Genomic DNA, 109,313 nt, shown 5'->3' with positions numbered 1-109,313 from the left:
GCCAGGGAGCCACTGCCGGTAACTAGCCTCGGCGCGAATTGACGTCGGAGTCACGCCGGGTCGGCGACGGCACCGTACTGCGCCACTGGCGACACAACGTCCCTGAGCAGGGCATATCTCGTCAAGAGGGCCCTGTCGGACAGCTCCGCCCACCACCCAGGTAATTGCAATGAGAAATATGTCTTACCACTGATGGACAACCGACCATCTCTCAGGCTGTTCTCAGGTAGCTTCCGCTCGTAAGGATGTCCACGGGCAAAGGAGCTCGCATGTCTGCCGCCGTCAATTCCGTGTTCAAGACCACCATCGCACTCGCCGGTGCCGCCGCCATCGCGATGAGCCCGATCGTGCCCACCCAGGACGTCCGGGTCCCCACGGTCCACCTGCCCGCCATCGAACTCACCAGCCTGCCGGTGCCCGCACTCGGGGCGATCCCCTACCAGATCGGCATCAACACCCTGAGCAACCTGCTGGCTCTCGCGCCGATCCTGATCGGCAGCACCGATCAGTGCACGGTGTGCCTCGGCCCGGCCGGAGCGCCGCCGGTGCCCTTCACCGGGTGGGGCCTGATCGGCATGGGTGCGGGCCTGATCGCCAGCCCGATCGCCTTCATCAAGACCCTTCAGGCTGACGGCAGCGTCGCCCAGGCGTTCGGTGCCGCTCTGTTGGCCCTCCAGACACCGATGACCAACACCTTCTCCCTTCTAGGGGCTCCCCGCGCCGTCGGCGGATACGCCCTGCAGGCCGTGCTCGACCGCGCCTTCGCCGCCACCAAGCACACCGTCGACTACGTCGTGAACATCTTGGCCCAGGCGCTGGTGACCGGACCGCTGACCGTACTCGGCGGCGCCGTCAAGGGCGCCCAGATCTTCGCTGGAACATTGGCCGTCTCAGGCGATTTCAGCACCGCGTTCAACGCAGGCCGGGTCCCGTTCGAGCAGGCCGTCACGACGTCGCTCAACGCGCTCACCGCCGAGGTCGACGAGGCCCGCGCCACGATCTACGCCGACCTGACCGCCGGCCCCGGCGTGGCCACCTCACCCATCCCGACGGTCACTCCCCCGCCGCTGGCGACGTCCGCGGTCGCAGGCCCGGTGAGCAAGAAGGTCGTGTCCTTCAAGGCAGTGCCCGGCACGACAGCGGGATCCGCCGCGGCGAGTACCGACAACGGCTCGGGCGCAAAGGATTCCGATGGGGGCTCGCCGGCCGCTTCGCCCAAGGCCGGCAAGTCCACCGGCGGCTCCAAGCGTCAGCACTCGGCGGACTGAGCGCTACTGGGCGGTCTTGACCCAGCGGCCCGCGTCGCCGACGATCCCGACCGGGACCGCCCCGGTCAGGCTGACATTCTGCACGCTCGGGCCCGCCGCCACGATCGTCGCGTCCTGCAGGATGGGCAGCACTGTCGACAAGTTCCACAGCCGCGGCTCGACCTGGGCGATCACCGTGTTGATGTCGGCCGAACCATCAAGGGCCGCAGTGATACTGGGCTGAATACTGCGGTCGCAGATACCGGTGATGTTCGACGGCGCCTGCACCAGCGCGCCGCTCTCGGGAGCCGGCAGCGGGGGCGGTGCGGTCGTGGTCGTGGTGGCGGCCCGGGTGGGCGGCGGAGAGGGAGCGGGACCCGCCGTCGGGGTCGGACTGGTCGAGACCGGGATGGCCTCCAGAGCCGGGCACCCGTAGCGCGAGGCGAGCAGTGTCGCGAGGTCGCCGCCGGCCGCGTGCCAGCCGACGATCGCGTCGACGCTGTTGTTGGCCAACGCATCCGAGTACAACACCGGCGGGTCGAGGGCCAGCACGGTCGCGGCGATGCCGACACTGCGTAACTGGTCGGCCGCGGTGTTGGCCACCGCCACCGAGGTCGGGTCGTTGGCGGCCACCCCGATCACCAGCGACAGCGTCTCACCGTCCTTGCTGATCCGCCCGCGGGTGATCTCCGGCGGGCCGGGCGGCTGCGTCGTGGTGCGCGATCCGGCCGACGGGGGCGGCTGCACCGGTGACTCGGTCGGGGTGCGATCAACCTGAAAACCGGCCTGCTCCAACAGCTCCAGCGATCGTTCCTTACCCAGTGCCGGCGGCGCGGTGGGCACATAGCCGGGGTCGCTGGGGGCCCGGATCTGCGCCTGGGCCAGGGTCACGGTGTTGTCACTGCCCGCCCCGACCGCGGCCAGCAGGTCGACATCCAGCAGGCCCAGGATCGCCTTACGCACGTGCGGGTCGGAGAGCTTGTCCTCCTGGGCGCGCAGCGTCAACTGCATGATCCGCGGCGTGTTGATCCGGTTGGTGCGCACGTCAGGTATCGCCGAGAGCTGTGCGAAAGCGGCTGCGCCGCCGTGCACCTGGGCTACCTGGGTGTCGCCGTTGCGGATCGAATCAGCCAGTGCGGCAGGCGCACCCGCGCGCCGGAACAGGATCTGGTCCGGCGAGGCCGGCGGGCCCCAGAACCGGTCGTTGCGGGCCAGCAGAATCTCGTCGCGCTGCGGGTCGATGTTGTCGACCCGGAACTGGCCGCCGGTCACCGGCAGCGTGCGGGCCAGACCCGCCGGGAAACCCCCGGGCACGTCCTTGACGATGTGGGCGGGCAGCAGGTCGTTGAACAGTTCACGCCAGGCCGGGTACGGCTGGGAGAAGGTCACGACCGCGGTCTTGCCACCGTCGATCGACTGCACACCGGTGATCAGGTCGTAGCCGGCGGGATCGACCACACCAGGCTGGCTGACCATCTGCCGCCACAGATACCAGAAGTCGTCGGCGGCGATCGGAGCGTTGTCGGTCCACGACGCCTCGGGCCGGATCTTGTAGGTGACGGTGAACGGGCTGTCGTTGGTCACCTCGGCCGAGACCAACAACGTCGGGTCCATCTCCCAGCGCGACCCCGTCGGCGTCGCCGGATCCGGAACGGGCCGAAACGAACTGGGTAGCACCAGGGACGCGATGGCCGCGTTCACCGGCGACTGGTCGGAGAGCAGATGCGGGTTGAAGCCGGCCCCGATCGAGTCGATGCCCATGATGATCTGGGTGGCCTTGGGCGGCGGCGGCGTCAGGGTCTGCGAGGTCTCGGTGCTCTGCGGCGCGGGCGGCGGACTCACCGTGCACGCCGCCGTGAGCAGTACGGACAGCAGCGCCGCGACGGTATAGAGGCGCTGTGGTCCGGTCGGCACGCCCTTCAGCGTATCCACCCCTGCCGTGGCTTCCCGGTCAGTTGCGAGCCTTGGCCCGCGACCGCGCCCTGGCGCGCAGCGTGGCGTCGAGTTCGACCTTGCGCACCCGAACGATCTCCGGGGTGACCTCCACGCATTCGTCCTCCGCGCAGAATTCCATCGCCTGCTCGAGCCCGAGTTCCAGCGGGCGGGCCAGCGTCTCCATGACGTCGGCGGTCGACGACCGCATGTTGGTGAGCTTCTTCTCCCGGGTGACGTTGATGTCGAGGTCCTCGGCGCGCGGGTTGATGCCCACCACCTGGCCCTCGTAAGTGTCGTCGCCGGGTTCGACGAAGAACTGGCCGCGATCGGCGAGCTGGATCATCGCGAACGGGGTGACCGTGCCGCTGCGATCGGACACCAGCGAGCCGGTGTGGCGGGCCCGGATCTCGCCTGCCCAGGGCCGGTACCCGTCGAACACGGCGTTGGCGATGCCGGTGCCGCGGGTCAGCGTCAGGAAGTCGGTGCGGAATCCGATCAGGCCACGGCTGGGCACGATGAAGTCCATCCGCACCCATCCAGCGGCGTGGTTGGCCATGTCCTCCATGCGGCCCTTGCGGGCGGCCATGAGCTGCGTGACGGCGCCGACGAATTCTTCGGGACAGTCGATGGTCATCGCCTCGAACGGCTCGTGGATCTTGCCGTCGACCGTCTGGGTGACCACCTGCGGCTTGCCCACCGTGAGCTCGAAGCCCTCGCGGCGCATCTGCTCGACGAGCACGGCCAGCGCGAGCTCACCACGGCCCTGCACCTCCCAGGCGTCGGGCCTGCCGATGTCGACGACCTTGATCGAGACGTTGCCGACGAGCTCCTGGTCCAGCCGGGACTTGACCATCCGGGCGGTCAGCTTGTGTCCGGAGACCTTGCCCGCCAGCGGCGAGGTGTTGGTGCCGACGGTCACCGAGATGGCCGGCTCGTCGACGGTGATGCGCGGCAGCGCATGCGCGTGCTCGGTGTCGGCCAGGGTATCGCCGATCATGATGTCCGGGATACCGGCCACGGCGACGATGTCACCGGCGATCGCCTCGTCGGTGGGGGTGCGCTCGACGCCCTCGGTGACCAGAAGCTCGGTGATCTTGGCGTTGGTGATGACGGGGTGCCCGTCGACCTCCCGCATCCAGGCGACCTGCTGGCCCTTGCGGATGCGGCCCTTGTAAATGCGGATCAGCGCGAGGCGGCCCAGGAAGGCTGAGGCGTCGAGGTTGGTCACCAGCGCCTGCAGCGGAGCCTCGGGATCGCCCTGCGGCGGCGGGATGTGCTCGAGCAGCACGTCGAAGAGCGCATCGAGGTTCTCACCGTCGGGGTTCTCCCCGTTGGCCGGCTCGGTGGTGCTGGCGATACCCGCGCGGCCCGAGGCGTACAGCGTCGGCAGCCCGAGTGCCTTCTCGGCGGCCTTCTGGGCTTCCTCGTCGAGGTCGGAGGCGACGTCGAGCAGCAGGTCGTGGCTCTCGGAGACGACCTCGGCGATGCGGGCGTCGGGGCGGTCGGTCTTGTTGACCACCAGGATCACCGGAAGGTGCGCCGAGAGCGCCTTGCGCAGCACGAAGCGGGTCTGCGGCAGCGGCCCTTCGGAGGCGTCGACGAGCAGCAGCACCCCGTCGACCATGGACAGGCCGCGTTCGACCTCACCACCGAAGTCGGCGTGCCCGGGCGTGTCGATGACGTTGATCACCGTCATCGAGCCGTCCGGGTGGTGCCGGTGCACGGCGGTGTTCTTGGCCAGGATGGTGATGCCCTTTTCCTTCTCCAGGTCACCGGAGTCCATCAGCCGTTCGATCGCGTCGTCACCGCGGTGCGTCAGCGCACCGGACTGCCGCAACATGGCGTCCACCAGAGTCGTCTTGCCGTGGTCGACGTGCGCCACGATGGCGACATTGCGGAAATCCTGCGTATTCACGCTGGTGATTGTCGCAGTGCGATGCCCCGATCGCGAAAACGAGCCGGTTCGTGCTGCACCGTCACGCTGGGCGGATACGGCCGGGCAGTGTGGGCAGGATCTCTTTTGGCCAAGGATCGGGACCGCAGCACGGCCACTGTCTCAGCTGGTGACCGGAGCGGTCGGGGTGAATTCGACCGGCATGGCTTCCAGCCCGCTGACGAAGTTGGCCGGGCGCAGCGGCAGCTGCGTGCCCTCGGCCAGGCGCAGGTCCGGCAGCCGCTGCAGTACCTTTTGGGTCATGGTGGTCAGCTCGAGGCGGGCCAGCTGGTTGCCGAGGCAGAAGTGGGTGCCGAAACCGAATGTCACGTGGTTGTTGGGATTGCGGTCGATGCGGAATGTGTCGGGATCGCCGAAGACGGTCTCGTCGAAGTTGGCCGACTCGAACAGCAGCATGATCTTCTCCCCGGCGTGCAACTGTGTGCCGTGAAAATCGTTGTCCGCGGTCAGGATTCGGCACATGTTCTTGATCGGGGAGGTCCAGCGCAGCATCTCTTCGACGGCGTCGGGCAGCAGCGCCGGGTTGGTGCGCACCGCCTCCCACTGGTCGGGGTGGCGGGAGAGTTCGGCGGTCCCGCCGGACAGGGTGTGGCGGGTGGTCTCGTCGCCGCCGATGAGGATCAGCAGGGTTTCGGAGATGATCTGTTCGTCGGTGAGCTGTTCACCGTCTACCTCGGCGCCGATGAGCACGCTGACCAGATCGTCGGTCGGCTGTTTGCGGCGTTGCTCGATGGTGGCCGCCATGAAGTCGTTGTAGGCCAGCAGTGCGTTGACCGAGGCGGCCAGGATCTCTTCGGAGGCCGTCGAACTCAGCGCGACGACGAGGTCGTCCGACCACGCCAGTAGTGTCTCGCGATCCTCGGGAGCCACCCCGAGCATGTCGCCGATGACGGCCATCGGCAGCGGCGCGGCCAGATCGCGGACGAAGTCGCACTCACCGCGTTCGCAGACCGCGTCGATCAGCGTGTCACACAGGGCCGCAATGGATTCCGACTTGTCCCTGACCTGCTTGCGGGTAAAGCCGGCGTTGACGAGCTTGCGCCGCAACAGGTGCGCCGGGTCGTCCATGTCGATCATGTGGGGCAGCGCCGGCGTGCTGGGCCGGATCCCGCCGGCATTGGAGAACAGTTCGGGGTTGCGTTCGGCGTCGATCACCGCGCGGTAGGTCGCGGCGGCGGCCAGGCCGTTGCGGTCGCGGAACACCGGCTCGTGGGCGCGCATCCAGCGGTAGGCGTCGCGGGCGTTGCCGCCGGCGTAGAACCGGCCGTCGGTCAGGTCGATGTCCGGCTTGTCTGGCACGCCCAGATCATAGGGCGCGAACGCTCACTGTCCGAGGCGTTTCGAGAGCTCCGGCAGCCAGGCCCGGTCGGCCGGTACCCACGGCAGATCCCCGAGTTCGGGCGCGGTGACCCAACGCAACTCACCGTGATCGTGGGGGTGCAGGGTGCCGCCGATGTGGGTGACGAGATAGGCGCGCAGGATCAGCCCGTCACCGACGGGGACATCGACGCCCAGCCGTTCGCCGACGGCCACCTCGACACCGAGCTCTTCGCGGAGCTCGCGGGTCAGTGCCTGCGCCTCGGTCTCCCCCGCCGCGACTTTGCCGCCGGGCAGTTCCCACAGGCCGGCCAGCTCCGGCGGTCGCCGGCGCTGGGCCACCAACAGCGCGGCATCGGCGATCAGCGCACCGGCGACGACGATCTGGGTGGGCATGGCGTCCGACGGTATACCGTCGAAGCATGGCTGTGTTGACCGATGAACAAGTGGACGCCGCTGCCGAGGATCTCGACGGCTGGCATCGCCTCGACGGTGCGTTGCGCCGTTCGGTGACGTTCGGCGCCTTCCTCGACGGTATCGAGGCGGTGCGCCGGGTGGCCGAGCACGCCGAACGCGCCGACCATCATCCAGATATCGATATCCGTTGGCGGACTGTCACTTTCGCGCTCGTCACACATTCCGAGGGCGGGATCACCGACAAGGACGTTGCGATGGCCCGGGAGATCAACGAGATTCTCGCCGACCGCTAGCGGCGATCCAGCCCAGCGTCGCCAGCGTCGCCACGATGTAGATCAGCCCGGCCCAGGCCAGATACCACGGCCGGCTGATCTGCCAGATCGTCGGCTGGGCGAAGCTCAGCAGCCACGGCACCCCGATGAGGGTGAGCACCAGCCAGCCCCAGCCCAGCAGCCGCGCGCCGGGGCGCAGCCGCCACGGGCCGTGGATGAGCCAGATCATCAAGGGCACCAACCACACCCAGTGATGGGTCCACGAGATCGGCGAGATCAGCAGGCCGAACAGTTGCACCACCAGCAGCGAGCCCAGCCGGTCGCGGTCGCCGTCGGCGCCCAGGGCCCGCCAGGCCAGTACCGCCAGCACGGCCGTCACCGCGATCGCGGCAAGCACCAGTGGGCCGTAGCCGGCGTCGTGGCCGAGGATGCGGGAGATACCGCCACGCCAGGACTGGTTGAACGACGTGCCGATCGGCCCGATCCGGCCGGCATCGCCGAGCAGGTCGGTGAAGTAGTAGCGGGCCTGCTGGCCGATCACCAGCATCGACAGTGCGACGGTGGCGACGAAGACCACCGCCGAGAAGATCGCCGCACCCCAGCGGCGCATCCCCAGGAAGTACAGCCCGGTGACCGCCGGGGTGAGCTTGATGCCCGCGGCCACCCCGACCAGCAGACCGGACAGCCACCAGCGGCTGCTGTAGGCGGCGTAGAGCACTCCCAGCACCAGGATGACGTTGACCTGGCCGTAGTCGAAGGTGCTGCGCAGCGGCTCGATCCAGATCGCCACGGCGGTCCACAGCATGGCGGTCGGGCGCCCGTCGGTGATGCCGAGCAGTCGCTGACTCACCCGCACCACGCCGTAGAGCGCGGCGATGATGCCGACCTGCCAGCAGAACGCGACGAGACCGAACGGCAGCAGGTGCAGCGGATAGAACAGCAGCGCGGCGAACGGCGGGTAGGTGAACGGCAGTGGGAAGTCGGGGGTCTGGTCGGCGTAGACGTAGGAGTAGAGCGTGCCGGGGTGATCGAGTGCGGCCGCCCCGCCGATGTAGACGTGGAGGTCGACGAAGTTCGCACCGTTGGGCACCAGGTAGGTCCAGGCCAGGCGGGCGGCCACGCTCAGCGCGAGCAGCAGAGCCGATGAGCGCGTTCTACCCACCTCGCGACAGTAACGCCACGGCGGTTTTCCGGCGGGATCACCGCCGTGGCGTTACTGCCGGCGCGGGGCTTGTCCGACGCGGCGCATCACCGTAGGCCATCACTGCCGTAACGGTTGCATAAACGCCACACGTGTCACTTGAGTAACTCTAGTAACGGACTACCTTCGGGTGCAGACCTGCCATCGAAGGATTGGGATCACCATGTCACGTTTCACAAAGCTGTTCGCTGCCAACGCGATTGCGGCCGCCGGACTGTGCTCGGCGGCGCTTGCACTGAGCCCCGCCGCGGCCGCCGACCCGGCCGTTTCGCCGGCCATTCCCGGCGTGCCGGCGCTCAACATGCTCCAGCAGTTCGCCACCAACCCGGCCAGCGCCGCGGCGTTGCTGCAGACGGCGGCCACCGCGCTGACCGGGGCATCGGCCATCACCGGCGCGCCCGCGCAGACGGTTCCGGTCTCGCCGATCGGCGGCGCACCGGCGGCCACCGCGCCGCTGCCGGGCATGCCCGCCCCGGCCCCGGCCCCCACGGCCGGCGGTATGGCCGGACCGATCATCCCGCTGCTGAACCAGCTCGGCGTGCCCGGCAACCTGGCCAACCTGACCCCCGAGTCGGTGCCCTTCCCGGTGGCCATCGGCAACACGCCGGGCATCGCGAACGCGCCGGTGAACGCACCGGGCGAGGTACCGCCGGCCAGCAACCCGCCGATCGCGCCGACCACCCCGGGCGGCGCCGGCCTGGGCCAGCTGTTGCCGCTGTCCGCTCTGCCCTGACCGTCAACGACCCGATAAGGGAGCACACCGTGCAGATTGCCAAGCTGTCCGCCGGCCTGACCGCCGCCGCGCTCGTCGCGGCCATGAGTCTGACGCCGGTCGCGACCGCCGACCCGACCATTCCGCTGGATCCCGGCCAGCTGCCCGGCCTCGACGCCGTGCAGAGCCTGAGCCCGGTGATCCAGCAGGCCGCTGGCAATCCCTCATCGGCGCAGCAGCTGCTGCTGGCCGCTGCCTCACAGCTGGCCGGCAATGCCACCACGCCGGCCGGTTCGGCGGCGCTGGCTCAGCAGGTCACCAAGTTCGTGCAGGAGGGCGGGGCCGCGGGCCCGTCGGCCGCGATGCCTGTGGGGGCACCCCCCGCCGCCCAGGCGTTGACCGGCGTCGCACACGGCACCACGCCGTTGATGACGCCCGGCACCGGCAACGGCCCCGTCCCCCTGCCTGAACACCTCCCGGCACCGGGCGCCGCCTACGGCGGTGAGGCTCACCTGCCCGAGGGCATCGACCCGACGCATGCCGTCGGGCCGGCTCCCGACGCGCTGCCGGAAATCCCGACCCCGGTCACCTCCGTCACCCCGGCCGCCCCGGCTGCCGTCCCGGCCGCCAACGCCATCGCGGCGCCGGCGCCGGCGCCCGCAGCTGCGCCCGCCGCGCCCAACTACGACCCGGCCAGCCCGCCGACCCAGGACTTCATGTACCCGTCGATCTCCAACGGCTGCCTCAAAGACGGCGGCAACGTCATCGCGACCGCGATCTCGGTCGCCGGGCCGGCCAAGATCCCCACCCCCGGACCGGTCGCCGGCCAGACCGCCTACGTGTTCACCGCGGTGGGCACACCCGCCCCGGCCGCCGAGCAGAAGCTGCCGCTCAACGTCACGTGGGTCAACCTGACCACCGGCAAGTCGGGCAGCGCCACGCTCAAGCCCAACCCGGACATCAACCCGCAGGGCCCGACCACGCTGACCGCCGTCGCCGACACCGGCTCGGGCAGCATCATGTCGACGATCTTCGGCCAGGTGACCACTGTCGACAAGCAGTGCACCTTCATGCCGACGATCGGTTCGACCGTCGTGCCCTGATCGGCGAAACACCGCGCTAGGGTTGGCAGTACGCCCAACCCCAGGATCGGCCCGCCAATGGAGACGCTCGACCCGATCGACGCCCTGATGCTCACCGGCGAGTTGCTGTCGAGCCCGATGCACGTCGCCGTGGTGATGATCCTGTCCCCACCTCCTGGCGTCGATACCCGCAGCTATGTCGAGACGCTCTACGCGGACAGCCTGAGCGCCACCGCACCGATCGACCCGCGGCTGCGCCGCAGGCCCTACCGCGGTATCGACACCGCCGGGGTGTGGGTGTGGCGCGACGCCGACGACATCGACCTGCGCCACCACATGCAGCGCCGCACGCTTCCGCAGGGGTCGGGCCCGGAAGCGTTGTGGGAGTTGGTCTCTCACCTTCACGCACTGCCGCTGGACCGCTCGGCGCCGATGTGGATGGCGTATCTGATCGACGGCCTGGCCGATGGGCGCTTCGCCTTCTACCTCAAGGTCCACCACATCGTCGTCGACGGGGTGGCCGGGCTGAAGATGATCGGCGACTCCCTGACGTCTGACCCCGAGCAGCGCGACATGCCGCCGTTCTACGCCTGCACCGCCGCACCCGAGAAGCGACCGCCGACCAGGCGCCTGCCCAACCCGCTGTCGGCGGTCAAGGCGGCAGCCGGTGTGGCGGCCTCCGGGCTGAGCCTGACCCGCCACGTGGTGGCCGGCGAGCTCGCCACCATCCTCGGCAGCCTCACCACCCCGGCGGTGGCACCGCCGTTCGGGGCACCGCACACCCGGTTCAACACCAAGCTCGGAGCGCACCGATCGGTGGCGGCAACCAGCTTGGACCGCAACAGGATTCGCGCCATCCAGCAGGCCGCGGGGGTGACCGGCAACGACGTCGTCACCGCGGTGATCTCAGGTGTGGTGCGGGACTGGCTGGCCGAGCAGGACGAGCTGCCGCGCCAGTCGCTGGTGGCGATCTGCCCGGTGACGGTGCGCGATCCCGGCGCGGCCGACGATGACGAGCACGGCAACCAGTTCGGGCTGGGGTTGTGCCCGCTGGGCACCAACATCTCCGATGCCGGGCAGCGGCTCACCCTGGTGCACTACGCGATGGGCAACGTCAAACACCAGGTGGCGGCGCAGGGGCCGGGGGCCATGCTGGTGGTGCTGATGCCGGCGATCGGCCCGACCGTGCTGGCGCCGCAGTTGCCGTTCGCGTCGTGGATCCGGCCGAGCTACAACCTGCCGATCTCCAATGTGCCCGGCCCGCAGGAGCAGCGGTACTTCAACGGCGCGCACGTCGACGAGATCTACCCCGTGTCGGTGGTCTACGACGGGATGGCGCTCAATGTGACGGTGTGCTCGTACGCCGATCGCATCGGGGTCGGCTATGTGGCCGACCGCGACGTGATCGCCGACATCGACGACCTGGTTCCGCTGACCGAGAAGGCGCTGGCCGACCTGGAGGCCGCCGTGGGCGTGGCCTAGTAGTCCCCCCCTGTCGCCCAGACTGACACCACGCAGAAGAACTGCGAGTGAGCGTCTGCCTGGCTTCAGTCTCGGTGTGGCCTAGTAGGCCATGAAGAGGATCTCGTCGCGGCCGTAGTCCATGCCCGGATGCGCCGAGGCCAGGTGCGCCTTGGTGAGCTCGACGAGCTCGTCCTCGTCCTTGCCGCGGATCGCCTCGCCACACGGACAGTTCAGATGGGTCTTCATGGTGCCTCCTGCGCTAGTGAGCTCAGGCCTTCGCCTTCGCTGCGGCCTTCATCTTCTTCTTGTACGCCCTGACTTGGTCCAGCGACCCCTTATCGACGACATCGGCGATCGACATGTGGGTGCCGGCCTTGCCGTAGTCACCGACGGCGGCCCGCCAGCCCTGCGGGGTGACGCCATACTGCTTGCCCAGCAGCGCCAGGAAGATTTTGGCCTTCTGCTCACCGAAGCCGGGCAGTGCCTTCAGGCGGCGCAGCACCTCGGCACCGTCGGGGTCGCCGTCGAGCCACAGCCGCGCGGTGTCGCCGTCGTAGCGGTCGACGATCTCGCGGGCCAGATCCTGCACACGCTTGGCCATCGAACCCGGGAAGCGATGCACCGCAGGGGTTTTCGCGAACTCCTCGGCGAACTTCTCCGGGTCGTACTCGGCGATCAGACGGGGGTCGATGCCACCGAGGCGCTCGAGCAGCTTGCGCGGGCCCGCAAAGGCGACTTCCATCGGGATCTGCTGATCAAGCATCATGCCCATGAGAAGAGCAAACGGATCCTCGGACAGGAGGCTGTCTGCCGCGGGATCCTGGGTCAGTTGCAACTGCGCCATGGCGACAGTGTAGGTCGAAGCAGGAGGCGAGATGTCGGGAGCGGTGGCGATCGCGCTGGCGGCTTCGCTGGCCGCGGTCGCGCTGATCATCGGCGTGCTGGCGGTGCTGACCCGCCGCCGGGTCAGCACACCCGCCGAGCGCGCCGTGCACGCCACCCTGCACACCGCCTCACTGGCCGCCCGCTCACTGCGAAAAGGCCTCGACGCCGACTCCGCGCAGGGAGCCGCGCCCCACCTGCGCACCCTGACCGGCGCCGACGGCGTCGCGCTCTACGACGGCGAGGGCACCCTGCTGGCCGCCGACCCGGGCGGAGACCTGTGGGCACCGCCGACCACGGCCGTGTGCCACCAGACCGCGCGCGAGGCGATCGCCGGCCAGCGCCGCGTGCTGGCCCGCGACCAGACCCCCGCGGTGGTCGCCCAGCCGCTGCTCGACGACGACGGGATCGTCATCGGCGTGCTCGTCGCGGTCAACGCCGCCGAGCCGGCCCCGGGCATGCTCGGCGCCATCGGTGAGGTCGCCCGCTACGCCGCCAGCCAGCTCGAGCTCGCCGAACTCGCGGCATCGCGGGCCCGCCTGGACCGCGCCGAGGTGCTCGCGCTGCGCGCCCAGATCAGCCCGCACTTCATCTACAACGCGCTGAACACCATCGCCTCGTTCGTGCGCACCGACCCCGACCGTGCCCGCGACCTGATCCTGGAGTTCGCCGACTTCACCCGCTACTCGTTCCGCTCGGCCGGCCCGTACACCGTGCTAGCCGACGAGCTGCGCAACATCGACCGCTATCTGACGCTGGAGCGTGCCCGGTTCGGCACCAACCTCTCAGTCACTCTGCAGGTCGCCCCCGAGGTGCTCACCGTGGTGGTGCCGTTCCTGGCGTTGCAGCCGCTGGTCGAGAACGCCGTGCGGCACGGCCTGGCGGGCCGCGCCGGCGGCTCGGTCGAGATCGTCGCGCGCAACGAAGGATCCGACTGCGTGATCACCGTCGAGGACGACGGCATCGGGATGGATCCGGAGATCCTGCGCTCCGGGCACGGCGACGTGCTGGCAGACGGCGAGCAGGCCGCCCACGTCGGCTTGACGAATGTCGATCATCGCCTGCGCGCGGCCTTCGGCAACGACTACGGTCTGGTGGTCGAGACAGCCCCGGGCGCGGGTACCAAAGTCATCATGCGGGTGCCCAAGTTCCGGGCGGGCGTGCGGGCCTAGAGCCCGAGGGAGGTGGGATGGCGCTTTCGGTGCTCGCGGTCGACGACGAAGCCCCTGCCCGCGACGAACTGGCGTATCTACTGGGTGAACACCCCGACGTCGCCGACGTGGTCGCGGTCGGCGACGCCACCTCCGCACTGCGCATCCTCAACGAGCGCACCGTCGACGCGATCTTCCTTGACATCAACATGCCCGGATTGTCCGGGCTCGAACTGGCCAGCGTGCTGGGCAACTTCGCGCACCCGCCGTCGGTCGTGTTCGTCACCGCGCACGACGACAAGGCGGTGGCCGCCTTCGAAGTCGGGGCCTTGGACTACCTGCTCAAGCCGATCCGCACGGAGCGCCTCGACGAGGCTGTCCGCCGGGTCGTCGCGGCCCGCAGCGCCGAACCCGCAGCGCAGCAGGACGAATCGATCGGCGACACCGTCCCCGTCGAACTCGCCGGGGTCACCCAGCTGGTGCGCGCCGACACCATCGGCTGGGTCGAGGCCGAGGGCGACTACGCCCGGCTGCATGCGGCTTCGGGATCGCATCTGGTCCGAATCCCGTTGACCACCTTGGAAGACCGCTGGCGCAGCCGGGGCTTTCAGCGCGTGCACCGCTCGTATCTGGTGGCGCTGAACATGGTCACCGGCCTGCGCACCTCCGGTGCCTCGACGCTGGTGCGGTTGCGGGCCAACGGATCATCACCACCGGTGGAGCTGCCGGTCAGCCGCAGGCAGGCCCGCGAGCTGCGCGACCGGCTGATCCGCGACCCGATGCGGACCTTCCGGCCCGGCAGCGGCGATGACTAGATCCGGGCGCCCGCAACGCGAGCGGGTGGTGCTGGCACACCGCCGGGGCACCAGGGTGGTGCACACCCGCGTCGAGGTGCAGGAGCAGACCGAGGTCGGCGACGCGCTGGTGCGCGGCCTGGTGCGCGCCCAGCTCGGGCTGGCGCTGCGGCTGGCCGCGCTGGTCGCCGGCGGGATGGCCGCGCTGCCGTTGCTCAACGCCGCCTTCCCGGAACTCGCCGCTGTCACGGTGTTCGGGATGCGGCTGAACTGGCTGATCCTGGCCGTGCTGGTGTACCCGGCGATGTATGGGGTGGGCCGGCTGTTCATCCGGCTGGCCGAGCAGGGTGAGCGCGACTTCATGGGTGTAGTCGACGAGGACGGGCCCGACCGGTGAGCACCGCGACCGCCCTGACGGCCGGTGGCTTGCTGGCGTCCGCGGTGGCGACGGTGGCCGTCGGGGCCTGGGGGGTGCGGCTGGCGCGGACCACGTCGGACTTCCTGGTGGCCTCGCGCACCGTCGGGCCGCGGTGGAACGCCGCGGCGATATCGGGTGAATACCTTTCGGCGGCATCCTTTCTCGGCGTCGCCGGGCTGATCGCCAAGTACGGGGCCGACGCCCTGTGGTACCCGGTCGGCTTCACCGCAGGCTATCTGGGCCTGCTGCTGTTCGTCTCCGCACCGCTGCGCCGCTCCGGCGCCTACACGGTTCCGGACTTCGCCGAGTTCCGGCTCGGGTCGACGCGCCTGCGCCGGGTGGCCATGCTGGTGGTCGTCACCGTGTGCATCCTCTATCTGGTTCCCCAGTACCAGGGCGCCGGGTTGACGCTGAAAACCCTTCTGGGCGTGCCGGTCTGGATCGGTCCGCTACTGGTGGGCGGCATCGTGGTCGTCAACGTGGTCGGCGGCGGCATGCGGTCGATCACGTTCGTGCAGGCGTTCCAGTACTGGCTCAAACTCACCGCCGTCGCAGTGCCGGCACTGGTGCTGGCCGTCCACTTCGGCACCGAGCACCCGCAACTGGGCGGGCCGCTGCCGCCCACCGTGGACCGCCAGACCACCGTCGCCGTCGACACTGCCGTCGTCGTCACCGTCACCGACCCGACCGGTGTCACCGTCACCGGACCAGCCCGCAGCGGCGCCCTGCCCGGCCCCGGCCAGTACACCCTGCCCGGGGGCAGCACCCTGACCCTGGCCGCCGGCGCCCAGACGCCGGTGGTCGCAGGGGCGCCGCCCACCGGTGAGCAGTGGATCGCCAACGGCGGCGGCTTGGGCGGCAAACACCCGCTTTACCAAGTGTTCTCGATCATGGTGGCCACCTTCCTCGGCGCCATGGGCCTGCCGCATGTGCTGGTGCGCTTCTATACCAATCCCGACGGCCGGGCCGCGCGACGTACCGCACTGGCAGTGATCGCGCTGCTGTCGCTGTTCTATCTGTTCCCCACCCTGCTCGGGGTGTTCGCCCGGCTCTATGTCCCGCAACTTCTGGTCACCGGCAAGTCGGATGCGGCGGTGCTGGTGCTGCCGTCGGCCACCATCGCCGGGCTGCCCGGCGAGCTGATCGGCGCGCTGGTCGCCGCCGGTGCCATCGCAGCGTTCCTGGCGACCTCCTCGGGCCTGCTGGTCAGCATCGCCGGCGCGCTGTCCACCGACGTAATGCGCGGCCGGGTCCGGGACTTCCGGCTGGTGGCTGTGATCGCCGGGGTGATCCCGATTCCGTTGTCGCTCATCGCGTCCTCGCTGGAGCTGTCCCGCGGCGTCGGGTTGGTGTTCGCCGTGGCCGCCTCGACGCTGTGCCCGCTGCTGGTGCTGGGTATCTGGTGGCGTGGGCTGACCGCCGCGGGCGCGGCGGCGGGCCTGATCGTCGGGGCGCTGTCGTCCGGTCTCGCCGCCCTGCTGGCGGTCACCGGCTGGGTCGACGACACCGGACTGCACGGCTGGCCGGCCACCCTGATCGGGTATCCCGCCGCAGTGACGGTGCCGTTGGCGTTCGCGACGATGGTGATCGTCAGCCGGGCGACCCGTGCCGACGTCCCACCGGACGTGGCACGGATCTTCGCCCGCATGCACGTGCCCGAACGCCTTGGCATGAGCGTGGAGCGTGTCCCCCGCGGCTGAGCCGGCGGGCAGGAGCGGAGCGACCCGGGGAGCTGACAACCGCTCGTCGCCGCCGGACAACCGTTGGGCGCACGCTCCGACAGTTCAGCTCGTGACCCTAGGAACTGTGACCCACCTCTCAATAGCCTGTGAACACCATCGAGTTCACAACCACAGGAGCGTGCGGTGCCCTCAACTGACATCCCGCCGCGGGAAACCCAACCCAGCGGCGCCCAATACCTGGCCGTGCAGGCCAGCCCGGAGTTCCAGGAGCTGCGCCGCACCCTGCGCCGCTTCGTGTTCCCCACGACGGCCTTCTTCCTCATCTGGTACGCCAGCTACGTCCTGCTGGGTGCCTTCGCCCATGACTTCATGGCGATCAAGGTGTGGGGCAACGTCAATGTCGGCCTGCTGCTCGGGCTGGGCCAGTTCCTGACGACGTTCCTCATCACCGGTCTCTACGTCCGCTTCGCCAACCGCGAGCTCGACCCGCGTGCCGAGAAGATCCGCAACGAAATGCATTGGAGCCAGCAGTGAATCACGTGACCTTGCTGGCCGAGAGCACCAAGATCGGCAATCCGGTCGTCAACATCAGCATCTTCGTGGCCTTTGTGATCATCACGTTGTTCATCGTGATTCGGGCCAGCCGCTCCAACACCAATGCCACCGAGTTCTTCACTGCGGGCCATGCGTTCTCCGGCCCGCAGAACGGCATCGCGATCGCCGGCGACTACCTGTCGGCGGCCAGCTTCCTGGGCATCGCGGGCGCGATCGCGGTCTACGGCTACGACGGCTTCCTGTACTCGATCGGCTTCCTGGTGGCCTGGCTGGTGGCACTGCTGCTGGTGGCCGAATTGCTACGTAACACAGGCAGATTCACGATGGCCGACGTGCTGAGCTTCCGGCTCAAGCAGCGGCCGGTCCGGCTGGCCGCGGCCACCTCGACGCTGACGGTGTCGCTGTTCTACCTGCTGGCCCAGATGGCCGGCGCCGGTGGTCTGGTGGCGCTGCTGCTCGACATCCACGGCCGCACCGCGCAGTCGTTCGTCATCGCGGTGGTCGGCGTGCTGATGATCGTCTACGTCCTGGTCGGCGGTATGAAGGGCACCACCTGGGTGCAGATCATCAAGGCGGTGCTGCTGATCGCCGGGGCCGCGCTCATGACGATCATGGTGCTGGCCAAGTTCGGGCTGAACTTCTCCGAAATCCTGGGCTCGGCGCAGAACATGGTGCACCAGGCCACCACCAAGGGAGTGGCCAGCCGCGACGTGCTGGCACCCGGCGCGCAGTACGGGGCGTCGACCACCTCGAAGCTCAACCTGCTTTCGCTCGGTCTGGCGCTGGTGCTGGGCACCGCGGGTCTGCCGCATGTGCTGATGCGCTTCTACACGGTGCCCACCGCCAAGGAAGCACGCCGTTCTGTGGTGTGGGCGATCGCGCTGATCGGCGCCTTCTACCTGTTCACCCTGGTGCTGGGCTACGGCGCCGCGGCGCTGGTCGGGCCCGACAAGATTCTGAAGGCTCCGGGCGGGCAGAACTCCGCGGCTCCGCTGCTGGCCTTCGAACTCGGCGGCGTGATTCTGCTCGGCGTCATCTCCGCGGTGGCCTTCGCGACGATCCTCGCGGTGGTGGCCGGCCTGACGATCACCGCGTCGGCGTCGTTCGCCCACGACGTCTACGCCAGTGTTCTCAAGAACCACAAGGTGACTGAGGACGAGCAGGTGCGGGTCTCCCGGATCACCGCGGTGGTGCTCGGTATCGCGGCGATCGGGTTGGGAATTCTGGCCAACGGGCAGAACGTCGCCTTCCTGGTGGCACTGGCGTTCGCGGTAGCGGCCTCGGCCAACCTGCCGACGATCGTCTACTCGCTGTACTGGAAGCGGTTCAACACCCGTGGCGCACTGTGGAGCATGTACGGCGGCCTGATCAGTTGCATCGTGCTCATCGTCTTCTCCCCCGCGGTTTCGGGGACCAAGACTTCGATGATCCCCGGTGCCCACTTCGACTGGTTCCCGCTGGCCAACCCCGGCATCGTGTCGATCCCGCTGGCCTTCATCCTCGGTGTCATCGGAACGCTGACGTCCTCGGACACCGGCGATCCGGAACTCAATGCCGAGATGGAGGTGCGCTCGCTGACCGGCGTCGGCGCCGAGAGGGCGACGCACCACTAAATGAGGTGAGAATCTCGCCGGGTGCGGGAATGGTGAAGGCGTGTCGACGACGTTGACCTTGGTTATGATCCCCGGTCGCTTCGCTCCAGCCCGCCGCGTCTTATGACCATGACCCCCACCCGGCGAGTGTTCTCGTTCGCGTTACTGGCCTACGCGTTCGCCGCTGTCATGGCCGGCACCACCCTGCCTACGCCGCTGTACGCGCTCTATGGGCAGCGCATGCACTTCGAGGTGCTGACCACCACCGTGATCTACGCCAGTTACGCCGGCGGTGTGCTGGCGGCGCTGCTGGTGTTCGGGCGGTGGTCGGACGCCGTTGGCCGCCGCCCGATGCTGCTGGCCGGGACGGCGTGCGCGGTGGCCAGCGCCGCGGTGTTCCTGGCCGCGGACTCGGTGCCGGTGCTGCTGGTGGCACGGGTGCTCTCCGGGCTGTCGGCGGGATTGTTCACCGGCACCGCCACCGCTGCCGTCATCGAGGCCGCCCCGCCGGCTTGGCGGGACCGGGCGCCTGCGGTGGCCACCGTCGCCAATATCGGCGGCCTGGGGGCCGGGCCGGTGCTGGCCGGCGTGCTCGCGCAGTACGCCCCCGCGCCACTGCAGTTGACCTTCGTCGTACACATTGTGCTCGCGGCGCTGGCCACGGTGTCGGTACTGCTGGTTCCTGAAACCTCACGCCGAACCGGACGCATTGGATTCCAACGTCTTTCGGTGCCACCGGAGGTGCGTTCGGTGTTCGTCACCGCGGCGCTGGCCGCGTTCGCCGGGTTCTCGGTCACCGGGCTGTTCACCTCGGTGGCACCGGCGTTCCTGGCCAAGGTCGTCGGCATCGACAACCACGCGCTGGCCGGTGTGATTGCGGGGACGATCTTCGGGGCCTCGGCCGTGGCGCAGATCGTGGCTGCCCGGGTCGCCCCGCAGCGGGCGGTGGCGGTCGGCTGCGCGATCCTTGCCGCGGGGATGGCGATTCTGGTTGCCGCCCTGGTGTTCTCGTCGCTGGCCGGGCTGATCACGGCGGCCGTGGTGTCCGGCGTGGGGCAGGGCATCAGCTTCAGCCGCGGGCTGGCCGCCGTCGCTGAACGCACTCCCGCGGACCGGCGCGCGGAAGTCAGCTCCACCTACTTCGTGGTGGCCTACATCGCGATCGCGGTGCCGGTGATCGGCGAAGGCTTCGCCGCCCAGGCATTCGGCTTACGTCCCAGCGGCATCGCGTTCGCCATCGCTGTCGGTGTGCTGGCGCTGGGCTGCCTGGCCGGCATCCTGCGCCAGGAGTCCCGTTCGGGAAATCCCTCGGCGGCAACGCTTTCCGCAGCGCGCAGCGACTAGCCGCTCTTGCGGCGGAACTCCCGGCGGTTCTCCACCGGTCCGTGCGCGCGGGGCTGCTTGCTGGCGCCGTCCTTGTGGCCGGCATTGCCCGCCGACTTCGCCTTCTTGCGCTCCAGCGCCTCGCGGAACTTGCGCTTGGTGTCGTCCTGCGGTTCGGACTCTGACTCGGCCATCCTCGCAGCGTAGCGGTTCAGCGCTTGCCCGGCGGCATCCCGTACAGGTGTGTGATCGGCAGCCGCAGCAGCACCCGCCGGTCGGTGACCATCGCCTGGCGGTACTCGTCCCAGTCCGGGTGCTCACCGGCGACATTGCGGTACAGCGCGATCAGCCCCTCGACGGTGTCGTCGTCCGGCGCGGCCGCCGGCGCGCTGAGCACGGCGTCACCTTCGGCGACCGCGTACGACCAGCCGTCGTCGGAGGCCACCAGCAGCGATGCCCGCGGATCTCGGCGCAGGTTGCGGGTCTTGGCCCGCGGCTCGGTGATCGACACCTCGATCGCCAGGTCTCGGGTGTCGAAGTGATAGGTCACGTTGGACAACTGGGGCCGGCCGTCGCGCTTGATGGTGGCCAGCACGCCCAGCGAGTTCCCCGCGATGAGCGCCAGCAGCTTGTCGTCGAACACGTCACGGCCCATAACGTCGACACTACGTCGGTAACCTCGGGTCATGACGCGCTACGCGGCTTTCCTGCGCGGGGTCAACGTCGGCGGCGTCACACTAAAGATGGCCGACGTGGCAACCGCATTGACCGACGCCGGATTCGGCGCCGTGCGCACCATCCTCGCCAGCGGCAACGTCGTGCTCGACGCGTCCGGTTCGGCGGCCACGGTGCGGATGAAGGCCGAAGCCGCGCTGCGTGAGGCGTTCGGCTACGAGGCGTGGGTTCTGGTCTACGACCTCGACACCGTGCGCGCCATCGCCGAGGCCTATCCGTTCGAGCCCGAGGTCGAGGGCCACCACTCCTATGTGACGTTCGTCAGCGACCCGGCGGTGCTCGACGAACTCGCCGGCTTGGCCGACGGCGCCGGCCCGCACGAGAAGATCGCCCGCGGCGACGGAGTGCTGTACTGGCAGGTGCCCAAGGCGGCGACCCTGGACTCCACCATCGGCAAGACGATGGGCAAGAAGCGCTACAAGTCCTCGACCACCACCCGCAACCTGCGCACGCTGGCCAAAGTCCTGCGCTGAGCCGCGCCGGTAGTGTTTTCAGTGATGAACCAGCCTGTCGAACTCACCGGCGTCTCCGAGACCGCACTGCTAACCCTCAACGGCCGCGCCCACCAGGCGAGCCTGCCCGGGGCGATCCTGCACGACCCGATGGCCATCGAACTGCGCGACGCGATCGCCTTCGACTACGACAAGTTCGGGCGCAAGGGCCAGGAGATGGCGCTGCGGTCGCTGGCGGTGGACCGCTGCGCCGTCGACTACCTGCGCACCCACCCCAAGGCCACGGTCGTGGCGCTGGCCGAAGGTTTCCAGACCAGCTTCTGGCGGCTGACCGAGGCCCTGCCCAACAGCGAGTTCAGCTGGGTGTCGGTGGATCTGCCGCCGGTCATCGAGATCCGCGAACGCCTGCTGCCGCCGGACCCCCGCATCACCAACCTGGCGCAGTCCGCACTGGACTACAGCTGGATGGACAAGGTGGACAGCAGCAACGGCGTGTTCATCACCGCCGAGGGCCTGCTGATGTACCTGCAGCCGCACGAGGCGATGGAGCTGATCACCCAGTGCGCCAAGCGTTTTCCCGGCGGGCAGATGTTCTTCGACCTACCGCCGGTGATGGTCAAGAAGCTCGCCCCGAAAGGGATGCGTTCCTCCAAGCACTACCGGGTGCCCCCGATGCCGTTCAGCCTGTCGGTGGACCAGCTCGCCGATCTGGTCCGCACGGTGCCCGGCGTCAAGGCCGTGCGCGACATCCCGATGCCCAGGGGCCGCGGCTTCTTCTTCGAGAAGGTGTTCCCGGCGATCTGGGGCTTTCGCCCGGCCAGGAACCTGCGCGGGGCCTACACGGTGCTGGAGTTCGGCTGAGGGCTCAGCCGAAGGCGGCGTCGAGGTAGCGCAGCGCCTCGGACTTACCCAGACCCAGCGCCCGCGCGGTCTCGGCATAGGCGTTGGCCGCGGCGGCCATCGCCGCATCGGCCGGGTCAGCGCGGGCCACGAACGTCCCGAACCGGCCCCTGGTTTCGACGATTCCCGCCGTCTCCAGCTCCCGATAGGCCCGGGCGACGGTGTTGACGGCCAGTCCCATGTGCCCGGCCAACTCGCGCACCGTCGGCAGCCGAGTGCCCGGTGGCAACCGACCGGTGCGCACACCGTCGATGATCTGAGTCCTCAACTGATCAAATAGCGGTTTCGGCGCGTGGGTATCCACGCGCAACCAATCCCCCAACTCCGACACCCGCTCAGTATCGCTGAGACCGGCTATTTTGGTGGATGTGCGTATCGCGGTGCTCAGCGGGGCGGGGATCTCAGCCGAAAGCGGAGTACCGACGTTCCGGGACGACAAGAACGGTTTATGGGCCAAGTACGACCCCTATGAACTCTCCAGCACCGACGGCTGGCAAAGGCATCCCGAACGGGTGTGGGCCTGGTACCTGTGGCGTCATCACCTGGTTGCCACCGTGGAACCCAACAACGGCCACCGCGCGGTCGCGGCATGGCAGGACTACGCCGACGTCACCGTCGTCACCCAGAATGTCGACGATCTGCACGAGCGGGCCGGCAGCACGCCGGTGCACCACCTGCACGGCAGCCTGGCCGAGTTCTGGTGCGACACCTGCGGTTCGCGCTATCACGGCCCGCTGCCGGACATGCCGGAGCCGCAACTGGAGAAGATGCCGCCGACGTGTGAGTGCGGCGGCCTGATCCGGCCCGGCATCGTGTGGTTCGGCGAGCAGCTACCCGACGAGCCGTGGCAGGCCGCCGTCGAGGCGGTCGCCACCGCAGACGTCCTGGTGGTGGTCGGCACCTCGGGCATCGTCTACCCGGCGGCCGGTCTGCCCGACGTGGCACGTGCCCGCGGTGCGATCGTCGTCGAGGTCAATCCCGAACCCACACCGCTGTCGGATAACGCGACGCTCGTGATCCGGGAGTCGTCGAGCACGGCGCTGCCCACCCTGCTGCAGAAGTTGCCCGAACTTCTAGGTAGCTAACGCCCGGCCCAGCGCGACTTCCTGCACCGGCAGCGGCACCCACGCCGGGAATGTCGCCTCGTGCCGGGCGGTCTGGATGGAAAAGCCCGCGCCGGCGATCGCCCGTTCGGTCTCCCGGTGAGTGTGGCAGTTTCCCGCCATCCGCGGCCAGATCGTCGCGTCGGCCACCCGCTGCAGCCCGCCGCGCCAGCCCGGCTGGGCGATGTGCTCGAAGTAGCGCAGTTCACCACCGGCCTTGAGCACCGACTTCAATTGGCGCAGAACAGCTTCCGGATTATCCACCGAGCACAGCACCAGTGAGCAGACCACCGCGTCGAACGGTTCAGTGGCATGCATGGTCTCGACCGTGGTTTCGATCACGGTGATCGGAACCCGCCCGGCGGCGGCAGCCGCCCTGGCTTGCGGGGCCAGCCGGGTTTCGGGCTCCAGGGCGACGACCTCGGCGACGGTGTCGGGGTAGAACTCGAAGTTGGTTCCGGTCCCGGCGCCGATCTCGAGCACCCGCCCGCTCAGGCCGGCCAGGTTCTGGGTGCGCATCTTCTTCATCGCACCCGACTCGTGGGCTGACATCACCGTCCAGAACCGGGCGAAGAACGGATTGTCGAAAGTCTGTGCCGTCATCGTCGAGGGTCCTTTCGCCGACTGTCCCTCAACGCTAACCGCCGCCGCGTGCCCCGACGGCGGCGGGCACCGGCTCCGGTGGCGCCTCGCTGAAACCGAACCGCTGGTGCAGCCGGACCAGCGGCTTGGGAGCCCACCAGTTCCACCGGCCCATCACGTGCATGAACGCCGGCAGCAGCGCCATCCGCACCAGGGTGGCGTCGACCAGAACGGCCAGCGTCAGCCCCACCCCGAACACCCGCATGAACGACACCTGGGCGGCAATCAGCGCGGCGAAGGCAATGGCCATGATGAGCGCGGCGGCAGTGACCACCCGGCCGGTGCGGGCCAGCCCGAGCGCCACGCTCTCGTCGTTGTCCTCGCGTGTCTTATTGGAAGCCAGCCAGTACTCCCGAATGCGGGCCACCAGGAACACCTCGTAGTCCATCGAGATGCCGAAGGCGATGCAGAACAGCAGCACCGGCATGTTGGCTTCCATGGTCCCGGTCGGGGTGGTGCCGAAGGCGCCGAGATGGCCTTCCTGGAAGATCCACACCAGTGCGCCGAAGGCCGCCGACAGCGATAACACGTTGAGCACCAAGGCTTTCAGCGGCAACACCACGCTGCCGGTGAGCAGGAACAGCAGCGCAAACGTGATGATCGCGATCAGCCCGAGCACCAACGGCACCCGCGAGACGATGGCGTTGACGTTGTCGCGGTTGACCTGTGCGCCGCCGGTGATCAGCACGTCGCGCCCGGCCGGGGCCGGCACGGCGTGCAGCCGGTCGAGTTGAATCTTGGACGCATCGGAGAACAGCGGGGTGGTGCTGCGCACGGTGAGATAGGCGCTGCCCTCGGCGATCCCCGACGGCGCCGAGGCCGGGCCGACCTTCTTGCCGTTGACGAACGTCGCGGTGGGCGCCGACACCAGCGCCACGTCCGGGATCCGGGACAGGTCGCCGGCGTAGCGTTCCATCTCCACCGGGGCGATGCCGTCGGCGTCGGGGATCACCATGGACACCGCGGTGGAGAAATCGCTGGCGAAGTCGTTGCGCAGCTGGTCGCCGACCTGGTGGGTGGACGCGCTCTTGGGCAGCACCCGGTCATCGGGGTTGCCGAACTGGATGTGCAGGAACGGAACACCGAGCAGCACCAGCAGCGCGACGATCGCGGTGCCGATCGGGATGGCCCGCCGCATCACGAATTTCGTTGAGCGATACCAGAAGTGGAGTTCCAGGGGCTTGTCGACGGGTTCGGGTCGCTTGAAGACCCGGCGCAGGAACCGGCGAATGTCCAGCGCGTCGAGCCGGTCGCCCAGCAGCACGATGGCAGCGGGCGTGACGATCACCGCCGCGGCGGCCGCGAAGGCGACGGTGGCCACGCCGGCGTAGGCGAACGACTTCAGGAAGTACATCGGGAACAGGATCAGCACCGACATCGACAGCGCGACCGTGATCGCGGAGAACAACACGGTGCGCCCGGCGGTGGCCATGGTGCGCCGCAGGGCACTGTCGCGGTCGGCGCCGCCGGCGAGCTCGTCGCGGTAGCGGCTCAGGATCAACAGCGTGTAGTCGATCGCCAGCGCCAGACCGAGTGCGGTGGCCAGGTTCAGCCCGAAGATCGACACGTCGGTGACGAAGGTGATGAGCCGCAGCACCGACATCGCGCCGAAGATGGCCATCATCCCCACGGCGATCGGCAGGGCCGCGGCCACCAGGCCGCCGAACACCCAGATCAGCACCAGGAAGCTCAGCGGAACCGCGATCGACTCCATCATCAAGAGGTCGCGTTCGGTCTGCTTGGTGATCTGGGAGTAGATCATCGCGGTGCCGCCGGCGCGCACCGTCACCCCGTCCTTACCGTCGCCGATCTGCTTGACCAGGGCGGTGGCGTGCTTCTGGGCGTTGTTCTCCCCGCCGTCCAGGACGGCGACGATCAGCCCGGTTTTACCGTCGCGGCTGATCAGCTCGCCGGCGGCCGCCGGCGGTGAGGTCCATGCCGAGCTGATGCGCAGCACGTAGGGCGAGGCTGAGAGCTGGTTGACGATGCCGGTGGCCACGGCGCGGGCCGACGGGCCGGCGGCGCCGTCGGGGGCGGTGACGGTCAGCAACAACTGCTGCTCGCTCTGGCCGAATTTCTCGCTGAGCAGCCGCGATGCCTGGCTGGACTCCGAGGTGGGGTCCTGAAACCCGCCCGCGGACAGGCTCATGGCGACCGGGACGCCGAATATCGCGGTGGCGACCATGACGGCGGCGGCCACGGCGATGACGCGCCGGGGCGCGCTGAGGGCGAGGTGCGCCAGTTTTTGCAGCACGTTCCCATCTTTACCGCTGGTCACCAGCCGAAATGCCGGTATTCGATGACGCAACGATGACTTATGCCGTCAACCGACCTGACTCCGGAGTAAGAATTGCCACCATTTTCCGAATCGTGACTCAATGATTCCTTAATGGTGACCCATACGCTCAGTGTCATGTGGATCGACGACACCAGTGCAGATGTCATCAAGGTCGACTTCGACGCGCTCTACCACGGTGATGTCCTCGTAGAGGGCGACACCTCCGAGCAGTTCGAGGATCGTCCTCCGCTGGCAACCGCCAGCTGACCTGAAACGCCGAAAGGCGCCAGCACCGCAGGTTCGCGGTGTGGCGCCAGTCGGGGTTTACGACGTTCCCGCGCGACCTGCGCGGCGTGCCCGCCTGATGATCAGGCGGGCACTTTTGCGTCCTGGCCCGAGGTGACCATGCCGGCCAGCCGGCCGGTGATGATGTCCTCGGCCTCAGAAACGATGCGGCTGACGAGCTCACCGACAGTCGGGATGTCATGGATCAGGCCCATCACGGTGCCCACCGTCCAGATCCCGGCATCGACGTCACCCTCGTCGAAGACCCGCCGCCCGCGCACACCGGCCACCAGGTCCTTGACGTCCTCGAACTGACCGCCGTCGGAGAGGATCTGCACCACCTCACGTGAGACCACGTTGGAGGCCACCCGCGCGGTGTTGTGCAGGCTGCGGAAGATCAGCTCGGTGCCACGCTCGTCACCGGCGACGATCGCTTCCTTGACGTTCTGATGGATGCAGGACTCCACCGTGCACATGAACCGGGTGCCCATGTTGATGCCATCGGCCCCCAGCGCCAGCGCCGCCACCAGGCCGCGGGCATCGCCGAAACCACCCGAGGCGATCATCGGGATCTCGATCTCTTTGGCCGCGGCCGGGATCAGCACCAGCCCGGGAACGTCGTCCTCACCCGGGTGGCCGGCGCACTCGAACCCGTCGATGCTGATGCCGTCCACACCCAGGCTCTGGGCCTTGACCGCATGGCGCACCGAGGTGCACTTGTGCAACACCTTGATGCCGTTGTCATGGAACATCGGCAGATGCGGCGCCGGATTGGAGCCCGCCGTCTCGACGATCTTCACACCCTCGGTGACGATCACCTGCCGGTACTCGTCATAGGGCGGCGGGTTGATCGCCGGCAGGATCGTCAGGTTCACCCCGAACGGCTTGTCGGTCAGCTCGCGGGTCTTCTGGATTTCCTTGGCGAGATCCGCCGGAGTCGGCTGAGTCAACGCGGTGATGAACCCGAGCCCACCCGCATTGGCAACGGCCGCAACGAGTTCCGCGCGACCGACCCACTGCATACCGCCCTGGGCAATCGGATGCTCCACACCGAAGACCTCGGTGAACTTCGTCTTGAGCGCCATGTCGATGTCCTCGCTCTACCGCGGAGCCATGCGGATCGCGCCGTCGAGGCGGATCACCTCGCCGTTGAGCATCGGGTTCTCGACGATGTGCACGGCCAGGGCGCCGTACTCGTCGGGATCACCCAGGCGCGCCGGGTGCGGCACCTGCTGACCCAGCGACTTCTGTGCCTCTTCGGGCAGCGAGCCCAGCAGCGGGGTCTTGAACAGGCCGGGGGCGATGGTGACCACCCGGATCAGGCTGCGCGACAGATCGCGCGCGATCGGCAGGGTCATGCCGACGACGCCGCCCTTGGAGGCCGAGTAGGCGGCCTGGCCGATCTGGCCGTCGAATGCGGCAACCGACGCGGTGTTGATGATGACGCCGCGCTCTTCGCCGTTGAGGGGCTCGGTCTTGGCGATCCGCTCAGCGGCCAGGCGCAGCACGTTGAACGTGCCGATCAGGTTGACCTCGACGACCTTGCGGAAACCGTCCAGCGGGAAGGGCCCGTCCTTGCCGAGGGTCTTGATCGCGTTGCCGATGCCGGCACAGTTGACGTTGATCCGCACCGGACCCAGCGACTCAGCGATGTCGAGCGCCTCGGTCACAGCCGCTTCGTCGGTGACGTTGGCCGCGACGAACTTCGCGCGGTCACCGAGTCCGGCGACCACCTCTTCGCCCTTGAGGTCGATCACGACCACCGACGCGCCGGCATCGAGCAGCCGCTTGGTGGTGGCGAGACCGAGCCCGGAGGCACCGCCGGTAACTACCGCTACCGAGTCCTTGATCAGCACAGATGTGTTCCTTTCAGTATGTCGACCTACTGGTTGGTTGGGACTATACCCAGTCGCGAAGAACGGCCTCGGTGTCGGCTCCCGGAATGCCAGGCTCGCGGGGCTTGTCGGGCGACGTCCGTGAGAACCGCGGCGCGGGAGCGGGGAACAGCGAGCCGTTCTCGCTGTAGAACGTGTCGCGCTCGGTGTTATGCGCCTCGGTCTCGACTTCGCCGAACGACAGCACCGGGGTGACGCAGGCGTCGCTGCCGGCGAAAACCTTGGCCCAGTGGTCGCGGTCGTGCTCGGCGAACTTCGCGGTCAGGATGGCGCGCAGCTCGGGCCAGCGCGCGATGTCGTTCTGGTCGGGCAGATCGGCCGATCCCAGCCCGAGCTTGTCGATCAACTCGGCGTAGAACTGCGGCTCGATCGAGCCGACCGCGACGTGGCGGCCGTCGGCGCACTCGTAGGTGTCGTAGTAGGGGGCGCCGGTGTCGAGCATGTTGGTGCCGCGGGTGTCGCCCCACATCCCCATGTGCCGGAAGGCCCACATCATGGTGGCGAGCACGCTCGAGCCGTCGACCATCGCGGCGTCGACCACCTGGCCCTTGCCGGAGCGCTCCCGCTCCCACAGCGCGGCCAGGATTCCGACGAGCAGGAACATCGAACCGCCGCCGAAGTCGCCGACGAGGTTCAGCGGCGGAACCGGGCGCTCGTTGACCCGGCCGACGGCGTGCAGCACACCGTTGAGCGAGATGTAGTTGATGTCGTGGCCGGCCTGCTGGCTGCGCGGGCCGGTCTGGCCCCAGCCGGTCATGCGGGCATAGATCAGGCGCTCGTTGACCTTGGCGCAGTCCTCCGGGCCCAACCCGAGGCGTTCGGTGACGCCTGGCCGGTAGCCCTCGATGAGGACGTCGGCCTTGGCGATCAGCCGCAGGACCAGGTCACGATCTTCGGGATCCTTGAGGTTGGCGGCCACCGATCGGCGGTTGCGCAACAGGTAGTCGTTGCTGGCCTTGGTCGGAATGCCCGGGCCCTTGCCGGGCCGTTCGATGCGGACCACGTCGGCACCAAGGTCGCCGAGGATCATCGCGGCGTGCGGACCCGGACCGATGCCCGCCAACTCGACGACTCGCAAACCCTGAAGTGGTCCCGCCATTGCCCTACCTTCCAGTTGGTTGATCGCCCGGATAGCTTAGGCTGCCGCCATGACCACGCTTGACTCGCCCGACACCTACACCGGCATCGCGGATCTGGCGGTGTCGCTCGACGACGGTGTGTTGTCGGTGACATTCAACCGGCCCGACAGCCTCAACTCGCTCAACGCGGCGATGCTCACGACGGCGGCCGACACGCTGGAGCGTGCGGCATCGGACCCCCGGGTCAAGGTGGTGCGCCTCGGCGGAGCAGGCCGCGGGTTCTGCTCCGGGGCGGGCATCAGCGCCGAAGACCAGTCCAACCGCAGGTTGGATACCCCCGACGAGGTACTACTCGAGGCCAACCGCACGGTGCGCGCCATCACGGCCCTGCCCAAACCGGTGGTGGCGGTGGTGCACGGGGCCGCGGCCGGTGTCGGGGTGTCCTTGGCCCTGGCGTGCGACATCGTATTGGCTTCGGAGAAGGCGTTTTTCCTGCTGGCGTTCACCAAGATCGGGCTGATGCCCGACGGCGGCGCGTCGGCGTTGGTGGCCGCCGCGATCGGCCGGATTCGTGCGATGCGGATGGCACTTCTGGCCGAACGCATCTCGGCTGCCGAGGCTTTCGACTTCGGCCTGGTGAGCGCGGTGCATCCGGCCGATGAACTCGACGCGGCGGTGGCAAAGGTGATCGAGACTCTGGTGTCGCGGCCCGCGGTGGCGCTGCGCAAGACCAAGCAGGCCGTCAACGACGCGACACTGACCGAACTGGAGGCTGCGATCGGACGCGAGGTCGACGGCCAGCGAATCCTGTTGGCGTCCCATGATTTCCGCGAGGGAACCAAGGCGTTCCAGGAAAACCGCACGCCCACCTTCACCGACGAGTAGCGCGGCCGCCCGCCTCCACGCTGAAAATCGGTGGACTCGACCCCGTTCGGTCGTGGACCATCGACTCCATGGGCACGCCGTGTGAGGTAGACCCGCCGGTGCGGACCACCGGCGGCTGGCGTGTGCTCGCCCCCTTCGGGTTCCGCGAGTTCCGCCTGCTGATCGCGGCGATGTCGCTGTTCCTGTTCGCCGAAGGTATGTGGACCGTGGTGATGGCCCTTCAGGTCATCGCGCTGGCCGACGACCCCGCCGCGCTGTCGCTCGTCGCGGCCTGCCTCGCCGGCGGAATGCTGGCCTTCATGCTCGTCGGCGGGATTGTCGCCGACCGTGCGCCACAACGGGCAATCATCATCGCCGTCGAGGCCGCCAATGCCACAGCCACCGGCGCTGTTGCCCTGCTCGGCTTGCTCGGCGAACTGCGACTCTGGCATATGGCCGTTGCCGCAACGGTTCTCGGCGTCGGTGCGGCGTTCTTCTTCCCCGCCTACAACGCTTATCTGCCCAGGATCCTGCCGGCCGAGCACCTGCTGGCCGCCAACGGGGTCGAAGGCGCAGTCCGCCCGACCCTGCAGCAAGCCATCGGCCCCGCGGTGGCCGGTGTCCTGGTCGGGCTCACCTTCCCCGCACTCGGCTCGGTGACGGTGACCGCGCTGATGGTGATCGGTCTGGTCCTTCTGGTGTCGATGCGCCGGGGCGACGGCGAGCACATCGTGCTGACCGTCGACCGCGAAAAGCCGCACGTATTCACCGATCTGCGTGACGGTCTGCGCTTCGTGCTGCACACGCCGTGGCTGCGCTGGACCCTGCTGTTCGCCAGCACCTGGGTATTCCTGGCATTGGGCCCGATCGAGGTGCTGTTGCCGTTCATCGCGCGCGAGCGGTTCGCGCACGGGTCGCAGGTGTACGGGCTGATGCTCGCCGCGTTCGGAGTTGGCAGCGCGATCGGCGCCGTCGTGGTGTCGTCACGACCACTGCCGCGGCGCTACCTCACGGTGATGATGACGATGTGGGGCGTCGGCTCGTTGCCGTTCGTGATCGTCGGCACGACCTCCTCGCTGCCGGTGATGCTGATCGCGCTGTTTCTCATCGGTCTCGCCGAGGGCGCCGGCGTCATCTGGGGCACCCTGCTGCAGCGCCGCGTGCCGCCGGCGATGCTGGGCCGCGTCTCGAGCCTGGACTTCTTCGTCTCGCTGGCCTTCATGCCGGTGTCGATGGCCGTGGCAGGCCCGCTCTCGAAGGTGGTGCCAGTCGAGTACATCTTCGGTGCGGCGGGCGTGCTGCCGGTGCTGCTGGCGGCGATCGCCTTGGTGGCGGCTCGGATGCCGCGCGACGAGATCGCCAACCCGCTGGGTTAGAGGCCGAACAGCGGGGGCAGGGCCAGCACCATGATCAGCCCCCACACCACGTGGGTGAGCACAGGTGCCAGCACTCCCCCGGTGGCCCGTCGCTCCCAGGCGCACACCGTGCCGAGGATGATCGCGGCGAACCCCAGCATGGGGTTGCCGCTCGCCGAGGTCGCCACCGTGTAGAGCAGCGTGGAGATCAGCACCGGGTGGAATGCACCGAGCGCGGTGTACAGCGCACCGCGGAAGAACAGTTCCTCGGCGAAGCCGTTGACCAGCGTGATGACGACGATCAGGGTGAGGTTGCCGTGGTTGGTGTACTCCAGCACGCGGGTCACGCGTTCGGCGATCAGCGGGATCTCGCGTACCACCAGACCACCGGCCAGGAACACCACGCCGAGGCCCAACCCGACGGCGACCCCGGTGATGACGGGTCGCTGGTTGCGCCCCTGCCACCGGATACAGCCCAGGTGAAGCGGCCCGGACAGCATCGCACCCGCCGTCCACACCGCGGCCAGCACCAGTGTCAGCCAGTAGAAGTTCTCGTCACCGGGGCGCCGGCTCAACGAATACCCGAGCAGTACCGCGCCGAGCACCAGCACGACGCACACCAGGATCCGTCGGCGGCGCACCACCGAGGGCCATTCCTGACGCGGCACAGCGATGTTCGCGGCCACGGCGCGGATCTGCGACAGCAGGGTCATCGTGTCGGCACCTTAGCCAATACGAAATCCAGCCCGGTGCGCAGCACCCCGGCCAGCGGGCCGGGCACCGCGGCGAACAATCCGAGCGCCGAGCGCGCTACCGAAGGCGTCACCGTGGCGGCGAGCCGCTGCAGTCGCAGGGTGTCCCCGCCGGCCCAGACCGGGTCGCTGTCGGCGAGGTGGTGCGGGTCGGCGAGTTGGTCCACCGGCCGCGGCGCCGGACTGGATACCGCGGCGGCGATGGCGTCGTCGATCTCGGTGAGACCGCCCGGCGGATCCGGCACGTAGTCACCCAGCACGGTGTCCGAGGCGGTCATCGGATGGTCCAGCGATTCGATGAGATCGGCGGCCAGTCCGCTGGGCACCGGTACCGCGGCACCCGCCACCCGGCCGACGAGTGCGTGTGGGATGACGTCATGAACCGGCAGTCCGGCCCGCACCGCTCCCGTCGCATCGACATAGCTTTCCAGCAGTCCGCGGTATGTGGTGGTCGTCGGCCCGACTATGTCGTAGGCGCCGGCCGGGACGCTGGCCGGGTCGGCCGCCAGCAGCAGGTAGTAGAGGACGTCGCGGATGGAGATCGGGTCGATGTCGTTGTCGGCCCACGGCGGCAGCGGGATCAGCCAGAACCGGTCGCCGACGTAGCGCACCATCTCGAACGACGTCGACCCGGCGCCGAGGATGACCGCCGCACCCAGCCACACCAGTTCCGGGCCGCCGTCGACGGACAATGCCGCGGCGACTTCGGCCCGCCCGGCCAGGTGCTCCGACAGGGCGCCGTCGTCGGGGACGAACCCGCCGAGATAGACGATGCGCCGCACTCCTGCAGCCGTGGCGGCGGCGGCGACGATCGCCGCGCCGGAGTTGTCGCGGTCCCGGTAGCCCTTGATCCCGATGCCGTGCACCAGGTAATAGACGACGTCGATCGGCCCGGCAACAGCAAAGGCCGCCTCGACGGTGTCCGGGTCATCGGCGTCGAATAGCACCCCGTCCACCCGGTCACACCAGCCGAAGCGGCCGAGTTTCTCGGGGTCGCGGGTGGCGGCCACCACCTGGTGGCCGTCCCGCAGGAGTTCGGCCACCAGCCGTGAGCCCACATATCCGGTGGCGCCGGTGACCAGGATGCGCATTGCTTCCACGGTACGAAATATTGGCGCTGCGGACGTGACGCAAACCTGACGTCGGTGTGAGATCGACCTCTACGTCGACGTCGCGCCGCGGTGCAGGGTCATCAGATCCTCGTAGACCGCGGCGTTGACCCGGTTGCCGGCCAGTTCGGCATCGCTGAGTTCGCGGCGGACCTTGCCGGGAACGCCGGCGATCAGCGAACGCGGGGGGACGACCACGCCCTGCGGCACGAGTGCCCCGGCGGCCACGATGGAGCCGGCGCCGATCACCGCGCCGTTGAGCACGATCGCGCCCATTCCGATCAGGCAGCCGTCCTCGACAGTGCAGCCATGGAGCACGGCGTTGTGGCCGACGGTCACGCCGCTGCCCAGGCTGAGCGGGTATTCGGGGTCGACGTGCAGGGTCGCGCCGTCCTGGATGTTGGTTCCGGCGCCGACCTCGATCGGTTCGGCCTCGGCCCGCAGTGTCGCGGAGTACCACACGCTGGACCGCGCGCCCAGCCGGATCCAGCCGATGAGGCTGGCGTTGGGGGCGACCCAGGCTTCCGGGTGTAGTTCGGGGGTGCGTCCGTGCAGCGAGACGATCAGGGGCTCGGCCATGGCCGACATCGTAGGCGGACCATCGCCCGGCACCCTGAACAGGCCCTTTTGGGAGGGCTACCCGGCGGCCAGTACGATGCGTCAGGCGTCGCGGCGACCGGGGAACCCGCGACTCGCCGACTCCGGATGACCAGCTAGGAGCCGTTGTGAGCACTCGTACCAAGACCCTCGGCGTGGCCGCGGCCGTCGCCGCCATCGCCGTCGCGATCCCGACGGCCGTACAGGCCTACGCCGATCCGACCACCCCGACCACCGACACCGCGGCGCCGACCACCTCGGCGATACCGGTGCCGAGCATGACCCAGCTGCCGGATCCGCAGGGCCCGGGCTGCGACGCGTACAAGAACAAGGTGCCCACGGGTGCCGGTTCGATCACCAGCATGGGTAACCAGGTCGCCTCGGTGGCGATCGCCAACAACCCCGATCTGAGCACCTTCAGCGCAGCTATCTCCGGCAAGCTGAACCCGGCGGTCAACGTCACCTCGGTGCTCGACGGCGGCCCCTACGTCGTGTTCGCACCGACCGACGAGGCGTTCGCGAAGCTTGACGAGTCCACCCTGGCGACGCTGAAGAGCAATCCGGCGGTACTGCTGCCGACGGTCTTCTACCACATGGTGCTCGGCTACCTGGGCCCCAACGACGTCGCAGGCAAGATGCCCACGCAGGACGGCCGGCTGATCAGCGTCACCGGCAAGGGTGGCGACATCAAGGTCAACGACACCGCGAAGGTCGTCTGCAGCTACACCGCCAAGGGCGCCTACATCTACATGATCGACACGGTGCTGACCCCGAGTGAGGCGGGCACGACGACGTCGACCACCTCCACGTCGACCACCTCCACGACGGCCACTACGTCGAGCGAGGCGCCGACGACGTCGGCGACGTCGGCGACGTCGGCGACGTCGGCGACGCCGTCGACCACCAAGGCACCGAACGCCTAGTTAGCGCGCCTTCCACACCGGCGGGCGCTTCTCGGCGAAGGCCAGCGGCCCCTCCTTGGCGTCCTCGGACTTCATCAGGGCGCCGATCTCGCGCATGGTGCGCGACCAGCCGACCTCGTCGGCGGTGACAGTCCCGTCATCGACACCGACCGCGATGCGCTTGCTGGCCTGCACGGCCAGCGGCGCGTTAACGGTGATGCGTTGCGCAAGAGCCAACGCCGCCTCGACCACAGTGCCGTCGGGCGCCACCTGGTTGATCAGGCCCCACTGCAGCGCCTGGTCGGCGGTGATGGGTTCGCCGGTGAACAGCAGACCCATGGCCACCTTGCGCGGAAGTTGCTCGACGATGCGGAACACCCCGCCCGCCGCGGCCACCAGTCCGCGCTTGACCTCCGGTAGACCGAACGTGGCGCTCTGCGCGGCGACCACGAGATCACTGGCCAGCGCCAGCTCGGTGCCACCGCCCAGCGCGGTGCCGTTCACCGCGGCGATGGTGGGCTTGTCGATGACGTGCCGGACGTAACCGGCGAAACCCCATTCGGGGTGTTGCGGGTGAAAGATGTTCTCCCGCCGCGAGATTGCCTTGAGGTCGGCGCCGGCGCAGAACGACTTGTCGCCCGCACCGGTGACCACCACCGCCCACACCTCGGCGTCGTCCTGCGCCTGCTGCAGCGCGTCACCGAGGGCCGTGCTGACCGCGGCGTTGACGGCGTTGCGGGCCTCGGGCCGGTTGATGGTGATCAGCGCGACGTTGCCCCGCCGCTCGTAGAGAGCGGCGGGGGCTTGCACGTCTGACACCTCTAGAGCAGCTCGAGGATGGTGGCGTTGGCCTGGCCGCCGCCCTCACACATGGTCTGCAGGCCGTAGCGAATGTTGTTGTCCCGCATGTGATACAGCAGCGTGGTCAGGATGCGTGCACCCGAACCGCCGAGCGGGTGGCCGAGCGCGATGGCACCGCCGTTGGGGTTGAGCTTGGACTCGTCGGCACCGATGTCCTTGAGCCAGGCCATCGGAACCGGCGCGAACGCCTCATTGACCTCGAACACGCCGATGTCGTCGACGCTCAGGCCCGACTTCTTCAACGCCTTCTGGGTGGCCGGGATCGGAGCGGTCAGCATGATCACCGGGTCGGCACCGGCCAGGGTGGCGGTGTGCACCTTCGCCAGCGGCTTGAGGCCCAGGTCCTTGGCCTTCTCAGCCGACATGATCAGCAGCGCGGCCGAACCGTCGGAGATCTGGCTGGAGTTGCCGGCGTGGATCACGCCGTCCTCGGAGAACGCGGGCTTGATCTTGGCCATCGACTCGACGGTGCCGCCACGGCGGATACCGCCGTCCTCGAGCACCACCGTGTCGTTGCCGTCGGCGTCCTGAGTCTTGATGCCGACGATCTGATCCTTGAACGCACCGGAATCCTGTGCCGCAGCGGCCTTTTCATGCGATCGCAGGGAGAACTCGTCGAGCTGGGTGCGGCTGAAGCCCCACTGCTCGGCGATCATCTCGGCGCCGATGCCCTGGTTGGGCGTCTTGGCGTAGCGCGCCTTGAACGACGCCCCGTAGGGGTTGCCGCCGTTGGCCAGCGACGAGCCCATCGGGGTGCGCGACATGGACTCGACACCACCGGCGACGACGACGTCGTAGTGGCCGGCGATCACGCCGGCGACGGCGAAGTTCAGCGACTGCTGGCTGGAGCCGCACTGACGGTCCACCGTGACTCCGGCGACGGACTCCGGCCACCCGGCGCTCAGCGCCGCGGTGCGGGCGATGTCGAGTGCCTGCTCACCGGCCTGCATGACGCAGCCCCAGATCACGTCGTCCACGAGAGCCGGGTCGACACCGGCCCGCTCGACCAGGCCGTTGAGCACCTGGGCCGACAGCTCGGCGGGGTGCACTCCGGACAGTGCGCCGTTGCGCTTACCGACTGGTGAGCGCACAGCCTCGACAATGACCGCTTCAGCCATCGACCTTCTCCTTCTGCTGGGGTAAGACGAATAGTTAGTCCTCGATTAATAACACGCCTCATCAGACCGCCCCCGGGCGGGGCCAACCAACCGTTCGGTTAGGCGCGCACGCAGCGCATCGATTCTGCGGTGAGGGCGCCATTTCCGGCGATTCCCGCGCCCTCACCGCAGAATCGATGTGTCTTACTTGCCGCTGGTCACATGCACCGGCAGGTCGTCGTCCCACGGCTGGCGGGTGGCCATGTCGGCGACGGCCACCCAGCCGCGCTCGAACTCGCCGGTCGCGGCGTCGACGAGGCGGTACTCCTGGCGCTGCTTGTGCAAGGGCTGGGCGTCGAGCAGAACCACCCGCACCTCGCCGGGCTCGAACCCGCAGCGCTGCTGCATCGCGTTGATCAGCTGCTCGTTGTGCATGTGGCCGTCGCCGAAGTTCCAGCCGATGGCCATGCTGCAGATGCGTTCGCCGTCGGTGATCGAGTAGTCGTCCTCGTTCTGCCCGGCCATGGCGCGGTGGGCCAAGGTGAACAACGCCTTGCCGTGAGTGTTGAACGCGCGGAACGCATATCCCATGTAGATCGGGATCTGGGCGGCTTCCTTGCTGCCGTAGAACTTCTCCAGCTGGGCGGCCGGCATGTTGGCGATCGCGACCAGGTTCTTGTCGATCTTGGCCTCGGCTGAGGGCTTGATGCACCACAGCGTGGTGTCCCAGTTGCCGGCGTAGTAGCGCATACCAGGCAGGAAGGAGACCTTGCGCGGGACGGTGTTGCCGAGGAACACGAAGAACGCCAGCACCGCGAACAGCACGACCGGCCACGGACTGGTCAGGTCGGTGATGCCGATCTGGGCGTGCGCGACGAACAGCGACAGCACCGAGAAGATCATGAAGACGTTCCACTCCAGCGGCACGCCCATCGGGATAGCCGAGAGGATGCCGAGGTGAAAGCAGACCATCACGAACGCAGCGATGGCCGTCGGCCAGCCGCCGTGGGAGAAGAACAGCACCAGCGGGATGCCCATCTCGATGGCCGTGCTGACATGGGCCAGCACATGGGACAGCCGCCCGGGCCGCAGGTCCTCGGGAAAGTTCGCGAAGAACATCCGCTTGAGGAAGCGGGGCCGCATCACCGGGCTGTTGGACATCATCGTGGAGATGACGAATGGGAAGTGGCGGGTGAGCTTGGAGGTCGCGGCGCCGATCCAGATCGCCATGCACACCAGCTTGAGGGCGATGATGACGTCGACCCCGGCGAACAGGAAGGCCACCGCGAAGCTGGCATAGACCTCGCCGCGGGCGGCCAGGAAGATCACCTTGTCGCGCAGGCCGGCCAGCGCCAGCAGACCCAGGACGGCCGCGATCTGCCAGGTCGGCAGCAGACCCACCTCGGTGCCCAGTGCGGGGACGGGTCCGGTGCCGTTGGAGAACAGGGCGACCAGCAGCATGACGATCAGCGCCCCGTAGAGCGCGATGTCGACCGGTCCGCGACGATCACCCGTCGTCAGCGGCACCCGGTTCGGCCACGGTGGCAGCCGAATGGTGTTCGGCCGCAACCAGTAGATGATCGATCCCATCGGGGGGAAGAAGCGGTTGTTCAACGGCCCGAAGCCGCAGCCGAGGCCGACGACCTCGAACAGCATCGTGTAGAGCACGGCTTTCTCGAACACGATCGGCTCCGACCACCACTGGCCGATATTGCCCCATCCGTCAATTCCCTTGGTGGCCAACGCGAACAGCGCGCCGACGAAGATATAGAGCAGGATCTTGACGACGTAGAACAGATGCAGGATGACCGGCGTGCCGAACCCGACCTCGGCCCAGTGCCGGGCCATCGGCTTGATCTTCTCGGCCCGCGTGCCCTTGCTCCACGTCTCGAAGTCGATGACGGGTACTTCTTGCTTCAGAAACCCCATGCGGGCAAGACTAGAACGTGTTCTAGTGCCACGGGTGCACTTTCCCGCGCGGCGGGACTCTCGGTCAGGCCTTGGCGGGCGGGCGGTAGAAGATCGCCAGCTGGCCGATGCCGCCGACCAGTCCCAGCCCCACCGCGATGGCCAGCCCCGGCCACCCGTGCAACAGGTCGTACAGGCTGGTCCCCTTGAACAGTGCGTAGTCCAGGCTGAGCTTGCCTGCCCCGGTGGCGGCCAGCGCGACCGCTGCCGCCGCCAGCACCAGGTTGTACTCCCAGCCCTCCTTGACGATGAAGAAGCCGTTGTGCCGGTGCACCGTCCACGCCGCGACGAGCATGAGCGCCACGAAACCGGCGGCGGTGACGGGCGTGAGCAGTCCGACCGCCAGGCCCAGACCGGCCGACACCTCGGTGGTCGCAGCCACCCGGGCATGGAACGTGCCCGGCTTCATGCCGATGCTCTCGAACCAGCCGGCCGTGCCCTTGATGCGGCCGCCGCCGAAGAACTTGTTGTAGCCGTGGGCGGCCATGGTCAGGCCGAGCACCAGCCGCAGGAGGAGCAATCCGACGTCGTAGGCAGTCACGCCGCTAAACCTAGGGCATCGGAGCCTGCGGCGTTACTCCTCAACGGCCAAACGCAATTCTCAATCGGTCAACGTAGTCGTCGACGTCGAGGTTGCCGGAATCGCCGTGCACGCTGATGGTCACGACGTCACCGAGGCCGTGCACACCGTGGGTCAGGCTCATCATCGGCGACAGCGCGGAGAACCCGGCCGCGAACAACACCGGCAATCCACCGAACGACAGGTCCGCCGGTCCGCGGTTCACGCTGGAGACCACCGTGTTCCCGGTGACCGTCGGTGAGCGGGCCGACGGGTCGAATTGCCGCACACCCCAGCGCAACAACGCCGCGGGGGTCGCGGCGAAGGCGGCGGCCGACGCCCGCAGCGCGGGGTGCTCGCCGCGGCGGCGCTGGGCGGCCAGCTCGGCTCCGATCAGCTGCGCCCGCCTGGCGCGGTCGACGTCGGGATGCAACCGGATGCCGACGTTGCGAAAGTTGTTGTGGGCGCCCGAATCCTGCGGTCCGGCCATGGTGACTTCGGCACCCAGCGCAGAGGTGTCCTCGCCCCGCGCGCGAAGATATCCGCCCAGCGCCTCGGACACCGCGACCAGCACGCCGATCGTCACCGTCGGCGTGGCCAGCTCGTCGCGCCGTGCCACCAGCGTGCGCACCACCGATGCCGCGCCCGGCCGCCGGTTGATGCTCAGCGGCGGGCACCCCGGCACGGGCGGCGGCACCAGACCGGCCTCCGTGTCGCGCACCAGCGCGCGGTGGGCCCGCGCGGCGGCGATCCCCCGGGCAGGCAGGAATCCGCGCCGGCGCGCGACGGGCACCGGGACGGGCTGTCGACGGCCCAGCAGCGCGCCGGCGAGCGCGGTCCCCCGGCTGCCGTCGGCGTAGGCATGACCTAACTGCATCACCACCACCGAGCCGATGCCGGAGCAGCCGGGGATGTCGCGCACCGCGGGGTAAATGAAGGCACGCCAGGTCATCTGGTGAAGGTCGAGCTGGTTGCCACGCAGCCGCGCCGCAGCGTCGAGGCAGTCCTGCCAGCCCAGTGCGGGCCCGTCGTGTACCACGAACTGCCCGGCGTCGACCGCACCGTGCTGCCATCTTGGGTACCGCCACGTGCCCGCCTCGACCACCCGCAGCCGCAGCTCGTCACACGCCTGTGCGCGCTGCATCAGCTCTTCGACGGCGGCGCCCGGGTCGGCCGGGGAACCGTCGAAGGCATACAGCACGATCTGGTCGCTGCGGGTGACGGCCGACATCCAGAACATCTGCGCGTCGACCGCGGTCATCGCTCTGGTTGCCGGCCTCACGAACCGAGGAAGTCCAGGATCCGCCGGGCCACCGTGTCGGGCTGTTCGAGTTGCAGGAAATGCCCGGCGTTCTCGACGATCGCAACGTCGCTGCCCGCCGGCAGTACGTCACGCACCCACGGCGTGAATTCCGCTGTCATGCAACCGTCGTCGTTGCCGTGCAGGTACAGCGTGGCCAGCCGGGGCGGTTTGGTCCACCAGCGGTGCAGCTCCGCGTAGCGGGCCGGCGGCTTGGTGTTGCGGATGGTGGCGCGGTACGGGCCGAGGGCGGCACGCCAGTACTGCGGAGCACCGATCGCGGCGTCGACGTGGCGCAGATCCTCGGCGGCGTTGTACCCCGGCGACCAGCGCCGCCACAGCAGCGGCACGATCCACGATCCCGACCGTTCCGGCAGCCCGGGCAGCTGGAAGTAGCTGATGTACCAGCTGCGCACGACCTGGGCCGGCAGCAGCCGCAGCAGCTTGCCCCGGTTGGGCACCTTGCCATCCGGATTGAGTGCGGCCGACGGCGGCACCGACATCACCACGGCCTTCACGAACGGGCTGTCGGGCAGCGCCGCCAGCCCGGTCGCGGTAATGGCGCCCCAGTCGTGGCCGATCACCACGTCGCGGTCGGTCGGGCCGCAGGCTTCGCGCACCTTGAGCGCGTCGTCCATCAGTGCGCCGATGTGGTAGCTGCGGTCCGATGGGATCGACGACGGCACGTAGCCGCGCATGAACGGCGCGACCACCCGGTAGCCCGCCGCGACCAGATGCGGGGCGAGCTTGCGGAATCCGTAGGGGGTGTCGGGAAAACCGTGCAGGCACAACGCAATCGGGCCCTCATCGGGTCCCCACGTCAGCGCCCGCAAATGCACAGCGGGGGCGTCGACATCGATCCAGCGCGGCGTGGGCATGGTCGCTAGATCGGGTCGAAGCCCGAGATCAGCCAGCGGTCACCGACCTTGTCGAGGGTGACCCGGACGCTGGATGAGGTGTTGGTCGGGGCGTCGCTGCCCACCACCACGGTCTGGTCGACGAACAGCAGCACCACCGCATGATTGTCCTTGGCCGTCACCGGCGCGGCGGCGGGCACTGTCGCCAGCGCGGAGATCTTCTTCTCTTTGGCTCCCGGGATCACGACGGTGTTCACCAGTTGGGTGTAGGCGTCCAGGAAGTTGCCGGTGAGCCGGTCGCGGGCGGCGCCCAGATCCTTCTCGACGGTGTCGGGCTTGTAGCTCAGCAGCGCCACGGTGGAGTCCTTGGCCGCCGCGACCGCGGCCTGCGCCGCACTCTTGGCGTCGCGGCGCGAGGAGTCCTCCCACTTCAGGTAGCCGGCGCCAGCGCCGAGCAGCAGGGCCAGCACCGGCAGGATCACGAACGCGACCAGGCGCGCCCAGCTGAAGCCCTTCTCCGGCGCGGGCTCGGCGACCACCTCGGCGTCGTCGATGTCCTCGGCCGCAACGTCTGCTTTGTCGTCGGGCGTCGTCACTGTACGAACTCCACTTTCGAGACCTTCGCTTCGTCGGCGCCAGTCTTCTTCACCGTCAGGCGCATCCGCCAGTTGCGCGGCGGCTGGTTCTGGGCGCCGGCGTTCTGGGTTTTGACGGTCACGGCCACCAGGACTTGACCCTCGGCGCCGTTGACCGACTCAAGGCCCGCCTCGTTGACGGTGCCTTCGGATTTGGACTTGGCCTGCTTGACGACATCGATGAACGGCTGGGACCGCTTGGCGAAGTCGTCGTAGAAGGCGTCGGTGGCGGAGTCGAGGATGCGCTTCACGTCGTCGTCGGCATGCTCGAAGTCGATGGTGGTCAGGTTGATCGCACCCTGGCGGCCGACGCTGACCAGCAGTTCGTCGAGCTGCTGGGCTTGCCGTGCCTGGTAGGCCCGATAGCCGAGCCAGCCGGTGAGACCCCCGAGTGCGACGACGATGCCCAGGCCCACGACCAGCGCGATCTTGACGTGCGACCACGGCGCCCTGGCTGCCTTGACCTCGTCGACGGCTTCGGCTTCCTCGATGGCTTCCTCGGCGGCCTCGTCGGCCGCCTCGGTGGTCACCTCGTCTTCGGGCACGTCTGGCTCGTTGGCCATGCTTGCTCCCTCCGGCACGTCGGAACGATCGTCCCCGCTGCGGCGCAAGGGTACCGGTAGTGCCTGGAGCAGCGGTCAGCGGTTCGTTGTCGCGACCTCCAACTCGCTGATGACGATCTTGCGCATTCCGAGCATGGCGGCGCTCGCCGCGGCCGCGCGGTCGGAATCAGACAGCAGCTCCAGCAAGCGGGTGGGCACCACCTGCCAGCTCACGCCGAACCGATCCTTGAGCCACCCGCACTGGGATTCCTGCCCGCCGTCGAGCAACGCGTACCAGTAGTGGTCGACCTCGTCCTGGTCGGCGCACTCGATGAGGAAGGAGATCGCCTCGGTGAAGGCGAACACCGGACCGCCGTTGATACCGGTGAACCGGGTGCCGTCGAGTACGAAGGCAGCCGATACGACGCGGCCGGGGGTGCCCGGCCCGGCCTCGGTGTAGCGGCTCATGTGTTCCACCGACGAGTTGGGGAAGATCGCGGTGTAGAACTGCACCGCCTCCTCCAGCTCGTCGTCGAACCACAGGCACGGGGTGATGGACGGCATCGGGCTTCTCCTCTGTTGGTCGGCTTCAAAGAGGTAGACCCGCAGGGCTGGCGAAAGTCATCAGCAGGCCCTGGGTAACGTGCTTTCCAGACTCGGCCGAGAGGATGCCTGTGACCAGCACGACCAGTGGTGCGCAGACCGTGGAGTTCCGCGGTGAGGACGAGCTGACCCTGGTGGGTGACGAGTGGAACCGCGACGCGACGGACCGGCCGACGATCCTGATGCTGCACGGCGGGGGCCAGAACCGCTTCTCCTGGAAGAACACCGGGCAGGTGCTGGCCGACCGGGGCCTGCACGTGGTCGCACTGGACGCGCGCGGCCACGGTGACAGCGACCGCGCGCCGAACGGCGTCTACACCGTCGACGCGCTGTGCGGTGACGTCCTGCGCGTCCTGGACCAGATCGGGCGGCCGGTGGTGCTGATCGGGGCCAGTATGGGCGGGTTGACCGGCATCCTGGTGGCCAAGCTGGCCGGCCCGCAGAAGGTCACGAAACTGGTTCTGGTCGACGTGGTTCCGCGGATCGAGGAGAAGGGCACCTCCCGCATCCACGACTTCATGGCCGGCCACGTGCACGGCTTCGACACCCTCGAGCAGGCCGCCGACGCGATCGCCGCCTACCTGCCGCACCGCAAGCGCACGAAGAACCTCGACGGACTCAAGAAGAACTTGCGGCACCGCGACGGGCGCTGGTTCTGGCACTGGGACCCGGCGTTCCTCAAGCCGGTCGAGGCCGAGGAGTTCGTCCGTGTCGAGGAGTTGGAGCAGGCCGCCGCCGAGCTGACCATTCCGATCCTGCTCATCCGCGGCAGGCAGTCCGACGTGGTCAGCACCGAGGGCGTCGAGGACTTCCTGGCCAAGGTGCCCCACGCCGAGTTCGTCGAACTCTCCGAGGCCGGCCACACGGCGGCCGGTGACGACAACGACGCGTTCAGCGACGCCGTCGTCGCCTTCGTCACCCCGTGACCGGCAGGCGTCACCCCGTGACCGGCAGGTGTAGCTCGGCGGCGACGTAGGAGCGGGCGATGTGCTTGAGCTCCGCGGGGGCCACTGCGCGCACCACCATCTGGGCGCCGAGTCCGTCGATCATCGTCAGTAGCCGTCGTGCGGCCACGTCGGCGTCGGCGACGTGGAACTCCCCGCTGTCGTTGCCCGCACCGACCACTTCGGCGATGCACGCCAGCCACTGATCGGTCAGTGCGTCCGCCTCGGCCGCCAGCGCCGGGTTGGTGCGGCCCAGGCTCCACGCCTCCAGCCACAGTGCGCTGGCGTCCATGCTGGACTCGTCGAGGGTGTAGTCCATCAGCGCGTTGATGCCTGCGGTGGCGGTGGGCTCGGCGGCCAGCAGCGTGCGGGCGTTGTCGAGGTCCTCGGTGGCGGCGGCCCGGAACGCGGCGGTGATCAGCTGCTCGGCCGAGGAGAAGTAGTGGCTGACCAGACCCGGCGTGACGCCCAGGTCGGTGGCGACTTTGCGCAGCGTGACCGCGCCGAGGCCGTCGGTGCGGCTGATCAGGACCGCTTGGCCCAGCAGCTCGTCGTGGCGTTCGGCCGGCATCTTGCGTTTGGCGTCTCGCATCGCCTTCGCGACCACTGTCGTCCTTCCCCTTGACGGATCACCGTTCTTATTGAACACTACCTCAATACTATTGATGTACCCATCAACAAGGAGTGTCCGATGGCCGCTACCACCACCGATCGTCTCGGCGCCATCGAGGCCGCCGGCGTCGAGTACCTGCCGGAGGAGGAGCGAGACTCCAGCCCGCGCAACCTGTCGGCGGTGTTCCTCGGCGCCAACCTGACGTGGACCAACGTCGTCTTCGGGGCGTTCGCGATCTTGTTCGGCCTGAGCTTCTGGCAGACGCTGGCCTCGATGGCGCTGGGTACCGCGGTCGGCACCCTCGCCGTGCTGCCGACCGCCGTCATCGGCCCGCGCACCGGCACCAACATGACGGTCTCCAGCGGCGCGTTCTTCGGCATCCGGGGCCGGTTCATCGGATCCGGACTGGCCCTGGCGATCGCGCTGGCGTTCGCGGCGGTGACGGTGTGGACCAGTGGTGACGCCCTCGTGGCGGCGGCTCACCGGATCTTCGGCCTACCCGAGACCGACGTGGTGCGCGGGATCGGGTACGCGATCGTCGCCGCCCTGATGGTCACCGTCGCGCTCTACGGTCACGCCACCATCGTGGCGATGCAGAAGATCGTGGTGCCGGTCGTGGGTGCGCTGTTGATCGCCGGCGTGTTCGCCTTCGCCGACGGGTTCACCCCCACCGCGACCGCGGGCGAATACGCACTGGGCAGCTTCTGGCCGACGTGGACGCTGTGCGCGGTGCTGTTCGCCGCGGCGCCGATCTCGTACGGCCCCACCATCGGCGACTACACCCGACGCATCTCGGCGGTGCGGTTCAGCGACCGGCAGATCTGCCTGGCACTGGGCGCAGGCATGTTCATCGGGGTGCTGCTGCCGAGCATGTTCGGCGCCTACACAGCGATGAGCTTCGCCAACCCCACCAACTCCTACCTCGACGACCTGGTGACCGCGGCCCCGGCCTGGTACGTGCTGCCCATCGTGGTGATCTCACTGCTGGGTGGGCTGAGCCAGGGTGTGCTGTGCATCTACGCCAGCGGGCTGGACCTGGAAGGCATTGCGCCGCAACTGAAGCGCACCCAGACCACGATCATCACCGCCGCGATCGCGATCGTCCTGCTCTACGTCGGGGTGTTTGTGTTCGACGCGGTCGGCTCGGTCACCGCCATGACGGTCGTGCTCAACGCGGTGATCACGCCGTGGGTGGCGGTGCTGGCCGTCGGCGCGCTGCGGATGCGCGGCATCGGCTACGACCCGGTGGATCTGCAGGCCTTCGCCCACGGTCGCCGCGGCGGCCGGTACTGGTTCACCGGCGGCTGGAACATCCCGGCGGTGGCGGCATGGGCGGCCGGCTCGCTGTTCGGCTTCCTGGCGGTCAACACCACGCTGTACGTCGGCCCGCTGGCCGACATCGCCGGCGGCGTGGACCTGAGCACCGTCGGGTCCGCGGTGCTGGCGGTGGTGGTCTACGTGGCGGCCGGCTGGGCCCTAGGTGACCGGCGTGAGCAGTCGCCGGTGGACCAGCCACTCGTCGAGGTTGCGTAACGCCAAGCGCGCCATCGCGGTTCGGGCCCGGGCGGTGTTGCTGCCGACGTGCGGCAGCAGCACCACGTTGTCCAACTCGAACAGTGCCGCGGGAACCTGCGGCTCGTGGGCGAAGACGTCCAGCCCGGCACCGGCCAGTCCCCCGTTGGCCAGCAGCTGCACGAGAGCGTCCTCGTCGACGACGCTGCCGCGGGCGATGTTGATCAGAAAGCCCTGCGGCCCAAGCGCTTCCAGAACAGCGCGGTCAACGAGGCGGGTGGTGTCCGGGCCGCCCGCGGTGGCCACCACGAGCACGTCGACGGAACCAGCCAGCTCGACCGCCGAGGCCGCGTAGCGGAACGGACTGCCGGGTACCTCGCGCCTATTGTGATAGGCGATGGCACAGTCGAATCCGGCCAGCCGGGTGGCGATCGCCGAGCCGATGCGGCCCAGCCCGAGGATTCCGACCCGGCTGCCGCTGAGGTCGCGGGTGTAGCGGTACGGACCGCGGGCCGGCCAGTTTCCGGCGCGCACGTAGCGGTCGGCGGCCGACAGTCCGCGCATCGTGTCGAGCATCAGGCCGACCGCGACGTCGGCGACAGTGTCGGTCAGGACGTCGGGGGTGTTGCTCACCGCGATCCCGCGGGCGCCGGCGGCCTCGAGATCGATGGCGTCGACACCGGCGCCGAAGTTCACGATCGCCTGCAGGTTCGGCAGCGACGCGATGAGGTCGGCGTCGACCCCGGGGCGCCCGCAGGACAGGATCACGGTGACGGCCTGCGGGTCGTGTGCAGGCGGCTGCGCCAGCGGGTCCCGCTGCGACAGTTCGGCGGCCAGCGACGGTTCGGGCTTACCCACCAGAAGAACGGTCATGCCCCCAGTCTGCTACGGGCGACGGTCAGTCGCTGCCGCGGACCAGCGCCGCCAGCTCCTCGCGGTCGGTGACGTTGAGCTTGCTGAACATTCGGTAGACATGGCCCTCGACGGTCCGGGTGGACACCACCAGCCGCTGGGCGATATCGCGGTTGGTCAGCCCGCGCGCGACCAGGCTGGCGATCTCCCTTTCGCGCGCACTAAGCGGAAGCGGCTGAGCGGTGACGCGCAGGGCAGGCGTCTTGAGACCGCCGCCGACTTTGGCCAGCCGGTCCGCGGTGGCGGCGGCCTCCAGGGATTGCCGCCGCTTGCCCGCTGCGTCGAACATTCGCGAGGCCTGCGCGGCGGCATCGGCGGCCGACAGCAGCGCGCCGTTGCGCTCGAAGTCGTGTGCGGCCGAATACACCTGTGCGGCATCGTTGTTCAGCAGTCCGGCGGCGTGTGCGGCGTCCGCGGCGGCCAGCGGGCCGCCGATGAGCTCGGCGACGTCGATCAGCCGCCGCAGACAGGCGCGGTCGCCGAACCGGGCCGCGGCATGCAGCGCCAGCAACTCGACGGTCCGCTGGCCGGTCTTCGCGGCGACGTCGGCAGCCCGCACCGCCTTCTCGACCGCGCCGGTGAGATGACCCTCGGCGGCCGACAGCCACGCTTCGACGATGAGAACCGTCGGGTCGAACATCGTTCCGCCGCTGCGGACGTGTGCGCGAAGCTCGGCGACCAACGGCACCGCGTCGGCGTCTCTACCCAGCCCGCAATAGCACTGGGCCAGCAGCAGCCGGGCGGGAATGTTCCACGACGCCGCCGTCTCGTCGCTGAGCGCGGCCAGCGTCTCCTCCAGCCGCGACGCCGCCACACCCAGCTCGCCGCGGCCAAACTCGACGGTGGCGGCCAGCACGTTGGCCATCGCCCGGCCCCGGAACTGACCCGATGAGGTGATCCGCACGATGTCGCCGGAGCGGTCCTGCGCGGCCGCGAAGCTGCCACCAAGCGTCAGCGCCCGCACCTCGGCGAGCGCGAGCAGGAAACGCAGCAGCCCGTCGATCTTGTCGGCGATCTGATGTCCGCGCGCGGCCAGCCGCTCGGCGTCGCCGCGACGGCCGGCCAGCCCCGCGGCCATGGTGCCGCCGAACACCGCCCAGCCGATCGCGATCGGCGGTGCGGCCGGGTCGGCGAGCACCCGCTCGGCCCGCTCGGCGGCCTCGTCGAGCCGGCTGTCGAGTACCGCCAGCGCCGCGGCCAGGCCGTCGACCACCAGCCGTGCCGCAGGGTGGGTGACCCGCTGCTGCAACATGGCCAGGATCTCACCGGCGGCCGCGGCGTCACCGATCGACCACTGCAGGGTGGCGACGCGGGCGATGCCCCAGCGGGTCAACTCGAACTCGGTCAAGGTGTCCGGGTCGAACGATCCCAGAATGGCCTCGGACTCGTTCGCTTTCCCTTGCCACAGCAGCGATCTGGCGAGCAGCTCACTGGCCAGCAGACCGCCGCCGCGGCTCACCGCGGCACGGGCCAGACGCTCGGCGACCGTCACGTTGGTCAGCGCGATGGCATCCTCGGCGGCGCGCATCAGCGCGGTGAGATCGATGGGCGCATCGGCATCTAGTGCCAGCTCGGCACGCCGGATGCGTTCGGCAGGGGTGCGCGGCGGGTGGTTCTGCATCGCCGCCAGCAACTCCGACTGCAGGCGCCGGCTCGCCACCCGCCCCAGTCCGGTGCGGATGACCTCGCCGATCAGGGCGTGGGTGAAGAACACCTCGACGGGGCCGGTGCTGTCGTCGATGCGGATCAGTCCGCGGCGCTCGACGCGTTCCAGAGTGTCGCTGTCGGCGAGCTCCGAGAGCACCTCCAGCGGCAGCGGTTCGGCGAACGCCAACAGGTGCAGGGCGCGCTTCTCGTCGGGCGGCAGCCGGTCGAGCCGGCTGCTCAGCAGCGGGCCCAGCGTGGAACCGACCGCGGCCTGCCCGCGTAACTGCCAGACACCGTTGACCGATCGCAGGGTGTCGGCCTCCAGGGCGCCCTCCACGAAATGGCGCACGAACAAGGCGTTGCCGCCGGAGGCCTGCCAGATCAGGTCGGCGGAAAGGCGTTCCAGGCGGCCGCCGAGCGCGGCCTCGATGAGGGCCACCGCCTGGGCCCGGGTGAACGGGGTGACGTCGAGGCGGCTGAGGTAGCCGTCCTTCCACAGCGCCGTGATGGTCTCCGGGACGGGCTCACCGACGCGCGCGGTGGCCAGGATCCGCACCGCCCCCTCCACCGCCAGCTGGTGCAGCAGGGTCGCCGACAGGTGGTCGACGAGGTGGACGTCGTCCACTCCGATCACGGCGATCTTGCGACGCCGGACCGCTTCGAAAGCGTTGGCCAGCAAGGCAACCGGGTCTTTCGGCATCGGTGGTGTCAGCAAGTGGGCGAACGCCCCCAACGGGACCTCGCGGGCCGACTCGGCGCCTGCCACCCAATGGGTTTCGGCGCGCAGGGTCTGGGTTACGCCACGGGCCAGGGTGGTCTTGCCCACCCCGGCGTCGCCGAGCAACAGGACACCACAGCCCTGCCCCCGTCCGGCCAATGCGGTCTGGATCTGGGCGACTTCGCTCTCTCGTCCGAGAAACGGCCAGTTCAGCACACCCACAACGGAAGTCTATGCAGCCGACCGCTTCACCGTCTGTCGAATCACGCTACCGCGAGGCGACGCGGGCCAGCACCGGAGCGGCGGCGACGGCGGTGAACGGAACCGTCACCGGGAAGTCGTCGGTGAGCGAGACGATTTCGCAGCGACTGATGATCGTCGCCAGTGCCAGAGTCGCCTCCAGCTTGGCGAAGTGGTCGCCGATGCACGAGCGTGGTCCGGCGCCGAACGGCAAGTACTGCCAGCGGTCGAGCTGCTTCATCCGTTCGGGCGTGAACCGGTCGGGGTCGAACACCAACGGGTCGGGCCACAGCGCAGGGTCACGGTGCACGGCCCAGACGCCGAAGCCGAGCATCGTGCCCGCCGTGACGCGGTAGCCGTCGACCTCGATGTCGCGCATGGCAGTCCGCCCCAGCGCCGCGCCGGGCGGGCACAGCCGCAACGCCTCGTGGAGCACCTGCACCGTGTAGGTGAGGTGCCCGGCGTCCTCCGGTGCCGGACGGTCGTGGCCCAGCGCGTCGACTTCGGCGCGCACCCGGTCCTGAAGGTCACGGTGCCGGCCCAGCTGCCACAACGAGTAGGTCAGTGCGGTCGAGGTGGTGTCGTGTCCGGCGAGCATGAACAGGATCAGCTCCTGGCAGATCGCGTCGTCGGACAGCGGCAGGCCGGTCTGGCGGTCGACCGTGTCCATCAGCGCCCTGATCAGCGGGGCATCGCGGCCTGGGTCGCGCCGGCAGGCGGTGAGAATCTCCATCGCGAGGTCGTGCAGGGTCCTGGCCGCCTTGCGGGCCCGGCGGCGGGCGGGGGTCGGCAGCCACGCCGGTGCGCTGACCGGGCGCATGCCGCGGTCGGTGATGTAGGTGGTGGCCGTGCCCAACGAGTCCGCGATCACCTGGCTGCGCTGGTCGAGGTCGATACCGAGCACCGAGCGGCCCAGTGCACGCAGCGTCAGCAGTCGGCATTGGCGGTCGAGGTCGATGATGTCGCTGCCGACCCACGAATCGCAGATCGCCTGTGCCGCCTGCGCCATGTGGCCGCCGAAGACGCGGACGTGCTGTTTGGTGAAGATGTGCTGCAGGCTGCGTCTGCGCGGCAGCCAATCGTCGTGCATGAAGCTGAACAGGTTACCGCCCAACAGGTTACGGAACTCCTCGTGAACCCTGTTCTTGTCCACGAAGTCGTCGGTGCGGCCCAGCACGTCGCGTCCGCCCTGCGGTGAGGTCACCACGACCATGGGCGGAATCAACCACGCGGGCCCCAGTGTCAGCCGCGTCACCGGGCCGCCCGCGTCGCGCAGTTTCTCGAACCCGGTGTGGAACGTGCGCAGGGCACGCAGCTTCTCCGGCCATGGCAACGGGTTCGCCGGCGCCAACGGCAGACTCTGCACATCCACGACGTCTCGGGTGGCGACCATCAGCGACTCCCTCCGCTTGCCGGTGCCGACCCCTCTCGGCACCGTGCTTCAAGGGTCGGTTCGTCGGGCGGATCGCTCTAGAGTGGTCCACTACTTCATTTCGCTCAGGCCAGCATCGGCACCGCGGTGTGGCGGTCATCGGTGAGGATCTCGAACATCGCCCGCCGCGACGCCGTCAGCTCGGTGTCCACGCCGCTGCCGGACAATGTGATCCGGCAGTCCGCCAGCGCCGAGTTGTAGCAGTACTTGCCGGTGTTGTCGGTGTCGGTGTAGCGCAGCCCGATCACGTCGGTGCCTCTCGCGGTGATCTCGCCGCGCATCTCGATGCCGTCGGCGCGACCCCCGAACGTCCAACGGAACGGCCCGTAGCTGCCGTGGGTGTGGCGGGCATCCAGCACGGAGCGCACCGCGATCTCCCGTCCCTCATGCCGCAGCACGAACAGGGTGGCCGCGGGCAGCCGCAACGGCCCGAGCGCAGCGTGCGCGGTGACGATCTCCAGGCTCGAGGCCGGGTGCCCGTCGAACCCGCACACCTGGCCGAAGGCGTAGGCCGGGGTGTGCTTGCGGCCCCAGTTGTGGTTGACGCTGCCGGTCCAGTTCGTCAGCGCCACCGGCTCGCCAAGGGTGACTGTGCCGTCGAAGTGCGCCAGCGGGTGGCGCACCTGGGTCTTGGCGGTCGGGAACTTCGCCCGATAGGACCGGTCGGATAGCAGCTTGACCGCCGGCTCCTCCCCCGGCGTGATCGCCAGGTCCCACTGCGCGCCGTCGAGCGTCCCGACGGCCCGCCGGTCGTCGATCGCGGTGTCGGCGATGTGCGCCGACCACGGCTCGCTGCGGTAGTCGGCGGCGGTGATCGGGTGCGGCTGCTTGAGCGCGCGGTTACCGGCGCCGTCGGGGTCGAAGACCATCACCCACACGTCGGCCACCGGCTCGCCCGGCCGCGGATAGAGCAGCGTCCAGCGCAGCCACACCGCCTGCGCCCGCTCGGGATGGTTGGCGCGGATGAACCTGCTCTCGTAGTACGGGGGCATCATGTGTTCAGGATTGCCGACGGGAGGGCTACGCAGAGGTGGGTTGGACGATCGCGGTGTCGGTTCTGGCCGTGCTGGCACTCGCCGAGGCGGTGGCGCTGGCCGTGCTGTGGTCGCGTCTGCAGCGCAGCAGGCAGGAGACCGAGGAGCTGCGTTCGCGGTTGGACACCCGCAACCTGCTGTGGACGGGCGGGCGCGAGGCGGTCAAGACGGTATGGCAGACCGCCAATCTGGTGCGCACCCAGGGTTTCGGCGGCGCGGTGCGCAGCTCGATCGAGGACCTCGCCGACTGGGCCGATGTGGAGCGTCCCGACCTGGCCCGGCTGGCGCCGGACGGCAATGTCGTCATCATGTTCTCCGACATCGAGGAGTCCACCGCGCTCAACGAACGCATCGGGGACCGGTCGTTCGTCAAGGTCATCGAGGCCCACGACCGGCAGGTTCGGCGGCTGGTCAAGACCAACGACGGACATGTGGTCAAGAGCCAGGGCGACGGATTCATGGTGGCCTTCGCCGACCCGGCGGCCGCCGTGCGCTGTGGCGTGGCGATGCAGCAGGCCCTGGCGCGCGATGCCAAGAAGCTGCGGCACAACAGTATTCGCGTGCGCATCGGCATCCACATGGGCAAGTCGGTGCGCCGCGGCGACGACCTGTTCGGCCGCAACGTGGCGATGGCTGCGCGGGTGGCGAGCCAGGCCGACGGCGGTGAAGTTCTGGTCAGCGAGCCGGTACGGCAGGCGGTGGCCGACCGGGACTTCGACGGGGGCCGCGACGCCGAGCTGAAGGGATTCGCCGGTACCCACCGGCTCTACGCGGTGCTGAACTAGTCGCGCTGGTCGGCCTGCTGGGCGGCTTCGGCGTCGGCCAGACGCTGGTGCAGGCGGCTGCGGATCTGGTCGGGTGTGTAGGCCTTGCGGCGGCGTTGATCCCGCGCGACCAGAACACCGCCGGCCACCACGCCGGCCGCACCGGCCAGCCCGATCCACTTCCAGATGCTGCGCATGCCGACCACACTAAGCTGCGCTGGTGACCGTGCACACCGTGTCGCTGACACAGGCGCTCAACGAGACCCGTACCGGGGATGTCTGGCTGTTTCGCGGCGGGTCCGGCCCGGACCGGGCGATCCAGACGCTGACCAACGCCCCGATCAACCATGTCGGCATGACGGTGGCGATCGACGACCTGCCGCCGCTGATGTGGCATGCCGAACTCGGCCAGAAGCTGACCGACATGTGGACCGGGACCAACCATCGCGGCGTGCAGCTCAACGACGCCCGGGAAGCCGTCGAGCAGTGGCTGTTCCATTACGGCCAGCGCTGCTGGCTGCGCCAGCTGCACCCGCACGCCAGCCCCGAACAGGAAGACCGGCTGCTCAAGGTGATCGCCAGGATGGACGGCACGCCGTTCCCGTCGACCGCCCGGCTGACCGGCCGCTGGATTCGCGGCCAGCTCCCCACGGTCAGCGACTGGACGCGGGGTATCCCGTTCCTGCACAAGAAGGTTCGCGAATCCGCCGAGCGGCGCAAGACCGCCAAGCGTGAGAGCGGCCTGGAAACCGCCTACTGCGCGGAGACCGTCGCCATCACCTACGAGGAGATGGGGCTGATCCGCACCGAGAAGAACGAGAACTGGTTCGACCCCGGCCGGTTCTGGAGCGGTGACACGCTGCCGCTGATCGAGGGCTCCCGCCTGGGCGACGAGATCGAGGTCATGCCCGGCTGACTACTGGGCCCACACGGCGAGCAGCTTGCCGTGCGGGTCGCGCAGCAGGATCGCGGTGATGGTCTTGCCGCCGGGGACGTCATAGGCGACGTGGCCGTCGGTCTTCTGGCCCGCGGGCAGCTGCCCATCGGTGATGCCCGGCCGGACCGCGCCTACGGCGGGGGCGATCGTCGACCCGTCGGCGGCCTTGGCGACGAAGTAGAACCCGTTGTAGGTGGTCGTGCTGGTCTGCGCGGCGATGGTGACGTCGACGGCGTACATCGTGCCCTTGGCCGGGATGATCTGCGCGTCGGGCGGAACCTGGCGAAGGTTGGCGACGGTGTACTGCGCGGTGGCGCCTTCGGAGCTGACGGTCTGGGTGGTGCCGAAGGGCACCGCCTGCTGCACGGGCGTGGCGCTCGGGGTGTCGACGACAGTGGCTGCCGGACTCTCGCTGGTGGTCTTCGGTTGGGCGCATCCGGCGCTGAGGACAACTACTGCCATGACCGCGATCGCACCCCGCATGCACGGATCGTAGCCACACAACACACCCCTGCGGGAGGGAGAGCCCGCAGGGGCGTGTGTTTCTTTCATGGGAGAGGCAGGAATCGTCTAGGCATTCACGAGCTCGCCCGCCGGCCGGTACACGGTGATGAGCTGCTCGATCGGGGCGATCCAGGTGCTGGAGATGTCCGGGCCGCGGTAGGTGTCCAGGGCGGCCTGCTGAGTGATGATCGTGTTCGGCTTCATGTGATTCAGATTCGCCGATGCCGGGCGGTTGCGGTGTCCACCGGGTGGCCGGGATGGCGGTTGAATCCGTTGTCCCCCGATCGGTGGACGCGACGTGCGGGGCGGCTACGCTGGTCGTCCGCGACCATCGGCAAATGGGATTGGGGGCAGCATGACCGACGCCGAGTTTCCGACTCCAGCCAACGAGCAGCAACGCCTGAGCGTCCTGAAGGAATACGAGATCCTCGACACTCTTCCCGAGCAGGCGTACAACGATTTCGCCACGCTGGCATCGCTGATCTGCGGCACGCCCATCGCAATGATCTCGCTGATCGATGAAGACCGGCAGTGGTTCAAGGCCAATGTCGGACTCGACAAGGAAGAGACACCACGCTCCCTGGCTTTCTGCAGCCACGCGATCATGACCCCTGACCAGACGATGGTCGTCGAAGACGCGACTCAAGACGAGCGGTTCGCTGCCAACCCGCTAGTTACCGGGGATCCACACATCCGGTTCTATGCCGGCGCACCTCTGCAGACCCCGACTGGTGAAGCACTCGGCACCTTGTGCGTAATCGACCGCGAGCCGCGACAACTCACCGACACACAACAGCAGGCGCTGGAAATCCTCTCCCGCGAAGTCATGGTTCAACTCGAACTGCGCCGCAGCATCGCGACCCTGGAGGAGACCATCCTGAACCAGGAGACCTATGTGGAGTTGATGCACGAGTATCAGCGGGACATGGAGAAGGTCAGGGTCAACCTCGAAACGCAGTCGGTGACCGACGTGCTCACCGGGATCAAGAACCGTCGTTGCTTCGACCTCAAGCTGGAAGAGGAATGCCAACGGGCGCTATCTCGCCGGACCTCGCTGGCTTTGCTCATGATCGACATCGACCGCTTCAAGGATCTCAACGACCAGTTCGGCCACCCGGCCGGAGACGAGACCCTACGCGCCGTCGCACAGCTGCTGCAAGCTGAACTGCGCAGCAATGACCAACTGTTCCGCTACGGCGGGGAGGAGTTCGCCGTCATCCTTCCGGAGACCACGATGAGAGGCGCTTTCGTTCTGGGGGAACGCTTTCGGAGGATCGTGCAGCGCGCCCCGTGGAAGAACCGCGCGGTCACAATCAGCATCGGCGCTGCCACGCTGGGAGAAGGCATCGCCACCCCGACAGAACTCATCAGGGCCGGCGACCGTGCGCTCTACCACGCCAAACAGAACGGGCGAAATCGAGTCAGCACCCTCACGGACGCCGACGGCTAGGGACCGCTCAGCGACAGCCCGGCGTAGATCTCGTTGAGCGCAGTGGGCAGCAGCGCGTTGGCTGTCGTCCTGCCGTCAAGGGACAACGTCAGGTTCGTCCAGATCACGAGTGTCACATCGCGGTCCGGGTCGTAGCCCATGAACGAATTGAAGCCCGGCATCTCACCGCCGTGGTAGTACATGGCGGCATTCGGGCCGAACCGCTGATAGGAGATCCCGTAGCCGTACTTCTGCCCGTCGGGGGCGTTGGGGTCCTCCGGCTGCAGACTGTCCAGCCACTGCCGGTGGTGGTCGGCATCGAAAACCTGGCCTGCGACAATGGCTTTGATCCAGGTGGCCAGATCCTCGGCGGTGGAGATCGCCCCGCCCGCCGCGGCGGCATACGACGAGTTCTGGTGGGTGTAGTCGACAGGTTGCAGCGCCCCTGCCCTCGCGGCGGCCTGCATCTGCGGCGGGTAGGGCACGTCGGCGAGGGCATACATGCTGCCGCCGTACATGTAGCCGTGGGAGTAGGGCGTGGGCAGCGCGGTGTTGTCCCTGGCGGGAAGCGACGTGTGGGCAAGGCCGAAGGGCGTGAACAGCCGCGACTGCAGCTGCTCGGCGAGCGGTGCCGCGCCGACCTTTTCGGCGATCAGACCCAGCAGTGCGTAGTTGGTGTTGCTGTAGTCGTAGGCGGTGCCCGGGGCGAACTTCGGCGGGTGCCGGAATGCGATGGCGAGCGCGTCCTGCGGGTTCCACGCCTTGGCCGGCTCGGCGTCCATCACATCGGCTAATGCGGGGTCTTCGGTGTAGCCGTAGAGTCCGCTGCGCATGGTGAGCAGCTGCGCGATGGTGATGTCTTGTCCGCCAGGCACGTTCGGCACATACGCCGATACCGGGTCGGTGAGATTGAGCTTGCCGTCTTGGGCCAGCAGGATGATCAGCGCGGCGGTCATGGTCTTGGTGTTGGAGGCGATGCGGAAGTGGGTGGCCGCCGTCGGAGGTGTCTGGGCGCCGAGTTCGGTGGTGCCGGTTGCGGCGGCGACGGTGCCCTGCGGGGTGCGCAGCAGCACCATCGCGCCGGGCACCAGGAGTTTCTTTGCCGCCGACTCGATGGCGGCTTGAAATGCCTGTGCGTTCAACGGTTTCAGCACGGCGGGCGGTGCCGGCGTGGGCGAGCAGCCGGCGATGAACGCGACGGCGAGCAGCGCGACCCACGCCCGTCCTCTGCGCGGCTCCTGACTCGATCGCATGGTGACAGCGTCGCACGACGAGCACCCGGATGGGGCCCTAAGGCCCTCCGTCGCTGCAGCTCTTTCCCGGGGCAACTATGCTGCCTCCGTTCACCCCTATGAGAGGAACCCGCCATGCCACGACTGCTCACGACCACGCTTATCGCACCCATTGCCGTGGCCGCGCTGAGCCTGTCCCTATCCGGCTGTGGCGGTTCGCAGTCCTCGTCGACCTCGTCGGCGTCGTCGGCGTCGTCCACGACATCTGTCAGTGCAACGACGTCCGCGAGTGCGGCGGCCACTGCCCAGGCCGGCACGCTCGCGGCGGCCTGTTCCCAGATCGACGCCGTGATGGGTAACAACCCGGACGCCGATCCGGCCGGCACCGCCAAGAAGCTCGAAGACATCAAGGCCGAGGTGACCACACCCGACGCCGACATCATCGAGGCGCTGGTGGTCGCCTACACGGCGATCGCCCAGAACCCGGCCGGTTCCGCCGATGACGTGTACAACTCCTCGAAGGCGCTTGGTGCCGCGTGCGAGAGCGCAACGACCGCGCCGAAACCCAACTGACGTCTCTACCTGAGCAGGTCGACGAGGGTGCCGAACTTTGGCGTCCACGCCATCACGGTGTTGCGCCGCCAGCCCATGGTGTGGAACGGCTCGTTGTGGGCAATCGCTTCGGCTTCCTCGCGTGATGCGACCCGCAGGACGCCGATGCCGGGCGGTACCGGCGCCTGGCCGTTGATGGTCGGCTCGCCCAGGCACGGGCCGATGAGCAAGACCTTCCCCTGCTCGACCAGTTGGTGCACATACGCGTAGTGGATTTCCAATGGTGTCGGTTCGCCGGGCGGTGTCTCGGCGGCGGCATTCGATGCCAGCGGAAGCGGGGTCATGATGAGCACGTACAGCTCGGTGATACCCGATTGGTTGCCTGAGTCATTCATGGCGCGACACTCCTTCGTTCCATCCTCGGAATCCCCTCGGCGGGGTCGTTGATGCCCCAGCTCCAGATCACCTCGGGCGTGATGCGAAATCTCTGTCCGGCGGTGTCTTCTTCGATGCGGGCCTTACCGCGAATCTTGATGCCTCGGGGAGTCCAGGGCTCCGTGGCGGCGAGGTCGTCGATCACCACCGCAGCATGGGGATTGACCTTGATGTTGTGGTAGCGAACGGTTTTGGTGATATCGAAGCCGGCCGTGACGATCTCGTCGCCGTCCACCGAAAATGCCACTGCGACCACATCAGGCATGGCCGACGCGGAGGCTGATGCAAACCGCATCAAAGGCTGGCCCCTGAGATAGGCCAATTCCTGTTCGGTGAATGTCGCCACGAAACCTCCATTGCTCGGAGTACAAAGGAACAGGTACGCACTTCAAGTAACCGCTGCTGATGCTTCCCTGGACGCATGTCCACCGCAAGAACGCACTTCAAAGTGCGTGATCGACTCGGAGGTAACCCATGACGACGCGCACCGTGACGGTCATCGACAACTGCGCCACCACCTACACCCCCGATGGCCTCCGGGTGGCCGCAGGCGAAGGTTCTGATTGCCGCATCGTGCGAGACATACTCAGCCAGCTCGGCGACAAGTGGACCCTCATGGTCATCCTGTGCCTCAGTTCGGGGTCGCTACGCTTCAACGCCGTCCAACGCGCCGTCGTCGGCATCTCGCATCGGATGCTCACCGTCACCCTGCGCAAACTCGAACGGGACGGACTGGTCCGCCGTACGGTGCACCCGGAAGCCGCACCCCACACAGAGTACGAATTGACCCCGCTGGGAGTCAGCTTCACCGAACCCGTTATGGCAGTGGCGAACTGGGCGGTCGCCGCGCAACCCCACATCGAACAGAACAGGCAACGGTTCCACCGCACGTGATTGCCGACCCCGCCCTCTTCAGACTATGGCAGACCCCGGGGCTTGCGGCAAGGCCCGGGGTCTGTCGCAGACTCGTCGTGTCAGAACATCCGACAGGACGGAGAATGCCGTGTCCACGGGACCGAAACCCTTTGTGCCACATGAGTCCGGCGCATACCTGCACGGAACCAAAGCCGACCTCGCGGTGGGCGATCTGCTCATTGCGGGGCGACGGATGAACCACGACCAGGGGCGCCTGGCCAACCACGTGTACGTCACGCAGACGTTGGATGCCGCCACCTGGGGTGCGGAGCTGGCCGTGGGCGAAGGGCGCGGGCGGATCTACATCGTGGAGCCGACCGGTGCCCTCGAGGACGACCCGAACGTCACCGACAAGCGGTTCCCGGGCAATCCCACGCGTTCCTACCGCACCCGGGAGCCGGTACGGGTCGTCGGTGAGATCACCGACTGGATCGGCCATCCCCCGGAAGAGCTGGCGCGCAGGCGCGCGGCGCTGGCCGACCTCGCGCGGCGCGGATTGGATGTCGTCTACGACTGAGCGCGAGTGTGGGCCTGATATCCCGCACAGTCGTCACTGCACTCAGACGACCTTCTTCACCACGCTCGACTTCAACTGTATGCGCCCGAAGCCCGGCACATTTGCGTCGATGTCGTGATCGCCGACGCCATCGGAGATGAGCCGGATTCCACGGACCTTCGTGCCGGCTTTGATGACCCCACCACCGCCGCCCTTGACCTTCACGGTCGTCGCGACGATCACAGTGTCTCCGTCAGCGAGGACGTTGCCCACCGAGTCCTTGATCGCGGCACCGGCGTGCGCCGAATCGACATCGGACACCTCATCAGCCGACCACTCGTGCGCACACATCGGGCACACCAGGAGTGCCCCCTGCTCGTAGGTGAACTCACTGGCACACGCCGGACACGGCGGCAGAACGTCAGACATTGAACCGGAACTCGACCACGTCGCCGTCGGCCATGACGTAGTCCTTGCCTTCCATCCGCACCTTGCCCGCAGCCTTGGCCGCGGCCATCGAGCCGGCGTCGACGAGATCGGTGAACGACACGATCTCGGCCTTGATGAAGCCCTTCTCGAAGTCGGTGTGGATCACCCCGGCCGCCTTCGGTGCGGTGTCACCACGGTGAATCGTCCACGCGCGCGCCTCTTTGGGCCCGGCCGTCAGATAGGTCTGCAGGTTCAGGGTGTGAAAACCGGCCCGCGCCAACGCATCGAGGCCGCGCTCGGTCTGCCCGATCGACTCCAGCAGCTCGGCCGCGGACTCGTCGTCGAGCTCCTGGAGCTCGGCCTCGATCTTGGCATCCAGGAACACCGCGTCGGCCGGAGCCACCAGCGCGCGCAGCTCGGCGATCCGGGCCTCGTCGGTGAGCACCGCCTCGTCGGCGTTGAACACATACAGGAACGGCTTGATCGTCATCAGGTTCAGCTCGCGCAGCAGCGACCAGTCCTTGCCGCTGGCGAACAACGTCGTCCCGCCGTTGAGCAGCTCCTGGGCTGCCACCGCCGCCTCGTGCACCGCCTTGCGGTCCTTGTTGTTGCGGGCTTCCTTCTCCAGCCGCGGCACCGCCTTCTCCAGCGTCTGCAGGTCGGCCAGGATCAGCTCGGTCTCGATGACCTCGATATCGGACTTCGGGTCCACCTTGCCGTCGACGTGCACCACGTCGTCGTCTGCGAACACCCGCACCACCTGACAGATGGCGTCGCACTCACGGATGTTGGCCAGGAACTTGTTCCCCAGCCCCGCACCTTCGGAGGCCCCCTTCACGATTCCGGCGATGTCGACGAACGTCACCGGCGCCGGCAGGATCCGCTCGGAGCCGAAGATCTCGGCGAGCTTGTCCAGCCTCGGGTCCGGCAGCGGGACGACGCCCTCGTTCGGCTCGATCGTGGCAAACGGGTAGTTCGCCGCCAGCACGTTGTTGCGGGTCAACGCATTGAAGAGGGTCGATTTACCGACGTTGGGCAGACCGACGATTCCCAGGCTGAGGCTCACAGAGAGCACAGTCTACGAGAGGTACGACGCAACCCGGCGCCGCCGACGGCCCACATTCACCTCAAACCGGTACGGTCTACGTGTGTCAGCACAGCGGACCCGGTCGTCAGTGGCGGCCGAAAATCGCTCCGCCCACCCGAATCTGCCCGGTGTGCCGTGGTGGGCAGCTGTTCTTATTGCTGTGACCGCCACCACAATTGGGTTCGCGATCGACGCCGGTTCCGGCAACAAGGAACTCAGCGGCATGTTCGCGGCCCTGTACGCGCTGGGCTGTGTGGCCGCGGTGCTCGCGGTGCGGCAGTCCGGCATCTTCACCGCCGTCATCCAGCCGCCGCTGCTGCTGTTCGTCGCGGTGCCCGGCGCCTACTTCCTGTTCCACGGCGCCTCCTTCACCAGCCTGAAGGACACCCTGATCAACTGCGGCTATCCGCTGATCGAACGGTTCCCGCTGATGCTGTTCACCTCGGCCGGTGTGCTGCTGATCGGGATGGCCCGCTGGTACTTCGGGATGGCAGGCAAATCGGCCGTTGCCGCCGCCCCCGCCGGCGACGTCGCCGCGACGCCCAGCAGGTTCGCGGGCCTGGCGACCAAGGTCAGCTCCTTGTTCGGGGCCTCGGCGCCGGAGGCCACCGAGGACAAGCCCGCGCGCAAGCACAGCATCGACCGGCCGGCAGCCGCCGAGCGGCGGCCTCGATCGGGCCGGACCACCCAACGGCCCGCCCCGACCCGCTCACGACATGCCCGTCCCCCGCTGGAGGACATCACCGAGGTGCCGCAGGAGCGGCCTCGCCGCCAGAGCACCCGGCGGCGTCCCGCCGACCTCGACCCCGCGGCCGAGGCGCCACGGCGCCGGCCCCGTCCGCCGCGCGACGTCGACCCGCACATGCCGCCGCCGCGCCGCAGGGAACCCCGTGAACCCCGTGAGCCCCGGGAACCTCGTGAGCGCCGCGACCCGTACAGCGCCCCGCCGCGCCGCGAGGGCCGCCATGAGCCCTACCCGCCGTATGAGCCGTACCGCCCCTACGAGCCGTACCCGCCGTATGAGCCGCCGCGGCGGCGTCCGGCACCGGGGGTTCCCACCGGGGACAGCTCGCACCATCCGGTCTCTCGGGTGCGCTACCGGGATACCGGCGACGACCGCTAGCCGGTCAGGACCGGGCCGGGCGGATCTCCCGCGGCAGCGCGAACACCAGCGTCTCGTTGGCGGTCGTCACTGATTGCACTGTGCCGTAACCGAATTCGGCCAGCCGCTCCAGCACGCCGCGCACCAGCACCTCGGGTACCGACGCACCGGACGTGACGCCCACGGTGGTGACGCCCTCGAGCCAGGCCGGGTCGATGTCCTCGGCGTAGTCCACCAGATATGACGCCGAGGCCCCGGCGCCCAGGGCGACCTCGACCAGCCGCACCGAGTTCGACGAGTTCCGCGAGCCGACAACGATCACCAGATCACACTCGGGGGCCATCGCCTTGACCGCACCCTGGCGGTTCTGGGTGGCGTAGCAGATGTCGTCGCTGGGCGGGTCCTGCAGCGTGGGGAACTTCTCCCGCAGCCGAGACACCGTCTCCATCGTCTCGTCGACGCTCAGCGTGGTCTGGGACAGCCAGATCACCTTGTTCGGGTCGCGCACAGTGACGTTGTCGACCGCGTCCGGGTTGTCGACGACCTGCACGTGGTCGGGCGCCTCCCCGGCGGTGCCGACGACCTCTTCGTGGCCTTCGTGGCCGATGAGCAGGATGTCGTAGTCGTCACGGGCGAAGCGTTTGGCCTCGTTGTGCACCTTGGTGACCAGCGGGCAGGTGGCATCGATGACCTGCAGATTGCGAGCGGCGGCGGTTTCGTGGACTGTCGGGGCGACGCCGTGGGCGGAGAACACCACGATCGACCCCTCGGGCACCTCGTCGTTGTCGTCGACGAAGATGGCGCCGGCCTTGGCCAGCGTCTCCACCACGTGCTTGTTGTGGACGATCTCGTGGCGCACGTAGACCGGTGCGCCGTGCTTCTCCAGGGCCCGCTCCACGGTTTCCACCGCGCGGTCCACGCCGGCGCAGTAACCGCGCGGCTCGGCCAGCAGCACCCGCTTAGCTCCGCCGTTTCCCGAGTCGCTTCGCTCCTGCCCTCCGAACGCGCGGCCTCCAGCCGTGCTCGAAGCACCAGGAATCCCCATGTTGACTGTTGGCGGCATGGTTTCAGGGTACGTTCCCGCGCGCCGCACGGGCCAGCCGTAGGCTGTCGCACATGGCAACAGCACCGTACGGGGTCCGTCTGCTGGTAGGGGCGGCCGTGACCGCCATCGAGGAGACCCGCAAGCTGCCCCAGACCATCCTGATGTACCCGATGACGATGGTGAGCACCGTCGCGCAGCTGGTGATGAAGGTGCAGCAAGACGTGGCTGACCTGGTAATCAAGGGTGACTCTGCACTCGAGAGCATCTTCCCGCCCAAGGATGAGCAGCCCGAGTGGGCGACGTTCGACGAGGATCTCCCGGCCGACGACGACGGGGCGCCGGTGGACGGCGAACGCCTCACCGAGGGCCGATTCGCGCTGTACTCGGTGGCCGACGGGGTCGAGGCCAAGAGTCAGGAATCGGTCACCAAAACCACCGCCAAGAAGAAAGCCGCCGAGGCCCCGGCGATCGCCACGGAGCTCGACTACGAATCGCTGACGCTGGCCCAGCTGCGCGCGCGGCTGCAGTCGCTGTCGGTGGCCGACCTCGAGGCGCTGCTGGCCTACGAGGAAGCCTCCAAGTCCCGTGCGCCGTTCCAGACGCTGCTGGCCAACAGGATCACCCGCGCGACAGCCAAGTGACCAGCGATCAGGGCAGCTCAGCGGAGAACCCGTTTCCGGTTCGCGCTGTCGCCACCCGGGTCGCGGCCTGGATCGACAAGCTCGGCACCGTGTGGGTCGAGGGCCAACTGACCCAGATCAACGTGCGCAGCTCGACGGCCTACATGGTGCTGCGCGATCCGGCGGCCAACATGTCGCTCGATGTCACCTGCCCGCGCGATCTGGTGGCCAGTGCGCCGGTGAAGCTCACCGAAGGCACCCAGGTCGTCGTGCTCGGCAGACCCAGCTTCTACACCGTTCGCGGCTCGTTCTCATTGCGGGTCAGCGCAATTCGCGCGGTCGGCGTCGGCGAGCTGCTGGCGCGGATCGAGCGGCTGCGGCGCCTGCTGGAGGCCGAGGGGTTGTTCGACCCGCGGCTCAAGCGCCCGCTGCCGTTCCTGCCGTCGACCATCGGGCTGATCACCGGGCGCGCCAGCGCCGCCGAACACGACGTCACCACCGTGGCCGCCGCGCGCTGGCCGGCGGTGCGCTTCGAGATCCGCAACACCGCGGTGCAGGGCACCAATGCGGTGGCCCAGATCGTGGAAGCGCTGCGGGAACTCGATGCGCACCCCGACGTCGACGTCATCGTGATCGCCCGCGGTGGCGGCGGCGTCGAAGAGCTGCTGCCGTTCTCCGACGAAACCCTGTGCCGGGCCATCGCCGCCTGCACCACCCCGGTGGTCAGCGCGATCGGCCACGAGCCAGACAACCCACTGTGCGACCTGGTCGCCGACCTGCGCGCGGCCACCCCGACCGATGCCGCCAAGCGGGTGGTGCCCGACGCGGTGGCGGAATCTGCCCTGGTCCGCGAGCTGCGGCAGCGCAGCGCACAGGCGCTGCGCAGCTGGGTGGGCCGCGAACAGCGCACGGTGGCGCAGCTGCGCAGCCGGCCGGTGCTGGCCGACCCGCTGCGCGGGCTGACCCAGCGTGGCGAGGAGATCGACCGGGCCCGCGCGGCGGTGCGCCGTGACATCAACCGCCTGGTGGCCGCCGAGTCCGACCGGGTCGGCCACCTGAGCGCGCGGCTGGCGACGCTGGGGCCGGCGGCGACGCTGGCGCGTGGCTACGCCCTCGTGCAGGACGCATCGGGTGCCATCCTGCGCACGACGGCCGACGCGCCGGCCGGAACACGGCTGCGTATCCGGGTTTCCGACGGCGCGGTGGGCGCCACCAGTACCGGCCCGACGGATGGAGCCGCATGAGTTCTGAAACGAAGCCCATTAGTGCGCTCGGCTACGAGGAGTGCCGCGATGAGCTCATCGAGGTGGTCAGGACGCTCGAGCAGGGCGGGCTGGATCTCGATGCGTCGCTGAAGCTGTGGGAACGCGGTGAACAGCTGGCACGACGCTGTGAAGAGCACTTAGCCGGGGCACGTCAGCGCATCGAGGATGCGCTGGGGTCAAAAGAGGTCACCGACGGCTGATCGCGGGCTGCCCTGACCTGGGGCGCTGGCTAACTAGAACGTGTTTCAGTTATGCTCCCCGGCATGGGTGATGCCACGCTGACAACCGAGCTGGGCCGCGTTCTGGTGACCGGCGGTGCCGGATTCGTCGGAGCCAACCTGGTCCGCGAGCTACTTGACCGGGGCCATCACGTCCGGGCATTCGACCGGGCGCCGTCCGCGCTGGAGCCGCACGAGCGGCTCGAGATTCTCCAAGGCGACATCTGCGACACCGAGACCGTCGCGGCGGCGGTTGCCGGAGTGGACACGATCTTTCACACCGCGGCGATCATCGACCTGATGGGCGGCGGCTCGGTCACCGAGGAGTACCGCAAGCGCAGTTTCGACGTCAACGTGGGCGGCACCAAGAACCTCGTGCACGCCGCGCAGGCCGCGGGCGTCCAGCGCTTCGTCTACACCGCCTCCAACAGTGTGGTGATGGGCGGCCAGCGCATCGCCAACGGTGACGAAAACCTGCCCTACACAACGCGGTTCAACGACCTCTACACCGAGACCAAGGTGACGGCAGAGAAGTTCGTGCTCGGCGCCAACGGGGTCGACGGGCTACTGACCTGTTCGATCCGGCCCAGCGGCATCTGGGGCCGCGGTGATCAGACCATGTTCCGGATGCTGTTCCAGCGGGTGCTGGCCGGCCACGTCAAGGTGCTGGTCGGCGGCAAGGACGTCAAGCTCGACAACTCCTACATCCACAACCTGGTGCACGGCTTCATCCTGGCCGCAGAGCATTTGGTGCCCGGCGGCAGCGCGCCCGGGCAGGCGTACTTCGTCAATGACGGCGAGCCGATCAACATGTTCGAGTTCTCCCGCCCGGTCGTGGAAGCCTGCGGCGAGCGCTACCCGACCTTCCGGATCTCCGGACGTTTCGTGCACGCGGTCATGACCGGATGGCAGTGGCTGCACTTCAAGTTCGGCCTGCCCCAGCCTCCGCTGGAACCCCTTGCGGTGGAACGGATTTACCTCGACAATTACTTCAGCATCGAGAAGGCCCGCCGCGATCTGGGCTACCGACCGCTGTACACCACCGAGCAGGCGCTGCAGCATTGCCTGCCGTACTACACCGAGCTGTTCGACCAGATGAAGAACGCCGGCAAGCTGCCCGTCAACGCCTAGTCTTCAGCCCACGGCAGCAGAACGGCTTTGCCGGTGCTCTGCCGTGTCTCGATGAGGCGATGATGTGATCTGGTGCACCTACTGACCAAACGACCAAAATGGTCAGTACAGTCAATGTAGGCGGCGGCTATCAGGCCGCAACGAACCAGAGAGGTGGTCGCGGTGTCGCGCGGGGACGAATTGCAGAGAGCAGCGTGGCGACTCGTGCTGAAAACCGGCGCCGACAACGCACAGCCACTGGTGGACCTGTACCGACCGTACGTCGAGGGCCTGGACACCCTGCCGGCCGACGGTCGTGTCCTGCTGGTCGGCAACCACACCGCGATGTCCGCCTTCGAGATCGTGTTCATCCCCTACTTCGTGCGCAAGGCAGTCGGCACGCGGGTTCGCCCGCTCGCCGACCGCCAGTTCGGCAAGATCGGCGGCCCTCAGCGGCACATGATGGACGCCTTCGGCGGCGTCGTCGGCTCACCCGAGACGGCCTCGGCGCTGATGGAAGCCAACGAACCGATCCTGGTCTTCCCCGGCGGCGGCCGGGAGATCTCCAAGTTCAAGGGCGAGGAATACAAGCTGCGGTGGGAGAACCGGGCCGGGTTCGCCCGCGTCGCGATCAAACACGGGTACCCGATCGTGACCACCGCCCTCGTCGGCGGCGACGACGTCTACACCGCCCTCATCGAACGAGACAGCTTGTGGGGCAAGGCCAGTGGCTGGCTCGGCAAAAGACTCAGCGGCCGCGACGACATGGCGATGCCCCTCGTCCGCGGCATCGGGCCGACGCTGGTCCCCCGCCCGCAGCGGCTGTACCTGCGATTCAGTGCCCCGATCGACACCGTCGCGCCGGCCGGTGTCAGCGCCGACGACTGGACCCAGCAGGTCAAAGAGCGCGTCCAGTCGCAGCTGGAAGCCGATCTGCGCGACCTGCAGGACATTCGCCGCCGCGACCCCTACCGCAACCTCAACCCGGCAGCCTGGCGCTCAGCGGTCATGCCCGAGATCGCCGCGAGGGCGTGACCATGACCGCGAACAGGACGCTGGCGTCTGACGACGAGGTGCTCGCGCTCACCGAACCCGGCCGGTTCTTCGGTGAGATGCTCGATGTCGGGCGCCCCGAGGCCACCGTCCTGGTCGTCCGGGTCGCCGACGACTGCGCCATCATCGCACTCGAAATATCCCCGGCGGCAGTGGAATTCGCCTGCCGCCGAGCCCGCCGCGGGGCCACCCACTCCGTCACTCTCGCGATCGCCGAGATCAGCCAGTTCCTCGGATACGGCAGCCAGTGGGCCGCGACCCTGGGCACCCAGTTGCCGGCCTCCAGCCAGGGCATCGCCCGGTTCGCCGTCGAGTTCGAACCGGAACCGGTACGCACCGACGCGCTCTCCCCCGCACCCGGCGCACTGCCGGACCTGATCGGCCGGCGCTGGCAGATCGACGACGTCCGGCCCGCCCGCATCCGCAGGCAGCTGTGGTCCGGGGACGTCGAATTCGAGGCGCCAATCCTGGCCTGGTTGCTCAGCGTGCACCTGCGCTCCACTCCGTAGGAGCCGTGCGGGTACGGTCCACTAGAACACGTTCCAGGTGAGGGGAGTTCGATGTCCGACGCTGTGCTGGTCACCGGTGCTTTCGGGCTGGTCGGAAGCGCCACGGTCAAGCACCTGGCCGCCGCCGCCCGCCACGTGGTAGCCACCGACCTCGACACCCCGGCCAACCGCAAGGCGGCCGCGGCCCTGCCCACCGGCGTCACCGTGCGCTGGGCCGACCTGACCGACCCGAAAGCGGTCGGCACGCTGATGAGCAGTGTGGCACCGGCGTCGGTGATCCACCTCGCCGCGGTGATCCCGCCGGTCTGCTACAGCAACCCCGCGCTGGCCCGCAGGGTCAACGTCGAGGCGACCGGCACTCTGGTCAACGCCGCTGCCGCCGAGCCCAAACCGCCGCGATTCGTGCAGGCGTCGTCAATCGCCGTCTACGGCCCGCGCAACCCGCACCACATCAGCGAAGTGCTTACCGCCGACACCCCGGTCCGGCCGTTCGACATCTACGGCGGCCACAAGGTGGAGGCCGAGCAACTGGTGCGCGGCTCGGCGCTGGACTGGGTGATCCTGCGTCTGGGTGGCGTCATGACCACCGAGTTCGACCTCGGGATGAGCCCGGACATGTTGTATTTCGAAGGGCTGCTGCCCATCGACGGACGGCTGCAGACCGTCGACGTCCGCGACGTCGCGCACGCCTTCGCCGCAGCCACCACCGCCGACGCCACCGGGCAGACCCTGCTCATCGGTGGTGACGACACCCACCGCCTGGTTCAAGGCGAGGTGTCGGCGGCCATCACCGCGGCGATGGGCCTGGTGGGGGCAACCGCCAAGGGCCGCAAGGGAAATCCGGACGACGACGACGGCTGGTTCGCCACCGACTGGATGGACTCCAGCAGATCCCAGGAGCTGCTCGGCTTCCAGCACCACTCGTGGCCGGACATCCTCAAGGAGACCGCCGACAAGACCGGCTGGAAGCGGCCGCTGTTCCGGCTGGCCGCGCCACTGGCCCACGAGTACCTCAAACGCCAGTCGCCGTATCACCGAAAGCCCGGCGTCTACGCCGATCCGTGGGGGACCGTGAAAAACAAGTGGGGTCGATTCGAGGCGGACAAAGCATGAGTGCACAACGGGTAGCGGTCATCATCGGCGGAGCGTCCGGGATCGGCTGGGCGACGGCCAACAAGCTCGCCGGCGAGGGCGCCCACGTGACGATCGCCGACCGCAACACCGAGCTGGCGGCGCAGCGGGCCGCCGAACTCGGCGAGCCGCACACCTGGGCGGCGGTGGAGGTCACCGACGAGGCCTCGGTGGCGACCCTGTTCGACGACGTGGTGGCACGTGAAGGCGGACTGCACGTGGTGGTCAACTGCGCCGGGTTCAGCGGATTCGGAGTCATCACCGAACTGGACGCCGCCGACTTCCGGTCGGTCATCGACGTCTGTCTCAACGGCGCCTTCCTGGTAATCAAGCACGCCGGCAAACACCTCGGCGACGGCGGCACACTGGTGTCGCTGACCTCGCTGAACGCCCGCCAGCCGGCGATCGGGATGAGCGCCTACTGCTCGGCGAAGGCCGGGTTGTCCATGCTCACCCAGGTGGCCGCGCTCGAACTCGGGCCGCGCGGTATCCGGGTCAACGCCGTCGCCCCCGGTTTCGTGCACACCCCGCTTACCGAGGGTGCCGCCGCGGTCCCCGGCGTGGTCGAGGAGTACGTCGAGAACACCGCACTGGGGCGGCCCGGCACACCAGAGGACATCGCCGAGGCAGTGGCGTTCCTGTGCTCGCCGCAGTCGGCGTGGATGACCGGTGAGATCCTCGACCTCAACGGCGGGGCGCACCTGAAGCGGTACCCGGACATCAACGCGCACTTGCAGCGCCTGATGAACTCCTAGCCCGTCGGCGGCTAGTGTTCACTTCGGTGAACACAGAATTCACGCTCACGCAGAAGCGCGCGCTGGCGGTCGTCACCGTGGTGGCGCTGCTCTTCGGCGCCTACTTTCTGCGGCACTACTTCATCCTTATGGTGATCGCGGCGATCGTCGCCTACCTGTTCACCCCGCTGTACAACCGCTGCCGGCAACGCTTCAGCACCGGACTGTCGGCCACGATGACGGTGCTGGCGGCCCTGGCCACTGTCATCGTTCCGGTCGGTGCGCTGATAACGCTTGCGGTGCTGCAGGTTTCGCACATGGTGGTGCACGTCGCCGAATGGGTCGAGACGGCCGACCTGTCCACCCTGGGCGCCCGAGCACTCGACGCCGTCAACAACCTGCTGGGCAAGCTGCCGTTCGGCCACTTCACCGTCAGCGCAGAGTCGCTCCGCGACACCATGATCAAGGTCTCGCAGAACCTCGGGCAGTGGCTGCTGCATTCCCTCAGCGGTGCAGCCGGTGGGGTGATCGGCGTGATCACCTCGGCGATCATCTTTCTGTACGTGCTGATCTCGCTGCTGACCAACCAACGTGAGCTCATCACCCTGATCCGCAGGCTCAACCCGCTCGGCGAAGAAGCCACCGACCTGTACCTGGCCAAGATGGGCGCGATGGTCAAGGGAACGGTCAAGGGACAGTTCATCATCGCCTCGGTTCAGGGTGTGCTCGGTGCGGCCTCGATCTACATCGCCGGCTTCCACAACGGGTTCTTCATCTTCGCGATCTTCCTGACCGCGTTGTCGGTCATCCCACTGGGCAGCGGCATCGTCACCATCCCGTTCGGCATCGGAATGATGTTGTTCGGCAATATCGTCGGCGGCCTGTTCGTGGTGTTGTTCCACATCCTGGCCATCACCAACATCGACAACTTCCTGCGCCCGATCCTGGTACCGCGGGAGGCCCGCCTGGACCCGGCATTGATGCTGCTGGCGGTGTTCTCCGGTATAGCGATGTTCGGGTTCTGGGGCATCGTGCTCGGCCCGGTACTGATGATCATCATCGTCACGACGATCTCGGTGTATCTGGCGGTCTTCAAGGGCGTGGAGATGACGACGAACGAGCCGCCGGAGAAGCGCCGCAAGCTGTTTCGGCGGGCGAAAAACCGACCGATTTCCGGGACTTAGGTCCTTGACTTTCTTTCCTGTTTTCTGGACAGACAGCCCCGACGGGAGGATCGTACGAATCGTCATGAGTTCAGGCGCGGGGGCGTCTGACACGGAGATCGGGGGGATCCATGACGACTCATTCGCGACCATTCGCGTTGTCAGCGGCCTGTCTGGCCACCGCGGTCACCCTGACGATGGCTACACCCACGGTCGCCGATACTCACCACAGCATCGCACTCGCGACACCGACGGTGACGAGTAGCTATGAGCTGCTTGCCGATTCGCAGGCGTCCCGCGAAGTCGGCTACGGCGACTGGGCCGGACTGTTCGCCGGGTTCGGCGAAATCCTGGGCGGGCTGGGACAAATGGGGAACAACTATCTGGACGCCAATCAGGCGAGCGTACTGGCCTTCACCGCCAAGCTTCCGACGCTCATGCTCGGGCCGGTGGCGATCGGCGGCGGCCGGCTCGCCAACGCCTACTACTTCGGCTACAACGGGTCACCTACCGGCAATGCCGGTGTCGGGGCCTACATCATCAGCCAGCTGACGACCAATCTGTCCCTGACAAACTTGGTCAAGAACTTCGTGCTGGGCCTGACGGGCATCATCCCGAAGTTCTACCTCGGACCGGTGCAGGTGGGCGGGGGCCTCCTGGCGGATGCCTGGTTCAACGGCTACGGCGGTGCCACCGGGCCCGGCGGTGTTTTCAACTACATCACCAGCGCGTTCAACCCGGCGGCGTCCGCGGTGAAGCCGGCGGCCGCTGCCGAGGCGTCGCTCGCGGTGGCCGCGCCGGAGGCGGCCAAACCGACCGGCCATTCGGCACGCGAAGCCCTCACCATCCCGGTGCCGCACGCAGCCCGTGCAGCGGCAGCCGCCGCGCCCTCAGCGCACAAGGCCGCAGCCGCGGCGACGGCGCACGCCGCCATCACGCACGGCGGTTCCAAGCGGCCCGCCGCCTAGAGCGGCAAAAGGATGCCCTTGACGCTCGGGTCGGTGGCCAGGAACTGCTGAACCGCCGGGTCCTTGAACGTCTCGACCAGCTTCTTGATGTTGTCGGTGTCGGCCCACTTGCTGCCGATGGTGAGCTGCCCGGCGAACTCGTCGGGCGCGGGCGGGGCGAAGATCTGCTTGTCGAGCGGGATCTTGGCCGCCAGGTAGTACTCGGTGTAGCCGACGGCGGCGTCCAGATCGGGCAGCGAGCGGGACTGCGCCGCGAAGTCGAGCAGCGTGAACTTCAGGTTCTTCGGGTTGCCGACGATGTCCTTGCGGGTGGCGGTCCACTTGTCGACCGTGGGGTTCAGCGTGATCAGGCCCGCGCGTTCCAGCAGCCACAGCCCCTGGGCCTCGTTGGCGGGATCGGAGTACAGCGACACGTTGGCGCCGTCAGGCAGCTGCGAGACGTCGGTGTACTTGTCCGACCAGATTCCGAAGCCCCACCGGAACACCGGGGTGGCGGCCTCTTCCCGGAAGTCCGGGTTGGCCTCGAGCACCTGGCCGAGCCACAGCTTGTGCTGATAGATGGTGCCGGCGACTTCGCCGTCACTGACCGCACGGTTGATGGTGTTGCTGTCGGACAGGCCGCGGAAGGCCACCTTGATGCCGTGCTTCGGGGCGACCTCACGGCTGATGTACTCGATGAGCGCCTGCTCGGCGGCGTTGCCCTCATTGGTTGCCACCACCAGGGTGGCACCGGGAATCTCGTTGGCGGACTTTGTGTCTCCGAAGAAGAGCAACCTGCCCGCGACGACGGCGACGACGACAACGACCAGTCCGGCGGCGATCCACACCCATTGGCGTCGCTTCTTGATCTCGAACCCGTGGCTGTCGGGAGTTTCGACGTCGACTCCGGTGGCGGTCATGCGGTGACTGTTCCTTTCGAGCGGATACGCGCGTGTGGGGTGGTGAAGCGGACGAGGACGTCACCGATGAACTGAACGGCTGCGACTGTGGCGACGAGAATGATGATGGTGGCGAGCATGACACCCTGGTCGAAGCGCTGATAGCCGTACGTCACTGCGACGTAACCGATTCCACCCGCGCCGATGGTTCCCGCGATCGCGGAGTATTCGATCATCGCGATGATGTTGATCGTGAGGCCACCGAGGATGGCGGGGATCGCCTCGTTGAGCTGGGCGGTGCGGATGATCTGCAGGCGCGAGGCTCCCGATGCCCGGGCGACCTTCACCACCGACGGCGGAACTGACCGCAGCGCGTTCTCGACGATGCGGGTGAAGAACGCGATGCCGGCCAGCGACATCGGGACCACCGCGGCCGCGATGCCGATGTTGGTTCCGGTGATGAAGCGGGTGAACGGCATAATCGCGGCCATCAGGATCAGGAAGGGCAGTGACCGGCCGATGCTGATGATCCAGCTCAAAATCGTATGCAGCAACGGATTTTCGAAGAGTCCGCCGGGAGCCAGGTTGTGGATCAGCGCCCCAAGAGGTACCCCGACGGCAACCACGATGGTCATGACGATGCCGACCATGATCAGGGTGTCGAGCAGAGCGGGGATCAGCAGGCCGGGCAGTTCGTTGACGGGGACTTTGGCGTTGGCGAGCAGGGTGTCGGTCACGCCGCGCCCCGAAGCGACTGCTCACCGGTGGCAAGGCCGTAGCGGGCCAGCACGTCAGCGGCGCGGCCGGACAGGTCGGCCGGAATGCCGAGGGTGGCTGATCCGACGGTGACGCCGTGTACCTGTTGCACGAAGGCGCCGAGTACCGAGATCGGCGCGCCGAGTTCTGCGGAGGCACGCGCGATCCAGTCGGCAGGTACGTCGAATGCGTAGACGACTCGCCAAACCTCTTGGCCGGCATCGGCGTTGCGGGCCTGACCCTGTGGCCGCAGCGCGGCGCCGAGTTCTGATTGCGGATCGGTGAGAAGGTCCACCAGGCGCCCGGATTCGACGATGGTGCCGTGATCGAGGCGGGCGACGGAGTCGGCGATCTCGACGACCGTGTCCATTTCGTGGGTGATGAACACGATGGACAGGTCGAGGTCGTCGCGCAGTTCACGCAGCAGTTGGACCACCGAGGCGGTGGTGATGGGGTCCAGGCCCGCGGTGGCCTCGTCGGACAGCAGCACCGAGGGGCGCAGCGCCAGTGCCCGGGCGATGCCCACACGCTGTTTCTGGCCGCCGGACAGTTGGAAGGGGTAGTGGTTGGCGCGCGACGACAATCCCACCCGGTCGAGCAGTTCGGCGACCCGCTTACGTGACTCTTCTGCCGTGACACCGAGGTATTCCAATGGGAGCGCGACGTTTTCGGCCGCGGTGCGCCGTTCCAACAGGCCGGCCGACTGGAAGATGGTGCCGATGCGGCGGCGCGCGACGCGCAGCTTGCTCGCCGACAGCGTGGTCAGGTCCTCACCGTTGACGACCACCGAACCCGAGGTCGGTGCGGTGAGCAGGTTGATACATTCAGCCAGCGTGCTTTTGCCCGCCCCACTGGGCCCGACGATGGCGAGGATCTCCCCAGCTGCCACGCGAAAACTGATGCGGTCCAATACGACGGCGCGCTGGCTGCCATGACCGTAGACCTTGGTCAGCTCGGTAAGTTCGATCATAGGGTGGCAACAGTGCCGTATAGCAGCTACTACCCGTCACCCTTAGGCTCAGTATGAGTCGATTGTGCGACAAAGACTTTCGCCGGCGTCATTAAAAGGGCGGTGGATCACCGTCATGAGCCGACGTTTGTGAGTCGTAGATCACAGCGTTGCGATTGCGCTCGGTGGCGATGACGTGTGCCCGGTTCTGGAGGCGGGTGCGGCTGCGGCGGGGCATCATCACGGTACGTTCGCCGCCGGGTTCGCGCGGGGTTGGGTGGCCCCGATGGTGCCGCGGCGGGGTCGGCGCGCACAGGGTCGGAAACAACAGGGCGCTGCCGGGTGTGGTGATGTAGGTGGCGCCGCCGGCCAGCCGCCAGATCACCGTGCCGTCCGGGAGCTGTTCATCGCGCCAGCCCCAGAACGTTTTGAGCAGATGGTGCACTCGGCACAGACATTTCAGATTGCCAGCGTGCGTCGGGCCTAACGGATATGGGATCGTATGGTCCAGATCGCAATCGATCGCGGGGCGATCACAGCCCGGTGCCCGACACGTCAGATCGCGGGCCCGCACAAAATCAGCCAGCCCCTGCGAGGGCCGGTACCCGGCTTCGGCGGCGCTGGCGGTGAAGTCGGCCAGCGGCCGCTGCCGCGCCTGGGCCGCCAACTCGGCCACCAACTCCGCCGAGATCACCGCGTTGGTGCCCATCAGATACCCCGGTACCTCTGACTGGCCCGCCACCGTCGCCTCCTGCGCGACGACATGGATGACGACACCGTGGTTGGCCGGCCGCTCCCCGGCCGGGCAGTCGGCACTGCCGCACCGGCAGGCCAGCCGATCCATGCCCACCGCCAGCGCCCCCAACGCATCGGCGCGACGTTGCTCGACGGTGCGCGGATCGTTCTCGCACACCGTGCCCGCCAATGCCGCCAGTCGCTTGTCCAACGCGGCGGCATCGGTGGCGACCAGCAACCCGTCCACCTCCGCGGTGCCATTGCCCTTGTCCCACACCGACACATGGCGTTCCTCGGCGCGCTCGCGCCCCCGGCGCAGCGCATCACGGTCATGGCGTGCCACCACCCGGTCGATCTCCGCGTTCATCCGGCCCCGCGTCATCGACGGCCAGCGCCCCACCCGGGCCGCCAGCGCCGCATCTACCGCCGCCATGGCCGCCTCATCGGTGATCAATTCGGTGCGGAACACGATCGCCGCGAACACGCCCCAATCGATATCGCCGGCCTCGAAGACCGCCGCCACCGCCGGCAACCGCAGCATCGCCAGCCCGTAATTCATCAGACTGCCCGCCTTGGCAAGGCTCACCCGCAGCGCTGCCGCGATCTCCGCCCCTACCGCCGCCCAGGTGTCCACGGCCCAGTCCGCACGCTCACCCCGCTGATCGCGGCGCATCTCGAAGAGCTCACAGACCGCCCGCAGCCGCGCCGCCGCGGCCCTGTTCTCCGCCCGCGACGCCCCCAACACCCGCGCAATCAACCCCTCAGAAGCCGCCGACACCGGCGGCTTCCAGTACTCGTGATACGCACTATCGAACATACGTTCGACTATACCCGCGGCCACGACAAGTTTCGGTCGCGAGACCCCGGGCGCGATAACGCGCACCAACGCACCAGACGTTGCTAGGTTCGCACTGCCGGTGACGCGCCAGTTCGAGGGAGTAGCCGATGGACAGGGCCGTTCGAACGGCAGAGGACCGGCTGAACCGGTGGGCGCGCGTCGCTGCTGCCGCCGTTCTGGTGGCCGCACTGCTCGACCTGTCGGGCTGGGTCAGCCACATCGACGAACTCAAGTCCTTCACCCCGGCGTGGCTGGCCGGGCTGGCGGCGGCGGTACTCCTGCAGACCGGGCGGCCCTCGCGACAACGGGTGTGGTTCGGCAGGGCACTGGCCGTGGCGATCGGTGCCAGCGCCGCCGTCGTGCTGGTCGAGCACCTGGCCGGTCACCCCTTCGGCCCGACCCCGCGAACCGCGGCGTCAATGCTGTACCTGTCGGTTGCCGTCGTCGTCATGCGCCTGGACCGCCGCCGGACCGGATTGCCCTGGGGGACATTCCTTCTGGCCGCGATGGCCGCACCGGTCGCCACCGTGATGGGCCATCTGTTCCGGCTGATCTCGGCGGTCCGCATGACGGAGTCCACCGGCCAGGGCATCACGACGGCAATCGGCGTGCTGCTGCTCGTTGCCGCCACCGTGCTGGCCCGCCCGGACCGCAACCCGAGCGCCTGGCTGCTGGCCCGGCGCGACCGGTGGGCGCTGCTGCGGCTGATCGGCGTGCTGGCCGGGCTTCCCCTGGTGGTGAGCCTGGCCCGGCTGCCCTTCCTGGAGCTGGGGTTGGGCTCCGAAGCGGCGTGGATCCTGGCGACGACGATCTCCACCACCATCGTGGGTGTGGTCGCGTTCTACTTCAGCCAGCGCGAGCAGCACCTTCTGATCGAGCGCGCCAACGCCGAACGGCGCTACCACATCCTGGCCGACAACGCCGTCGACGTCGTCTTCCACCTGCACGGCGGACAGGTCACCTGGGTGTCACCGTCGGTACAAGCCGCCTTCGGCGACCCGCCCGCGCAGTGGACCGGCTCGGACCTGACCGACCGCATCGATCCGGAGGACCTGCCCGCCGTGACCACGGCTGTCGGTGAAATGCGCACGGACGCAATCGGTTCGGCACGGTTCCGGGTCCGCACCGCCGGCGGCGGCTACCACTGGGTCGACGGCAACGCCAAACCCTATCTCGACGAAGACGGCAACACCGACGGTATGATCGCGGCGTTGCGGATCGTCGACGATAAGGTCGAGGCCGAACGGCGACTCGACCGGCTGGCCCGATTCGACATCCTGACCGGGTTGCCCAACCGGGCCGAGGTGATCGGCCGACTGGAGTCCACACTCGACCAACCCCGTTCCCCCGGTTCGCAATTGGGGATCCTGTTCTGCGACGTCGACCACTTCAAGACCATCAACGACACCCTGGGCCATGCCGCAGGCGATGTGGTGCTGTCCACCCTCGCGGCGCGGATCAGTGAGAGCGTCCGCATCGGGGACACTGTGGGCCGGATGGGCGGCGACGAGATAGTGGTCCTGCTACCCGGGGTGCACAGCCTCGACGAGACCGCCCAGATCGCCGAGAACATCCGTTGCCGCGCAGCAGAACCCATCGAGATCAACGGTGAGACCGTCAGTGCGACGCTCAGCATCGGGGCGACGGTGTCGGCCCCCGGCGAGTCGGCCAGCGCGGTGACGGCCCGCGCCGACGCCGCGATGTATCAGGCCAAACAAGCCCGCCGCAACAGCGTGGTCCGGATCTGACGACCAGGCCGCCCGGGCCCAGGCATGCTTGATTCATGACGACCTGGCTCGATGTCCACACGGCAGTGCCCGAGTTCGCCCGCCGCGTGCAGGCCCTGTTCGACGCTCACACCCACAAGACGATCGCCACCCTGCGGGCGGACGGATCGCCGCGAATCTCCGGCATCGAAGCGACCTTCACCGATGGCGTGCTGACCTTCGGGTCGATGCCGAAGGCCCGCAAGGGCGCTGATCTGCGTCGCGATCCACGGTTCGCCCTGCACAGTGCCACGGTCGACCCGGTACCCGGCGCCGAGGCCGACTGGCCGGGCGAGGCCAAGATATCCGGGCTGGCCGTTCTCACCGAAGGACCCGATGGCGACCTCTTCCACACCGAGATCAACGAGGTCGTGCTGACTCACCTGAACGCGGCCGCGACGCTGCTGGTCGTCGAATGGTGGACTCCGGCGACGGGACTCACAGTGATCGAGCGCGAGTAAGCGCTGCGAATCAGGTCAGGCGTTCCTTGAGGAACTCGACAACCCGCTTGCGGGCCTCGTAGGCCTGCTGGCCCTCCTCCTCGCGGACCTCCAGTGTCAGCACCGAGTGCGCCATCCGCCCGAAGCCGCCGGCATTACCCGGCGACGAGTCGATCTCGATGACCTCGAACGCGTCGCCGAGGCGGGCTTTGAGCGTCTGGAACCGTTCCGCGGGCGCCATCGGATCACCGCTGAACCGCAAGCCCAGCGCGCACAGGCCGTCCTCGGCCGCGCGCTTCTCGATGACCTTGAGCTCGGCCTCGGACAGTCCGGGGTCGCGCTTCTGCTTGGCGGTCAACGGGATCGGCACCGACGGCTGGCTGAGCACCGGTGCCAGCACGCTGTCGTCGACGGCTGCGGCCAGGGCGAAACCACCCGAGAAGCACTGCCCGATGACGCCGACGCCCTTGCTGCCGGTCTTCTCCTTGAGGTCGCGCGCCAGCGCCCGCAGGTAATGCGAGACCGGGCGGTCCTTGTTCGTCGCGAACGCCGCGAATTCCTTAGTCACGCACCCGCGCACAAGCACCGGCACCATCCCCGGACGGATCCCCGGCGCACCCGGGGTCCCGTACAGGGACGGGATGGCCACCGTGAAACCGTTGTCCACCAGATAATTTCCGAGCGCGAGCACACCCGGGTGCGCGCCCGGCATCTCCGGGATGAGCACCACACCGGGCCCCTCGCCCTTGCGGTACACATCGTGGGTGAAACCGGCGGCACTGAACGGCTCGCAGGCCCATCCGGTCAGATCTGCTTCGGGTCCGGGCATTGCTGTCTCCCTTTATCGGCCGGGAACGATCGGCTGCTGCGACTGCGTCGCGAGGGCAAGCGTACGGAAGTCGTCGCTGCTTCCGGCGCCGGTTATCGCAAGCTGTGCCGGGCCCCGGGTGCTGTCCAGCCGCGCCGTCCACACCGGCTCGGTGCCTTCCCCGCCTTCGTAGACCACCCACTTCACCCCGTCGACGTCCTGGGCGCCGGTCGGCACCATCGACCGGTGGATCGACGAGACCAGAGCGACCTCGTCGGCATTGCTCTGGGTCAGGCTGACGAACATCTTCGACGGGGCGATATAGCCGACCTTCGAGGTGACCGCGCGCTGGCGCTGGCCGGTCTTGGGATCGGTGCGACCCGCGTCGATACCGGCGCGGGCGCCGGAGTTGGCCCGCCAGCCCTGCGGCAGGACAGGCAGCCGGATCGGAATGCCCAGCGTGTCGGCGTCGGCCTTCAGCGCGGCGGCGGCGTCATAAGGCGGTGCCATGCCGTCCTCGGGCCCGTTGGGACGAAACGAACACATGCCGACCAGGCCCGCCAGCACGATGCACGCCACCACGAGCGGGGCCAGCGACCAGAACATGTCGCGGCCGTCCTGCAGCAGGCGCGGCTTGGCCTCCTTCGGCGCCGGGGCGGCGACATGTGGGTCGGTCACGCCTGCCAGTATCCCAGGTCTGGACGGCTCGCCCGCTTCTGGGACAATCTCAGCCATGCCTGAAGCCCGCCGCCGCGAAGCACCCGATCGAAACCTCGCCATGGAGTTGGTGAGAGTCACCGAGGCGGGCGCCATGGCCGCCGGCCGGTGGGTCGGCCGCGGCGACAAGGAGGGCGGCGACGGCGCAGCGGTCGACGCCATGCGCGAACTCGTCAACTCGGTCTCCATGCGCGGCGTGGTGGTGATCGGCGAGGGCGAGAAGGACAACGCCCCGATGCTCTATAACGGCGAAGAGGTCGGCAACGGCGACGGGCCGGATTGCGACTTCGCCGTCGACCCGGTTGACGGCACCACCCTGATGAGCAAGGGCATGCCCAACGCCATCTCGGTGCTGGCAGTGGCCGAGCGCGGTGCGATGTTCGACCCGTCAGCGGTGTTCTACATGAACAAGATCGCCGCCGGGCCCGACGTCGCCGACTTCATCGACATCACCTCTCCGATCGCGGCCAACATTCAGCGCCTGGCCAAGGTCCGCAAGGCCTCGGTCTCCGACATCACCGTCTGCATCCTGGACCGGCCCCGGCACACCAAGCTGATGGCCGAGGTGCGTGAGGCCGGCGCCCGCATCCGGCTGATCTCCGACGGTGACGTCGCAGGCGCGATCTCGGCCTGCCGGCCCGAGTCCGGCACCGACATGCTCGCCGGCATCGGCGGCACCCCCGAAGGCATCATCACCGCCGCCGCGATCCGCTGCATGGGCGGCGAGATCCAGGCCATGCTGGCCCCCAAGGACGACGAGGAACGCCAGAAGGCGATCGACCGGGGCCACGACCTGGACCGGGTGCTGACCACCAGGGATCTGGTCGCCGGAGAGAACGTCTTCTTCTGCGCCACCGGCGTCACCGACGGTGACCTGCTCAAGGGTGTCCGCTACTTCGGTGGCGGCTGTACGACCCAGTCGATCGTGATGCGCTCCAAGTCCGGCACCGTCCGGATGATCGACGCCTACCACCGGCTTTCCAAGCTCAACGAATACTCCGCGGTGGACTTCACCGGGGACACGTCCGCGGCCCACCCGCTCCCCTAAGAAAGGCATTACATGACCGACTCTGTCGTTGGCAGCGCAGCCGGCGAGGGCGAATACCGCATCGAGCACGACACCATGGGCGAGGTCCGGGTTCCGGCCAAGGCCCTGTGGCGGGCCCAGACCCAGCGGGCCGTCGAGAACTTCCCGATCTCCTTCCGCGGGCTGGACCGCAACCAGATCCGTGCGATGGCCCTGCTGAAGGGCGCCTGCGCACAGGTCAACAAGGACCTCGGCCTGCTGTCGGCGGAAAAGGCCGACGCCATCATCTCCGCCGCCGGCGAGATCGCCGACGGTCTGCACGACGACCAGTTCCCCATCGACGTCTTCCAGACCGGCTCGGGCACCAGCTCCAACATGAACGCCAACGAGGTGATCGCCTCGATCGCCGCCCGCAACGGCGTGACGGTGCACCCCAACGACGACGTCAACATGTCGCAGAGCTCCAACGACACCTTCCCCACCTCCACCCACATCGCGGCTACCGAAGCTGCTGTGCGCCAGCTGATTCCGGCCCTCGAGGTGCTGCACGAGTCGCTGGCCAACAAAGCCCGCCAGTGGCGCACTGTCGTGAAGAGCGGACGCACCCACCTGATGGACGCCGTCCCGGTCACCCTCGGTCAGGAGTTCGGCGGCTACGCCCGCCAGGTCGAGGCCGGCATAGAACGCGTCAAGGCGACCCTGCCCCGGCTGGGTGAGCTGGCCATCGGCGGCACCGCCGTCGGCACCGGCCTCAACGCCCCCGACGGCTTCGGCGCCAAGGTCGTCGCCGTGCTGGTCGAACAGACCGGGCTGCCCGAATTGCGCACGGCGAAAGACTCTTTCGAGGCTCAGGCCGCCCGCGACGGTCTGGTCGAGGCATCCGGAGCGCTGAAGACCATCGCCGCCTCGCTGACCAAGATCGCCAACGACATCCGGTGGATGGGCTCGGGCCCGCTGACCGGGCTGGGCGAGCTGGCGCTGCCCGACCTGCAGCCGGGCAGCTCGATCATGCCGGGCAAGGTCAACCCCGTCATCCCCGAGGCCGTCACCCAGGTGGCCGCCCAGGTCATCGGCAACGACGCCGCAATCACCGTCGGCGGTCTGTCCGGCGCGTTCGAACTGAACGTCTACATCCCGATGATGGCGCGCAACCTGCTCGAGTCGTTCACGCTGCTGGCCAACGTGTCGAAGTTGTTCGCCGCCAAGTGTATTGACGGCCTGATCGCCCACGAGGCGCACCTGCGCGAGCTGGCCGAGTCGTCCCCGTCGATCGTCACGCCACTGAACTCGGCGATCGGCTACGAGGAGGCCGCCAAGGTGGCCAAGCAGGCACTCAAGGAGAAGAAGACCATCCGGCAGACGGTCATCGACCGCGGCCTGATCGGCGACAAGCTCTCCGAGGCCGAACTCGACAAGCGCCTCGACGTGCTGGCGATGGCCAAGGTCAAGGACGGCGACTAGCCGCAAACCGTCGGATGCCGAGCGGGGCGGTCAGGCTGTGCACCAGCAGGCTGATCGTCACCGCCACAACGACGACCTGAACGATCACGGCGGACTCCTCGATCTGGCCGCGCTCCAGCACGATCAGACCGAGGACCACCGTGCCGATACCGCGTGGGCCGAACCAGCCGATGAACACCCGGCTGTAGGCCGGTAGGTCGCTGCCGATCAGCGCGAGCAACACCGCGACCAGGCGCACCGCGAACACGGCGAGCACCGCGAACAGCACCACCCGCCAGCTCGCGTACTGCCAGCCCTCGCGGACCGCGAACGCGCCGAACATGGCGAACACCAGCAGCTCCAACAGCTGACCGGCCGCGTCGGACACCTGCGTGGGCACCTGCTCGTCGTAGCGCCGCGCCACCATCGCCGACACCAGGCCGCCGGCGAACGCCGCGACGAACCCGCTGCCGTGCAGGCCCTCCCCCGCCTCGAAGCACAGCAGCGCCACCGCCACCGTGGCCAGCTGAGCCCAGGTGTCGCTCATCCAGCCGCGCTTCCACGACGTCGCGATCGCCCAGCCGCCAGCGAGCCCGATGGCCGCGCCGGCCACCAGCGACACCACTTCGGTGCGGAACGCGAACCACGCCCAGCGGCCCGGGTGGGCGTCGTTGGTCGCCGAGGCCAGCGCCACGGCGGCCAGCAGCGCGGCCAGCGCGAACCCGTCGTAGAACCCGCTCTCCACCGACAGCGCGTGACGGACCCGCTCGGGAATCCGTTCGTCGTCGAGCAATGCGTCGATCAGGGCCACCTCGGTGGGTGCCACGATCGCGGCCAGGCACACCGCCTCCCACCACGGCAGCACCGGCAGCAACAACACCGCCGTGAGCGCCCCGAGGCCCAGCGTCAGCGGGATCCCGATGACCAGCAGCCGGAAGGTGACGTGGCCGCGCCGAACGACGCTGAGCAGATCGAGGCGGGCGGCCTGGTTGAACAGGATCACCGTCAGCGCCAACTGGGCCAGCACGGTGAAACTGCCCGTCTCCGGGTCGGCGTCGATGAGGTGCAGCCCCGACGGGCCGAGCAGCATGCCCAGGGCGACGAAGATCAGCGCCGGCGCGACATACCAGCGGCTGACCAGGGCCGACACCACCGCATAGCCGAGGACAAGCAGAGTCAGGACGAGCGCGGTGTGGGTGTGCACGGTCGGCTAGGCGCCGTTGTTCGCCCCGCCGGAGTTGGCCCCGGGGATGTCGGTGATCGGGATGTTCGGCATCGGCTTGGGTGACGGCGTCGCCGGCAGCGTCGGGATGTCGGCGGGCGGGATGTCCTGCAGGACGTTGGCCGGCGGGCCGTTGTCGCGGGATCCGTAGACGCTGCCCGGGGCGCGCGGGCCCAGCAGCTGGCTGACCGTCACCAGGTGGTAGCCGTTGGCCTTGAGCACCGGGATGAACTGGTACACCAGGTCGACGGTCGAGGAGTACGTGTCGTGGAACAACACCACCGAACCCGGCTTGATCTGGGTCATCAGCATGTAGCGGGTGGCCGCGGTGTTGGAGTCGTTCATCCAGTCGAACGGGATGACGTCCCACAGGATCGCGGCCAGCCCGTACTGGGCGGCGATCTTGTTGACGGCGTCGTCGGTCAGCCCGCCGGCCGGGCGCCACAGCGTCGGGGTCTGCCCGGTGGCCGCCTTGATGGCGTCGTTGGCCTTGCTGAACTGGGCGGGCACGTCCTCGATCGGGATGGTCGTCATGTTCGGGTGCTCCCAGGTGTGCGAGCCGATCTCCATCCCCGCGTCGGCCACCCGCTTGGCCCCGGCCGGGTTGGCAGCCACCTTGTTGCCGATCATGAAGAACGTCGCCTTGGCGCCGGCGTCGCCCAGGATGCCCAGCAGCCGGTCGGTGTAGGGCGTCGGCCCGTCGTCGAAGGTCAGCGCCACGCACTTGACCACCGCGCAGTCCACCGCGTCGGCCTTGGCGACCTTGACGTGCCCGGTGAAGCCGCCGATGACGACGACGGCCACACCGGCGCACACGCCGATCACGGTCCGCAGATACGACCAGGATGGGCTGTCAGGACGGCGTCGCACCCGGAAAGTTTACCGGGCAGGGCTGGACGATCCCTGTCACGCGCTCAGGGCAGGGCGCCGGGGGTGATCTCCTCGAGCATCTCGGTGACAAGTGCGGCGATCGGCGAGCGTTCGCTGCGCATCAGCGTGATGTGGGCGAACAGCGGATGCCCCTTGAGCTTTTCGATCACCGCGGCCACCCCGTCGTGGCGGCCGACGCGCAGGTTGTCGCGCTGGGCCACGTCGTGGGTGAGCACCACCCGCGAGCCTGCCCCCAGCCGCGACAGCACGGTCAGCAGCACGTTGCGTTCCAGCGACTGTGCCTCGTCGACGATGACGAACGAGTCGTGCAGCGAGCGGCCGCGGATGTGGGTCAGCGGCAGCACCTCGAGCATGCCGCGGGAGAGCACCTCTTCGAGGACCGCCGGGCTGGCCAGACCCTCCAGGGTGTCGAACACGGCCTGGGCCCACGGACCCATCTTGTCGCTCTCGCTGCCCGGCAGATAGCCGAGCTCCTGTCCGCCAACGGCGTACAGCGGGCGGAACACCACGACCTTGCGCTGGGTGCGCCGTTCGAGCACCGCTTCCAACCCTGCGCACAGCGCCAAGGCCGACTTACCAGTGCCCGCTTTACCGCCGAGGGAGACGATGCCCACCGACTCGTCGAGCAGCAGATCGAGGGCGACGCGTTGTTCGGCTGACCTTCCCCGGAGGCCGAACACTTCGCGATCGCCGCGGACCAACTGGACCTTCTTGTCGGCGTTGACCCGGCCCAGTGCGTGCGAGCTGCCACCAAGCAGCCGAACACCGGTGTGGCAGGGCAGGTTCCGCGCATCGACGAGGTCGATCTCGCCCTCGGCGAAGAGCGAGTCGATATCCTCGGGCGCGACGTCGAGTTCGCTCATCCCGGTCCAGCCGGAGGTGATGACATCCTGCGCGTGGTACTCGTCGGCAGGCAGGCCGACGGCGCCGGCCTTCACCCGAAGCGGAATGTCCTTGGACACCAAGGTGACTCGCTTGCCCTCGGCGGCGAGGTTGGCCGCGCAGGTGAGGATCCGGGCGTCGTTGGTGTCGGTGCGGAAGCCCAGCGGCAGCACCGTCGGGTCGCTGTGGTTGAGCTCGACCTGCAGCGTACCGCCCTGTGTCCCAACGGGAATCGGCTGATCGAGTCGACCGTGCTCGAGCCGGAGGTCGTCGAACAATCGAAGCGCCTGTCGGGCGAACCAGCCCAACTCGTGGTGATGACGCTTGGCTTCCAATTCACTGATGACCACGAGAGGTACCACCACCTCGTGTTCGGCGAACCGGTTGCACGCCCACGGATCGGACAGCAAGACGGAGGTGTCGAGCACATATGTCCGACGTTCAGGCGACGGCGATTGGGTCACTGGGCGCTCCTTTGAGCAAACAGCCGTTTCGCGCGGCTCCACACGAAACTTCCGGTGGACGCTGCGGCACCAGGACCGGAGCCGGTCCCTTCATCGTCGAAACGATAGGTACCGCCCGGACAGCAGAGCATGTCGCTAGCCATCACCAGCGACGCTACTCCGGTGTGAGCCGACGCGCCGATCAGACGCGCCGCGTCATATGGCTGTTACGCCAGGACGAATTTGCGCACTACCGGCTCGTCGCTCAGACCCCAGTGCTTGATGGTGTCGGAGACGACGGTGCGCGCCGCATCAAGGTCGAAAATGCCGGCCTTGGCGACATTGGCGACCTTGTCCTGATACTCGATGATGTCGCCGCCGACAACGCCGAAGGCGCCGGCGCGACGGGCGATCGAGCTGAGGGTCGAGTCGCGGCTGACCTCTTCGAGGCAGTAGTTCACCAGGTTGCGGAAGAACTCGGCGTGGCGTTCCTCGTCGGTGGCGATCCGGCCGATCAGGCTCTGCAGCACCGGCTCGGTGATCTTGGCTTCCAGGTTGCGCAGGTACACCGCGTAAGCGCCCTCGAGGAAGGCCATGAACACCAGTGTCTCGATCTGGGTCAGCTTGTCGCCGCGGTAGCCGCGCATGACGTGGGCGACGCGGACCTGCTCGTCGGCGGCCGGGTCGAAGTTACGGGTGACCACCAGGTACTCGCGCAGCGCGATGGCGTGCAGGTTCTCCTCGGCGGTCCACCGGCCCAGCCAGCGGCCCCACTTGTCCTCGAGGATGAAGTGTTCGACCAGCTCGCGGTGGTATCCGGCGAGGTTGTCCTTGGTGATCAGCATGATCTCGCAGGCGTCGACGATGTCCTTGGGCAAGGTGGCCTGGGACGGATCCCAGTCCTTTCCGCCCAGGAAGGCGAAGTTCTCGCCCTGGTCGAACGGGACGTAGTCGTGGGCGTACCACTCCTCTGCCGTCTCCAGGAAGCGGGCCAGATTGTCGGCGACAACCGGCTCAAGTTCGAGGGTCAACGAGTTCGCGACAGGTTTCTGTGCCATGCGGTTACTGTAACTCACCGACACGGCTGTTAAAAATTCGCGCCGCCCGCGTTTCGCGGGTTTTTACAGGGTCAGGCCGGGATACAGCGGGTTGGCGTCCAGGAGCTCCGCGGACGCGGCGTGCACCCGGTCGGCCGTGCCGTCGGCCAGCACATACTTCGCCTTCGACGGTCCGGCGCTGGCCGGGGCCGGCTGCGTGTTGGACAGCACCTCGACCACCAGCTCGGCCACCCGGTCGAACTCGGCCGGGCCGAAGCCGCGCGTCGTCAGCGCCGGAGTACCGAACCGGATCCCGGAGGTGTACCAGGCCCCGTTGGGGTCGGCCGGGATGGAGTTGCGGTTGGTGACGATGCCGGAGTCGAGCAGCGCCGACTCGGCCTGCCGGCCGGTGAGCCCGAAGCTCTGCACGTCGAGCAGCACGATGTGGTTGTCGGTGCCGCCGGTGACCAGCCGGGCGCCGCGCTTGAGCAACCCGTCGGCGAACGCCTGGGCGTTGTCGGCGACACGCTGGGCGTAGGCCTGGAACGACGGCTGGCGCGCCTCGGCGAACGCGACGGCCTTGGCCGCCATCACATGCGACAGCGGGCCGCCGAGGACCATCGGGCAGCCCTTGTCGACGGCGTCGGAGTACTCGGCGGTGGCCAGCACCATGCCGCCGCGCGGGCCGCGCAGCGACTTGTGCGTGGTGGTGGTGACGACGTGGGCGTGCGGCACCGGGTCCTCGTCGCCGGTGAACACCTTGCCCGCCACCAGACCGGCGAAGTGCGCCATGTCGACCATCAAGGTGGCGCCGACCTCGTCGGCGATCTCGCGCATCTTGGCGAAGTTGACCCGCCGCGGGTAGGCCGAGTAGCCGGCGACCAGGATCAGCGGCTTGAACTCGCGGGCGGTGGCGGCGACGGCGTCATAGTCGATCAGCCCGGTCTCCGCGTTGGTGCCGTAGCTGCGCTGGTGGAACATCTTGCCGGAGATGTTCGGCCGGAAGCCGTGGGTGAGGTGCCCACCGGCGTCGAGCGACATGCCCAACAGGCGCTGGCTGCCGAGCTTGGCACGCAGCCGCTCCCACTCCGCCTCGGACAGGTCGTTGACGTTCTTGACGCCGAGATCGGCGAGCGCGGGCGCTTCGATCCGGGTGGCCAGAATGGCCCAGAACGCCACCAGGTTGGCGTCGATCCCGGAGTGCGGCTGGACGTAGGCGTACGGGGCGCCGAACAGTTCGCGGGCATGCTCGGCGGCGATGGCCTCGATCTCGTCGACGTTCTGGCAGCCGGCGTAGAACCGGTGCCCGATCGTGCCCTCGGCGTACTTGTCGGACAGCCAGGTGCTCATGGTCAGCAGCACCGCCGGGGATGCGTAGTTCTCGCTGGCGATCAGCTTGAGGGACGCGCGCTGGTCGGCGAGTTCCTTACGGGTGGCCGCAGCGATCCGCGGTTCGACGGACTCGATGACCTCAAGTGCGCTGCGGTAGGCCTCGCTGGCGGTGGCGGCGTAGTCGGTGGCGCCGGACAGAATCGCGTCGGTGGACATGCCACGAGCGTAGTCGGCGCGTCGGTGACCGGAGTGGCCTACCCGATCACCACCGGAGCCGAGAACTGCGAGGTGTTGTGGGGTGCGACGGTGGGCGTGGCCAGGACGGTGATCAAGTCACCGGCCGACAGTGCCGCGGCATCGACGTCGACGCTGAAATCCGACGGGCTCGACGGCACCGTCGTGAGCAGCCGCCTGCCCTGGACATTGCCTGCATCCCCCGCCGGACTGCTGTACACCTGCAGCTGGAACGGCCCGGTGCCGGCGACCGATCCGGTCACCCGCACCGTCGAAACACCCTGCAGTGTCGCCGATTGCACCACCGGTGCCGCCTGCCCGCCGTTGCCGCCGTTGGTCAGCGCGATACCGAGACCGGCATTGGCGTAGATCAGGTTTCTCGTGATCGCGTTTCCGGTCGAGGTCTGGCCGTTCACCGCGACCCCGTTACCGGCATTCGCGGTGATGGTGTTGTCCTCGATGGTCAGGTTCGTGACACCGCCGGGAATCTTGAAGTTCGGGTAGTAGCCCGCCTCGAAGGTGCCGTCGGCACTGGTGAACGCGTCCGACTGGTCCGGGTTCACCGCCCGGTCAGAGACTGTGTACAGCCCCTCGTAACCGCCTGCGGCGTCGTACAGGTAGTTCATCCCGGCCACCACCCGGCGACCGGTGTTCAGGAACTGCTGGCTCACCGGCGGCATGTTCTGCGAGTAAACCCCGGCCAGCGGGCTGAAGAACGACACCGAGGTCGCCGTCATCTGATTAGCGGTGTTGCTGGGATCGACCGTGTAGCCGACCTTTCCGCCGGAGTTGAGCAGATCAACCGTCAGCGCACCGGTGAACACCGACGACGCGGTGTACCCGGGCAGGGTGAGGATGCCGCTGGGGATGCCGAGGTCGATCACGATCGGCCCCAGATCGGAGCCCTGCGACTGCGACGGATAGGTCACGCGGCCGGTGGCCGGCTGCCAGTCCGGCGCGGTCTGGCTGCCCTGGGCGAGCCCGGACGGCGCGAGGTCGGTGTAGGCGTACGGGGTGCCGGTGGTGACCGTGCTGTCCAGGCCGAGCGTGACGCCGGTGGCGGTGATGACGTAGCCGGGGCGCATCGTGCCCTGGCTCATCTCGGTCAGGTTCAGGAACGCGTTGTAGGCCTGATTGCGCACATTGGTGGTGGGTCCGGTGCCCAGTCCGGTGCGGTCGAACCCGACACCGAAGTTCGACACCGAGGCCAACACTCCCGGGTTGTCGTCGTAGGTGGCCCACCACCCGCCGGGGATCGTCACGGTGCCGGTGCCACCCGTCGCGGCGGTGATCGCCACCTGCTGAGTACTGATGCCGTTGGTGATCGTGACGGTGCCCGCATCGGTCTTGGTGCCGAAGGTGGTGCTGGGGCTGGTGCTGCCCGGTGCGGGCGTCATCGAGGCGCCCACCGCGGTGACGACGAGGACCGGAACGTCGGCCTTGGCGACCTTCGGGACGGCCGTCGGCTCCGACCAGGTGGCGTCCGGGAACGTGACGTCGGTGTCGACCCAGGTGCCGAAGAACAACCGGTTGGAGCTGTTGAGGTAGATGTAACCCGGTGTGCCACCGGAGGTATCGAGGTGCGAAACCTGGCCCTGGTCGAAGTACAGGCCGCGTGAACCGGTATCCAGGTTGACGGCGAGCGAGGGGCCGCCGTGGACCGACACCGTCACCTGCGGATCAGCGGTCCCCGACTGGCCGTAGAAGCCGGGGTCATTCGCGTACGGCAGGACGTAGTGACCGAGGGCGTAGGGGTTCTGGTCGGCCGGGTCGGCGATGTTGCTGTCGACGTAGCCGTTGAGGGGATTGCCGAAATCGTTGAGCGCCTGGCCGATTCCGGCGCCGAGGACAATCCCGTCGCCGCCGTTGCCGGTGATGACGTTGCCCTTGACGGTCGTCCCGGAGAAGTCCCCGCCGGTGAACTCGATGCCGTTGCCCTGGTTGTAGCGCAGCGTGTTACCGCGGATCGTCACGCCCTCGACGCTGCCGGGTGCGGCGATCGCGTCACGGCGGTTGTACTGAATCGTGTTGTCCTGGATGAAAGTTCCGGTGTAGACACCGGAGGCCAGCACGATGCCCTGGGCGTTCGGGCCACCGGAGGTGTAGCCCCACGGGTTGGTCTGACCATTAGCGCCGATGGTGTTGTTGCGGATCATCAGGTCGTTCGTGGCCTGCATGGTTTCGATGCCGAAGCCCGAGTTCCCGATGATCGTGTTGCCGCTGATCGTGGTGTCCGAGTAGTTCTGGCCGACGAACTGAATGCCGTCATAGACGTTTCCGGAGATGGTGAAGCCCGTGAGCACCGAGTTCGGCGAGTCGCCGTCGAAGACCACACCGGAGTTGGTGAAGCCGCTGATGGATCCGCCGCGTGCGAAAGTGGCGCTCACGCCGCCGCCGATGAACAGCCCGACCCCCTGGGAGTTGGGCAGGCTGCCGTTGAGGACCACCGGGCCGTTGGCGGTGGCGGTTGCGGAGTTCTTGACCACCAAGCCGCCCAACGGGTTACGCGCCCCGATGCGTCCGTTGAACGTGACGGCGCTCCCGGTCGCCGAGACCGACAGCACGTGACCTGCGCCGGCCGCCGAATCCACGTCGCCGCCGAAGGTGATCGCGGCGTTGGTGGTCTGCACCGAGGTGGGGCCGGCGACCGTCGTCGCCCCGCCCACGGTGAAGGCCCCGCTGCCGGCGACGTAGGCGCCGTTAAGGGTGACGTCGTCGCCGTAGGACTGTGCGCCCGTCGTCGCGACGGCCGCGGTGACCGTCGATCCGCCGCGGTCGGTGCTCAGTGCCGCCGGCGCCCCGACACTGCCGACGGCCCGCACGAAGGTGGTGGTGCCGTGTGAATTGACCACCAGCGACTGGCCACCCGCGGTCGCGGCGTCCACCGTGCCGGAGAACGTCACATCACCGCGCGCCGTGACAGTCGTGTCGCCGGTCAACTGCGTCACACCGGCCACCGAGAACGCGCCGCCCGCGGTGTAGGTGCCGTCGAGTTGGGCGTTCTGGCCGTAGGTCTGGGCACCCCTGGTGGTCACCGAGTGCAGGCTGACGGTCGACTGACCGCCGTTGGGCCGCAACCAGATCACCTGGTCGGCGACGTCGTACATCACGTCGAAGTCGTTGAACATGTTCAGGCCGGTGTTGACGTTGGGAACGTCGATGGCCGCGCCGGTCTCGTTGACGTAGCCGACGAGATTCACCGAGGGGATGGTGCCCGCGGTGGTCGACCACACCAGCGGGGCCCGCCCCTTGGTGGTGGGGAATAGGGCGACGAGGGTGGCACCGGTGGTGAGGTTGCCGTTGCCGTCCTCCCCCGGCTTGGGCAGGTTCGGTAGCCGCAGCCCGGTCGAGCCGGCGCCGCTGTCGATCAGGGTGGGCAGCGGCCCCGGCCCCACCGGGACCGGGAGCGGGTTGTCCACGAGGTACTGGGGGCTGAAGCCGAACTGCTGGAGCAGCGGATAGTTGGAGATCGGGTACTTACCGGCCGACACCGGGTAAGCCGGGTCGGGGTTGAGGACTTCGGAAATCGGCACGGCATAGGTGAATTGAGCCCGTAACGCATCGGTGATCCCGACGGTCAACGACGGTGTGGTCCCGATCGGGCCCAGCTGCGCCAGGTAGCCGCTGGAGAGGTTGCCGGGCAGCTGGAACAGCGGGCTGGTGATGAACGACCCTGGCGCATAGAGCACTTGGCCGTTGATCTGCTGTACACCGAACGCCGCACCGAAGTCACCGGCGAACGGGCCGCCGAAGGGCGCGCTCACCGGAATCGGGGCGCCGCTGCCGTTCGTCGCGCTCACGACGGCCGAGATGTCCACCGGCACAACCGTCGACACGGTGTGCGCCCCCGAGCCGATGGTGATCTTCGCCGGGGTGACCAGACCGTTGAGGGTCTGGCCGCTGGTGTAGGTGATGTCGGCCTGCTCGGAGCCGGGTTGGACGCCGTTGAAGTAGGCCGGGTCGAACCCGGCGAAGAACCCGTTGCCGCCGGTGTCGAACAAATACTGGCGCGACGGGTTGTCGCCGATCGCGACGTCGATGCCGTACTTCACCGTGACACCGCCCGCACCCTCGACGGGCACGAAGCTCAGCGGGATGGTTTTCGAGTCGGCCGACTGTTCGATCTGCAGGGGTGCGATCCCCCGCGTGGTGAGGGTGCCCAGTGGTGTGTTGGCGCCGACGGCACCGACGAATCTCGTTGTCCCCAAAGCTGTTACGGTCAGCGACTGGCCACCGAACCAGCCCCCACCGTCGACCGTCGAGGCGAACTGCGCGTTGGCGGTTCCGGCGTCGATCTCGGTGTCGCGGGCCAGGATCACCGGTGCGTTCACCGACACACCGAGCAGTCCGCGCAGCCCGTCGGCCAGCCTCACCGAGCCGGGCACCGACGTGACGTCGACCGCACCGGTGAACGCCGACGACGACTCGAATCGCAGCGAGTCGATGCCGGTGGTGGTGAAGTCGGCGGCCGCGGTTCCCCCGGTGAACACGAATCCGGCGCAGCCGGCGTTGCCCGCGCCGGTGGCGCTCACGTGACTGACCGTGGACGCGCTGAACTGCGCGGCGCTACCGAAGCCCGGATCGCCGGACACCTCGATGGTGTCGCCGGTGGTGCGGAAGTAGGCGACGCTTCCGGTGTTCACGTCGACGGTCAGCGAGTTGCCGGTCTGGGTGGCGCTCACCCCGGTGGGCACGAAGCCGAACATGTTGCGCCGGACCAGCAGCAGCCCGCCTTCGATCAGGTCGGTGATCGGGTTGGCAGGCAACGACGACATCCCGTCGAAGGCGTCGTTGAACGCGTGGTTGACCGCAGTGACGACACCCTGCTGGATCGTCGGTGCGGTGAAACCCCAGCAGGCCGCGCAGGACGCGCCCCCCGACGGGCGGCGGGTGACGGTCTTCGCCGCGCCGGTCGGGGCCGTCGGGCGCCGGGACGTACCGGTCGCCGAGGAATGGGTGGCGTTCGGCGTCTGCCCGGTCACCCGCTTGGGGTGGTCGCGGGCACCGCCGGCATGCGACGGGGAACCGGTGCTACCGCTGTCGGCGACAGCGACGCCGGCCGGCGGGCCGAGCAGGGACAGGCCGAGCACGAACGCCGCTGCACCGATATGAGTCGCCCCCCGCGAAACCGACATGTCGGAAAGATATAACCGCGAGGCGCTCTAACAGGGTATTTACGTCAACGAAGACGGGATCAGCGGCTCGTCGAGCAGGCGGCCGAAACGCTCGGTGAGTCCCACCCCGGCGGGGCGGCCGTCGAGCCAGGACCGCAGCAACCGGTAGCCCTCCACGTAGGTGCTCGTGTACGCCCGCCACAGCGGCGAGGACAGGAACCGCAGCGACTGCCGCGCCCGGGTGTCGTCGATCAGCAGCCAGCGCTGCAGGAAGGCGGCGACGTCGTCGGCGTCGCGGTGTTCGTCGTGCAGCATCAGCGCCGCGTCCTGGCGCACGTCGGCCAGGGCGGCCGAGGCTTCCGAAAGCGCCTCGGCGCGTTCGCCGTCGAAGCGCAGACCCAGATCGGCGTAGATGTCGGCGGCCCAACTCCCCCACCCCGGGCCGACCGCCGCATACAGCGCCAGGTCGGCAAGACCTTCGGCCATCAAGCACTGCGGGGTGTTGACCAGGAAGATCGTCTGCTCCTGCTGATCGTGGCCGGCCACCAACCCGGCTTCCTTGCGGCAGTGCTCGGTGTGATGGCCGGGGTAGGACTCGTGGGCGACCAGCCGCGGCAGGTTGGCCATCTGCTGCTTGAGGTCGGCGTTGACCGCCACTGTCGAGCGGTAGTCGCCCTCGTAGTAGTTGAACCCCGACCACGGCTTGTCGGTGACGACTTCGTAGACGATGGTCTCGGCGTCGGGCAGCGGGTAGGTGGCCCGCACCATGTCGCGCAGCGCGCTGGAGAAGGCGTGGATGCACTCCTCGAGCCGGTGCGGCGGGATCTCCTCAGAGCTGCGGTGGGCGGCCATCCGCTCGACGAGCGGTCCGGTGCCGCCGAGCACCTCGTCGATGCGAGCGTGGGCGGCGCGGTAGCGGTCTTCGTCGCCGCGGCTGATCCGCACGTCGAAGTAGGCCTGCACCTCGTCGACGAACCCGACGGGTTCACCGGCGAACTTGCGCGCCGAGAATGCCAGGGCACGCAGGTGGGCGCCGATGAAGTCGGCGCGCTGATCGGTGAAGCTGTCGGTGCGCGCAACCTGCGGCAGCGCAGCCAGCAGGCGCTGCGCCTCGCGGGCCAGCTCGGCGGGCTGCGGGGCGGGCTCGTCGGCCACCGCGCGGCGCAGGGCCGGGTCGCCGGTGAACGAGTCGACGTAGCCTTCCTCGATGCGGTCGAAACGCAAACCGAGCATGAGGTAGTCGCGGATGAGGGTGCCGGGCTCCATGCCGTCCACGCTAACTGCAAGACTGTGCCCATGGCGCGGCTGAGCGAACCCAGCCCCTACGTGGAGTTCAACCGGAGCGAGTGGCGCGGACTGCGCATGTCGACTCCGTTGAAGCTCACCGAGGATGAGCTGACCGGGCTGCGCGGTATGGGCGAGCAGATCGACCTTCTCGAGGTCGAAGAGGTCTACCTGCCCCTGGCCCGATTGATCCACCTGCAGGTGGCCGCGCGGCAACGGTTGTTCGCCGCGACCGCGGAATTCCTCGGCGAGCCGCAGCAGAATCCCGACCGCCCGGTGCCGTTCGTGATCGGCGTGGCAGGCAGCGTGGCCGTCGGCAAGTCGACGACCGCGCGTGTGCTGCAGGCGCTGCTGGCCCGCTGGGAGGACCACTCCCGCGTCGACCTCGTCACCACCGACGGGTTCCTCTACCCCAACGCCGAACTCAGCCGCCGAAACCTGATGCACCGCAAGGGTTTTCCGGAGAGCTACAACCGGCGCTCACTGATGCGCTTCGTGACGTCGGTGAAATCCGGCGCCGACCAGGTGTGCGCGCCGGTGTACTCGCACCTCATCTACGACATCGTGCCGGGCGAGAAGCACGTCGTCACCCACCCGGACATCCTCATCCTGGAGGGGCTCAACGTCCTGCAGACCGGTCCGACGCTGATGGTCTCGGACCTGTTCGACTTCTCGGTCTACGTCGACGCCCGCATCGAGGACATCGAGCAGTGGTACATCGAGCGGTTCCTGGCCCTGCGCAGCGGCGCATTCGCCGACCCGGCCTCGCACTTCCACCACTACGCCGGGCTGTCCGACAGCCAGGCCGTCGCCGCCGCCCGCGACATCTGGAGTTCGATCAACCGGCCGAACCTGATCGAGAACATCCTGCCGACCCGGCCGCGTGCCACGCTGGTGTTGCGCAAGGACGCCGATCACTCGATCAACCGGCTGCGGCTGCGCAAGCTTTAGTTGGCGGTTCCGGTCAGCGGGTTGAGCCGCAGAATGGGCAGCGGAAATTCCACTTCCGGCTCGTCTTCGGGGTCCTCGTACAAGCCGACCGTATAGACACCCGCGAAGTACACCGAGATCGACAGGTAGTGCGCGAACACTCGGAACTTGACCGGCGTGCCCGGGTTATCAGGCCACTGCCAGGCGAAGTCGAGCAGCCCCATCCGCTCGCCCTCAGGGGATTTGGCGATGATGAACCGCCGCATCTCGTAGTCGGTGCCACCGGTGGTGTGCACACCCAACACGAGCGGGATGGTGATCTGGGTGGGGAAGCTCTCCACCAGGCAGCTGGTCATCGGGAAACCTTCGGCGGTCACACCGCCGGCTTCTTCGAGAACTGCCCGCCGCGATGCCGCAAATACGTCGACCTGCATCGGGCAAACCCTAGTCGGGGTTCGCCCCCGGCGGGGCAAGCCGGTGGATATGCCAGGGTGAACACTTGGGACCTTTCTGATCGCAAATGCCTGCTACACAGCTCACGCACAGATAGAGTTCGACATCTGCGCTGAGGTCGGGTTGCGCATGAAAGCCCTTTCTCCGTGCGCCCACCCGTCAGGCAGCACGACTCACGAGGACCTTGCGATGACTTCAGCCCATTCCGTGTCGACCCGTTCTGCCGCCTGCTGGGTGGGCCGTGTCGGAGGCCTTGCAGTGGCATTGGGGGTCGGCGTCGGAATCGCGTGGGCGGCCGGCAGCGCGCAGGCCGACACCGGGTCCTCCTCAACCGGATCGTCGGCGCGGCAGCAGTCTTCACACTCGGCGTCGTCATCGAAAGCCGGCACGCGGACGACCGCCGCGCGTCCCTCGGCGGCGGTGACCGGCCCGGTCGCCACTGTCACTCACACCCCTACCGTCACCTCCCGGGCAGCAGCGTCGACCGCCAGGACCGCCGTCACCACGGCGAGCGTGCCCGTCGCCTCGGTCACCGCGTCGGCCACCGGAAATCCGATCGTGGACTTCGTGGCGATCTTCGTCAGCGACGGCACCGCCGACCATCCCGACGCCGGCATCCTGTTCGGCAACGGGTACAGCTACACCACCGCGACCTGCGCCAGCCTGTCGTGCGCGGGCGGGCGCGGCGGCCTGCTGTACGGCAACGGCGGCAACGGCGCCAACGGAGGCCCCGGCGGGGTCGCCGTCTTGTTCGGCAACGGCGGAAACGGCGGCGACGGCATCGCCGGTGTCAACGACGGCCGCGGCGGCGACGGCGCTTCGGGCGGACTGTTCTCCGGTAACGGCGGCGCAGGCGGTGCCGGCATCGACGGTGTGGCCGGGTTCAACAACGGTGCCGGCGCAGCCGGTGGAAATGGCGGCAACACAGGACTTTTCGCGATCGGCGGCACGGCGGGCAGCGGCGGAGCCGGTGGCAACGGCTTCGAGGGTAACGATGGGTCGTCCAGCAGCGACTACGGTGCCAACGGCGGCAATGGCGGCACCGGCGGAGCGGGCGGTGCGGGCGGAAACGGCGGTAACGCCGGCTTGCTCTCCCTCTTCAGCCGCGGCGGATCCGGCGCAGCAGGCGGCACAGGCGGTCACGGAGGCGACGGCTCCTACGGCAACAACGGAAGTGCAGGCCTCAATGGCGACGAGGGCGCCCCCGGCCAAGCCGGCCAGGCCGGAGGTAACGGCGGCAACGGCGGATCGGGTGGCGCAGGCGGTGCGGGCGGTGACGCCGGCCGGGGCTCGATCCTGTTCGGTACCGCCGGAGGCAACGGCATCGGAGGCGCAGGCGGTAAAGGAGGCGACGCCGCCCCGGGCGGCGACGGCGGCAACGGCGGTTATGCGACGAACGGCAGCCCCGGCCAAGCCGGCGGCAACGGTGGCAAGGGAGGCGACGCGGGCCTGGCCGGAGCCGGCGGCGTCGGCGGAGCCAGTGGCACTGGCGGCAGCGGCGGAGGCCCCGGGGACGACGGCCTGGCAGGCGCAGCGGTGACCAGCGGCGGCAACGGCGGCAATGGCGGAAACGGCAGCAGCGCAACCACTTCCGGCGCCGACGGCGGGTCAGGTGGCGCCGGCGGCGACGGCGGGTCGGTAGGCAACGGCGGGGCCGGCGGCAACGGCGGCAACGGCGCCGCCGGCACGGGCGGATCCCAGGGTTTCCAGCCGGGCTCCAACGGCGGCAACGGCACCAAGGGTGGCGCCGGCGGCGCCGGCGGAAACGGTGGCGCGGGCGGATCGACCTCGGGCAACGGCGGCGCGGGCGGGCACGGCGGAAACGGCGCCGACGGCGGCGTCGGCGGGCTTGGGGCCGTGGGTCTGTCCCAGATCCAACCGGGACAGGCGGGCCAAAACGGTGGCAATGGCGGAAACGCCGGCGCCGGCGGAAACGGGGGTAACGGCGGCAACGGCGGCACATCGGTATCGGGCGTTAAGGGCACCAACGGCAACGGCGGCAACGGGGGCAACGGCGGCGCCGCCGGCAATCCCGGCGACGGCGGCCAAGGAGCAAGCGGCTTCGAGGGAACTCCCAACGGCGCCAAGGGCGGCAATGGCGGCAACATCGGCAACGTGGGCGCCGCCGGTACCGGGGGCTCAGCAGGTGTCGGCGGTACCGGTGGCAGCGCCGGTCAAAACGGTGCCACCGGCGCGCTTCCCACCACCGCGGTCGGCAACGGCGGCTATGGCGGCGACGGCTGGGAACCCACCGACGGAACTAACGGCGGCGACGGCGGCGACGGCGGCAACGGCGGCAACTACGGCAACGGCGGACAGGGCGGCAATGGCGGCGACGCGTTCGCCGGCATCGGCGGCAACGGCGGAAACGGCGGCTGGGGGTTCAACGGTGGTTCGGTTGAGGCCATCGGCGGCTCCGGCGGTTCAGCTGGCAGCGGAAGCTACAACGGCGGCAACGGCGGCAGCGGCGGTCTGGCGTTCGCCAACGGAACCGGGGGTGCGACCGGCGGCACAGGCGGCACCGGGGGTGCGGGCTTCAACGGCAGCCAGGGCGGCAAGGGCGGCGACGGCGGTGCCGCGTTCGTCCAGAACGCCGCGTCGGGAGGTACCGCGACCGGCGGTGCCGGCGGAACGGGCGGTGCCGGCGCGACTGCAGGCGGCCAGGGCGGCAGCGGCGGGACGGCCTATAACAACGGGTTGGGCGCTGCGACCGGTGGCGACGCCGGCGACGGCGGTGACGGCAGTGACGGCGGACCCACCAGCACGCCGACCGGACCCGGTGGCAAAGCGGGGTCCGGCGGCGGCGCGGTCATCTCGACTTCGACGTCAACTGCTACCGCGACCGGCGGTAAGGGCGGCAAGGGCGGCACCGGCACGGTCGGTGGCAATGGCGGATTCGGTGGATCGGCCACCACGACCGGAACCGGTGCCGTCCACGCAGGCGCCGGCGGTGCCGGCGGTGAGGGTGTCACCAACAACGGTGGCAGTGGCGGCACCGGCGGCAGCGTGACGATCGACAACACCGGGTCGAGCGAGAATGCCGTCGGTGGCGCAGGCGGTAAGGGCGGTAGCGGCGCGGCTGTCGGTGGCGCCGGCGGCAACGGCGGCACCGCGCAAACCAACGGCAGCGGCGATGCCACCGGCGGCGCGGGCGGCGATGCCGGGGACGGTGACAGTGGCGGCGGTAACGCAGGTGCGGGCGGCAATGCCTTTGCTCTCGGTTCCGGAGAGGCCACCGGTGGAGAGGGCGGCGAAGGCGGCCGGGCGGGCACGGCCCCACGGCCGGCGGAACCGGCGGAACCGGCGGAACCAGCGGCACGTCGTCGACTACGACCGCAGTCGGTGGCGCGGGCGGAGCTGGCGGAACAGGCCAAGAATCGGGCGGACAAGGCGGCGCGGGCGGGGAAGCGTCCAACTCCGGCAACGGCTCGGCTCACGGCGGCGCGGGCCACGATGGCGGTGCGGGCACCGGACCCGGTAGCACGGGCGGCCAGGGCGGTAACGGCGGAGGTGCGACGACCTTCGGTAAAGGCTCGGCCGTCGGCGGCAACGGCGGCAACGGCGGCAACGGCGCAGCAGGCGATTCCACCGGCACCGGCGGAACGGGAGGCAACGGCGGCCTTGCATACGTCTTGACCCCGAATGCTACGGGGACCGCGGACGGCGGCCGCGGCGGCGACGGCGGCGACGGCGGCGCTGGCGGTGCCGGTGGCGATGGCGGGGGCGTCTACACGACGGGAACCGGAGCGATGACAGCGGGAGCCGGTGGAACCGGCGGTGACGGCACAGCGGGCAATGGCGGCAACGGCGGAAAAGGCGGACAGGCCAACATCGACAATGTGGCGTCCGCCGCCAACGCCAACGGCGGCAACGGCGGCAACGGCGGGACGCCCGGCGGCGTGGGTGGCAGCGGCGGCAGTGCGTCCACCACTGGCACCGGTACCGCGACCAACGGCCAGCCGGGCAGCCCCTAGAACTACTGCCCGAAGCGGCGGTGACGTCGGCTGTAGTCGCGTAGCGCGCGCAGGAAGTCGACCCGGCGGAACGCCGGCCAGTGTGCCTCGGTGAACCACATCTCCGAATAGGCGCTCTGCCACAGCAGGAAACCGGAGAGCCGCTGCTCGCCCGATGTCCTGATCACCAGATCGGGATCGGGCTGGCCGGAGGTGTACAGGTTCTCCGAGATGCCGTCGATGGTGACGGCCTCGATGAGCTGTTCGGCGGTGGCGCCGTTGGCCAGCTCCTTGCTCAACAGCGCGCGGACGGCGTCGACGATCTCCTGGCGCCCGCCGTAACCAACGGCGACGTTGACGTGAAACGACGCCGGCGGCAACCCGGCGGTGCTCTCGACGGCCTCGCGCACGCGGCGGGCCGGCTCCTCCCCGAGCAGCTCCAGATCGCCGACCGTGCGTGCGCTCCACCGATTGGCGGGCGCGCAGATCTCCTCGACGACGTCGGTGATGATCTCGATGAGCGCGGCGAGTTCGTCAGGGTCGCGCTGCAGGTTCTCGGTGGACAGCAGGTACACCGTGGCCATCTCGATGCCGGCGTCGGCGCACCAGCGCAGCATCTCGGCAATCTTCTTGGCGCCCATCCGATAGCCGTAGCTGACGTCGTCGTGACCAGCGTCACGAGCCCAGCGCCTGTTGCCGTCGCACAGCACGGCGATGTGCCGCGGTAGCTCGGACTTCGAGCGCGCGAGCTCCTGGCGCAGCCGCATCTCGTAGAGCCGGTAAGCCGGTTCTTTGAGGCGAGGCGGAATGATCTCCACGACGAACCAGACTACTGTGAGCATGACGTGCCCCCGCGCGCTATGGAGGTGACATGACCGCAGGAGTCGACACCACCGATCCCCGCCGTTCCCAGTCGTCAGACGCCGAGGACTTCCCCGAAGCCGTCGTCGACGCCGCGGTCGAATTCCTCGGAAAACCACGGCTGCGGGGCTGGATTCACGTCTACGCCGCGGTGATCGCGGCGATCGCCGGGGCAGCCCTGGTCTCGGTCTCGTGGTCGCTGGGGTCCACCCGCGCGGGCATCGCCACCCTGATCTACACGCTGACGATCGTGGCGATGTTCACCGTCAGCGGCACCTATCACCGGGTCAACTGGACCTCACCGTCCGCGCGCAAGTGGATGAAGCGCCTCGACCATTCGATGATCTTCATCTTCATCGCCGGCAGCTACACCCCGTTCGCCATGCTGGCGTTGCCGGAACGCAGCGGCGCCATTCTGCTCACGATCGTGTGGAGCGGGGCCGCGGCCGGGGTCTTGTTGAAGTGCTTCTGGCCGTCGGCGCCGCGGTGGGTCGGCGTCCCGCTCTACCTGCTGCTGGGTTGGGTGGCGGTGTGGTTCATCGTGCCGATCATGAACGGCGCCGGCGTCGCGGCGATGGTGCTGCTGATCGTCGGCGGCGCGCTCTACAGCGTCGGCGGCGTGCTGTACGGGCTGAAGTGGCCCAACCCGTGGCCGACGACGTTCGGCCACCACGAGTTCTTCCACGCCTGCACCGCGGTGGCGGCGATCTGCCACTACATCGCGATGTGGTTCGCGGTCTTCTAGGCCTTAGCCCGTAGTGATGTTCTCCGGGCCCCAGTAGGCCTTCATCGAGGCGATCTTGGCCTCGGCGTCGAACGTCATCACGCTGATGATGCTGATCTTCATGCCGTGGATGGCCAGCGTCCAGTAGAACGCCGCCTCGTGGCCGAGCACCCGCAGCGTCTCGATATCGGCTTGGCTGCTGGCGTTTTCGACCGCGGTGTAGAAGGCGCGGATGGCCTGGCGGCCGATGTGAACCTCACCGCCGACCGGGTCCTCGACGGTGGCGTCGGCGGCGTACAGCGTCGCGATGGTGTCGGCGTCGCCCTTGGCGACGGCATCGAGGTACTGATGGACGGTCTGGGTGATCTGCTCGGCACTCGGCATGGCCGGAACGCTACACGGGCACGCCCAGCGCCTCGGACAGATCCTGGGCAGTTGTCACCGGCAAGTCACACGTGCGGCCGCGGCACACATAGGCCGCGTCGGCACCGCGCACCCGGCCGCGCCCGGCCAGCAGCGGCGACGAGTCCACCGCACCGCCGACGACGATCGTCCCGCCGGGTGCGAACTGCCGGGCGGCCGCCAGCAGCACCGAATCCGGCGACGCACACGAGACGGCCACCTGCAGTGGGCCGCGCACGGCCGCTTCGGCCACGGCCAGCCAGTGCCCGGCCGAGCGGGGCGCCTTGGCCAGCAGCGGCGAGTGCGCCAGCAGCGTGCCCGCGGCGGCGTCGCCGTAGCGGGCCACCCAGTCACCGTCGACCATGTGCGCGATGGTCAGCAGCGCCTCGGCGATCAACGACGCCCCCGCGGGTGTCGCACCGTCGAGCGGGTCGGCGGGACGCACCATCAGCGCCTCGGCGTCGTCGGCGCTGTCGAACCAGCGGCCCGGCCGGTCGGGGTCGGCGAAGTGCCGCAGCGCCAGGCTGATCAGCTCGGCGGCGGTCGTCAGCCAGGACTGGTCGGCGGTCAGTTGGTAGAGGCTCAGCAGCCCGGTCGCGAGCGCGGCATGGTCTTCGAGGATGGCCGCGCTGTCACCGACCACGCCGCCGAGGCTGGCCCGCCGCAGCCGCCCGTCGACGATGTGCAGGCTCACAATCGCCTCAGCACACCGCAGTGCGGCGTCCAGCAGACTCGGATCATCAAGGGCCACACTGGCTTCGGCCAACGCCGTGATCGCCAGCCCGTTCCACGCGGTCACGATCTTGTCGTCGCGCGGCGGCTGCACCCGGCTCGCCCGCGCGGCCAGCAGCGCGGCACGCACCCGCTCGAAGCGATCGACGTCGTCGGGATCCGACAGCAGCTGCAGCACCGACGCGCCGTGCTCGAACGTCCCCTGCTCGGTGACGGTGAAAACCGTTGCAGCCCAAGCCCCGTCGTCCGCACCGAGCACCTCGGCAAGCTGTGCGGGCGTCCACACATAGGTGGAGCCTTCCGATCCCGCGGCGTCGGCGTCCAGCGACGAGGTGAACATGTCACCCTCGGCCAGGTCGTTGATCAGGAACGCCGCCGTCTGCGCGGTGACCCGGCGGGCCAACTGGTCGCCGGTACGTCGCGCCCAATGCGCGTAGGCACGCAGCAGCAGCGCGTTGTCGTAGAGCATCTTCTCGAAGTGCGGGACCACCCAGTCGGGATCCACGCTGTAGCGGGCGAAGCCGCCGGCCAGCTGGTCGTAGATCCCGCCGCGCGCCATCGCCGTCGCGGTGCGGGCCACCGCGGCCAGCGGCAACGGCGAACCGGTGCGCTCGTGGTTGCGCAGCAGCGCCTCGAGCAGCGCCGACGGCGGAAATTTCGGCGCCTGCCCGAACCCGCCGCGGTCGACGTCCTCGTCGCGCAGGATCACCTCGACGGCGTGGTCGCACAGCGGCGGCGAGACATCCGGGCCGCCGCCGGGCAGGCCGGAGGCCATCCGCCGCAGCTCACCGGCGACCTGTTCGGAGGCCTGCTCGACGTCGCCGCGCTGGGTGCGCCAGGTGTCGGCGACCGCGGCGAGCAACTGCAGGAACTGCGCCTTGGGGTAGTAAGTGCCGCAGAAGAACGGCCTGCCGTCCGGGGTGAGGAAACACGTCATCGGCCAGCCGCCCTGACCGGTCATGGCCACGGTGGCGTTCATGTACACCGCGTCGAGGTCGGGACGTTCCTCGCGGTCGACCTTGATACAGACGAAGTCGGCGTTGGCCGCCGCGGCCACCTCATGGTCCTCGAAGGACTCATGGGCCATCACGTGGCACCAGTGGCAGGCGGCGTAGCCGATGGATAGCAGGATCGGAACGTCGCGGCGGGCGGCTTCCTCGAGGGCCTCGGGGCCCCACTGCTGCCAGTACACCGGATTGTCGGCGTGCTGACGCAGGTAGGGGCTGGTGGCCCCGCCCAGGGTGTTACCCGCTGGACTCACTGGCGGTCTTCCCGGGTTCAGCTTCAGCCTCGGGTTCGGCGTCCTCGGAGGCCGTCTCGGCGGGCTCGTCGTCGAAACTCTTCGGCAGCTTCTTGAGGTGCCGGTTCATCGACCACACAAGGATGAAGACGCCGATCAGCAGCAGCACCACGACCAGCAGACCCAGCGGGCTGGCCTTGCCGAAGTCCGGCCCGGAGTTCTTCGGCGGATCGGCGAGCACCGACACCGCCGTGGTCAACAGGTCAATCACTCGAATATCTCGATTCCGGCGAACAGGTCTTCCTCGGGCAACGTCGCGGGTACCCGTGAGCGAGCCAGTTCGAACTCCTCGGTGGGCCACAACCGCTGCTGCCACTCTATGGGTGTCGCGAAGAAGAACCCGGAGGGGTCGATCTGGGTGGCGTGCGCCTTGAGCGCCTCGTCGCGGACGTGGAAGTAGTCCGAGCACGGAACCCGGGTGGTCACCCGGCCGGCGTGCACGTCGATCTCCGGGTCCCAGTTCTCCAGCCACTTGGCGAACGGGCCCTCCTGGCCGTTCTTGGCGAACTCGTCCTGCAACAGTTGCAGGCGCGCCCGCAGGAAGCCGTGGTTGTAGTACAGCTTGCTGACGCTCCAGGGCTCCCCGGCGTCGGGATGCAGCCGGTGATCGGCTGCCTCTTCGTAGGCGGCCACCGAAACCTGGTGGCAGCGAATGTGATCCGGGTGCGGGTAGCCGCCGTTCTCGTCGTAGGTGGTCATGACGTGGGGGCGGAACTCCCGAATCAGCTTGACCAGTTCGGCCACGGGTTCTGCCAGCGGCACCTCGGCGAAGCAGCCTTCGGGCAGCGGCGGCAACGGGTCGCCCTCGGGCAGCCCGGAGTCGACGAACCCCAGCCACCGGTGTTCGACACCCAGGATCTCGGCGGCTCTGGCCATCTCGTCGCGGCGCACGTCGGCGATACGGCCACGAACGTCCGCCAGGTCCATCGCCGGGTTGAGGATGTCGCCGCGCTCACCGCCGGTCAGCGTCACGACCAGCACCCGGTGGCCTTCGTTCGCGTAGCGCGCCAAGGTCGCCGCACCCTTGCTGGACTCGTCGTCCGGGTGGGCGTGAACGGCCATCAACCGCAGTTCGGTCACGTCTCCCTCGATTTGCTCTCGCGTACTGCTGCACCCTGCGTACTGCTGCAACGTCGACAGCACGCCCTATAGTCCAATAGTTCCATCCGGGGCATGCATACCCGTAATCAAGCCCGCTGACGAGAGTTGCACTCCACACCATGACCGAAGGCCGCACCAAGCTGGAGTCGAGGTACGGCCGGCAGCGGATGTCGGCCACCACCCGGCGGTGGCTGGCGATTGCGCTGGGTGTGGTGGCCCTGGCCCTGGGAGTCGTCGTCGCGGTCGTCGGCTATCAGCGCTTCGAGGGCAACGACGTCGAGGGAACCATGGCCGCATATGAGGTGGTGGACAGCCAAACGGTGTCGGTCACGATCAGCGTGACTCGAAAGGACCCGTCGCGGCCCGCGCATTGCATTGTTCGGGTGCGGTCGCGCGACGGCGCCGAAACGGGCCGTCGCGAAATTCTGGTGGCGCCGTCGGAGCAGAAGACCGTGCAGGTGACGGCCACCGTGAAGTCCTCTAAGCCGCCATTCGTCGGCGATATCTACGGGTGCGGTATGGACGTCCCGTCTTACCTGGTCACACCCTAGGTTCGCCTGGTCGCGGCGGCGCGCTGGTGGCCCGCGTACGAACGGCGAACTGCGAATTTCTGAAAGCTGTGAGTCGCCTCGGTGGTAGACTTGTCCGATACACGGTTCCTGCTGGGAGCCGTGTATTGCTTCATTAGCGCGTTTATACGCAGCTCTTCGATGGCAATACACGCGGCACCGCCCGCATGGTTCCCGGCAGCGACACACAGACTGCACCGCTTGCCGCGGAAATAACGAATGAGGAGCACGACGATGACCGATACCCAGGTGACCTGGCTGACCCAGGAGTCATACGACCGCCTCAAGGGCGAGCTCGATCAGCTGATCGCCAATCGTCCGGTCATCGCCGCCGAGATCAATGACCGGCGCGAGGAGGGCGACCTGCGCGAGAACGGTGGCTACCACGCCGCCCGCGAGCAGCAGGGGCAGGAAGAGGCGCGTATCCGCCAGCTACAGGAGCTGCTGACGACGGCCAAGGTGGGCGAGGCCCCCAAGGTGTCCGGTGTGGCCCTGCCCGGCTCGGTCGTCACGGTCTACTACAACGGCGACGAGTCCGACACCGAGACCTTCCTGATCGCCACCCGCCAGGATGGCATCGACCACGACAAGCTCGAGGTCTACTCCCCCAACTCTCCGCTGGGCGCTTCGCTGCTCAACGCCAAGGTCGGCGAGACGCGGTCCTACACCGTGCCCAACGGCAACATCGTCAAGGTGTCGCTGGTCAGCGCGGAGCCCTACCAGGGCTAGCTCGCCGCCGCGTGGCACGCATCGCCGAAGACCTGCTGCTGCTCCTGCTCGACAACGCCGCAGCGCAGCCTGCAATCGAACGCGGCACTCTGCAGCGGCTGATGGCCGCCGCGGTGCTGCTGGATCTGGCCTACGAGTGCCGGATCCGGCCCGCCTTGCCGCACGAGCCGGTGGACTCCGATCGGCTGGTCGCGCTGGCCGGCCCTCCCCCGGCCGATCCGGTGCTGCGCCCGGCCCTGTCGTTGCTGCTGCAGGCGCCGATGACGCCTGCCGCGGCGATCGCCAAACTCCGCAAACGCGCCGAGGACGATGTGCTCGACCAACTGTTGCGAACCGGGCAATTGCATCAGGTGCAGTTGTCCTCACATCGCTTGCGCCGCAACGACTATGCCTGGCCGATGGCCAACCGCACCCGGGTGGACCGGGCCCGCTCAGCGCTGCTCGCGGCCCTGTTCGACGGGCAGCGGCCCGATCCGCAGACCGCGAGCATCGTGTCGCTGTTGCATGCGGTGAACGCCCTCGGCGTGCTGCTGTCGCTCAACGAGCGCGGGTGGCAGTGGGTTGCCGGCCGGGCAAGTGAAATCGCCAGCGGCACATGGGTTGACGACGCCCAGATGGCCGACATCAATCTTGCGGTGACGACGGCCGCAGTCCGGGCAGCGTTAGCTTAGGGCCTGTTCGAGGTCGCCGAGCAGATCGGCCGGGTCTTCGATGCCGACCGACAGCCGGACGAGGTCGTCGGGAACCTCCAGCTGTGAGCCCGCCGTCGACGCGTGGGTCATCGCCCCCGGATGCTCGATCAGCGACTCGACCCCGCCAAGGGACTCCGCGAGAATGAAAATCTCTGTGCGAGAGCACAATCGGCGTGCCGCATCGGCACCGCCACGCATCCGGATCGAGACCATGCCACCGAAACCGCGCATCTGGCGGGCGGCCACATCATGGCCCGGATGACTCGGCAGACCCGGGTAGAGCACCTGGGTCACCGCGGCATGCCCGTCGAGGAACTCGGCGACCTGCGCGGCGTTCGCGCTGTGCCGCTGCATCCGCAGTTCCAGTGTCTTGAGTCCACGCATGGTCAGGTAGGCGTCGAACGGGCCAGGCACGCCGCCGGCGCCGTTCTGCAGGAACGCAAACTTGGTGTCGAGTTCCTCGTCATTGGTCACCAAAGCGCCGCCGACGACGTCGGAGTGCCCGCCGATGTACTTCGTCGTCGAGTGCAGCACGATGTCGGCGCCCAGGCTCAACGGCTGCTGCAGCGCAGGGGACGCAAAGGTGTTGTCCACCAACACCTTCACCCCGGCAGCACTGGCGATCTGGACGATCCCGGCGATGTCGGCGATCGACAGCAGCGGGTTGGTGGGCGTCTCCACCCAGATCAGGCGGGTGCGGCTGGTGATGGCCGCGCGCACCGCGTCGAGATCCGACAGCGGCACCGGCGTGTGCTCGACGCCCCACTGGCTGAACACCTTGTCGATGAGCCGGAAGGTGCCGCCGTAGGCGTCGTCGGGGATCACCAGGTGGTCGCCGGGGCGCAGTACCGCGCGCAGGGCGCAGTCGGTGGCGGCCATGCCGGAGCTGAACGCGCGCCCGAAGGTGCCGTCCTCGACCGCGGCCAGCACCGCCTCCAGCGCCGCGCGGGTCGGGTTGCCGGTGCGGGCGTACTCGAAGCCGCCGCGCAGGCCGCCGACGCCGTCCTGGGCGAAGGTGCTGCTGGCGTAGATCGGCGCGTTGACCGCACCTGTCGCGGGGTCCGGCCGGTAGCCGGCGTGGATGGCTTTGGTCGCGAAACCCTGTGCCCGGTGCCGGTCGGCGGCGCTGCGTTGCTCACTCATCGCCATCGAGCCTATCGGCATGAGAAAAGGCGCTCACCTCCGGCGGTGAGCGCCTTTTCCCGTCAGAACTCGGGTGGTTACGCGGGGACCGGTGCGACCTCGCCGCCGGTGAGCCGCCGGTAGACGAAGATCTCGAAGAGATACGCCACCGGAACTGCGACGATCAGACCGATACCGCAGAGCAGCGCCCCGACCAGGGTGATCGCGATGGCGACCAGCCAGGCCAGGATCGCCGGTCCGAAGTTGGACTTGACGATGTCGAAGCTGGTTTTGATCCCGTTGATTGCAGAGAGGTTGCGGTCGACGACCGCCACGATCGCGAACATCGTGAAGATCGACACGAGCAGGCCGGGAATGACGCACAGGAAGTTGCCGATCGCCGACAGGATTCCCACGATCACGGTGGTCAGGACCACGTTGGCGACGTTGCGCGGCTTGAAGAACGAGCCGACGCTGACCTTCTGACCGTTGGCGATGTCGAGCAGGCCACCGACGTAGGCCGAGGCGATTGCGCCGGCCACCACCAGCAGCGCGATGCCGCCGATGATGAGCACAACGGTTCCACCCGCGCCCAGCTGGATGCCGGACGAGTAGCTGAAGCTCGAACCGTCGGACTCGTAGACCGTGGCGGTATCGGGCGACATGGCACCCAGGACAGCCGACAGGATGCCGCTCAGACCGCCGACGATGACACCGAGCACCAGCGTGGCGACGAGCAACGGGACGGCGTTCTTGGAGAACTGGCCCCAGGCCCAGGAGAAGGCCTCACCGATGCTGACCTGCGGTCCGCTGGGCGGCCCGTATCCGGGCGGC

At 68.4% G+C, this 109,313-nt stretch carries 111 protein-coding genes; 49 read left to right on the top strand and 62 right to left on the bottom strand.

The features are described from left to right. The first annotated feature begins 269 nt into the window (after window positions 1-269). The gene (locus tag HBE64_RS05535; RefSeq protein ID WP_167098795.1) at window positions 270-1,268 is read left to right on the top strand and encodes a hypothetical protein; all 999 of its coding nucleotides are present in this window, start codon (window positions 270-272) and stop codon (window positions 1,266-1,268) included. Between the two features lie 3 nt (window positions 1,269-1,271). On the opposite strand, the gene HBE64_RS05530 is transcribed toward HBE64_RS05535, so the two are convergent. The 4 genes from HBE64_RS05530 to HBE64_RS05515 form a co-directional block, all read right to left on the bottom strand. Then, window positions 1,272-3,170: an ABC transporter family substrate-binding protein gene (locus HBE64_RS05530; RefSeq protein WP_167108722.1), complete on the bottom strand. Its 1,899-nt coding sequence runs from the start codon at window positions 3,168-3,170 to the stop codon at window positions 1,272-1,274. Between the two features lie 28 nt (window positions 3,171-3,198). Then, a complete protein-coding gene (gene typA, locus HBE64_RS05525) occupies window positions 3,199-5,097 on the bottom strand; it encodes a translational GTPase TypA (protein WP_167098792.1) in 1,899 nt (632 codons plus the stop codon). 141 nt (window positions 5,098-5,238) lie between these two features. After that, entirely contained in the window at window positions 5,239-6,435 is a 1,197-nt protein-coding gene (locus HBE64_RS05520; protein ID WP_167098789.1) for a cytochrome P450, read from the bottom strand. A 24-nt stretch (window positions 6,436-6,459) separates the two neighbouring features. Further along, complete coding sequence (locus HBE64_RS05515) at window positions 6,460-6,849, bottom strand: (deoxy)nucleoside triphosphate pyrophosphohydrolase (RefSeq protein ID WP_167098786.1); 390 nt, start codon at window positions 6,847-6,849, stop codon at window positions 6,460-6,462. A gap of 26 nt (window positions 6,850-6,875) precedes the next feature. Between HBE64_RS05515 and HBE64_RS05510 the strand changes: the two genes are divergently transcribed. Next, the gene (locus HBE64_RS05510) at window positions 6,876-7,163 is read left to right on the top strand and encodes a 4a-hydroxytetrahydrobiopterin dehydratase (RefSeq protein ID WP_167098783.1); all 288 of its coding nucleotides are present in this window, start codon (window positions 6,876-6,878) and stop codon (window positions 7,161-7,163) included. Here the strand turns inward: HBE64_RS05510 and HBE64_RS05505 are convergent. Then, complete coding sequence (locus HBE64_RS05505) at window positions 7,138-8,304, bottom strand: mannosyltransferase (protein ID WP_167098780.1); 1,167 nt, start codon at window positions 8,302-8,304, stop codon at window positions 7,138-7,140. The genes HBE64_RS05510 and HBE64_RS05505 overlap by 26 nt on opposite strands. A gap of 202 nt (window positions 8,305-8,506) precedes the next feature. Between HBE64_RS05505 and HBE64_RS05500 the strand changes: the two genes are divergently transcribed. From HBE64_RS05500 to HBE64_RS05490, 3 genes are all read left to right on the top strand, one after another. Then, window positions 8,507-9,076, top strand: a complete 570-nt coding sequence (locus HBE64_RS05500) for a hypothetical protein (RefSeq protein ID WP_167098777.1) — start codon at window positions 8,507-8,509, stop codon at window positions 9,074-9,076. Between the two features lie 83 nt (window positions 9,077-9,159). Then, window positions 9,160-10,158, top strand: a complete 999-nt coding sequence (locus HBE64_RS05495; protein ID WP_208300651.1) for a hypothetical protein — start codon at window positions 9,160-9,162, stop codon at window positions 10,156-10,158. 57 nt (window positions 10,159-10,215) lie between these two features. Then, window positions 10,216-11,619: a wax ester/triacylglycerol synthase family O-acyltransferase gene (locus HBE64_RS05490; protein ID WP_167098771.1), complete on the top strand. Its 1,404-nt coding sequence runs from the start codon at window positions 10,216-10,218 to the stop codon at window positions 11,617-11,619. Between the two features lie 81 nt (window positions 11,620-11,700). Here the strand turns inward: HBE64_RS05490 and HBE64_RS05485 are convergent, their stop codons facing one another. Next, window positions 11,701-11,847, bottom strand: a complete 147-nt coding sequence (locus tag HBE64_RS05485) for a DUF1059 domain-containing protein (protein WP_167098768.1) — start codon at window positions 11,845-11,847, stop codon at window positions 11,701-11,703. 22 nt (window positions 11,848-11,869) lie between these two features. Then, on the bottom strand, window positions 11,870-12,445 hold the full coding sequence (locus HBE64_RS05480) for an HhH-GPD-type base excision DNA repair protein (RefSeq protein WP_167098765.1): 576 nt from the start codon (window positions 12,443-12,445) through the stop codon (window positions 11,870-11,872). 31 nt (window positions 12,446-12,476) lie between these two features. Between HBE64_RS05480 and HBE64_RS05475 the strand changes: the two genes are divergently transcribed. From HBE64_RS05475 to HBE64_RS05445, 7 genes are all read left to right on the top strand, one after another. Then, on the top strand, window positions 12,477-13,655 hold the full coding sequence (locus tag HBE64_RS05475; RefSeq protein ID WP_167098763.1) for a sensor histidine kinase: 1,179 nt from the start codon (window positions 12,477-12,479) through the stop codon (window positions 13,653-13,655). A gap of 17 nt (window positions 13,656-13,672) precedes the next feature. Continuing rightward, window positions 13,673-14,449 carry a LytTR family DNA-binding domain-containing protein gene (locus tag HBE64_RS05470; protein WP_167098758.1) on the top strand — a complete coding sequence of 259 codons (777 nt, stop codon included), beginning with the start codon at window positions 13,673-13,675 and terminating at the stop codon, window positions 14,447-14,449. Beyond that, window positions 14,442-14,825 carry a hypothetical protein gene (locus tag HBE64_RS05465; RefSeq protein ID WP_167098755.1) on the top strand — a complete coding sequence of 128 codons (384 nt, stop codon included), beginning with the start codon at window positions 14,442-14,444 and terminating at the stop codon, window positions 14,823-14,825. Before HBE64_RS05470 ends, HBE64_RS05465 begins: the two co-directional genes overlap by 8 nt. Beyond that, complete coding sequence (locus tag HBE64_RS05460) at window positions 14,822-16,546, top strand: cation acetate symporter (RefSeq protein ID WP_167098752.1); 1,725 nt, start codon at window positions 14,822-14,824, stop codon at window positions 16,544-16,546. Before HBE64_RS05465 ends, HBE64_RS05460 begins: the two co-directional genes overlap by 4 nt. Before the next feature lie 165 nt (window positions 16,547-16,711). After that, window positions 16,712-17,062 (top strand): DUF485 domain-containing protein, encoded by a 351-nt coding sequence (locus HBE64_RS05455; protein WP_167098749.1) that lies wholly within the window; start codon window positions 16,712-16,714, stop codon window positions 17,060-17,062. Further along, entirely contained in the window at window positions 17,059-18,696 is a 1,638-nt protein-coding gene (locus HBE64_RS05450; protein ID WP_167098746.1) for a cation acetate symporter, read from the top strand. Before HBE64_RS05455 ends, HBE64_RS05450 begins: the two co-directional genes overlap by 4 nt. A gap of 108 nt (window positions 18,697-18,804) precedes the next feature. Then, complete coding sequence (locus HBE64_RS05445; protein WP_167098743.1) at window positions 18,805-20,019, top strand: MFS transporter; 1,215 nt, start codon at window positions 18,805-18,807, stop codon at window positions 20,017-20,019. Here HBE64_RS05445 and HBE64_RS05440 read toward each other — a convergent pair. Together HBE64_RS05440 and HBE64_RS05435 are read right to left on the bottom strand one after the other, a co-directional pair. Continuing rightward, complete coding sequence (locus HBE64_RS05440; protein ID WP_167098740.1) at window positions 20,016-20,192, bottom strand: DUF5302 domain-containing protein; 177 nt, start codon at window positions 20,190-20,192, stop codon at window positions 20,016-20,018. The genes HBE64_RS05445 and HBE64_RS05440 overlap by 4 nt on opposite strands. Before the next feature lie 17 nt (window positions 20,193-20,209). Beyond that, window positions 20,210-20,653: a PPOX class F420-dependent oxidoreductase gene (locus HBE64_RS05435; RefSeq protein ID WP_167098737.1), complete on the bottom strand. Its 444-nt coding sequence runs from the start codon at window positions 20,651-20,653 to the stop codon at window positions 20,210-20,212. Between the two features lie 31 nt (window positions 20,654-20,684). On the opposite strand from HBE64_RS05435, the gene HBE64_RS05430 reads away from it, so the two are divergent. Together HBE64_RS05430 and HBE64_RS05425 are read left to right on the top strand one after the other, a co-directional pair. Then, on the top strand, window positions 20,685-21,206 hold the full coding sequence (locus HBE64_RS05430; protein ID WP_167098734.1) for a DUF1697 domain-containing protein: 522 nt from the start codon (window positions 20,685-20,687) through the stop codon (window positions 21,204-21,206). Between the two features lie 24 nt (window positions 21,207-21,230). Then, complete coding sequence (locus tag HBE64_RS05425) at window positions 21,231-22,046, top strand: class I SAM-dependent methyltransferase (RefSeq protein ID WP_167098731.1); 816 nt, start codon at window positions 21,231-21,233, stop codon at window positions 22,044-22,046. Between the two features lie 4 nt (window positions 22,047-22,050). Here the strand turns inward: HBE64_RS05425 and HBE64_RS05420 are convergent, their stop codons facing one another. Continuing rightward, window positions 22,051-22,416, bottom strand: coding sequence for a GntR family transcriptional regulator (locus tag HBE64_RS05420; RefSeq protein WP_167098729.1), 366 nt, complete (start codon window positions 22,414-22,416; stop codon window positions 22,051-22,053). 37 nt (window positions 22,417-22,453) lie between these two features. Between HBE64_RS05420 and HBE64_RS05415 the strand changes: the two genes are divergently transcribed. Continuing rightward, on the top strand, window positions 22,454-23,170 hold the full coding sequence (locus HBE64_RS05415) for an NAD-dependent deacylase (RefSeq protein ID WP_167098726.1): 717 nt from the start codon (window positions 22,454-22,456) through the stop codon (window positions 23,168-23,170). Here the strand turns inward: HBE64_RS05415 and HBE64_RS05410 are convergent. Together HBE64_RS05410 and HBE64_RS05405 are read right to left on the bottom strand one after the other, a co-directional pair. Next, window positions 23,159-23,791 carry a class I SAM-dependent methyltransferase gene (locus HBE64_RS05410; protein ID WP_167098723.1) on the bottom strand — a complete coding sequence of 211 codons (633 nt, stop codon included), beginning with the start codon at window positions 23,789-23,791 and terminating at the stop codon, window positions 23,159-23,161. The genes HBE64_RS05415 and HBE64_RS05410 overlap by 12 nt on opposite strands. A 34-nt stretch (window positions 23,792-23,825) precedes the next feature. Further along, the gene (locus HBE64_RS05405; RefSeq protein WP_167098720.1) at window positions 23,826-26,084 is read right to left on the bottom strand and encodes an MMPL family transporter; all 2,259 of its coding nucleotides are present in this window, start codon (window positions 26,082-26,084) and stop codon (window positions 23,826-23,828) included. Between the two features lie 159 nt (window positions 26,085-26,243). Here HBE64_RS05405 and HBE64_RS24840 point away from each other — a divergent pair, with 159 nt between their 5' ends. Next, entirely contained in the window at window positions 26,244-26,375 is a 132-nt protein-coding gene (locus HBE64_RS24840) for a hypothetical protein (protein WP_156432744.1), read from the top strand. A 101-nt stretch (window positions 26,376-26,476) separates the two neighbouring features. Here the strand turns inward: HBE64_RS24840 and HBE64_RS05400 are convergent, their stop codons facing one another. Genes HBE64_RS05400 through HBE64_RS05390 form a run of 3 tightly spaced genes read right to left on the bottom strand, consistent with a single transcriptional unit; the run spans window position 26,477 to window position 29,387 of the window. Continuing rightward, a complete protein-coding gene (locus HBE64_RS05400; protein WP_167098717.1) occupies window positions 26,477-27,478 on the bottom strand; it encodes a nitronate monooxygenase family protein in 1,002 nt (333 codons plus the stop codon). A gap of 15 nt (window positions 27,479-27,493) precedes the next feature. After that, entirely contained in the window at window positions 27,494-28,249 is a 756-nt protein-coding gene (locus HBE64_RS05395; RefSeq protein WP_167098713.1) for a 3-hydroxyacyl-CoA dehydrogenase, read from the bottom strand. Between the two features lie 43 nt (window positions 28,250-28,292). Next, on the bottom strand, window positions 28,293-29,387 hold the full coding sequence (locus tag HBE64_RS05390; protein ID WP_167098710.1) for a CaiB/BaiF CoA-transferase family protein: 1,095 nt from the start codon (window positions 29,385-29,387) through the stop codon (window positions 28,293-28,295). Between the two features lie 49 nt (window positions 29,388-29,436). On the opposite strand from HBE64_RS05390, the gene HBE64_RS05385 reads away from it, so the two are divergent. Together HBE64_RS05385 and HBE64_RS05380 are read left to right on the top strand one after the other, a co-directional pair. Next, window positions 29,437-30,252: an enoyl-CoA hydratase gene (locus HBE64_RS05385; protein ID WP_167098707.1), complete on the top strand. Its 816-nt coding sequence runs from the start codon at window positions 29,437-29,439 to the stop codon at window positions 30,250-30,252. 68 nt (window positions 30,253-30,320) lie between these two features. Beyond that, on the top strand, window positions 30,321-31,607 hold the full coding sequence (locus HBE64_RS05380) for an MFS transporter (protein ID WP_167098704.1): 1,287 nt from the start codon (window positions 30,321-30,323) through the stop codon (window positions 31,605-31,607). On the opposite strand, the gene HBE64_RS05375 is transcribed toward HBE64_RS05380, so the two are convergent. The 3 genes from HBE64_RS05375 to HBE64_RS05365 are packed head-to-tail and all read right to left on the bottom strand — an operon-like array spanning window position 31,604 to window position 34,035. Next, window positions 31,604-32,299, bottom strand: coding sequence for a CPBP family intramembrane glutamic endopeptidase (locus HBE64_RS05375; protein ID WP_167098701.1), 696 nt, complete (start codon window positions 32,297-32,299; stop codon window positions 31,604-31,606). The two genes, HBE64_RS05380 and HBE64_RS05375, sit on opposite strands and share 4 nt — an antisense overlap. Further along, entirely contained in the window at window positions 32,296-33,438 is a 1,143-nt protein-coding gene (locus HBE64_RS05370) for an NAD(P)H-binding protein (protein WP_167098698.1), read from the bottom strand. The genes HBE64_RS05375 and HBE64_RS05370 overlap by 4 nt, the downstream gene beginning before the upstream one ends. A 60-nt stretch (window positions 33,439-33,498) precedes the next feature. Beyond that, the gene (locus HBE64_RS05365) at window positions 33,499-34,035 is read right to left on the bottom strand and encodes a gamma carbonic anhydrase family protein (protein WP_167098695.1); all 537 of its coding nucleotides are present in this window, start codon (window positions 34,033-34,035) and stop codon (window positions 33,499-33,501) included. A 137-nt stretch (window positions 34,036-34,172) separates the two neighbouring features. Here HBE64_RS05365 and HBE64_RS05360 point away from each other — a divergent pair, with 137 nt between their 5' ends. Continuing rightward, on the top strand, window positions 34,173-34,967 hold the full coding sequence (locus tag HBE64_RS05360) for a fasciclin domain-containing protein (RefSeq protein ID WP_167098691.1): 795 nt from the start codon (window positions 34,173-34,175) through the stop codon (window positions 34,965-34,967). On the opposite strand, the gene HBE64_RS05355 is transcribed toward HBE64_RS05360, so the two are convergent. From HBE64_RS05355 to HBE64_RS05315, 9 genes are all read right to left on the bottom strand, one after another. Then, window positions 34,968-35,765 carry a crotonase/enoyl-CoA hydratase family protein gene (locus tag HBE64_RS05355; RefSeq protein WP_167098688.1) on the bottom strand — a complete coding sequence of 266 codons (798 nt, stop codon included), beginning with the start codon at window positions 35,763-35,765 and terminating at the stop codon, window positions 34,968-34,970. Between the two features lie 2 nt (window positions 35,766-35,767). Continuing rightward, on the bottom strand, window positions 35,768-36,925 hold the full coding sequence (locus HBE64_RS05350) for a thiolase family protein (RefSeq protein ID WP_167098685.1): 1,158 nt from the start codon (window positions 36,923-36,925) through the stop codon (window positions 35,768-35,770). Window positions 36,926-37,108: 183 nt separating this feature from the next. Continuing rightward, complete coding sequence (locus tag HBE64_RS05345) at window positions 37,109-38,833, bottom strand: DUF3556 domain-containing protein (protein ID WP_167098681.1); 1,725 nt, start codon at window positions 38,831-38,833, stop codon at window positions 37,109-37,111. A gap of 64 nt (window positions 38,834-38,897) precedes the next feature. After that, window positions 38,898-39,413, bottom strand: a complete 516-nt coding sequence (locus HBE64_RS05340; protein ID WP_167098678.1) for a DoxX family protein — start codon at window positions 39,411-39,413, stop codon at window positions 38,898-38,900. A gap of 40 nt (window positions 39,414-39,453) precedes the next feature. Next, window positions 39,454-40,692, bottom strand: a complete 1,239-nt coding sequence (locus HBE64_RS05335) for a WS/DGAT domain-containing protein (RefSeq protein ID WP_167098676.1) — start codon at window positions 40,690-40,692, stop codon at window positions 39,454-39,456. 17 nt (window positions 40,693-40,709) lie between these two features. Beyond that, window positions 40,710-41,609, bottom strand: a complete 900-nt coding sequence (locus HBE64_RS05330; protein WP_167098673.1) for an alpha/beta fold hydrolase — start codon at window positions 41,607-41,609, stop codon at window positions 40,710-40,712. A gap of 5 nt (window positions 41,610-41,614) precedes the next feature. Further along, window positions 41,615-42,184 (bottom strand): hypothetical protein, encoded by a 570-nt coding sequence (locus HBE64_RS05325; RefSeq protein WP_208300571.1) that lies wholly within the window; start codon window positions 42,182-42,184, stop codon window positions 41,615-41,617. Further along, a complete protein-coding gene (locus HBE64_RS05320) occupies window positions 42,181-42,786 on the bottom strand; it encodes a tetratricopeptide repeat protein (protein ID WP_167098670.1) in 606 nt (201 codons plus the stop codon). Before HBE64_RS05320 ends, HBE64_RS05325 begins: the two co-directional genes overlap by 4 nt. A gap of 75 nt (window positions 42,787-42,861) precedes the next feature. After that, window positions 42,862-43,329, bottom strand: coding sequence for a VOC family protein (locus tag HBE64_RS05315; protein ID WP_167098667.1), 468 nt, complete (start codon window positions 43,327-43,329; stop codon window positions 42,862-42,864). A 104-nt stretch (window positions 43,330-43,433) separates the two neighbouring features. On the opposite strand from HBE64_RS05315, the gene HBE64_RS05310 reads away from it, so the two are divergent. Next, window positions 43,434-44,294, top strand: coding sequence for an alpha/beta fold hydrolase (locus tag HBE64_RS05310; protein ID WP_167098664.1), 861 nt, complete (start codon window positions 43,434-43,436; stop codon window positions 44,292-44,294). Between the two features lie 10 nt (window positions 44,295-44,304). Here the strand turns inward: HBE64_RS05310 and HBE64_RS05305 are convergent, their stop codons facing one another. Then, window positions 44,305-44,961: a TetR/AcrR family transcriptional regulator gene (locus HBE64_RS05305; RefSeq protein WP_167098661.1), complete on the bottom strand. Its 657-nt coding sequence runs from the start codon at window positions 44,959-44,961 to the stop codon at window positions 44,305-44,307. Window positions 44,962-45,003: 42 nt separating this feature from the next. On the opposite strand from HBE64_RS05305, the gene HBE64_RS05300 reads away from it, so the two are divergent. Beyond that, window positions 45,004-46,458, top strand: a complete 1,455-nt coding sequence (locus tag HBE64_RS05300; RefSeq protein ID WP_167098658.1) for a cytosine permease — start codon at window positions 45,004-45,006, stop codon at window positions 46,456-46,458. Here the strand turns inward: HBE64_RS05300 and HBE64_RS05295 are convergent. The 4 genes from HBE64_RS05295 to HBE64_RS05280 all read right to left on the bottom strand — a co-directional run bounded on the left by HBE64_RS05295 (window position 46,402) and on the right by HBE64_RS05280 (window position 52,381). Beyond that, on the bottom strand, window positions 46,402-47,310 hold the full coding sequence (locus HBE64_RS05295) for a 2-hydroxyacid dehydrogenase (protein WP_167098656.1): 909 nt from the start codon (window positions 47,308-47,310) through the stop codon (window positions 46,402-46,404). The genes HBE64_RS05300 and HBE64_RS05295 overlap by 57 nt on opposite strands. Window positions 47,311-47,335: 25 nt before the next feature. Then, entirely contained in the window at window positions 47,336-49,936 is a 2,601-nt protein-coding gene (locus tag HBE64_RS05290) for a LuxR family transcriptional regulator (protein WP_243841505.1), read from the bottom strand. Window positions 49,937-49,982: 46 nt separating this feature from the next. Then, window positions 49,983-51,347: a cytochrome P450 gene (locus HBE64_RS05285; RefSeq protein WP_167098653.1), complete on the bottom strand. Its 1,365-nt coding sequence runs from the start codon at window positions 51,345-51,347 to the stop codon at window positions 49,983-49,985. Window positions 51,348-51,451: 104 nt separating this feature from the next. Beyond that, window positions 51,452-52,381: a hypothetical protein gene (locus HBE64_RS05280; protein WP_167098650.1), complete on the bottom strand. Its 930-nt coding sequence runs from the start codon at window positions 52,379-52,381 to the stop codon at window positions 51,452-51,454. Between the two features lie 35 nt (window positions 52,382-52,416). Here HBE64_RS05280 and HBE64_RS05275 point away from each other — a divergent pair, with 35 nt between their 5' ends. Next, window positions 52,417-53,205, top strand: coding sequence for an adenylate/guanylate cyclase domain-containing protein (locus tag HBE64_RS05275; protein WP_167098647.1), 789 nt, complete (start codon window positions 52,417-52,419; stop codon window positions 53,203-53,205). On the opposite strand, the gene HBE64_RS05270 is transcribed toward HBE64_RS05275, so the two are convergent. Further along, on the bottom strand, window positions 53,202-53,381 hold the full coding sequence (locus HBE64_RS05270) for a hypothetical protein (protein ID WP_167098644.1): 180 nt from the start codon (window positions 53,379-53,381) through the stop codon (window positions 53,202-53,204). The two genes, HBE64_RS05275 and HBE64_RS05270, sit on opposite strands and share 4 nt — an antisense overlap. 23 nt (window positions 53,382-53,404) lie before the next feature. Here HBE64_RS05270 and HBE64_RS05265 point away from each other — a divergent pair, with 23 nt between their 5' ends. Then, window positions 53,405-54,100: a guanylate cyclase gene (locus HBE64_RS05265; protein WP_167098641.1), complete on the top strand. Its 696-nt coding sequence runs from the start codon at window positions 53,405-53,407 to the stop codon at window positions 54,098-54,100. Here HBE64_RS05265 and HBE64_RS05260 read toward each other — a convergent pair whose 3' ends face one another. Together HBE64_RS05260 and HBE64_RS05255 are read right to left on the bottom strand one after the other, a co-directional pair. Next, entirely contained in the window at window positions 54,101-54,604 is a 504-nt protein-coding gene (locus HBE64_RS05260; RefSeq protein WP_167098638.1) for a DUF1942 domain-containing protein, read from the bottom strand. 87 nt (window positions 54,605-54,691) lie between these two features. Further along, window positions 54,692-54,829 carry a hypothetical protein gene (locus HBE64_RS05255; RefSeq protein ID WP_167098635.1) on the bottom strand — a complete coding sequence of 46 codons (138 nt, stop codon included), beginning with the start codon at window positions 54,827-54,829 and terminating at the stop codon, window positions 54,692-54,694. Between the two features lie 151 nt (window positions 54,830-54,980). Between HBE64_RS05255 and HBE64_RS05250 the strand changes: the two genes are divergently transcribed. Further along, on the top strand, window positions 54,981-56,075 hold the full coding sequence (locus HBE64_RS05250) for a diguanylate cyclase (protein ID WP_167098632.1): 1,095 nt from the start codon (window positions 54,981-54,983) through the stop codon (window positions 56,073-56,075). Here HBE64_RS05250 and HBE64_RS05245 read toward each other — a convergent pair. Further along, window positions 56,072-57,307 carry a serine hydrolase gene (locus tag HBE64_RS05245; RefSeq protein ID WP_167098629.1) on the bottom strand — a complete coding sequence of 412 codons (1,236 nt, stop codon included), beginning with the start codon at window positions 57,305-57,307 and terminating at the stop codon, window positions 56,072-56,074. The two genes, HBE64_RS05250 and HBE64_RS05245, sit on opposite strands and share 4 nt — an antisense overlap. 114 nt (window positions 57,308-57,421) lie before the next feature. Between HBE64_RS05245 and HBE64_RS05240 the strand changes: the two genes are divergently transcribed. Continuing rightward, window positions 57,422-57,859 (top strand): hypothetical protein, encoded by a 438-nt coding sequence (locus HBE64_RS05240; protein ID WP_167098626.1) that lies wholly within the window; start codon window positions 57,422-57,424, stop codon window positions 57,857-57,859. Between the two features lie 5 nt (window positions 57,860-57,864). Here the strand turns inward: HBE64_RS05240 and HBE64_RS05235 are convergent, their stop codons facing one another. Both HBE64_RS05235 and HBE64_RS05230 read right to left on the bottom strand, forming a co-directional pair. Beyond that, on the bottom strand, window positions 57,865-58,233 hold the full coding sequence (locus HBE64_RS05235) for a YciI family protein (RefSeq protein ID WP_167098623.1): 369 nt from the start codon (window positions 58,231-58,233) through the stop codon (window positions 57,865-57,867). Then, window positions 58,230-58,619 (bottom strand): PPOX class F420-dependent oxidoreductase, encoded by a 390-nt coding sequence (locus HBE64_RS05230; RefSeq protein ID WP_167098620.1) that lies wholly within the window; start codon window positions 58,617-58,619, stop codon window positions 58,230-58,232. The genes HBE64_RS05235 and HBE64_RS05230 overlap by 4 nt, the downstream gene beginning before the upstream one ends. A 128-nt stretch (window positions 58,620-58,747) precedes the next feature. Between HBE64_RS05230 and HBE64_RS05225 the strand changes: the two genes are divergently transcribed. Together HBE64_RS05225 and arr are read left to right on the top strand one after the other, a co-directional pair. Beyond that, a complete protein-coding gene (locus HBE64_RS05225; RefSeq protein ID WP_167098617.1) occupies window positions 58,748-59,167 on the top strand; it encodes a helix-turn-helix domain-containing protein in 420 nt (139 codons plus the stop codon). A gap of 109 nt (window positions 59,168-59,276) precedes the next feature. After that, entirely contained in the window at window positions 59,277-59,705 is a 429-nt protein-coding gene (arr, locus tag HBE64_RS05220; RefSeq protein ID WP_243841504.1) for an NAD(+)--rifampin ADP-ribosyltransferase, read from the top strand. 42 nt (window positions 59,706-59,747) lie between these two features. Here the strand turns inward: arr and HBE64_RS05215 are convergent, their stop codons facing one another. Continuing rightward, window positions 59,748-60,113 carry a zinc ribbon domain-containing protein YjdM gene (locus HBE64_RS05215; RefSeq protein ID WP_167098612.1) on the bottom strand — a complete coding sequence of 122 codons (366 nt, stop codon included), beginning with the start codon at window positions 60,111-60,113 and terminating at the stop codon, window positions 59,748-59,750. Continuing rightward, window positions 60,106-61,179, bottom strand: coding sequence for a redox-regulated ATPase YchF (gene ychF, locus HBE64_RS05210; protein ID WP_167098610.1), 1,074 nt, complete (start codon window positions 61,177-61,179; stop codon window positions 60,106-60,108). The genes HBE64_RS05215 and ychF overlap by 8 nt, the downstream gene beginning before the upstream one ends. A gap of 181 nt (window positions 61,180-61,360) precedes the next feature. Here ychF and HBE64_RS05205 point away from each other — a divergent pair, with 181 nt between their 5' ends. Next, a complete protein-coding gene (locus HBE64_RS05205) occupies window positions 61,361-62,323 on the top strand; it encodes a DUF6542 domain-containing protein (RefSeq protein WP_167098608.1) in 963 nt (320 codons plus the stop codon). A 4-nt stretch (window positions 62,324-62,327) separates the two neighbouring features. On the opposite strand, the gene HBE64_RS05200 is transcribed toward HBE64_RS05205, so the two are convergent. After that, complete coding sequence (locus HBE64_RS05200) at window positions 62,328-63,365, bottom strand: 4-hydroxy-3-methylbut-2-enyl diphosphate reductase (protein WP_167098605.1); 1,038 nt, start codon at window positions 63,363-63,365, stop codon at window positions 62,328-62,330. A 53-nt stretch (window positions 63,366-63,418) separates the two neighbouring features. Here HBE64_RS05200 and HBE64_RS05195 point away from each other — a divergent pair, with 53 nt between their 5' ends. The 10 genes from HBE64_RS05195 to HBE64_RS05150 all read left to right on the top strand — a co-directional run bounded on the left by HBE64_RS05195 (window position 63,419) and on the right by HBE64_RS05150 (window position 72,118). Next, window positions 63,419-63,988, top strand: coding sequence for a lipid droplet-associated protein (locus HBE64_RS05195; RefSeq protein ID WP_167098602.1), 570 nt, complete (start codon window positions 63,419-63,421; stop codon window positions 63,986-63,988). After that, window positions 63,985-65,211 carry an exodeoxyribonuclease VII large subunit gene (gene xseA / locus HBE64_RS05190; protein WP_167098600.1) on the top strand — a complete coding sequence of 409 codons (1,227 nt, stop codon included), beginning with the start codon at window positions 63,985-63,987 and terminating at the stop codon, window positions 65,209-65,211. Before HBE64_RS05195 ends, xseA begins: the two co-directional genes overlap by 4 nt. Next, a complete protein-coding gene (locus HBE64_RS05185) occupies window positions 65,208-65,432 on the top strand; it encodes an exodeoxyribonuclease VII small subunit (protein ID WP_167098597.1) in 225 nt (74 codons plus the stop codon). The genes xseA and HBE64_RS05185 overlap by 4 nt, the downstream gene beginning before the upstream one ends. A 51-nt stretch (window positions 65,433-65,483) precedes the next feature. Then, complete coding sequence (locus tag HBE64_RS05180) at window positions 65,484-66,581, top strand: NAD-dependent epimerase/dehydratase family protein (RefSeq protein WP_167098594.1); 1,098 nt, start codon at window positions 65,484-65,486, stop codon at window positions 66,579-66,581. 153 nt (window positions 66,582-66,734) lie between these two features. Next, window positions 66,735-67,595 carry a lysophospholipid acyltransferase family protein gene (locus HBE64_RS05175; RefSeq protein WP_167098591.1) on the top strand — a complete coding sequence of 287 codons (861 nt, stop codon included), beginning with the start codon at window positions 66,735-66,737 and terminating at the stop codon, window positions 67,593-67,595. A 2-nt stretch (window positions 67,596-67,597) separates the two neighbouring features. Then, entirely contained in the window at window positions 67,598-68,122 is a 525-nt protein-coding gene (locus HBE64_RS05170) for a hypothetical protein (RefSeq protein WP_167098588.1), read from the top strand. 51 nt (window positions 68,123-68,173) lie between these two features. Further along, complete coding sequence (locus HBE64_RS05165) at window positions 68,174-69,235, top strand: NAD(P)-dependent oxidoreductase (RefSeq protein ID WP_167098585.1); 1,062 nt, start codon at window positions 68,174-68,176, stop codon at window positions 69,233-69,235. After that, on the top strand, window positions 69,232-70,008 hold the full coding sequence (locus HBE64_RS05160; RefSeq protein ID WP_167098581.1) for an SDR family NAD(P)-dependent oxidoreductase: 777 nt from the start codon (window positions 69,232-69,234) through the stop codon (window positions 70,006-70,008). Before HBE64_RS05165 ends, HBE64_RS05160 begins: the two co-directional genes overlap by 4 nt. Before the next feature lie 26 nt (window positions 70,009-70,034). After that, complete coding sequence (locus HBE64_RS05155) at window positions 70,035-71,171, top strand: AI-2E family transporter (RefSeq protein WP_167098578.1); 1,137 nt, start codon at window positions 70,035-70,037, stop codon at window positions 71,169-71,171. A gap of 110 nt (window positions 71,172-71,281) precedes the next feature. Further along, window positions 71,282-72,118 carry a hypothetical protein gene (locus HBE64_RS05150; RefSeq protein WP_167098575.1) on the top strand — a complete coding sequence of 279 codons (837 nt, stop codon included), beginning with the start codon at window positions 71,282-71,284 and terminating at the stop codon, window positions 72,116-72,118. On the opposite strand, the gene HBE64_RS05145 is transcribed toward HBE64_RS05150, so the two are convergent. The 4 genes from HBE64_RS05145 to HBE64_RS05130 form a co-directional block, all read right to left on the bottom strand. Further along, entirely contained in the window at window positions 72,115-73,017 is a 903-nt protein-coding gene (locus HBE64_RS05145; RefSeq protein WP_167098572.1) for a MetQ/NlpA family ABC transporter substrate-binding protein, read from the bottom strand. The genes HBE64_RS05150 and HBE64_RS05145 overlap by 4 nt on opposite strands. Beyond that, the gene (locus HBE64_RS05140; protein WP_167098569.1) at window positions 73,014-73,733 is read right to left on the bottom strand and encodes a methionine ABC transporter permease; all 720 of its coding nucleotides are present in this window, start codon (window positions 73,731-73,733) and stop codon (window positions 73,014-73,016) included. The genes HBE64_RS05145 and HBE64_RS05140 overlap by 4 nt, the downstream gene beginning before the upstream one ends. Continuing rightward, window positions 73,730-74,722, bottom strand: a complete 993-nt coding sequence (locus HBE64_RS05135) for a methionine ABC transporter ATP-binding protein (RefSeq protein ID WP_167098566.1) — start codon at window positions 74,720-74,722, stop codon at window positions 73,730-73,732. Before HBE64_RS05135 ends, HBE64_RS05140 begins: the two co-directional genes overlap by 4 nt. Before the next feature lie 91 nt (window positions 74,723-74,813). Beyond that, window positions 74,814-76,253, bottom strand: coding sequence for an HNH endonuclease signature motif containing protein (locus tag HBE64_RS05130; RefSeq protein ID WP_167098563.1), 1,440 nt, complete (start codon window positions 76,251-76,253; stop codon window positions 74,814-74,816). A 128-nt stretch (window positions 76,254-76,381) separates the two neighbouring features. On the opposite strand from HBE64_RS05130, the gene HBE64_RS05125 reads away from it, so the two are divergent. After that, complete coding sequence (locus HBE64_RS05125) at window positions 76,382-78,022, top strand: diguanylate cyclase domain-containing protein (RefSeq protein ID WP_167098560.1); 1,641 nt, start codon at window positions 76,382-76,384, stop codon at window positions 78,020-78,022. Window positions 78,023-78,057: 35 nt separating this feature from the next. Beyond that, window positions 78,058-78,501: a pyridoxamine 5'-phosphate oxidase family protein gene (locus tag HBE64_RS05120; protein ID WP_167098557.1), complete on the top strand. Its 444-nt coding sequence runs from the start codon at window positions 78,058-78,060 to the stop codon at window positions 78,499-78,501. A gap of 10 nt (window positions 78,502-78,511) precedes the next feature. Here the strand turns inward: HBE64_RS05120 and HBE64_RS05115 are convergent, their stop codons facing one another. Together HBE64_RS05115 and HBE64_RS05110 are read right to left on the bottom strand one after the other, a co-directional pair. Beyond that, on the bottom strand, window positions 78,512-79,309 hold the full coding sequence (locus HBE64_RS05115; RefSeq protein WP_167098554.1) for a dienelactone hydrolase family protein: 798 nt from the start codon (window positions 79,307-79,309) through the stop codon (window positions 78,512-78,514). A gap of 12 nt (window positions 79,310-79,321) precedes the next feature. Continuing rightward, window positions 79,322-80,023, bottom strand: a complete 702-nt coding sequence (locus HBE64_RS05110) for a DUF4245 domain-containing protein (protein ID WP_208300569.1) — start codon at window positions 80,021-80,023, stop codon at window positions 79,322-79,324. Here HBE64_RS05110 and glpX point away from each other — a divergent pair. Both glpX and HBE64_RS05100 read left to right on the top strand, forming a co-directional pair. Next, complete coding sequence (glpX, locus tag HBE64_RS05105) at window positions 80,022-81,053, top strand: class II fructose-bisphosphatase (protein WP_208300568.1); 1,032 nt, start codon at window positions 80,022-80,024, stop codon at window positions 81,051-81,053. The two genes, HBE64_RS05110 and glpX, sit on opposite strands and share 2 nt — an antisense overlap. 12 nt (window positions 81,054-81,065) lie before the next feature. After that, complete coding sequence (locus tag HBE64_RS05100) at window positions 81,066-82,493, top strand: class II fumarate hydratase (protein WP_167098545.1); 1,428 nt, start codon at window positions 81,066-81,068, stop codon at window positions 82,491-82,493. Here HBE64_RS05100 and HBE64_RS05095 read toward each other — a convergent pair. The 7 genes from HBE64_RS05095 to HBE64_RS05065 all read right to left on the bottom strand — a co-directional run bounded on the left by HBE64_RS05095 (window position 82,477) and on the right by HBE64_RS05065 (window position 94,893). Further along, the gene (locus tag HBE64_RS05095; protein WP_167098542.1) at window positions 82,477-83,676 is read right to left on the bottom strand and encodes a cation:proton antiporter; all 1,200 of its coding nucleotides are present in this window, start codon (window positions 83,674-83,676) and stop codon (window positions 82,477-82,479) included. The two genes, HBE64_RS05100 and HBE64_RS05095, sit on opposite strands and share 17 nt — an antisense overlap. A gap of 6 nt (window positions 83,677-83,682) precedes the next feature. Further along, on the bottom strand, window positions 83,683-84,564 hold the full coding sequence (locus HBE64_RS05090) for a polysaccharide deacetylase family protein (RefSeq protein WP_167098538.1): 882 nt from the start codon (window positions 84,562-84,564) through the stop codon (window positions 83,683-83,685). Between the two features lie 44 nt (window positions 84,565-84,608). Continuing rightward, the gene (locus HBE64_RS05085) at window positions 84,609-85,931 is read right to left on the bottom strand and encodes a PhoH family protein (RefSeq protein ID WP_167098535.1); all 1,323 of its coding nucleotides are present in this window, start codon (window positions 85,929-85,931) and stop codon (window positions 84,609-84,611) included. Window positions 85,932-86,137: 206 nt separating this feature from the next. Beyond that, window positions 86,138-86,968 (bottom strand): acyl-ACP desaturase, encoded by an 831-nt coding sequence (locus tag HBE64_RS05080; RefSeq protein ID WP_167098532.1) that lies wholly within the window; start codon window positions 86,966-86,968, stop codon window positions 86,138-86,140. 63 nt (window positions 86,969-87,031) lie between these two features. Then, complete coding sequence (locus HBE64_RS05075) at window positions 87,032-88,495, bottom strand: glycine hydroxymethyltransferase (RefSeq protein ID WP_167098529.1); 1,464 nt, start codon at window positions 88,493-88,495, stop codon at window positions 87,032-87,034. Window positions 88,496-88,533: 38 nt separating this feature from the next. Continuing rightward, the gene (locus tag HBE64_RS05070) at window positions 88,534-93,648 is read right to left on the bottom strand and encodes an S-layer family protein (protein ID WP_167098526.1); all 5,115 of its coding nucleotides are present in this window, start codon (window positions 93,646-93,648) and stop codon (window positions 88,534-88,536) included. A 39-nt stretch (window positions 93,649-93,687) separates the two neighbouring features. Next, entirely contained in the window at window positions 93,688-94,893 is a 1,206-nt protein-coding gene (locus tag HBE64_RS05065; protein ID WP_167098523.1) for a DUF885 domain-containing protein, read from the bottom strand. A 30-nt stretch (window positions 94,894-94,923) separates the two neighbouring features. Here HBE64_RS05065 and coaA point away from each other — a divergent pair, with 30 nt between their 5' ends. Beyond that, on the top strand, window positions 94,924-95,862 hold the full coding sequence (coaA, locus tag HBE64_RS05060) for a type I pantothenate kinase (RefSeq protein ID WP_167098520.1): 939 nt from the start codon (window positions 94,924-94,926) through the stop codon (window positions 95,860-95,862). Here the strand turns inward: coaA and HBE64_RS05055 are convergent. Further along, window positions 95,859-96,275 (bottom strand): hypothetical protein, encoded by a 417-nt coding sequence (locus HBE64_RS05055; protein ID WP_167098517.1) that lies wholly within the window; start codon window positions 96,273-96,275, stop codon window positions 95,859-95,861. The two genes, coaA and HBE64_RS05055, sit on opposite strands and share 4 nt — an antisense overlap. A 277-nt stretch (window positions 96,276-96,552) precedes the next feature. On the opposite strand from HBE64_RS05055, the gene HBE64_RS05050 reads away from it, so the two are divergent. Continuing rightward, on the top strand, window positions 96,553-99,930 hold the full coding sequence (locus tag HBE64_RS05050) for a hypothetical protein (RefSeq protein WP_167098514.1): 3,378 nt from the start codon (window positions 96,553-96,555) through the stop codon (window positions 99,928-99,930). After that, a complete protein-coding gene (locus HBE64_RS05045) occupies window positions 99,927-100,268 on the top strand; it encodes a hypothetical protein (protein WP_167098512.1) in 342 nt (113 codons plus the stop codon). Before HBE64_RS05050 ends, HBE64_RS05045 begins: the two co-directional genes overlap by 4 nt. Before the next feature lie 2 nt (window positions 100,269-100,270). On the opposite strand, the gene HBE64_RS05040 is transcribed toward HBE64_RS05045, so the two are convergent. After that, complete coding sequence (locus tag HBE64_RS05040) at window positions 100,271-101,065, bottom strand: (2Z,6E)-farnesyl diphosphate synthase (RefSeq protein WP_167108716.1); 795 nt, start codon at window positions 101,063-101,065, stop codon at window positions 100,271-100,273. A gap of 53 nt (window positions 101,066-101,118) precedes the next feature. Between HBE64_RS05040 and HBE64_RS05035 the strand changes: the two genes are divergently transcribed. Next, entirely contained in the window at window positions 101,119-101,853 is a 735-nt protein-coding gene (locus HBE64_RS05035; protein WP_167098509.1) for a hemolysin III family protein, read from the top strand. A gap of 3 nt (window positions 101,854-101,856) precedes the next feature. On the opposite strand, the gene HBE64_RS05030 is transcribed toward HBE64_RS05035, so the two are convergent. From HBE64_RS05030 to mca, 4 genes are read right to left on the bottom strand one after another with little or no spacing between them, the layout of a single operon-like run. After that, entirely contained in the window at window positions 101,857-102,216 is a 360-nt protein-coding gene (locus HBE64_RS05030; RefSeq protein ID WP_167098507.1) for an SgcJ/EcaC family oxidoreductase, read from the bottom strand. Between the two features lie 10 nt (window positions 102,217-102,226). Further along, the gene (locus tag HBE64_RS05025; protein WP_208300649.1) at window positions 102,227-104,248 is read right to left on the bottom strand and encodes a thioredoxin domain-containing protein; all 2,022 of its coding nucleotides are present in this window, start codon (window positions 104,246-104,248) and stop codon (window positions 102,227-102,229) included. Beyond that, window positions 104,211-104,477 (bottom strand): hypothetical protein, encoded by a 267-nt coding sequence (locus HBE64_RS05020; RefSeq protein WP_167098501.1) that lies wholly within the window; start codon window positions 104,475-104,477, stop codon window positions 104,211-104,213. Before HBE64_RS05020 ends, HBE64_RS05025 begins: the two co-directional genes overlap by 38 nt. Beyond that, complete coding sequence (mca, locus tag HBE64_RS05015; protein ID WP_167098498.1) at window positions 104,474-105,346, bottom strand: mycothiol conjugate amidase Mca; 873 nt, start codon at window positions 105,344-105,346, stop codon at window positions 104,474-104,476. Before mca ends, HBE64_RS05020 begins: the two co-directional genes overlap by 4 nt. A 140-nt stretch (window positions 105,347-105,486) precedes the next feature. Between mca and HBE64_RS05010 the strand changes: the two genes are divergently transcribed. The 3 genes from HBE64_RS05010 to HBE64_RS05000 all read left to right on the top strand — a co-directional run bounded on the left by HBE64_RS05010 (window position 105,487) and on the right by HBE64_RS05000 (window position 107,336). Further along, window positions 105,487-105,918 (top strand): DUF4307 domain-containing protein, encoded by a 432-nt coding sequence (locus HBE64_RS05010; RefSeq protein WP_167098495.1) that lies wholly within the window; start codon window positions 105,487-105,489, stop codon window positions 105,916-105,918. A 252-nt stretch (window positions 105,919-106,170) separates the two neighbouring features. Then, entirely contained in the window at window positions 106,171-106,665 is a 495-nt protein-coding gene (gene greA / locus HBE64_RS05005; RefSeq protein WP_167098493.1) for a transcription elongation factor GreA, read from the top strand. Between the two features lie 11 nt (window positions 106,666-106,676). After that, window positions 106,677-107,336, top strand: a complete 660-nt coding sequence (locus HBE64_RS05000) for a GPP34 family phosphoprotein (protein WP_167098490.1) — start codon at window positions 106,677-106,679, stop codon at window positions 107,334-107,336. On the opposite strand, the gene HBE64_RS04995 is transcribed toward HBE64_RS05000, so the two are convergent. After that, window positions 107,328-108,500, bottom strand: a complete 1,173-nt coding sequence (locus tag HBE64_RS04995; protein ID WP_167098487.1) for a cystathionine gamma-synthase — start codon at window positions 108,498-108,500, stop codon at window positions 107,328-107,330. The two genes, HBE64_RS05000 and HBE64_RS04995, sit on opposite strands and share 9 nt — an antisense overlap. A gap of 77 nt (window positions 108,501-108,577) precedes the next feature. Continuing rightward, a partial coding sequence (locus tag HBE64_RS04990; protein ID WP_371744094.1) for a hypothetical protein occupies window positions 108,578-109,313 on the bottom strand: 736 nt, incomplete at its 5' end.

This window comes from Mycobacterium sp. DL592 (assembly GCF_011694515.1).
Lineage (GTDB): Bacteria > Actinomycetota > Actinomycetes > Mycobacteriales > Mycobacteriaceae > Mycobacterium.
The sequence above is the reverse complement of the archived record's forward strand: the minus strand, read 5'-3'. Positions and strand labels throughout refer to the sequence as shown.

Coding starts and splice junctions, on each gene's coding strand:
- HBE64_RS05535 (WP_167098795.1), top strand. CDS start 270: ATGTCTGCCGCCGTCAATTCCGTGTTCAAGACCACCATCGCACTCGCC.
- HBE64_RS05515 (WP_167098786.1), bottom strand. CDS start 6,849: ATGCCCACCCAGATCGTCGTCGCCGGTGCGCTGATCGCCGATGCCGCG.
- HBE64_RS05510 (WP_167098783.1), top strand. CDS start 6,876: ATGGCTGTGTTGACCGATGAACAAGTGGACGCCGCTGCCGAGGATCTC.
- HBE64_RS05500 (WP_167098777.1), top strand. CDS start 8,507: ATGTCACGTTTCACAAAGCTGTTCGCTGCCAACGCGATTGCGGCCGCC.
- HBE64_RS05495 (WP_208300651.1), top strand. CDS start 9,160: ATGAGTCTGACGCCGGTCGCGACCGCCGACCCGACCATTCCGCTGGAT.
- HBE64_RS05490 (WP_167098771.1), top strand. CDS start 10,216: ATGGAGACGCTCGACCCGATCGACGCCCTGATGCTCACCGGCGAGTTG.
- HBE64_RS05485 (WP_167098768.1), bottom strand. CDS start 11,847: ATGAAGACCCATCTGAACTGTCCGTGTGGCGAGGCGATCCGCGGCAAG.
- HBE64_RS05480 (WP_167098765.1), bottom strand. CDS start 12,445: ATGGCGCAGTTGCAACTGACCCAGGATCCCGCGGCAGACAGCCTCCTG.
- HBE64_RS05475 (WP_167098763.1), top strand. CDS start 12,477: ATGTCGGGAGCGGTGGCGATCGCGCTGGCGGCTTCGCTGGCCGCGGTC.
- HBE64_RS05470 (WP_167098758.1), top strand. CDS start 13,673: ATGGCGCTTTCGGTGCTCGCGGTCGACGACGAAGCCCCTGCCCGCGAC.
- HBE64_RS05465 (WP_167098755.1), top strand. CDS start 14,442: ATGACTAGATCCGGGCGCCCGCAACGCGAGCGGGTGGTGCTGGCACAC.
- HBE64_RS05445 (WP_167098743.1), top strand. CDS start 18,805: ATGACCCCCACCCGGCGAGTGTTCTCGTTCGCGTTACTGGCCTACGCG.
- HBE64_RS05440 (WP_167098740.1), bottom strand. CDS start 20,192: ATGGCCGAGTCAGAGTCCGAACCGCAGGACGACACCAAGCGCAAGTTC.
- HBE64_RS05435 (WP_167098737.1), bottom strand. CDS start 20,653: ATGGGCCGTGACGTGTTCGACGACAAGCTGCTGGCGCTCATCGCGGGG.
- HBE64_RS05430 (WP_167098734.1), top strand. CDS start 20,685: ATGACGCGCTACGCGGCTTTCCTGCGCGGGGTCAACGTCGGCGGCGTC.
- HBE64_RS05425 (WP_167098731.1), top strand. CDS start 21,231: ATGAACCAGCCTGTCGAACTCACCGGCGTCTCCGAGACCGCACTGCTA.
- HBE64_RS05410 (WP_167098723.1), bottom strand. CDS start 23,791: ATGACGGCACAGACTTTCGACAATCCGTTCTTCGCCCGGTTCTGGACG.
- HBE64_RS24840 (WP_156432744.1), top strand. CDS start 26,244: ATGTGGATCGACGACACCAGTGCAGATGTCATCAAGGTCGACTTCGAC.
- HBE64_RS05400 (WP_167098717.1), bottom strand. CDS start 27,478: ATGGCGCTCAAGACGAAGTTCACCGAGGTCTTCGGTGTGGAGCATCCG.
- HBE64_RS05390 (WP_167098710.1), bottom strand. CDS start 29,387: ATGGCGGGACCACTTCAGGGTTTGCGAGTCGTCGAGTTGGCGGGCATC.
- HBE64_RS05385 (WP_167098707.1), top strand. CDS start 29,437: ATGACCACGCTTGACTCGCCCGACACCTACACCGGCATCGCGGATCTG.
- HBE64_RS05380 (WP_167098704.1), top strand. CDS start 30,321: ATGGGCACGCCGTGTGAGGTAGACCCGCCGGTGCGGACCACCGGCGGC.
- HBE64_RS05375 (WP_167098701.1), bottom strand. CDS start 32,299: ATGACCCTGCTGTCGCAGATCCGCGCCGTGGCCGCGAACATCGCTGTG.
- HBE64_RS05365 (WP_167098695.1), bottom strand. CDS start 34,035: ATGTCGGCCATGGCCGAGCCCCTGATCGTCTCGCTGCACGGACGCACC.
- HBE64_RS05350 (WP_167098685.1), bottom strand. CDS start 36,925: ATGGCTGAAGCGGTCATTGTCGAGGCTGTGCGCTCACCAGTCGGTAAG.
- HBE64_RS05345 (WP_167098681.1), bottom strand. CDS start 38,833: ATGGGGTTTCTGAAGCAAGAAGTACCCGTCATCGACTTCGAGACGTGG.
- HBE64_RS05335 (WP_167098676.1), bottom strand. CDS start 40,692: ATGACCGCGGTCGACGCGCAGATGTTCTGGATGTCGGCCGTCACCCGC.
- HBE64_RS05330 (WP_167098673.1), bottom strand. CDS start 41,609: ATGCCCACGCCGCGCTGGATCGATGTCGACGCCCCCGCTGTGCATTTG.
- HBE64_RS05320 (WP_167098670.1), bottom strand. CDS start 42,786: ATGGCCAACGAGCCAGACGTGCCCGAAGACGAGGTGACCACCGAGGCG.
- HBE64_RS05315 (WP_167098667.1), bottom strand. CDS start 43,329: ATGCCGTCCATCACCCCGTGCCTGTGGTTCGACGACGAGCTGGAGGAG.
- HBE64_RS05310 (WP_167098664.1), top strand. CDS start 43,434: ATGCCTGTGACCAGCACGACCAGTGGTGCGCAGACCGTGGAGTTCCGC.
- HBE64_RS05300 (WP_167098658.1), top strand. CDS start 45,004: ATGGCCGCTACCACCACCGATCGTCTCGGCGCCATCGAGGCCGCCGGC.
- HBE64_RS05295 (WP_167098656.1), bottom strand. CDS start 47,310: ATGACCGTTCTTCTGGTGGGTAAGCCCGAACCGTCGCTGGCCGCCGAA.
- HBE64_RS05285 (WP_167098653.1), bottom strand. CDS start 51,347: ATGGTCGCCACCCGAGACGTCGTGGATGTGCAGAGTCTGCCGTTGGCG.
- HBE64_RS05280 (WP_167098650.1), bottom strand. CDS start 52,381: ATGATGCCCCCGTACTACGAGAGCAGGTTCATCCGCGCCAACCATCCC.
- HBE64_RS05270 (WP_167098644.1), bottom strand. CDS start 53,381: ATGCGCAGCATCTGGAAGTGGATCGGGCTGGCCGGTGCGGCCGGCGTG.
- HBE64_RS05260 (WP_167098638.1), bottom strand. CDS start 54,604: ATGCGGGGTGCGATCGCGGTCATGGCAGTAGTTGTCCTCAGCGCCGGA.
- HBE64_RS05255 (WP_167098635.1), bottom strand. CDS start 54,829: ATGAAGCCGAACACGATCATCACTCAGCAGGCCGCCCTGGACACCTAC.
- HBE64_RS05250 (WP_167098632.1), top strand. CDS start 54,981: ATGACCGACGCCGAGTTTCCGACTCCAGCCAACGAGCAGCAACGCCTG.
- HBE64_RS05245 (WP_167098629.1), bottom strand. CDS start 57,307: ATGCGATCGAGTCAGGAGCCGCGCAGAGGACGGGCGTGGGTCGCGCTG.
- HBE64_RS05240 (WP_167098626.1), top strand. CDS start 57,422: ATGCCACGACTGCTCACGACCACGCTTATCGCACCCATTGCCGTGGCC.
- HBE64_RS05235 (WP_167098623.1), bottom strand. CDS start 58,233: ATGAATGACTCAGGCAACCAATCGGGTATCACCGAGCTGTACGTGCTC.
- HBE64_RS05225 (WP_167098617.1), top strand. CDS start 58,748: ATGACGACGCGCACCGTGACGGTCATCGACAACTGCGCCACCACCTAC.
- HBE64_RS05215 (WP_167098612.1), bottom strand. CDS start 60,113: ATGTCTGACGTTCTGCCGCCGTGTCCGGCGTGTGCCAGTGAGTTCACC.
- HBE64_RS05200 (WP_167098605.1), bottom strand. CDS start 63,365: ATGCCGCCAACAGTCAACATGGGGATTCCTGGTGCTTCGAGCACGGCT.
- HBE64_RS05195 (WP_167098602.1), top strand. CDS start 63,419: ATGGCAACAGCACCGTACGGGGTCCGTCTGCTGGTAGGGGCGGCCGTG.
- HBE64_RS05185 (WP_167098597.1), top strand. CDS start 65,208: ATGAGTTCTGAAACGAAGCCCATTAGTGCGCTCGGCTACGAGGAGTGC.
- HBE64_RS05180 (WP_167098594.1), top strand. CDS start 65,484: ATGCTCCCCGGCATGGGTGATGCCACGCTGACAACCGAGCTGGGCCGC.
- HBE64_RS05170 (WP_167098588.1), top strand. CDS start 67,598: ATGACCGCGAACAGGACGCTGGCGTCTGACGACGAGGTGCTCGCGCTC.
- HBE64_RS05165 (WP_167098585.1), top strand. CDS start 68,174: ATGTCCGACGCTGTGCTGGTCACCGGTGCTTTCGGGCTGGTCGGAAGC.
- HBE64_RS05160 (WP_167098581.1), top strand. CDS start 69,232: ATGAGTGCACAACGGGTAGCGGTCATCATCGGCGGAGCGTCCGGGATC.
- HBE64_RS05150 (WP_167098575.1), top strand. CDS start 71,282: ATGACGACTCATTCGCGACCATTCGCGTTGTCAGCGGCCTGTCTGGCC.
- HBE64_RS05145 (WP_167098572.1), bottom strand. CDS start 73,017: ATGACCGCCACCGGAGTCGACGTCGAAACTCCCGACAGCCACGGGTTC.
- HBE64_RS05135 (WP_167098566.1), bottom strand. CDS start 74,722: ATGATCGAACTTACCGAGCTGACCAAGGTCTACGGTCATGGCAGCCAG.
- HBE64_RS05130 (WP_167098563.1), bottom strand. CDS start 76,253: ATGTTCGATAGTGCGTATCACGAGTACTGGAAGCCGCCGGTGTCGGCG.
- HBE64_RS05125 (WP_167098560.1), top strand. CDS start 76,382: ATGGACAGGGCCGTTCGAACGGCAGAGGACCGGCTGAACCGGTGGGCG.
- HBE64_RS05120 (WP_167098557.1), top strand. CDS start 78,058: ATGACGACCTGGCTCGATGTCCACACGGCAGTGCCCGAGTTCGCCCGC.
- HBE64_RS05115 (WP_167098554.1), bottom strand. CDS start 79,309: ATGCCCGGACCCGAAGCAGATCTGACCGGATGGGCCTGCGAGCCGTTC.
- glpX (WP_208300568.1), top strand. CDS start 80,022: ATGCCTGAAGCCCGCCGCCGCGAAGCACCCGATCGAAACCTCGCCATG.
- HBE64_RS05110 (WP_208300569.1), bottom strand. CDS start 80,023: ATGGCTGAGATTGTCCCAGAAGCGGGCGAGCCGTCCAGACCTGGGATA.
- HBE64_RS05100 (WP_167098545.1), top strand. CDS start 81,066: ATGACCGACTCTGTCGTTGGCAGCGCAGCCGGCGAGGGCGAATACCGC.
- HBE64_RS05080 (WP_167098532.1), bottom strand. CDS start 86,968: ATGGCACAGAAACCTGTCGCGAACTCGTTGACCCTCGAACTTGAGCCG.
- HBE64_RS05075 (WP_167098529.1), bottom strand. CDS start 88,495: ATGTCCACCGACGCGATTCTGTCCGGCGCCACCGACTACGCCGCCACC.
- HBE64_RS05070 (WP_167098526.1), bottom strand. CDS start 93,648: ATGTCGGTTTCGCGGGGGGCGACTCATATCGGTGCAGCGGCGTTCGTG.
- HBE64_RS05065 (WP_167098523.1), bottom strand. CDS start 94,893: ATGGAGCCCGGCACCCTCATCCGCGACTACCTCATGCTCGGTTTGCGT.
- coaA (WP_167098520.1), top strand. CDS start 94,924: ATGGCGCGGCTGAGCGAACCCAGCCCCTACGTGGAGTTCAACCGGAGC.
- HBE64_RS05055 (WP_167098517.1), bottom strand. CDS start 96,275: ATGCAGGTCGACGTATTTGCGGCATCGCGGCGGGCAGTTCTCGAAGAA.
- HBE64_RS05035 (WP_167098509.1), top strand. CDS start 101,119: ATGACCGCAGGAGTCGACACCACCGATCCCCGCCGTTCCCAGTCGTCA.
- HBE64_RS05030 (WP_167098507.1), bottom strand. CDS start 102,216: ATGCCGAGTGCCGAGCAGATCACCCAGACCGTCCATCAGTACCTCGAT.
- HBE64_RS05010 (WP_167098495.1), top strand. CDS start 105,487: ATGACCGAAGGCCGCACCAAGCTGGAGTCGAGGTACGGCCGGCAGCGG.
- greA (WP_167098493.1), top strand. CDS start 106,171: ATGACCGATACCCAGGTGACCTGGCTGACCCAGGAGTCATACGACCGC.
- HBE64_RS04995 (WP_167098487.1), bottom strand. CDS start 108,500: ATGAGTGAGCAACGCAGCGCCGCCGACCGGCACCGGGCACAGGGTTTC.